Annotated in this window: 96 protein-coding genes (2 of these 96 cut by a window edge); 42 read left to right on the top strand and 54 right to left on the bottom strand. The window is 55.4% G+C overall.

The window, feature by feature from the left end:
• Positions 1–569 carry the 5' portion of a precorrin-8X methylmutase gene (locus H6G52_RS03175; protein WP_190526382.1) on the bottom strand. The gene continues 58 nt to the left of window position 1, outside the view, so the window shows 569 of its 627 coding nt (coding positions 1–569); its start codon is at positions 567–569; the stop codon falls past the left edge of the window.
• Positions 570–1,095: 526 nt separating this feature from the next.
• Between H6G52_RS03175 and amt the strand changes: the two genes are divergently transcribed.
• Positions 1,096–4,932, top strand: a complete 3,837-nt coding sequence (gene amt, locus H6G52_RS03170; RefSeq protein ID WP_190526380.1) for an ammonium transporter — start codon at positions 1,096–1,098, stop codon at positions 4,930–4,932.
• A 210-nt stretch (positions 4,933–5,142) separates the two neighbouring features.
• On the opposite strand, the gene H6G52_RS03165 is transcribed toward amt, so the two are convergent.
• From H6G52_RS03165 to H6G52_RS03150, 4 genes are all read right to left on the bottom strand, one after another.
• Entirely contained in the window at positions 5,143–5,868 is a 726-nt protein-coding gene (locus H6G52_RS03165) for a carbonic anhydrase (protein WP_099533861.1), read from the bottom strand.
• Between the two features lie 79 nt (positions 5,869–5,947).
• Positions 5,948–6,988: a GDSL-type esterase/lipase family protein gene (locus tag H6G52_RS03160; protein WP_190526377.1), complete on the bottom strand. Its 1,041-nt coding sequence runs from the start codon at positions 6,986–6,988 to the stop codon at positions 5,948–5,950.
• 429 nt (positions 6,989–7,417) lie between these two features.
• Positions 7,418–8,962 (bottom strand): ammonium transporter, encoded by a 1,545-nt coding sequence (locus H6G52_RS03155; protein WP_190526375.1) that lies wholly within the window; start codon positions 8,960–8,962, stop codon positions 7,418–7,420.
• Between the two features lie 375 nt (positions 8,963–9,337).
• A complete protein-coding gene (locus tag H6G52_RS03150; protein WP_190526374.1) occupies positions 9,338–9,499 on the bottom strand; it encodes a hypothetical protein in 162 nt (53 codons plus the stop codon).
• A gap of 273 nt (positions 9,500–9,772) precedes the next feature.
• On the opposite strand from H6G52_RS03150, the gene H6G52_RS03145 reads away from it, so the two are divergent.
• The gene (locus H6G52_RS03145; protein ID WP_099533857.1) at positions 9,773–10,675 is read left to right on the top strand and encodes a pentapeptide repeat-containing protein; all 903 of its coding nucleotides are present in this window, start codon (positions 9,773–9,775) and stop codon (positions 10,673–10,675) included.
• Positions 10,676–10,822: 147 nt separating this feature from the next.
• On the opposite strand, the gene H6G52_RS03140 is transcribed toward H6G52_RS03145, so the two are convergent.
• The 5 genes from H6G52_RS03140 to H6G52_RS03120 all read right to left on the bottom strand — a co-directional run bounded on the left by H6G52_RS03140 (position 10,823) and on the right by H6G52_RS03120 (position 17,269).
• The gene (locus tag H6G52_RS03140) at positions 10,823–11,710 is read right to left on the bottom strand and encodes an S-methyl-5'-thioadenosine phosphorylase (RefSeq protein WP_190526372.1); all 888 of its coding nucleotides are present in this window, start codon (positions 11,708–11,710) and stop codon (positions 10,823–10,825) included.
• 62 nt (positions 11,711–11,772) lie between these two features.
• Positions 11,773–12,903, bottom strand: a complete 1,131-nt coding sequence (locus tag H6G52_RS03135; protein WP_190526622.1) for a glycosyltransferase — start codon at positions 12,901–12,903, stop codon at positions 11,773–11,775.
• Positions 12,904–13,086: 183 nt separating this feature from the next.
• Positions 13,087–13,749, bottom strand: coding sequence for a TVP38/TMEM64 family protein (locus H6G52_RS03130; RefSeq protein ID WP_099533853.1), 663 nt, complete (start codon positions 13,747–13,749; stop codon positions 13,087–13,089).
• A gap of 29 nt (positions 13,750–13,778) precedes the next feature.
• The gene (locus H6G52_RS03125; protein ID WP_190526620.1) at positions 13,779–14,930 is read right to left on the bottom strand and encodes a glycosyltransferase; all 1,152 of its coding nucleotides are present in this window, start codon (positions 14,928–14,930) and stop codon (positions 13,779–13,781) included.
• Between the two features lie 242 nt (positions 14,931–15,172).
• Positions 15,173–17,269: a prolyl oligopeptidase family protein gene (locus tag H6G52_RS03120; RefSeq protein WP_190526371.1), complete on the bottom strand. Its 2,097-nt coding sequence runs from the start codon at positions 17,267–17,269 to the stop codon at positions 15,173–15,175.
• 150 nt (positions 17,270–17,419) lie between these two features.
• On the opposite strand from H6G52_RS03120, the gene xth reads away from it, so the two are divergent.
• From xth to H6G52_RS03095, 5 genes are all read left to right on the top strand, one after another.
• Positions 17,420–18,217 (top strand): exodeoxyribonuclease III, encoded by a 798-nt coding sequence (xth, locus tag H6G52_RS03115; protein ID WP_190526369.1) that lies wholly within the window; start codon positions 17,420–17,422, stop codon positions 18,215–18,217.
• Positions 18,218–18,391: 174 nt separating this feature from the next.
• Entirely contained in the window at positions 18,392–19,036 is a 645-nt protein-coding gene (locus H6G52_RS03110; RefSeq protein ID WP_199291366.1) for an ATP-dependent Clp protease proteolytic subunit, read from the top strand.
• Between the two features lie 80 nt (positions 19,037–19,116).
• Entirely contained in the window at positions 19,117–19,713 is a 597-nt protein-coding gene (locus tag H6G52_RS03105; RefSeq protein WP_190353568.1) for an ATP-dependent Clp protease proteolytic subunit, read from the top strand.
• A 229-nt stretch (positions 19,714–19,942) separates the two neighbouring features.
• Complete coding sequence (locus H6G52_RS03100) at positions 19,943–20,737, top strand: J domain-containing protein (RefSeq protein ID WP_199312147.1); 795 nt, start codon at positions 19,943–19,945, stop codon at positions 20,735–20,737.
• Positions 20,738–20,830: 93 nt separating this feature from the next.
• Positions 20,831–22,003 (top strand): alanine--glyoxylate aminotransferase family protein, encoded by a 1,173-nt coding sequence (locus H6G52_RS03095; protein WP_190526365.1) that lies wholly within the window; start codon positions 20,831–20,833, stop codon positions 22,001–22,003.
• 7 nt (positions 22,004–22,010) lie between these two features.
• On the opposite strand, the gene mgtE is transcribed toward H6G52_RS03095, so the two are convergent.
• The 4 genes from mgtE to H6G52_RS03075 all read right to left on the bottom strand — a co-directional run bounded on the left by mgtE (position 22,011) and on the right by H6G52_RS03075 (position 27,732).
• Entirely contained in the window at positions 22,011–23,420 is a 1,410-nt protein-coding gene (gene mgtE / locus H6G52_RS03090) for a magnesium transporter (protein ID WP_242026158.1), read from the bottom strand.
• Between the two features lie 281 nt (positions 23,421–23,701).
• On the bottom strand, positions 23,702–25,627 hold the full coding sequence (locus H6G52_RS03085) for a protein kinase (RefSeq protein WP_370567665.1): 1,926 nt from the start codon (positions 25,625–25,627) through the stop codon (positions 23,702–23,704).
• Between the two features lie 121 nt (positions 25,628–25,748).
• Entirely contained in the window at positions 25,749–27,086 is a 1,338-nt protein-coding gene (locus H6G52_RS03080; RefSeq protein ID WP_190526361.1) for a sensor histidine kinase, read from the bottom strand.
• Between the two features lie 253 nt (positions 27,087–27,339).
• Positions 27,340–27,732 (bottom strand): helix-turn-helix domain-containing protein, encoded by a 393-nt coding sequence (locus H6G52_RS03075; RefSeq protein WP_234406874.1) that lies wholly within the window; start codon positions 27,730–27,732, stop codon positions 27,340–27,342.
• Between the two features lie 136 nt (positions 27,733–27,868).
• Between H6G52_RS03075 and H6G52_RS18695 the strand changes: the two genes are divergently transcribed.
• Positions 27,869–27,997 carry a hypothetical protein gene (locus tag H6G52_RS18695; protein ID WP_255407540.1) on the top strand — a complete coding sequence of 43 codons (129 nt, stop codon included), beginning with the start codon at positions 27,869–27,871 and terminating at the stop codon, positions 27,995–27,997.
• Positions 27,998–29,159: 1,162 nt separating this feature from the next.
• Positions 29,160–31,622 carry a phosphoenolpyruvate synthase gene (gene ppsA, locus H6G52_RS03070; RefSeq protein WP_190526359.1) on the top strand — a complete coding sequence of 821 codons (2,463 nt, stop codon included), beginning with the start codon at positions 29,160–29,162 and terminating at the stop codon, positions 31,620–31,622.
• Between the two features lie 11 nt (positions 31,623–31,633).
• On the opposite strand, the gene H6G52_RS03065 is transcribed toward ppsA, so the two are convergent.
• From H6G52_RS03065 to H6G52_RS03055, 3 genes are all read right to left on the bottom strand, one after another.
• A complete protein-coding gene (locus tag H6G52_RS03065) occupies positions 31,634–32,347 on the bottom strand; it encodes an energy-coupling factor ABC transporter ATP-binding protein (protein ID WP_190353678.1) in 714 nt (237 codons plus the stop codon).
• 176 nt (positions 32,348–32,523) lie between these two features.
• The gene (locus H6G52_RS03060) at positions 32,524–32,805 is read right to left on the bottom strand and encodes a hypothetical protein (RefSeq protein ID WP_099533114.1); all 282 of its coding nucleotides are present in this window, start codon (positions 32,803–32,805) and stop codon (positions 32,524–32,526) included.
• 202 nt (positions 32,806–33,007) lie between these two features.
• Positions 33,008–34,102, bottom strand: a complete 1,095-nt coding sequence (locus H6G52_RS03055) for an aspartate-semialdehyde dehydrogenase (RefSeq protein ID WP_190526357.1) — start codon at positions 34,100–34,102, stop codon at positions 33,008–33,010.
• 186 nt (positions 34,103–34,288) lie between these two features.
• Between H6G52_RS03055 and tig the strand changes: the two genes are divergently transcribed.
• From tig to H6G52_RS03030, 5 genes are all read left to right on the top strand, one after another.
• Positions 34,289–35,785 (top strand): trigger factor, encoded by a 1,497-nt coding sequence (tig, locus tag H6G52_RS03050; RefSeq protein ID WP_190526355.1) that lies wholly within the window; start codon positions 34,289–34,291, stop codon positions 35,783–35,785.
• A 509-nt stretch (positions 35,786–36,294) separates the two neighbouring features.
• Complete coding sequence (gene trxA / locus H6G52_RS03045; RefSeq protein WP_099533117.1) at positions 36,295–36,621, top strand: thioredoxin; 327 nt, start codon at positions 36,295–36,297, stop codon at positions 36,619–36,621.
• Positions 36,622–37,154: 533 nt separating this feature from the next.
• Complete coding sequence (locus H6G52_RS03040; protein ID WP_190526616.1) at positions 37,155–38,174, top strand: LOG family protein; 1,020 nt, start codon at positions 37,155–37,157, stop codon at positions 38,172–38,174.
• Positions 38,175–38,275: 101 nt separating this feature from the next.
• Positions 38,276–39,397 (top strand): S-methyl-5-thioribose-1-phosphate isomerase, encoded by a 1,122-nt coding sequence (mtnA, locus tag H6G52_RS03035; protein WP_190526353.1) that lies wholly within the window; start codon positions 38,276–38,278, stop codon positions 39,395–39,397.
• Entirely contained in the window at positions 39,390–40,001 is a 612-nt protein-coding gene (locus H6G52_RS03030; RefSeq protein ID WP_190526351.1) for a class II aldolase/adducin family protein, read from the top strand. The genes mtnA and H6G52_RS03030 overlap by 8 nt, the downstream gene beginning before the upstream one ends.
• Positions 40,002–40,093: 92 nt before the next feature.
• Here the strand turns inward: H6G52_RS03030 and H6G52_RS03025 are convergent, their stop codons facing one another.
• The 6 genes from H6G52_RS03025 to H6G52_RS03000 form a co-directional block, all read right to left on the bottom strand.
• Entirely contained in the window at positions 40,094–41,449 is a 1,356-nt protein-coding gene (locus H6G52_RS03025; RefSeq protein WP_190526349.1) for a murein hydrolase activator EnvC, read from the bottom strand.
• Entirely contained in the window at positions 41,433–41,639 is a 207-nt protein-coding gene (locus tag H6G52_RS03020; protein ID WP_099533122.1) for a hypothetical protein, read from the bottom strand. The genes H6G52_RS03025 and H6G52_RS03020 overlap by 17 nt, the downstream gene beginning before the upstream one ends.
• A gap of 730 nt (positions 41,640–42,369) precedes the next feature.
• Positions 42,370–43,509: a non-hydrolyzing UDP-N-acetylglucosamine 2-epimerase gene (gene wecB / locus H6G52_RS03015; protein WP_190526614.1), complete on the bottom strand. Its 1,140-nt coding sequence runs from the start codon at positions 43,507–43,509 to the stop codon at positions 42,370–42,372.
• 85 nt (positions 43,510–43,594) lie between these two features.
• Entirely contained in the window at positions 43,595–44,272 is a 678-nt protein-coding gene (locus H6G52_RS03010; RefSeq protein WP_190526347.1) for a DUF3226 domain-containing protein, read from the bottom strand.
• Positions 44,273–44,274: 2 nt separating this feature from the next.
• The gene (locus H6G52_RS03005; protein WP_190526344.1) at positions 44,275–45,393 is read right to left on the bottom strand and encodes an ATP/GTP-binding protein; all 1,119 of its coding nucleotides are present in this window, start codon (positions 45,391–45,393) and stop codon (positions 44,275–44,277) included.
• A gap of 165 nt (positions 45,394–45,558) precedes the next feature.
• Entirely contained in the window at positions 45,559–46,041 is a 483-nt protein-coding gene (locus tag H6G52_RS03000; RefSeq protein WP_099533125.1) for a Dps family protein, read from the bottom strand.
• A 217-nt stretch (positions 46,042–46,258) separates the two neighbouring features.
• On the opposite strand from H6G52_RS03000, the gene H6G52_RS02995 reads away from it, so the two are divergent.
• The 8 genes from H6G52_RS02995 to H6G52_RS02960 all read left to right on the top strand — a co-directional run bounded on the left by H6G52_RS02995 (position 46,259) and on the right by H6G52_RS02960 (position 59,013).
• Positions 46,259–47,827, top strand: a complete 1,569-nt coding sequence (locus H6G52_RS02995; RefSeq protein ID WP_190526342.1) for a SpoIID/LytB domain-containing protein — start codon at positions 46,259–46,261, stop codon at positions 47,825–47,827.
• A 426-nt stretch (positions 47,828–48,253) separates the two neighbouring features.
• Positions 48,254–48,850 (top strand): CAP family protein, encoded by a 597-nt coding sequence (locus H6G52_RS02990; RefSeq protein WP_242026157.1) that lies wholly within the window; start codon positions 48,254–48,256, stop codon positions 48,848–48,850.
• Between the two features lie 190 nt (positions 48,851–49,040).
• Entirely contained in the window at positions 49,041–49,424 is a 384-nt protein-coding gene (locus H6G52_RS02985; RefSeq protein WP_190526340.1) for a nuclear transport factor 2 family protein, read from the top strand.
• Between the two features lie 176 nt (positions 49,425–49,600).
• The gene (locus H6G52_RS02980; RefSeq protein ID WP_190526338.1) at positions 49,601–52,969 is read left to right on the top strand and encodes a helicase-related protein; all 3,369 of its coding nucleotides are present in this window, start codon (positions 49,601–49,603) and stop codon (positions 52,967–52,969) included.
• Between the two features lie 64 nt (positions 52,970–53,033).
• The gene (locus H6G52_RS02975) at positions 53,034–53,513 is read left to right on the top strand and encodes a DUF29 domain-containing protein (protein WP_190526336.1); all 480 of its coding nucleotides are present in this window, start codon (positions 53,034–53,036) and stop codon (positions 53,511–53,513) included.
• A gap of 157 nt (positions 53,514–53,670) precedes the next feature.
• The gene (locus H6G52_RS18440; RefSeq protein WP_242026155.1) at positions 53,671–57,891 is read left to right on the top strand and encodes a DUF559 domain-containing protein; all 4,221 of its coding nucleotides are present in this window, start codon (positions 53,671–53,673) and stop codon (positions 57,889–57,891) included.
• A gap of 119 nt (positions 57,892–58,010) precedes the next feature.
• Complete coding sequence (locus tag H6G52_RS02965) at positions 58,011–58,355, top strand: four helix bundle protein (RefSeq protein WP_190526334.1); 345 nt, start codon at positions 58,011–58,013, stop codon at positions 58,353–58,355.
• A 136-nt stretch (positions 58,356–58,491) separates the two neighbouring features.
• Entirely contained in the window at positions 58,492–59,013 is a 522-nt protein-coding gene (locus tag H6G52_RS02960) for an ankyrin repeat domain-containing protein (protein ID WP_190526332.1), read from the top strand.
• Here the strand turns inward: H6G52_RS02960 and H6G52_RS02955 are convergent.
• The 5 genes from H6G52_RS02955 to ribBA form a co-directional block, all read right to left on the bottom strand.
• Positions 59,010–59,789, bottom strand: a complete 780-nt coding sequence (locus tag H6G52_RS02955) for a hypothetical protein (protein ID WP_190526330.1) — start codon at positions 59,787–59,789, stop codon at positions 59,010–59,012. The two genes, H6G52_RS02960 and H6G52_RS02955, sit on opposite strands and share 4 nt — an antisense overlap.
• Before the next feature lie 17 nt (positions 59,790–59,806).
• The gene (locus tag H6G52_RS02950) at positions 59,807–61,555 is read right to left on the bottom strand and encodes a glycosyltransferase family 39 protein (RefSeq protein WP_190526328.1); all 1,749 of its coding nucleotides are present in this window, start codon (positions 61,553–61,555) and stop codon (positions 59,807–59,809) included.
• A 99-nt stretch (positions 61,556–61,654) separates the two neighbouring features.
• Entirely contained in the window at positions 61,655–63,427 is a 1,773-nt protein-coding gene (locus tag H6G52_RS02945; protein WP_190526326.1) for a hypothetical protein, read from the bottom strand.
• A complete protein-coding gene (locus H6G52_RS02940; protein WP_190526324.1) occupies positions 63,400–65,217 on the bottom strand; it encodes a hypothetical protein in 1,818 nt (605 codons plus the stop codon). Before H6G52_RS02940 ends, H6G52_RS02945 begins: the two co-directional genes overlap by 28 nt.
• Positions 65,218–65,357: 140 nt before the next feature.
• Positions 65,358–67,043 (bottom strand): bifunctional 3,4-dihydroxy-2-butanone-4-phosphate synthase/GTP cyclohydrolase II, encoded by a 1,686-nt coding sequence (gene ribBA / locus H6G52_RS02935; protein WP_190353545.1) that lies wholly within the window; start codon positions 67,041–67,043, stop codon positions 65,358–65,360.
• A 332-nt stretch (positions 67,044–67,375) separates the two neighbouring features.
• On the opposite strand from ribBA, the gene argC reads away from it, so the two are divergent.
• Positions 67,376–68,434, top strand: coding sequence for an N-acetyl-gamma-glutamyl-phosphate reductase (argC, locus tag H6G52_RS02930; RefSeq protein WP_099535433.1), 1,059 nt, complete (start codon positions 67,376–67,378; stop codon positions 68,432–68,434).
• Positions 68,435–68,672: 238 nt separating this feature from the next.
• Positions 68,673–69,713, top strand: coding sequence for a DnaJ C-terminal domain-containing protein (locus H6G52_RS02925; RefSeq protein ID WP_099535435.1), 1,041 nt, complete (start codon positions 68,673–68,675; stop codon positions 69,711–69,713).
• Positions 69,714–69,758: 45 nt separating this feature from the next.
• On the opposite strand, the gene hisH is transcribed toward H6G52_RS02925, so the two are convergent.
• Entirely contained in the window at positions 69,759–70,415 is a 657-nt protein-coding gene (gene hisH / locus H6G52_RS02920) for an imidazole glycerol phosphate synthase subunit HisH (protein ID WP_099535437.1), read from the bottom strand.
• Positions 70,416–70,546: 131 nt separating this feature from the next.
• Here hisH and H6G52_RS02915 point away from each other — a divergent pair, with 131 nt between their 5' ends.
• On the top strand, positions 70,547–71,071 hold the full coding sequence (locus H6G52_RS02915; RefSeq protein WP_190526323.1) for a peptidase C15: 525 nt from the start codon (positions 70,547–70,549) through the stop codon (positions 71,069–71,071).
• Between the two features lie 12 nt (positions 71,072–71,083).
• Here the strand turns inward: H6G52_RS02915 and H6G52_RS02910 are convergent, their stop codons facing one another.
• From H6G52_RS02910 to H6G52_RS02895, 4 genes are all read right to left on the bottom strand, one after another.
• Positions 71,084–71,812 carry an ATP-binding cassette domain-containing protein gene (locus tag H6G52_RS02910; RefSeq protein ID WP_190526321.1) on the bottom strand — a complete coding sequence of 243 codons (729 nt, stop codon included), beginning with the start codon at positions 71,810–71,812 and terminating at the stop codon, positions 71,084–71,086.
• Positions 71,813–71,889: 77 nt separating this feature from the next.
• A complete protein-coding gene (gene devC / locus H6G52_RS02905; protein ID WP_190526319.1) occupies positions 71,890–73,047 on the bottom strand; it encodes an ABC transporter permease DevC in 1,158 nt (385 codons plus the stop codon).
• A 93-nt stretch (positions 73,048–73,140) separates the two neighbouring features.
• Complete coding sequence (locus H6G52_RS02900) at positions 73,141–74,439, bottom strand: HlyD family efflux transporter periplasmic adaptor subunit (protein ID WP_199312131.1); 1,299 nt, start codon at positions 74,437–74,439, stop codon at positions 73,141–73,143.
• The gene (locus H6G52_RS02895; RefSeq protein ID WP_190526317.1) at positions 74,393–75,010 is read right to left on the bottom strand and encodes a TetR/AcrR family transcriptional regulator; all 618 of its coding nucleotides are present in this window, start codon (positions 75,008–75,010) and stop codon (positions 74,393–74,395) included. The genes H6G52_RS02900 and H6G52_RS02895 overlap by 47 nt, the downstream gene beginning before the upstream one ends.
• Before the next feature lie 707 nt (positions 75,011–75,717).
• Between H6G52_RS02895 and H6G52_RS02890 the strand changes: the two genes are divergently transcribed.
• The 4 genes from H6G52_RS02890 (at position 75,718) to H6G52_RS02875 (ending at position 80,377) form a co-directional block, all read left to right on the top strand.
• Positions 75,718–75,927: a glycogen debranching protein gene (locus tag H6G52_RS02890; RefSeq protein ID WP_099535445.1), complete on the top strand. Its 210-nt coding sequence runs from the start codon at positions 75,718–75,720 to the stop codon at positions 75,925–75,927.
• 334 nt (positions 75,928–76,261) lie between these two features.
• Positions 76,262–76,855 (top strand): hypothetical protein, encoded by a 594-nt coding sequence (locus H6G52_RS02885; RefSeq protein ID WP_190526315.1) that lies wholly within the window; start codon positions 76,262–76,264, stop codon positions 76,853–76,855.
• Between the two features lie 173 nt (positions 76,856–77,028).
• On the top strand, positions 77,029–79,479 hold the full coding sequence (locus tag H6G52_RS02880; RefSeq protein WP_190526313.1) for an OmpA family protein: 2,451 nt from the start codon (positions 77,029–77,031) through the stop codon (positions 79,477–79,479).
• Positions 79,480–79,804: 325 nt separating this feature from the next.
• Positions 79,805–80,377, top strand: a complete 573-nt coding sequence (locus H6G52_RS02875; protein ID WP_190526311.1) for a Rab family GTPase — start codon at positions 79,805–79,807, stop codon at positions 80,375–80,377.
• A gap of 157 nt (positions 80,378–80,534) precedes the next feature.
• On the opposite strand, the gene H6G52_RS02870 is transcribed toward H6G52_RS02875, so the two are convergent.
• Positions 80,535–81,290, bottom strand: a complete 756-nt coding sequence (locus H6G52_RS02870) for a 2-phosphosulfolactate phosphatase family protein (protein WP_099535507.1) — start codon at positions 81,288–81,290, stop codon at positions 80,535–80,537.
• Between the two features lie 574 nt (positions 81,291–81,864).
• On the opposite strand from H6G52_RS02870, the gene H6G52_RS02865 reads away from it, so the two are divergent.
• Both H6G52_RS02865 and H6G52_RS02860 read left to right on the top strand, forming a co-directional pair.
• The gene (locus H6G52_RS02865; RefSeq protein ID WP_099535455.1) at positions 81,865–82,548 is read left to right on the top strand and encodes a Crp/Fnr family transcriptional regulator; all 684 of its coding nucleotides are present in this window, start codon (positions 81,865–81,867) and stop codon (positions 82,546–82,548) included.
• A gap of 107 nt (positions 82,549–82,655) precedes the next feature.
• Positions 82,656–84,434: a M61 family metallopeptidase gene (locus H6G52_RS02860; protein WP_190526309.1), complete on the top strand. Its 1,779-nt coding sequence runs from the start codon at positions 82,656–82,658 to the stop codon at positions 84,432–84,434.
• A 225-nt stretch (positions 84,435–84,659) separates the two neighbouring features.
• On the opposite strand, the gene H6G52_RS02855 is transcribed toward H6G52_RS02860, so the two are convergent.
• The 7 genes from H6G52_RS02855 to H6G52_RS02825 all read right to left on the bottom strand — a co-directional run bounded on the left by H6G52_RS02855 (position 84,660) and on the right by H6G52_RS02825 (position 91,274).
• Positions 84,660–84,914 (bottom strand): phycobilisome linker polypeptide, encoded by a 255-nt coding sequence (locus tag H6G52_RS02855; protein ID WP_099535459.1) that lies wholly within the window; start codon positions 84,912–84,914, stop codon positions 84,660–84,662.
• A 115-nt stretch (positions 84,915–85,029) separates the two neighbouring features.
• Complete coding sequence (locus tag H6G52_RS02850) at positions 85,030–85,242, bottom strand: hypothetical protein (protein ID WP_190404974.1); 213 nt, start codon at positions 85,240–85,242, stop codon at positions 85,030–85,032.
• A gap of 23 nt (positions 85,243–85,265) precedes the next feature.
• The gene (locus H6G52_RS02845; RefSeq protein WP_099535464.1) at positions 85,266–86,132 is read right to left on the bottom strand and encodes a phycobilisome linker polypeptide; all 867 of its coding nucleotides are present in this window, start codon (positions 86,130–86,132) and stop codon (positions 85,266–85,268) included.
• Between the two features lie 138 nt (positions 86,133–86,270).
• Entirely contained in the window at positions 86,271–86,759 is a 489-nt protein-coding gene (cpcA, locus tag H6G52_RS02840; RefSeq protein WP_099535466.1) for a phycocyanin subunit alpha, read from the bottom strand.
• A 291-nt stretch (positions 86,760–87,050) separates the two neighbouring features.
• A complete protein-coding gene (locus tag H6G52_RS02835) occupies positions 87,051–87,569 on the bottom strand; it encodes a phycocyanin subunit beta (RefSeq protein ID WP_099535468.1) in 519 nt (172 codons plus the stop codon).
• A 934-nt stretch (positions 87,570–88,503) separates the two neighbouring features.
• Positions 88,504–89,577, bottom strand: coding sequence for a lysylphosphatidylglycerol synthase transmembrane domain-containing protein (locus H6G52_RS02830; RefSeq protein WP_190353534.1), 1,074 nt, complete (start codon positions 89,575–89,577; stop codon positions 88,504–88,506).
• A gap of 44 nt (positions 89,578–89,621) precedes the next feature.
• On the bottom strand, positions 89,622–91,274 hold the full coding sequence (locus tag H6G52_RS02825; protein ID WP_190526610.1) for a hypothetical protein: 1,653 nt from the start codon (positions 91,272–91,274) through the stop codon (positions 89,622–89,624).
• A gap of 62 nt (positions 91,275–91,336) precedes the next feature.
• Between H6G52_RS02825 and H6G52_RS02820 the strand changes: the two genes are divergently transcribed.
• Together H6G52_RS02820 and H6G52_RS02815 are read left to right on the top strand one after the other, a co-directional pair.
• Positions 91,337–91,477: a hypothetical protein gene (locus H6G52_RS02820; RefSeq protein WP_190526308.1), complete on the top strand. Its 141-nt coding sequence runs from the start codon at positions 91,337–91,339 to the stop codon at positions 91,475–91,477.
• Positions 91,478–91,600: 123 nt separating this feature from the next.
• Positions 91,601–92,611, top strand: a complete 1,011-nt coding sequence (locus tag H6G52_RS02815) for an Npun_R2479 family HD domain-containing metalloprotein (protein ID WP_347278271.1) — start codon at positions 91,601–91,603, stop codon at positions 92,609–92,611.
• 132 nt (positions 92,612–92,743) lie between these two features.
• Here H6G52_RS02815 and H6G52_RS02810 read toward each other — a convergent pair whose 3' ends face one another.
• Positions 92,744–93,574: a photosystem II manganese-stabilizing polypeptide gene (locus H6G52_RS02810; RefSeq protein WP_099535472.1), complete on the bottom strand. Its 831-nt coding sequence runs from the start codon at positions 93,572–93,574 to the stop codon at positions 92,744–92,746.
• A 665-nt stretch (positions 93,575–94,239) separates the two neighbouring features.
• Positions 94,240–94,431, bottom strand: coding sequence for a hypothetical protein (locus H6G52_RS02805; protein ID WP_099535476.1), 192 nt, complete (start codon positions 94,429–94,431; stop codon positions 94,240–94,242).
• 588 nt (positions 94,432–95,019) lie between these two features.
• Between H6G52_RS02805 and H6G52_RS02800 the strand changes: the two genes are divergently transcribed.
• The 5 genes from H6G52_RS02800 (at position 95,020) to H6G52_RS02780 (ending at position 99,389) form a co-directional block, all read left to right on the top strand.
• Positions 95,020–96,300, top strand: coding sequence for a pyridoxal phosphate-dependent aminotransferase family protein (locus tag H6G52_RS02800; protein WP_099535478.1), 1,281 nt, complete (start codon positions 95,020–95,022; stop codon positions 96,298–96,300).
• 201 nt (positions 96,301–96,501) lie between these two features.
• On the top strand, positions 96,502–96,702 hold the full coding sequence (locus H6G52_RS02795; RefSeq protein WP_099535480.1) for a hypothetical protein: 201 nt from the start codon (positions 96,502–96,504) through the stop codon (positions 96,700–96,702).
• Positions 96,703–96,869: 167 nt separating this feature from the next.
• Complete coding sequence (locus tag H6G52_RS02790; RefSeq protein WP_190526306.1) at positions 96,870–97,958, top strand: DUF3326 domain-containing protein; 1,089 nt, start codon at positions 96,870–96,872, stop codon at positions 97,956–97,958.
• 100 nt (positions 97,959–98,058) lie between these two features.
• Positions 98,059–98,640, top strand: a complete 582-nt coding sequence (locus H6G52_RS18970; RefSeq protein WP_190526304.1) for a CPBP family intramembrane glutamic endopeptidase — start codon at positions 98,059–98,061, stop codon at positions 98,638–98,640.
• A 107-nt stretch (positions 98,641–98,747) separates the two neighbouring features.
• Positions 98,748–99,389, top strand: coding sequence for an LON peptidase substrate-binding domain-containing protein (locus tag H6G52_RS02780; RefSeq protein WP_099535483.1), 642 nt, complete (start codon positions 98,748–98,750; stop codon positions 99,387–99,389).
• A 147-nt stretch (positions 99,390–99,536) separates the two neighbouring features.
• On the opposite strand, the gene H6G52_RS02775 is transcribed toward H6G52_RS02780, so the two are convergent.
• The 3 genes from H6G52_RS02775 to H6G52_RS02765 form a co-directional block, all read right to left on the bottom strand.
• Entirely contained in the window at positions 99,537–100,130 is a 594-nt protein-coding gene (locus H6G52_RS02775) for a CatB-related O-acetyltransferase (RefSeq protein ID WP_242026172.1), read from the bottom strand.
• Positions 100,131–100,321: 191 nt separating this feature from the next.
• Positions 100,322–101,317: a Gfo/Idh/MocA family protein gene (locus H6G52_RS02770; RefSeq protein ID WP_190353528.1), complete on the bottom strand. Its 996-nt coding sequence runs from the start codon at positions 101,315–101,317 to the stop codon at positions 100,322–100,324.
• A 456-nt stretch (positions 101,318–101,773) separates the two neighbouring features.
• Entirely contained in the window at positions 101,774–101,914 is a 141-nt protein-coding gene (locus H6G52_RS02765) for a hypothetical protein (protein ID WP_190526301.1), read from the bottom strand.
• Between the two features lie 38 nt (positions 101,915–101,952).
• Here H6G52_RS02765 and H6G52_RS02760 point away from each other — a divergent pair, with 38 nt between their 5' ends.
• Complete coding sequence (locus H6G52_RS02760; protein WP_099535489.1) at positions 101,953–102,246, top strand: 2Fe-2S iron-sulfur cluster-binding protein; 294 nt, start codon at positions 101,953–101,955, stop codon at positions 102,244–102,246.
• A 206-nt stretch (positions 102,247–102,452) separates the two neighbouring features.
• On the opposite strand, the gene rseP is transcribed toward H6G52_RS02760, so the two are convergent.
• Positions 102,453–103,553 (bottom strand): RIP metalloprotease RseP, encoded by a 1,101-nt coding sequence (gene rseP / locus H6G52_RS02755; RefSeq protein WP_190526299.1) that lies wholly within the window; start codon positions 103,551–103,553, stop codon positions 102,453–102,455.
• A 457-nt stretch (positions 103,554–104,010) separates the two neighbouring features.
• On the opposite strand from rseP, the gene H6G52_RS02750 reads away from it, so the two are divergent.
• Together H6G52_RS02750 and H6G52_RS02745 are read left to right on the top strand one after the other, a co-directional pair.
• Positions 104,011–104,760, top strand: coding sequence for a metal ABC transporter ATP-binding protein (locus H6G52_RS02750; RefSeq protein WP_190526297.1), 750 nt, complete (start codon positions 104,011–104,013; stop codon positions 104,758–104,760).
• Positions 104,761–104,823: 63 nt separating this feature from the next.
• Positions 104,824–105,726 carry a metal ABC transporter permease gene (locus H6G52_RS02745; protein WP_190526608.1) on the top strand — a complete coding sequence of 301 codons (903 nt, stop codon included), beginning with the start codon at positions 104,824–104,826 and terminating at the stop codon, positions 105,724–105,726.
• 57 nt (positions 105,727–105,783) lie between these two features.
• Here H6G52_RS02745 and H6G52_RS02740 read toward each other — a convergent pair whose 3' ends face one another.
• The 5 genes from H6G52_RS02740 to H6G52_RS02720 form a co-directional block, all read right to left on the bottom strand.
• Positions 105,784–106,329, bottom strand: coding sequence for a hypothetical protein (locus tag H6G52_RS02740; protein WP_190526295.1), 546 nt, complete (start codon positions 106,327–106,329; stop codon positions 105,784–105,786).
• Between the two features lie 4 nt (positions 106,330–106,333).
• Positions 106,334–107,845: a cobyric acid synthase gene (locus tag H6G52_RS02735; protein ID WP_190526293.1), complete on the bottom strand. Its 1,512-nt coding sequence runs from the start codon at positions 107,843–107,845 to the stop codon at positions 106,334–106,336.
• Between the two features lie 78 nt (positions 107,846–107,923).
• Positions 107,924–108,826 (bottom strand): hypothetical protein, encoded by a 903-nt coding sequence (locus H6G52_RS02730; RefSeq protein WP_190526291.1) that lies wholly within the window; start codon positions 108,824–108,826, stop codon positions 107,924–107,926.
• 413 nt (positions 108,827–109,239) lie between these two features.
• Entirely contained in the window at positions 109,240–111,564 is a 2,325-nt protein-coding gene (locus tag H6G52_RS02725) for a Calx-beta domain-containing protein (protein ID WP_190526290.1), read from the bottom strand.
• 575 nt (positions 111,565–112,139) lie between these two features.
• A complete protein-coding gene (locus H6G52_RS02720) occupies positions 112,140–113,042 on the bottom strand; it encodes a Calx-beta domain-containing protein (protein WP_190526288.1) in 903 nt (300 codons plus the stop codon).
• A 16-nt stretch (positions 113,043–113,058) separates the two neighbouring features.
• Between H6G52_RS02720 and H6G52_RS02715 the strand changes: the two genes are divergently transcribed.
• Positions 113,059–113,499, top strand: coding sequence for a hypothetical protein (locus H6G52_RS02715; protein ID WP_190526286.1), 441 nt, complete (start codon positions 113,059–113,061; stop codon positions 113,497–113,499).
• 346 nt (positions 113,500–113,845) lie between these two features.
• Here the strand turns inward: H6G52_RS02715 and H6G52_RS02710 are convergent, their stop codons facing one another.
• Together H6G52_RS02710 and H6G52_RS02705 are read right to left on the bottom strand one after the other, a co-directional pair.
• Complete coding sequence (locus tag H6G52_RS02710) at positions 113,846–114,952, bottom strand: glycosyltransferase family A protein (RefSeq protein ID WP_190526284.1); 1,107 nt, start codon at positions 114,950–114,952, stop codon at positions 113,846–113,848.
• A 14-nt stretch (positions 114,953–114,966) separates the two neighbouring features.
• Positions 114,967–115,343 carry the 3' portion of an ABC transporter permease gene (locus tag H6G52_RS02705; RefSeq protein WP_190526282.1) on the bottom strand. The gene runs 841 nt beyond the window's last position, so 377 of the gene's 1,218 nt are visible here — the last part of the coding sequence; its start codon lies off the right edge, out of view; the stop codon is at positions 114,967–114,969.

Here is a 115,343-nt window from a genome sequence, read left to right as displayed (position 1 = left end):
CCCCGCCGCCCATGCAGCGTGATGAACGGCACACCGCGCGAATTGGCCGCCAATTCCGCCTTCGACTCCGCCGCTCCCACAAATCCCACCGGGAAGCCCAAAATCAGCGCCGGTTTTGGCCAACCCGCATCCAACAATTCCAGCAGGTGAAACAAAGCCGTGGGCGCATTCCCGATCGCTACCACGGCCCCTGCCAAGTGGGGCCGCCACAGTTCCACCGCCGCCGCCGATCGGGTGTTGCCAATTTGCTCGGCCAGCGGCCGCACTGCTGGATCGCCCAGGGTGCAGATCACCGGATTCGTGGCCGGCAATCGATCGCGGATGATGCCCTGCACCACCATTTGCGCGTCGCAAAGGATCGGCGCACCGGCTGCCAGGGCCGATCGGCCGATCGTCGCTGCACTGGCCGTGGCCTGTAAATCCGTCACCAAATCCGTCATCCCGCAAGCATGGATCAGCCGCACCGCCACCGGCTGCAAATCCGTGGGCAATTGTGCCAAATCCACCTCCGCCCGAATCGTGGCGAAGGACTGTTCATAAATGGCTTGACCATCGCGCAGGTATTGCAAAGCAGGGCGATCTCAACAGCGCAAAAACAGGTTAAGACTGACCCAAGGGGATGGTTTCCTGAGCCGATGGATGGGGTTGAATGGGCCCAAGACTCAGCCGGTCAGCTTGTTCAGAATATCAGGCGAATTCGATCGCGGATCCGGCAACTGCTGAATTCTGGGTCAGCAGTCCTTGGGCAACTCCATGGGCAATGGCCTACGGCCACCGATTCAAGACCAGTCCAAAAGAGGATGGATTCGGATGATTGAAGCGGTTCACGGCAATCCTTTTTACATGTATTAATTAATACCTAAAATAGGACATTGATTCCGTAATTCCCTTGGCAGTGAGAAGATCAGCAAAAGCAATAAAACCCAATGCGGACTGAGATTAATCCATGCCTTTGGGTTGATTGTGGGGTTCGATCGGGCAAGTCCAATCTGCCCCCCACTGGAGACTTCTGATTAGACTGAAGCAGTTGCTAAAAATTATTGAAGAAAAGATGCAACGAACGGTAAATGCTCCCCATGTTGGAGTAGGGATCCTGTGGCTGCTCATCTCAATTGGCTGAATATGCGCGATGTGGCTTGGTTGCTGGGGTGCTCGGGACTCGTGTTTCTGATGCAGCCTGGTTTTATGTGTTTGGAATCGGGCATGACCCGATCGAAAAACAGCATTAATGTGGCGGCCAAAAACCTATCAGATTTTGGCATTTCGGCACTGCTCTACTGGTTGTTTGGATTCGGGGTGATGTTTGGCCCCTCTTGGTGGGGTTGGATGGGCCATGACTACTTTGCCCTATCGGTGGAATCGCAGCCTCAACTGGCGGCTTTTTTAATTTTTCAATTAATGTTTTGTGGCACTTCCACCACCATTATTTCCGGTGCGGTGGCGGAACGAATGCGGTTTTCGTCTTATCTAATCGTTTGTTTCCTTTGTTCAGGATTGATCTATCCCCTGTTTGGCCATTGGGCTTGGAAGGGAATGGAAATTGTGGGCGCAAGTCCTGCCGGCCAGGGGGTGGGCTGGTTGCGATCGCTCGGGTTCTATGACTTTGCGGGTTCCACAGTGGTGCATAGCGTGGGGGGCTGGATTGCCCTGGCGACGCTGTTGGTGGTGGGGCCGCGCTGGGGGCGCTATGACGAAGCCACCCGGCAGCACAAAATCAGCGGGTCGAATCTGCCCTTTTCCATGCTTGGGGCCATGATGCTGTGGCTGGGCTGGTTGGGGTTCAATGGCGGCAGCACCCTGGCCCTCAATGAACATGTCCCGGCGGTGCTGGTGCATACGGTGATTGGGGGTGTGGCGGGAATGCTGGGCGGCGGGGCCCTGGGTTGGTACTATCGCCACCGGCCGGATGTGGAATGCCTGATCAACAGTTCCCTCGCGGGCATGGTGGCCGTGACGGCCTGCTGCAATGTGATTACGACCCCGATCGCCCTAGTGGTGGGGTTCACCGGGGCCGCCGTGGCGTTGGTGGTGGAATGGTGGCTCGATCGCCGCCAAATCGATGACGCGGTGGGAGCTGTGCCCATCCATGCGGGGGCCGGAGTCTGGGGCACGCTCTGTGTGGGGTTATTTGGGGATTTGAGCCAAATGCCGAGCGGTTTGGAGCGCCCCCAACAAATTGCCGTGCAACTGTTGGGCATTGGAGTTTGCGCCCTCTGGTCTTTTGGGTTGTCCTACGGGTTGCTGCGCTGGGTCGATCGCCTGCATCCCCTGCGGGTTTCCCTTGCGGAAGAACAAATGGGCCTGAACGTGGCGGAGCACCAGGTGAAAACGGAGGTCTATGACCTATTTGAGGTGATGGATCACCATGCTCGCCAGGGAGATTTGCACTTGCGAGTACCGGTGGATCCGTTCACGGAGGTGGGCTACATTGCCGAGCGTTACAACCAGGTGATGGATGCCTTGCAGGAAAAGTCCCAGGCGCTGGAGTCCCTGAATGCGAGCCTGGAAGCCCAGGTGCAGCAGCGGACGGCGGAGTTGGAAACCGCCAACCAGGAACTCCAGCGCCTGAACCGCCTGAAGGATGATTTGCTGGCAAACACGTCCCATGAACTGCGCACGCCCCTCAACGGCATCATTGGCTTGGCGGAGGCGATGCTGGATGACGATCGGGGAGGATTGAGCGATCGGGAACGGTCAAACCTGGACACGATCGCCGCCAGTGGCCATCGGTTGGCCAATTTGGTGAACGATCTGCTGGACTTTTCCAAACTGCAACACCAGACGATCGATCTGGCCCTGCGCCCCTGCACCTTGGCCGTGGTGGTGGAACAGGTGTTGCAACTGCACTACGACCAAGCGGAGCGTAAGGGCTTGGCGCTGGTGAATGCCATTGATTTGACCCTGCCGCCCGTGTTGGCGGACTTCAACCGGCTGCAACAGATTTTGCACAACCTGGTTGGCAATGCGCTCAAGTTCACCCAAAGCGGTGAGGTGATTGTTCATGCTCGCCGTTGGCAACCGGACGCGGAACTGTTGCATCAGTTGCATCAGCCGCCTTCTGTCGATCCTGCCAACTCCCTAGATCCTCAACTGGGGGATCAGCAATTGGGTCAACAATTGGATCAATTAACGGGGGTGGTGATGCCCTCAAGCGCGATCGGGCAGGGTGCTCTGTTCGATCGCCCCGGATTGGATCCGGCAGAATCTGAGCAGTTGGAGCGGGGGCATCCTTCCGAGTCATCCCCGGAAATGGCTGCCCAAAAGTGGCTGGCCATCTCCGTCAGCGACACGGGCATTGGTATTCCCACAGAGGCGATCGAGTGCATTTTTGAATCCTTTGAACAGGCCGATCGCTCCACGGCCCGGGAATATGGCGGCACGGGGTTGGGGTTGGCCATTGTGCGACAACTGGTGGAATTGCATGGGGGCAAAATTTGGGTGGAGTCCCGTCCCGAAGTGGGATCCATCTTCACGCTGACCTTGCCGGTGGCTCTGGAAGCGCCAGCCCTCACCTACGAAATGCCCAGCTTCCGGCGATCGCCCATGATGTTGCGCAAGTCTGCCCCCACCAATCCCAAACCGGCTCCCGAAGACCCGATCGCACCGGAACCGATTACCCTGGCTCCGGCCACCGTGGAGGGCGATCGTCTCCTAGAAGCCCTTAGCCAGCGGGACACGGAACAGCTCTTGGCCAAGGCCAGCGCCGCCCGCACCCAACCCAATCAACGGTTCAAAATCCTGATGGTGGATGATGAGCCGGTGAATCTTCAGGTGCTGGAAAATTTCCTGTCCCAGGAGGAGTATGAAATCGTGACCGCCGACAACGGCCCCGCTGCCCTGGCCGTGTTGGAGCAAGGGTTTCAGCCCGATGTGGTGTTGGTGGATGTGATGATGCCGAAAATGACCGGCTATGAGCTGACCCAGCAGTTGCGATCGCGCTATCCCGCCCACAAGCTGCCGATTTTGATGCTCACGGCCAAAAACCAGGTGGAAGACTTGGTGCAAGGTCTCGACTCCGGAGCCAATGACTACCTCACGAAACCCGTTTCCAAGAAGGAATTGCTGGCTCGTCTGAAAACCCATCTGCAACTGTCCCACATCAATATTGCCTATGGGCGGTTTGTGCCCCACGAGTTCCTGCGTCTGCTGAATAAACAGAGCATTTTGGAGGTGGAACTGGGCGACCAAGTGGAACGGCAAATGTCGGTTTTGTTTTCCGACATTCGATCGTTCACCACGATCACAGAAAACCTTTTACCGGCCGAGAGCTTCCGGTTCATTAACCGCTATTTGGCCCACATGGAACCGGCGATTCAGCAAAATGGCGGCTTCATTGACAAATTCATTGGCGATGCGGTGATGGCGCTGTTTCCGGAATCGGCCGATGACGCGGTGGCCTCCGCGATCGAAATGCGGCGAAATTTGGAAGTCTTTAACCGCGAACGACAACAGGCGGGCGAAGTGCCGATCGAAATTGGCATTGGCATCAACACTGGCCAAATGCGATTGGGAACAGTGGGCGGTAAAAATCGGATGGATGGGACTGCCATCAGTGACGCGGTTAACTTGGCGGCCCGGTTGGAAACCCTGACCAAGCGCTACCAAAGCAGCATCCTGATTTCCCACCACACGATCGCCCAGATGGAGGATCCAACGCGCTATCACCTGCGGTTTATCGATCGGTTACAGGTGACAGGCAAATCTCGGCCCGTGGCGGTGTTTGAGGCGATCGATGGCGATCCGTCCCCCATCCGCGACCAAAAACTTTCCACCATGGCCCATTTTGAGGAAGGCACTTGGCTCTATCACCGTCAAGAGTTCAAGTCGGCGGCCGTTTGTTTTGAGGAATGTTTGCGGCAATTTCCGGGCGATCGGGTGGCTCAAATCTATTTAGAGCGATCGGTTCATGCGGCCCTGCCCACTACGGATTAGGAAATCGCTCGATCGAGAATCATTCGCTCGATCGTTACCTCGCCCCGATCGTCGTGCCGGGGAGCTGAGCGGCCTGTCGGCAGCTCCTGGAATCAAGCGAAAACGGTTAATTGTTCACGCCCTGATCGTCGTAACAAGGGGCTGAAGCCCCTTGCCCCTCACGATTTTGTCACGGTGGAATCAGGGTTACGGGCGATTTGACAGCGGGCCCTAGCGTGCGCCGCGATAAATTCGCTCTGACTGCTCCGGCGGCAACCAGGCACAGGCTTGGGCTTGGCGCTGGGGCAAGGTCAGGGTCGGCGTGGGCCGATTCCAGGCACTTTCCGGCTCCACATATTCCTGGGTTTGGGGGTCGTAGGCATAAATTCGCCCCGTTTCAATTTCATAAACCCAAGCATGGAGTCGCAAGCTGCCCTGGTTCAGCTTGGCTCGCACACAGGGATAGGTGCGCAGGTTGTCAATTTGGGTGAGCACGTTTTCGGCCACCGCAATTTCCAGCAAATCTTCACCACTACAGGGGCTGTAGTTTTGCAAAACCACCTGGCGCGTTGCTTCCGCATGTTCCAGCCAGCGGCTGACCAAGGGCATTTTGTCTTCCAGCTCTTTGATCTTCAGCAGGCCTTTCATGGCTCCGCAGTGGGAATGGCCGCAAACCACAATTTCACTCACCCCCAAGGCTTCGATCGCATACTCGATCGTCGCTCCTTCACCGCCATTGGCCGCGCCATAGGGGGGAATGATGTTGCCGGCATTACGGATCACGAAAATTTCGCCAGGATCCGATTGGGTAATCAGTTCCGGGTCAACGCGGGAGTCAGAACAAGAGATGAAGAGAACGCGCGGTTTTTGCCCATGGGCCAGCTCTTCAAACAGCTTTTGATGGGAAGCGAAGTAATCTTGCTGAAACTGCCGCAAGCCTTTAATCAATTTGTGCATGGCGTTCTGTGCATGGCCTGGTTACCCGTGGCCTGGTCGTTGCCCGTCTGGCTGGTGAGTTGGTGAATATCTTACGGCCTTAGGGGCGCTGGTCGTCGGTGGTGGCGGGTGCTTCGCGCCGGTTGGTGCTGCGGGCCCGATCGGGCAACTCCGCCGGACGATTGGCGGGCGCAGCGCTACTGCTGGGCGGTTTGCGATCGGCCGGTGAGGCCTTGGGCGTGGGGGAAGGGCGATCGCTCGGAGTTGCCACGCTCCGGTTGTCGGAATCGGTCAATCGCTGGGCCCCGGCCCGGTTTTCTTCGGCGGGTCGCGGTGTGACGGTTAACCCCGCCGCTCCCGATCGCGACAGTTGCAAGAAAGAATCGAGGGCCGCACGCCAAACCAAATAGCCCCGATCGCTCAGGTGCAGGCCGTCAGTAGTGAGATCTGGGTGCAGATTGCCCTGCGGATCGGTGAACATCGGAAACAAATCCAAGAAGCCCACCCGTTCATCCCGGGCCACCTGGTTCAACCGGCGGTTAATGCGCTTGATTCGATCGAGTGTGGCCTGGCGCAAGCGGGCCCGACCTTCCCAAGTGGAGCTAGCCCCGCGATGGGGAAACAGGCTTTGCAACACAATCCGCGAATTGGGGTGGGCTCGGCGCAATTCTTGGGTGATGGCCCGGTGATTTTCCACGATCGTGTCATCACTGACCCCTTGCATCAGGTCATTAATCCCGATCGCCACAAAAATCACCTCCGGTTGCAGACGCGCCAACCCATCCAAGCGCTGCAACAACAACCGGGTCGTATCCCCAGAGATGCCCTGATTTAGCCAAGTGGTTCCCGCCGGCAACAGCCGAGATGGAAAGGCCAGAGTTAAGGAATCGCCCACCAACACCGCCAACCGGGCGGGCCGTCGCAGGGCCATCGCATTGGCCTCCTGCCGCCGCCGAGCCACCCATCCTTCATAACTGGTGGCCGCGACGGGCGATCGCTTCGGAGTGGTCACCGTGGCTGCCACGGCCCTGGTGGGCGATCGCTCCAAAGACTCTTGGGTTTGCTGAATCTGGTCAATCGCTTGGGCAATGGCCTTGGCCGCCGCACGGTCTAGGCCCGTGACGACCACCAAAAAGGCCACTGCTAACAATCCATTGCCCCATAGAGACCATTTGACCCACCAAGGAGCGCGGGGCTTAGACGGTGAGAAACCACTCGATCGGCGTGACCAGCCAATCGAGCGGCCAAAAATTCCTGTTCGTCGAGCACGCGATCGAGAAAACACGATTTGCCCTGAAACGTTGTGGTGACCCTGCCTCGGTGCAAGCCAACCGGCCCTAACTGGCTCCGTTGACCTTGCATCCATCGCCAAAAGACCAATTCACTAAGAACTCTAGCGAACTTTGGCCGCAAAAAAAACATCCCTAAACACAAAAGAGGGCGATCGCCCCCTCCTGTGTCATTGAACACCTGTGGTAATCAGTCGCATCCGAACTCGGCTAACAGCTAAGGTCGTCGAAACGATGAAAAGTATCGTTACCCGACCTCGCCCCAGTACCGAGGCTTTTCCCTAGGATGCGGTTTGATCCGAAACACCCATTGCCGCCGTACCCGTGGGGCCGATCGAGGTGTTGTCCTTCACAAAGCCACTGTAGGCTTCCATCCCGTGCTCGCCGATATCGAGGCCAATGGCTTCTTCCTCGGGCGAAACCCGAATGCCACCAAAGGCATTCAGGGCATACCAGAAGATGGTGGACAGCAACACCGTCACACCACCAGCAATAGCAACACCCAGGAATTGCACACCCAACTGGGTCAAACCACCACCATAGAACAGGCCCAAACCAGCCGCATCCGCACCCGTTGCATCCTTACCAATGCTGAACAGACCGACCGCCAGCGTGCCCCAAACACCGCAAACCAAGTGCACCGAAGTAGCACCCACCGGGTCATCGACCTTCAGCACCGAGTCAAAGAAGCCCACCGACAGCACCACCAGAATCCCGGCAATGCCACCAATCAACACAGAACCGGTGTAGTCAACCACGTTGCAACCCGCCGTGATGCCCACCAAGCCAGCCAGGATGCCGTTGATCACCATCGACAGATCCGGCTTGCCCGACAGCCACCAGGATGTGAACGTGGCGGTTACGCCACCCGCTGCGGCGGCTAAGTTGGTGGTCACAGCGATGTAAGGCACTGCCGCATTCACCGCCAGGGTCGAAGCCCCGTTAAACCCAAACCAGCAAACCCACAGAATCAAGCAGCCCAACGTGGCAATGCTCATGTTGTGGCCAGGGATGGCGCGGGGTTGGCCGTTGTCATACTTACCCATCCGGGGCCCCAGAATCGAAGCACCCATCAGCGCTGCCCAACCACCGACGGAGTGTACCGCCGTTGAACCAGCGAAGTCGCGGAAGCCCATGTTGAACAACCAACCGCCCGTGCCGCTCCAGATCCAACGGCCCGTGATGGCGTAGGACACCCCAACCAGCAGCAAGCTAAAGATCAAGAAGTCCACGAACTTCACCCGCTCAGCCACCGCACCGGACACGATCGTGGCGGCGGTGCCAGCAAAGGCAACTTGGAAGAGGAAGTGCAGCGAGACCGGCAGCCCCGTTGCTTCAATGCCGTAGGTTTCGGGCGTTCCTGACAGGAAGAAGCCCGTCGTGCCAATCACGTTATTGCCTTGGGCAAACATGAAGCCATAGCCCAAAGCCCAGAATGCCAAGGTGGCCAGGGCAAATACAATCAGGTTCTTGGTCAGAACGTTAACGGCGTTCTTCTGACGACAGAAGCCCGTTTCCAACATGCAGAAGCCCGCGTTCATGAAGATCACGAGGATGGCTCCCACGAGAACCCAGGTCATGTTCAGCAGGCCCTGAACGTCTTCGGGCTTGATGGGTTCAGCGGCATGGGCAGCCAGGTTCCAGGTGGCCACAATCACGGCGGCCAAAGGAATGCAGGCTAACCAACCGAGGGAGGTGCGGCGACCAAATACGTCGTGAAAGAACGATCGCCCGGCACGCAGGATCTGGTCAATGGATCGATCGGTGCCCTCGTTAAGGGAGCGCGAATGCCCCTTACGGCGACCCGAGAACTTGAGCCTAGCCATAGACTAACGGTTCCTATAGGGGTTGATGTTGATATGGATGGTTCAGAGACAGGGCGGTTGCTGACTGGTTAAAACTAAGACCATCACTCCTTCACTAACAATTGCTGCGATTCGCTCACGAATGCGGCAATCAGGAAGCTTCCTGCTCCATCGCGGCGAAGTTGGCTTCATTTGCTCCACAGGCTGACACGATCGGACTGGCCGCCTTTTGTAGATGCATCGCCTTTGGGAGTGGTTTGCCCCAGGGTTTGACAGGGACTCAATGAGAGCTAGACTGCAATCCAAGACAGTCTCTTGATGCAGCAATTGTCGATCGACGTGGACTTGCTTTAAACACAGGCAATTGCATCAATTTTGTCGAGTATCGTTCTGTATCTAGCGATACTGATCGTTCTGGGCTGTGGGTAGATTCACCGGGGCAAAAAGCTGAAGATGGGTGATGCGATCGGGCAGGACTGGCCATATCGTTGGCGGCCGTTGGGGGTGCAAGCCCCGTCCCGTCAGGAGCGACCCTAAGCCGAGGTGTAAAATCAGCATGGTTACGATCGCAGCCCAAACAAAATCCCGATCGCCTAGTCATTTCGCCATGTCGCTGGTTGGCCCTGTCCTTGATTGGCCAAGTTGCTGGGGTTGAAGTCCAAGGGTGTGAATGAGTTTTGAATGGCTCTGTGAAATTGCTAGAACTGCTGAATTGCTGAGCTGGTGTTGAAATCTCTGCCCCAGTCCTACGGGGGATTTTGAGGACGATTGAAATGTGGATTGTTCATATCCCCCAGACAGCAGCATTGAAGTCCGTGATGAGGCTCCCCCATGGAAGTTAGCGAATTGCTCGAACGCTACGCAGCCGGAGAGCGAGATTTTGACCGCGTTGATTTGTCATCGGCGGATCTCAGTGGGGCCCTATTGCCCGGTATTTCGCTCCAGGGGGCGGATTTATCAGGGGCCAAGTTGTCCGGCTCCAATTTGGAAGAAGGAAACCTGCGGGAAGCGCGTTTACTGAGCGTGGAGGCGAATCATGTGCAATGGCGTGGGATTAATCTCCGTGAGGTGAAGTTGCGGGATGCGTCATTGCGGGGAGCCAATTTGGTGAATGCGAACTGCATTGGGGCGGACTTGAGCGGCGTGGATTTGGGCGATCAGGCGAATTTGTCCGGTTGCTCGATGCGGGCCACCAAGTTGGTCGGGGCGAATTTGCGGGAAGCGGTGTTGATCGAGTCCAATCTCAGTGAAGCGGATTTGCATCAGGCCAACTTGGAAGGGGCCAACATGCGAGAGGCCACGTTGCACCACGCCAAGCTCACGGAAGCCAATTTGACCAAGGCGAACCTCACGCGGGCCAATTTGACCAAGGCCAATTTTTCAGATTCGGTGTTGGTGGGGGCGATGTTGCTGGAGGTTTATGCCAGTAGCACGGTGTTTTTGGCGGCGGACTTGTCCAGTTGCGACCTGCGGCGAGCCAAGGCGATCGGGGCGGATTTCACGGCGGCCAAACTGCTGAAGGGAAATTTGCGGGAAACCAATCTCAGTTGGTCAACGTTGCGCCAAGCGGATTTGAGCGATGCCAATTTGTTTCAGGCTCGCTTGCAATGGACGAATTTCAGCAGTGCTGTGCTGCGGGGGGCGGTGTTGATTGATGCGGATTTGTCCCAAGCCAACACTCGGGCGGTGGTTTGGACGGGGGCGATCGGCCCGGATGGCCAAGCCCATTACTAACAAGCCGTGGATTACCCCATTCAGCCGATCGATCAGGGGAATTGGCCCGCCAGTGCTGGGCTGCGCCGGTTGTTTAGCCTCCCGTCCCTGAACCCCAGCGCCTAAAGGCCCGGGGTCTTTTGCTCATTTGCTCAGTGGGTGCTGCGTTTAACGATAGGGAGCCAACAGGGGGGCGAGCCGATCGAGCGTGGCGGTGGGCACTTTGTCGAGGGGGGTGAGCAGCGCACCGGCCAGGGCCTGATGGGCGATCGACTCGGGCGGTTGGGCCCCCAAGCGGCGGACTGTTTCTCGGATGATCGATCGGGCGTTGTCGGCATTGCGATGCAAGTTTCCAATCACCATCTCGGTGGTCACACTGTCGTGACCGGGGTGCCAACAGTCATAGTCGGTGACCAGGGCGATCGTGCAGTAGGCGATTTCCGCTTCTCGGGCCAGCTTGGCTTCCGGTAAGTTGGTCATGCCAATGACGGTGGCTCCCCAACTTTGATAGAGCTGGGATTCGGCCCGCGTGGAGAAAGCCGGCCCTTCCATGCAGAGATAGGTTCCGCCGCGATGCAACGTCACCTCCGACAGGGCCAGGGAGTCGATCGCCTCAGCCACCAAGCCCGACAAGGCTGCACAAATGGGATCACCAAAGGCAATATGGGCCACTAAGCCATCGCCAAAAAAGGTGGAAACCCGGTTACGGGTGCGATCGATGAACTGATCCGGCAACACAATATCCAGAGGCTTAGCCGCCATTTGCAACGATCCCACCGCCGATATGGACAGGAGATAGCGCACGCCCAAGGTTTTGAGGGCCCAGACGTTGGCACGGTAGGGCACTTCCGTGGGCAGCAGGTGATGGTGGCGGCCATGGCGGGCCAGAAAGGCCACGGGCACACCGTCCAAGGTTCCGGTGATGATTGCGTCGGAGGTGGGGCCAAAGGGGGTTTCAATCCGCTGTTCTTGGGGATTTTGCAGCGCCTCCATCCGATAGAGACCGCTGCCGCCCAGAATGCCAATGGTGATTGTGTCGCCCGTTGAGTCCGTCATTGTTGAGAGGTGCTCCATAAACCAGTAGGGTCGATCGCCTGAATTGGGCTGGCCATTTCAGCCTAAGCCGCCTGTCGCTGACTCATGCTCAAGATTCCGTAGTAATAGTCCTTCAGTTGGCGGGTGGCGGCGGCCCAGCCCCAGCGCTCGGCCTCAGCTCGGGCAGCCGATCGCAGATCAGCCCGCTGGCTGGGGTCGGCGAACAGGCGTTGGGTCGCTGTGACAGCCCCTTGCTCATCGGTGGGGTCAAACAGGAAGCCGTTCACGCCGTCGGTGACGATATCGGGAATACCGCCCGCGTTGGCCGCCACCACGGGACAGCCGGCCGCCATCGCTTCCAGCAACACCAACCCGAGGGTTTCCGTGCGCGAGGGGAAGATGAACGCATCGGCGCTGGCATAGGCGGCGGCCAGCTCCAGACCGCGCAGGTAGCCGACGAAGTGGGTGTTGGTTCCCGCGAAAAATTCCTCTAGCTCGGCGCGGTAGGGGCCGTCACCCACAAGGGCGAGCCGCGCGCCGGGAATCGATTCGAGCACGGGCCGGATCCGATCGACCTCCTTTTCAGCGGACAGGCGACCGATGTAGATCAGCAGGGGTGCGTCCGGGTGGCCTTGGCTGAGGAAGTCGCGCATTTCGGCGGTGGCGCGATCGGGCGTGAAGCTGTCTGTATCTACGCCGCGCTGCCAAAGGGCGGTGCGCTCAATGCCGTGGTCGCTCAGTTGCTGCACCATGGCGGTGGAGGTACAAAGGTTAATTTCTGCGAGATTGTGGGCAGTTTTTAGCAATTCCCAGAGCAAGCCTTCTAGCATTCCCAAACCGTAATGTTGCAGGTATTGGGGCAGGTGCGTGTGATAGGAAGCAACGAGGGGTAATTGACGAGTTTTGGCGTAATAAATGCCGCCCAAACCAACGACAGCCGGGTTAACCACGTGAATTAAATCGGGGCGAAAATGATCCAGTTCGCGACCAATTGCCGGCCGTGGCAGGGCAATTTTTAGCTCAGGATATTGCGGCAGTGGAAACCCCGAAACCCCGAAAACTTTTGAGCCGTTGTAGTCCTTTAACCCCAAATCGGGCGTGACAATCAGCACCTCATCGCCCATTTTCTGCAGGTGATCGATCGTGTGGCGCAGACGGGTCACGATCCCATCGATTTTGGGCAAAAAGGTTTCGGTAAACAGCGCAATTCGCATAGGTTCCGTGCGGGGCAACAGGGACAAAAGGAGCAAGAGGCTAGCGGCGCAAGACGGGCGATCGCCCGATGTAGATTAAGGCTCGGTTAATGCCAAGCCTAGACTAGGCGATGGTTTCAGCCTATTCCCGCCGATATTTGCCTCAGGATACCGCTTGGGGGGGATCGATCGGCCCCAGCGGCATTATTCGCGCCCCGCCAAGCGCGCCAACCGATGGCTATACCAAGTGGCCCCAATGATCAGCAGCCCGATCGCCCCCAGGGTCAAACTCAGGGGCAAAAATTGACCCCGACTAATGGCATCGGTGCCGGAACTGCCCAATTGCACAAATAAAAATACGCCGGGGCCGGTGCCCGCCACGGTGGCAATTAAATAATCCCGAAAGCGCACGGAGGTTAAACCCGCCGTGTAGTTGGCTAAACCGTAGGGCAAAATTGGCAGCAGACGCACGGCAAACATATAGGCAAAGCCGTGGCGACGAATTTCTTGATCCATTTCTTGCCAGCGATCGGCAAGGCGGCGCTCAAAGGCGGGCCGGGCTAGCCAACGACTGAGATAAAAGGAGGCGATCGCAGCCAAAATAGCGGCTAAACTCGTCCAAATTGTGCCCCAAATTGAGCCGAATAATGCGCCACCCAAAAGGTTTAAAGCCGTTGAGGGTAGCATCAGCATGGTGACGGCAAGATAGACCACCATATAAACCAATGGTGCGAGCCAACCCGTACCCCCAATTTGCGTGCGCAGCCGCTCCACATCAATCATGCCCAAGCTGTAAAACATTGCCCCGATCGCCCCGAGGCAAAAGAACAGTAGCAGCACAATCCAACGTTTCTTAGGGGGCTTCATGGGGTGCTTTTTGGGATCGGCTAGGTGATTTAGGGATTGGGGAGTTCGGCACGATCGCGATCGGTCACCCGCCAACTGAGTTTGGTATTCAGCCAAAAGTTCCAGAAGGTGACTAAGCCGATCGCAATTAGGTTCGCTAAATAACGATATTGACCCGCAAAAATTACATTAAAAAAGAGATTTAAAATCAAGACATTCAGAATCAGCCCCATCAAGCAAATCAAGTTGAATTTCAGGAACCGTTCGAGGCGGCGACGAAAGCCGGTTTGCCGTTGGGATAAGTCTCGAAATGTCCAGCGATCGTTCCACCAGAAATTATTCAAAATCGCCACTTCCGCCGCGATAACTTTGCTGCGGGTGAGACCCCAAGCCAAGGTGCTGGGATCGCTGAGGGCGTAGAGCACCGCCATATCTACGATTACTCCACTGAAGCCGACAATGCCAAACCGGATGAAGCGCTGTACCGGGAAGCGATCGAGCCGCAGCCGCAACAGATGGGCGAAATAGTCGATCGCGTGATACCAAGTCACTTTGGTTTCGCCCGATTGCCGTTCTCGAAATTCGTAGGGGAGGGTTTTGACGCGCCCAAAGTCGCCTTTTGCTAACACTTCAATTAGGATTTTGTAGCCCAAGGGATTGAGGATTTTTTGGGCGATCGCGCTGCGTTTCAACACAAAATAGCCGCTCAGGGGATCGGACACACGCCCCACCACATCGGGCAATAGGGTCAACCCCAAAATCTGCGCGCCCCGAGAGGTGAGCCGCCGCCACAGGCTCCAATCGCTGATGCCGCCGCCGGGATCATTGCGACTGGCGGCCACCAAATCAGCTCCAGCCAAAATTTGCGCCACCATCTCCGGCAACAGTTGCTCATCATGCTGGCCGTCGCCATCAATTACGCCCAAAATCTCGCCCTTAGCCACCTGCCAACCGCGAATTACGGCGGTGGCTAATCCCCGTTCATAGTGACGACAAAGCACCCGCAATTGGGGAAATTCAGCGGTTAATTCCTGGGCAATTTTCCAGGTGCGATCGGTACTGTTGTCATCCACCACAATAATTTCGTAATCGTGGGGCAGCACAGGATCTAAAACCGCCACCAGCGATCGCACCAGGGCTTCAATATTTTCGGCTTCTTCGTAGGTGGGAATTACTAAGGAAAACCGTAGCGATCGCGCCATGACCGTCAGCTTGCCGCCCCGAGGCGATAAGTCAGAAAACTGGGCGATCGCCTGATCTAAATTGAGGGGTTGCTGAAGATGATCCGCATGGCGAATTTCGATTTGAAACTCCGCTGTGGTTGGTTCGCCCCAGGTGGATTGGTGTAACAGCAAATCCGGTAGCGGATCAATGCACAATTCACCCGTGGGAACTGCTTCCATGGATCGCAAAGTGGGTCGCACAGTCGGCGTAAACCCCATCATTAGGACTCAGCACCCTGGGCTACAAGCCGAGGCTGAAAATCGAGAGTTTTCACCAAGAATGCCAACTTATCGCTAGCTTCTTCCACGATCTTGGTAGTGGGTTTCCCGGCTCCGTGACCTGCTTTCGTTTCAATCCGAATCAAGGTCGGTGCATCGCCACCTTGGGCCGCTTGCAGGGCCGCCGTGAACTTGAAACTATGGGCTGGTACTACGCGATCGTCCCGATCGGCCGTAGTGACCAAAGTGGCGGGATAGGCTGCGCCCGATCGCAAATTATGCAGGGGTGAATAGGCATAAAGAGCCTGAAATTCCGCTTCGTTTTCCGGCGATCCATAGTCAGAACACCAGGCCCAACCGATCGTAAATTGCGGGAAGCGCAGCATGTCCATCACCCCCACCGCTGGCAGGGCTGCCCCAAACAAATCCGGTCGCTGAATCAAGCAAGCACCTACTAACAAACCGCCATTACTGCCACCGGAAATCGCCAGCCGTTGGGGCTTGGTGTATTGATTTGCAATCAACCATTCAGCGGCAGCAATAAAGTCATCAAAGACATTTTGCTTTTGCAGTTTTGTGCCCGCTTCATGCCAGGCTTCGCCATATTCTCCACCACCACGCAGATTGGCTACAGCGTAAATACCGCCCATTTCCATCCACACCAAATTGGAGACAGAAAACACGGGAGTTAGGGACACGTTAAACCCGCCATAGCCATACAGAATCGTGGGGTGATCGCCGGTCAGCTCTAAGCCTTTTTTGTGGCTAATAAACAGCGGAATTTTTGTGCCATCTTTGCTGCGATAAAAAACCTGGCGCGTTTCGTAATCGTCCGGGTTAAACGCTACCGTTGGCTCGCGGAAAAGCTGACTAGTTTGGCTGGCAAAGTCGTAGCGATAAATGCGTGTGGGAGTGGTGTAGCTGGTGAAGCTGTAGAAGGTTTCCCGATCGCCACGTTTGCCTTGGAATCCCCCGATCGAACCGAGACCCGGCAACTCGATTTCAAACTGGAATTGCCCTTGCAAATTAAAAAACTGCACCGCCGATCGCGCATCCTGCAAATATTCCACCACAAACCCATCATTCAGGGTGGACACCGCATCTAGCTTGTAGGTGGCTTCGGGAATCACTTCTTGGATCGTCGATTGCCAATCATTGCTGGTCGCGTCGAGGTCGATCGCCATCACCCGGCCCATGGGCGCTTGCCAGTTGGTTTCAAACCAGCCGATCGCTCCGTCATTATCAATAAACCCAAAGCCACCGACCCAATCGCCCACCAATTCCCGCACGGGCGAATCCGGCTGCCGCAGATCTTTCACAAACAACAAATTCTTAGATTCAGTTCCCTTCCAAACGGAAATCAATAGATAGGAACCGTCATCGCTGACCGTGCCGCCAAATCCCCATTCTGGCTGATCAGGTCGCTCATAGATTAGTCGATCGGCGGCTTGCTCAGTGCCCAGTTCGTGATAATAAAGCTTCTGGAAATAGTTGGTTTCTTGGAACTGGTTCTCGGCGTTGGGTTCATCGTAGCGACTGTAGAAAAAGCCGCGATTGTCCGGTGTCCAAGAGGCTCCCGAAAACTTCACCCAATCCAGGCGATCGGGCAAATCTTCCCCGGTTTCCACCGATCGCACGCGCCAGGTTTGCCAATCGGAACCCGCCGTGGACAAGCCATAGGCCATCAGCGAGCCATCTTGGGTGAAAGCAATCCCCGACAGGGCCACCGTGCCATCATCCGAAAGTCGATTTGGGTCGAGCAAAACGCGCGGTTCCCCATCGAGGCGATCGAGCGTATAGAGCACGCTTTGATTTTGCAGACCGTCGTTTTTGTAATAGAAATAGCGATCGCCCCGCTTCCAGGGCACGCTCAATTTTTCATAGTCCCAAAGTTGCAGCATCCGGTCATAAATGGGCGATCGCGCCGGAATTTGCGCCAAATAATCAAAGGTCAATTGATTTTGGGCGGCAATCCAATCGGCCGTTTCGGTCGTGTTGGCATCTTCTAACCAGCGGTAGGGATCCGGCACGGAAACGCCGTGGTAGATGTCCACTTGGTCAACGGTGCGGCTGGTGGGATAGGCAAAACGATCGGCCATGGGATGCTGCAAAAAATTCATGTCCGGGGTCTATTGTACGGGCGCGGGCCCGACTGTAGCGCTATTCTGAGGAAGCTTTGGGGCCTCCTTGCCAAACATCAACCCGTTGTTTGCCCCTCCTCTGACGCTGCATCCCTGTCGATCGCCCCTATGAAAATCGCCACTTGGAACGTTAATTCTGTTCGATCGCGCCTCGATCATGTCACCGGTTGGCTGCAGGAAAACCCCGTGGATTTTCTTTGTTTACAAGAAACCAAAGTGATTGATAGCGACTTTCCCCGATCGGCTTTTACGGATTTGGGCTATTACCTGGAAATTTCGGGACAAAAGAGCTACAACGGCGTGGCGATCGCCAGTCGGCAACCGGTGGATCACTGTGCGATCGGGTTTGGCGCGGTTTTGGATGCGAAATTGGTCGGTGATTTAGACGATCAAAAACGGGTGATCATGGTTCGATCGGGCGACCTGGTTTTGGTCGATCTCTACGTGCCCAATGGTTCCGAAATTGGCAGTGAAAAATATGTCTACAAACTGCGTTGGCTCGCGTTGCTAAAAACCTACCTAGCAGAATTGTTAAGCCAATATCCTCAGGTTTGTGTTTGCGGCGATTTTAATATTGCCTATGAAGACCGCGATATTCATAATCCCAAGAACCGCGAAACCCACATTATGTCTTCCGATGAGGAGCGGGCAGCCCTGAAAGCTAGCGTTTTGGACTTGGGATTTCAGGATGCCTTTCGGTTGTTTTGTGATGAGGGCGATCGCTTCAGTTGGTGGGACTATCGATCGGGTGGTTTCCAACGCAATCGCGGCTGGCGCATTGACCATCTTTATTTGTCGCCAGCCTTGATTCCCGCTGCCCGCAGTTGCGAGATTGATATTGAGCCGCGCAAACTCGAAAAGCCCAGCGACCATACCCCCGTGGTGTTGGATCTAGCGATCGATTAACCGATCCTTGGGCCGATCGTGCTGTGCGGTCATGCTAACCGATCGCCCAACCGTCCCCTATTGCCCAGAGAACCGCCAAGCCCGGACTCAACCGGCCGTCAGCGTTGCGCGTTAGTATTTTGGAAGTATGACTGCTGTTTGCGCAGCAGCGCCCTGAATTTTCTGAATCTGCCGATGACTCCCAAGATCGAGGCCGTTCAAGCGCCCTACTACGGCGATACCGCGTACCGGACTCCCCCGCCAGACCTTCCCTCCCTGTTGCTCAAGGAGCGGATCGTTTACTTGGGAATGCCCCTCGTACCTGCCGTCACCGAGCTGATTATTGCCGAGCTGTTGTATTTGCAATACGACGATCCCGAAAAGCCAATTCGGATCTATATCAACTCCTTCGGTAATCTCGGGTTCGAGACGGATGCCTTTGCCATCTGCGACACGATGCGCTACATCAAGCCGCCGGTTCATACGATTTGCCTGGGCTTGGCGGCGGGCACATCGGCCATGTTGTTGGCAGCAGGCACGAAGGGCTGTCGGGCCAGTTTGCCCAACTCCAAGATTGTGCTGCAACAACCCCAAGGCGGCGCACGCGGTCAGGCCACGGACATTCAAATCCAGGCGGAAGAGGTGCTGCGCAACAAGCGGGTGATGCTGGATATTTTGTCGGAATGCACCGGGCAAACCACTGACAAGCTCACCAAAGACATGAATCGCCGGTTCTATATGACTCCGGCCGAAGCGAAGGAATACGGGATCATTGACACGATCCTAGAATCATCGGAGGGGCTGCCTAAGCCGGTGGTGAATTCGGTGGGGTTGGGCTAGGTTGCCCGATCGCCCTGATGACGCTCCCAATCCATCCAACCACCCACTAGTCAGCCATTTGAAGAAGGAGTCTCGATCCTATGCCGATTGGCATTCCCCAAGTTCCCTATCGTCTGCCGGGTAGCCAATACACCCAGTGGATCAGCATCTATAACCGCCTGTACCAGGAGCGGATCATCTTCTTGGGCAAAGAGGTGGACGACGAAATCGCCAACGAAATTGTGGCGGTGATGCTCTACCTCGACTCGGAAGACAACAGCAAGGACATCGTGCTGTACATCAACTCGCCGGGCGGTTCGGTAACGGCGGGGATGGCGATTTATGACACGATGCAACACATCAAGTCCGACGTGGTGACGGTCTGTGTGGGCTTGGCGGCCTCAATGGGGGCCTTCCTGCTGGCGGCCGGGGCCAAGGGCAAGCGGTTGGCCCTGCCCCATGCCCGGATCATGATTCACCAGCCGAGTATGGGCGGGTTCCGCGGCCAAGCCACGGATATCGACATTGAGGCCAAGGAAATCCTGAAAACCCGCAGCCAGTTGGATGAAATCCTGGCGCTGCGGACGGGCCAAAGCCTGGAGAAGGTGAAGAAGGATACGGAGCGGGATTATTGGCTGTCGGCGGAGGAGTCGAAGGAGTACGGCCTGATCGATCGGGTGATTGAATCCCGCGATTAGGGGCCGGAGTGCCGGTCGCGCAGCCTTCCGGTAGCCAAGAATCCCAGCAGATAAGGGGCTGAAGCCCCTTGCCCCGTCACATTAGGGGTTACCACAGGGCGATCGATTCTGAAAGGGGTCGATCGCCCTTAATCTTTGGGGGGCCTGGCGTGACAAGCAAGGGCGATCGGTTATTTTGAAAAGGGTTTGGGGCAATCTTGAGGATTTTGGGTGAGGAACTGAGGTGGCTATGGCCTTGACGGTGCGGGACTGCTATCGACTGCTGGAACTGCCGCCGGGTGCTCCGGTGGCAGACATCAAGCGGGCTTATCGGCGGCTGGCCCGGCGCTACCATCCCGATTCGGGCCATCGATCGGCCTCGGCAGAAACCTTTGCGGCTTTGGCCCAGGCCTACCGGGCCCTGATGGAGCGATCGGGGCGGCCCAGTGCGACGGTTCCTTGGTCTGGGTCGTCGGCTGCGGTTGCTGCGCCGTCCCCGCCGCCGCCCGCTGCCCGATCGCCCCAGTCACCACCCCCACCAACCGCGGCCGCGCCGCCGCCTCAGGAACCCGCCCCAGCACCGAACTCAGCAACTCGTCCAGTAACGAATCAAGCGCCTGGCCCAGCGCCTAACCCAGCAACTAACCCTGGGACTAGCCCAGCATCGGCGCAGTCTAATCGCTACCAATCGACCGCGCGATCGACTGCGAAACCTCAGGTGCAGGTGAATCCGTCCCTGTCGCCCTTTGAGCAAGAGTTGAAGGAAAATGCGTTCCGTCGGCTCCAGGAGCTGTTCCAGGGGGGCCGATTCCCCAGCGCGATCGCCCTGGCGGAGGGGTTGGCCCAACGGCTCGATCGGGATGAAGAGGTGAAACAGTGGTTGGCGATCGCCTATCACCGTTGGGGCCGGGAATTAATTAATCGAGGCCAGGGCAGCCGCGCCGAAACCTATCTGAAAAAAGCCCTCAACACCGACCCCCGCAATCGTCAGTTGTGGCTATTGGTCGATCACGAGTTGCAGCGGCTGAGTTTGCGATCGGGCTGAGGGGCCAAAAAATCTTAATCAGGCTTCATCGTTGGGTGATCGGCCAGCTTTTATCATGGGTCAATCATAAAAGACCTGTTTTTTTAGAGCCTTATGATTGCCGCAGTCCCCAACCCCACCACCTCCGCGCCCACCGTTAGCGATCGCCACCGCCTGCAAACCAGCCAACTGAACGTGCCGCCGCGCCTGCTGTTGGGGCCCGGCCCCTCGAATGCTCACCCCCGGGTGCTCCAGGCGATCGGAATGCGGCAAGTGGGCCACCTCGACCCGTGCTTCATTGAGCTGATGAACGAGGTGCAAGAGCTGCTGCGTTACGCCTGGCAAACGGACAATGCCCTGACGATTCCGGTCAGTGGCACGGGCAGCGCCGCCATGGAAGCCACCCTGGCCAACTTGGTGGAGCCGGGTGACGTGGTGTTGGTGGGGGTAAATGGCTATTTTGGCCATCGGATGAGCGACATGGCCAGCCGCTACGGTGCGGAAGTGCGGCAAATCCACCGGCCCTGGGGTGAGGCGTTTTCGCTGCCGGAGTTGCGCACCGCCTTGGAAGCCCACCGGCCGGCAATCCTCGGGTTAGTCCATGCGGAAACCTCCACCGGGGCCCGGCAACCCCTCGAGGGCATAAGCGATCTCTGCCGGGAATTTGACTGCCTGCTGTTGGTGGATACGGTCACCAGCTTGGGCGGTGTGCCGCTGTTTTTGGATGCTTGGGGTGTGGATGCGGCCTACAGCGGCAGCCAAAAGTGTCTGAGCTGCCCGCCGGGGATTTCGCCTTTTACCCTGGGCGATCGGGCCTTGGCCAAGCTGCGGGCCCGCAAAACCCCTGTGGCCAACTGGTATTTGGATATGGCGCTGGTGGGCAAATATTGGGGGAGCGATCGCACCTACCACCACACCGCCCCGATCAACATGAACTATGCCATCCGGGAAGCCCTGCGCCTGGTGGCCGAAGAGGGCCTTGAAGCTCGCTGGCAACGCCATGCGGACAATGCGCGGCTGTTGTGGGATGGGCTGGCGGCCATGGGCCTGAAATGCCAGGTTGCCGAAGAGATTCGCTTGCCGTCGCTCACCACCGTTTGCGTACCCGAGGGGGTGGATGCCAAGGCCGTGGCCCGTCGCCTGCTAGAGGACTACAACATCGAAATTGGCGGCGGCCTGGGTGAGTTGGCCGGCAAGGTTTGGCGAGTGGGGCTGATGGGCTTTAACAGTCGGCCCGAAACGGTGCTGACCCTGCTGAAGGCCTTGGAGCAAGTGCTGAATCGCTAGTTCCGCCTCAGCCCCCGTGGAAGCGGGCTAACATGAACCGCGCCACGGTGAAATAGGTCAAGACCCCCAACATGTCTACTGCTGTGGTGATGAAGGGCGCTGACATCAAAGCTGGGTCAAAGCCCACGCTCTGGAACAAAAAGGGCAAGACCGATCCCGCCGTGGCCGCCAAGGTGGAAATGGCCATCAGGCTCACGCCCACGGAGATGGCGACGGCGGGCGGATATTGAAACAGCATGGCCCCCACGCAAACCATTGTTCCCAGCATCATCCCCAGCAGGGCCCCGGCTACGGCTTCCCGGCGAATGACCCGCAGGGGCCCCGATCGAATCTGGTCAATGTTCAGTCCCCGAATCACCACGGTGGAAGACTGGGCCCCCACGTTCCCGCCCGTCCCAATCAACAGCGGGATGAAGGAAGCCAAGGACACCACCTGTTTCAGGATGTCGTCCTGGCCGCGAATGATGGCCCCGGTGACCGCATTGGTGACCAACAACACCAACAACCAAACCACCCGCCGCTGGGCCACGGTCACCAGGTTGGTTTGGAAATAGTCATCATCACCGGCTTGCACCCCACCCAAGGCATAGATGTCTTTGGTGGCTTCTTCTTCCAAAATGTCGATCACGTCGTCCACGGTGACGATGCCCACCAAACGCTTTTCCCGATCGACCACGGGCACGGCCAAAAAGTCGTAGCGCTGGATAATGCGGGCCACTTCCTCTTGGTCTTCATCGGTGGTGACGCTGACCACATCCCGGGTCACCAGCTCGCTCACCAACTGTTGTGGATGGGAGGTGACGATATCCCGCAGGGAAACAATGCCCGTCAGGCAGCGGGTGTTATCGGTTACATAAAGGTAATAGATGGTTTCTGTGGTGTCCGCGAGGCGGCGAATCCGAGCCAGGGCATCATCAACGGTCATTTCCTCTTTCAGGGAAATGTATTTGGGGGTCATGATTCGGCCGGCGGTGCTGGCTTCATAACCTAACAGCAGGGCGGTGGCTTCCCGTTCCGCATGGCTCAGTTGGTCAACAATCCGCCGCACCAGTTTGGCTGGCAACTCATCAAAGAGCTTGGCCCGATCGTCCGGCGACATTTTATCGACAATATCCAAGACTTCTTGGCGCTTGAAGTCTTCAATCAACAGTTGTTGAACGTTGGATTCTAGGTGTTCATAAACTTCCGCCGCATCGTCCTTGGGCAAGAGCCGAAAGGCTAGGGCCTGCATGGTTTCGGGTAACCCCTCGATCGCCTCGGCAATGTCAGGGGCCTTGACGGGAACCAACAGCGCCTTGGCACCGGTCAGGTTGTTTTGATCCAAGAGGACTCGCAATTGTTCACGCACGAGGTCGCGGAGTTCCCGCCGAGAAATCCCCTGAGCCGAATTCATGTCTAGCTCTTGCTCAGTGGCCATGCTCGATCCTCCTCATCGGTCGTCTTGCTTGGAATTAAGTTGCGTTACGGCATGGTGGGGCGATAACGATGATCGACGGCCCGGGCTGGGCCTGCCAAACTAGCCATTAGTTTAAGGGGTTTGGCAACGGAAGTTGCTGAAAGTCCCGTTTTGCAGATGATCGGTGAATTGGGGAGTGGCCCTCCGGATCTCGGGCATTGGTCAAGATCACCGCCTGCTGAATGGGCTGGCGGTTGTTGGACTGAGTTTGGCCTTGAGCTGGCCTTAGGTGGGTTGCCAAATTAGGTGGGTTGCCAAATTTGGATGGTGTGATCGCCACTGCCGCTGGCCAAGGTCAACCCATCGGGGGCGATCGCCACCGCATTGACCCACCAATCATGGCCCTTCATCACCTGTAATAGTTCCTGGTCGGCCAGGTTCCAGCAATAGACCTTGCGATCTTCCCCGCCGGCAATCAGCAGGCCCGTATGGGGCGCAACGGCCAGGGCAAAGACTGCTTCGGTGCTGTCGCGGAAAATGTGCTGGGGCTTGTCGTTGCTGGGTTGACCGGCTTGCAGGGGCCAGAGCTTGATGGTTTTGTCTTCGCCAGCGCTGATTAGCCATTGGCCGTTGGGGGTGGCTTGCAGGGCGCAAATTCGACCCAGGTGTTGTTGCAGGCTGTGGAGCCGATCGCCCGATCGGGCATCCCAAAAGCCAATTAGCCCATCGCTGCATCCGCCAATGAGCACCTGGCCATCGTGGCTCCAGGCCAGGGCGGGAATCGGTCGGCTGTGGGCGCGCCAACTGTGGAGCAGTTCGCCGCTGCGCCAGTTCCACAACACCAAGCGCCCATCGTCGCCACTGCTGGCCAGGGTTTGACCATCGGGTGAGAGGGCGATCGCGCTGACCCAATCTTGGTGATGTTTGAGGCAATGGCGTGCGGGGCCGCCGGTGATCGGCCAAACCCGCACGGTGCGATCGCTGCTGGCAGAAATCAGGCTGTCCCCATCGGGGCTAAAGAGCAGGGCCGTGATCCGCCCATCATGGCCATCCCAGGCGGCTTGCAAGCTGGCCGTGGCCCACTGCCAAAGGCGAATTTGGCGATCGCCCCCGGCGCTGGCCAGCCATTGCCCATTGGGACTAAAGGCCAGGGCACAGATCCGATCGCTGTGGGCCGCGATCGTGACGGTGGGTCGCCACTTGTAGTGCCCGAGATCCCGGGTGACCGGGGGGCTGGGCGCGGCTGCGGCGGCTGCGTCGCCTTCCGTCAGGGCGGTGATCACGGCTTCGGCGCTGGGGTAACGCTCGCTGACGCGATCGCTCAGCAGTCGATCGAGCACTTGCCCCAGGCGCGGATCAACCGATCGCCCCTGTTCCTGCAAGCGATCGCTCCATACCCACCGACCCGCCAAAGGATCAAACAACTCCTCTGGTGCATGGCCCGTGAGCGCAAACAAACTCGTCGCCGCCAAGCTGTAAAGATCGCTGGCCGGGTAGGCATGGCCACTCCGCAATTGTTCCAAGGGCGCATAGCCTTCCGTGCCCACCCGGGTTCCCCCCCGGGTCACCGTTTCGCCCGTCAGTTGCTTGGCCACGCCAAAGTCAATCAAGACCGGCTTTTCGCCCGCCTCCGGCAGCACAATGTTGTCCGGCTTAATGTCCCGGTGAATCACATTGCGTCCATGGACAAACTGCAACACCGGCAGTAAGTCCAACAGGAGCGATCGCACCGCCGCCTCGCTCCAGGGGCCCACGCGGGCCACCCGCTGGGCCAACGTGTCCCCCGCAATGAACTGCTGCACCAAGTAGAGCCGGCCCCCTTCCGCAAAATAGGCGTAGAGGGCGGGAATTTGGGGATGTTCGCCCAATTCCGCTAACCGTTGGGCCTCTTCGGCAAAGAGCTGCTCGTATTTGTCGTAGCTGCTGTCTTGGGCGATCGTGCCGGTGAGGGAGTCCGTCGCCAACAAACCGCGACTGATGGAACCCCCGGCGATCGAGTGAATTGGGTTGCCGCCTTGGGGCGAAAACTGTTTGATGATGCAAGGTTGCTGGAGTCGATCGAGGTCAATGGCCAAATAACTGCGGCCAAATCCCCCTTGCCCCACCGGCCGCACCGGTTGATAGCGATTGCGCAACTGTGCCACCAAGGCTGCCCCGCAGGATTGGCAAAATTGGGCATCATCCCGATTCATCGGTTGATGACAGTGCGGATTTAAGCAGCAAACCATACCGCACAGGGCAGCAATCACCCTTTGATTGAGTTGCTTCCATGTTAAGCCAAGGATCCAAGCCTCAACAGCCTAAATGGGGACAATTGGCGCAGTTGCGGCCCACGGCCACCGCCACTCCCTAGGCCAAAGGCAACCGAATCACCACTTCCAGACCCCCACTGGGGCGATCGAGCAAATCCAACTGCCCCCCATGGCGCGAAGTGATGATGTGATGGGTCGCCGTGAGGCCCGTTTCCTTGACCCGGTGGCGATCGAGCTGGAAATTTTCCAAAATTTGCTGGCGCTGAATCGCCGTCAAACCGGGGCCATTATCCGCGATCGACACCACCGCCCAGGAATGAGCCGCCGCATCCTGTTCCACCCAAGTGTTGATTTCGATGTAGGGCTGTTCCGCCGCGCTCAGGGTCACCGCCTTGAGTTGGGCCCGCGTTCCCCGCTCCAACAGCACATCCACCGCATTCACCAACACCGCCATCAACGCCCGATCGATCTGACTGCCATAGCAACAAACCGGCGGCAACGAACCGTAATTGCGCACAAACTCAATCTGCACCGACAACCGGCTTTGCAGCAGCAGCACAATGCTATTCAGCCGTTGGTGCAAATCCGTTGGATGCGGATACACATCATCGAGATGGCAAAAATTTTGCAAACTGCTGACAATCGCCTTCAGCCGTTCCGCCCCATTGCGCAAACTACTAAGCAACAGCGGCAAATCATCCCGCAAAAAGTCAAAATCCACCGACTCTTCCAAGTTGGTAATCGTCCAGGGGATTGGTTGCTTAGACTGTTCTGCCCAATCTCGGTAGGCATCCACCAACTGCACCAACTGTTCCCCGTAAGATCCCAAATGGCTCAGGTTGCCCCAAATGAACCCCACCGGATCCAAAATTTGGTGTGCCACCCCATCCACCAACCGCCCCAGGCTGGCCAACTTGTCGTTTTGAATTGCCTGAAGCTGCATTCGCTCATAGCGAGCCTGGGTTTCAATGCCGCGAATTTGCCAATCCGCCACAATCAAAGCGCGCGTGTCCAGCAGCCGAGGGCCTTCGGCACATTGCACCACGATCGGATCCGTCAACAGCCCGATCGAGCGGCTCACGGCCCGTTTCATGGCCTGGACGATCGGTAACTCCACCGGCAAAGTTAGGCAATCTCGCTCCAAATAGCCCCACAGGGCCTGTAGCGGCTGCTCCAAAATGGCTGCCCCCGAAGGCCGAATGGCAAATTCCAATAATTGCTGGCGGGTAATCACCCCCTCCAGCCGGCCGCGATCGATCACAATCGCCCCAGGAACCCGGGGATAACGGGCCAGCCAGCTCGCCAGCGCGAATCCCGAAACCGCCACATCCACCAGGCAGTCATAGCTTGGTAAATCCGCCAGGGTTGCCTCCAGCCCCAAGGACGAACTGGCCGGCTCATGCAACACCGGGGGGCATAGGCTCTTGTCACTCATCAGCAAAAACGGGTCTCAAGCTCCGTCCTGTGGGGCCGGCTGTTGTGGGGCCTGCGTTAATGGTTGTTCGGGCTAAGCCAGGATTCCCGTTGATGGTTGATGAACCCCACTGGGGGCGTTTCAACCGGGAATACCAGGTTTCAGCTTATCCCGAACTTTAGTTTCCAAACAGTCCCAGGCCGGTACAGTCCTCGTCTGGTGCTGTCCCAGTCCCGTCCCGTCCCAGCCCGGCACAACTCCAGCCCGGCCGAGCCTAAACGACCGTCAACTTAGCATTGGGGTGGCAACCACAGGGATCGTCGCTATCGACCCATTTCAAACCCAACTGCGCCATCGCCTGCATCACCGGTTCCACCTCCTGACCCTTGGCCGTCAAAGCATATTCCACGTGGGGCGGTACCTCGGGATAAACCCGCCGCACAATTAAGCCGTGGCGTTCCAGACCCCGCAGCCGTTGAGTGAGCGTTTTGCTGCTAATGCCGGGTAACAGCATCATCAGCTCACTGGGCCGCCGTGGTTGATCGCGCAGCAGCCGCAAAATCAAGATCGACCATTTATGACCGATCGCCTCCAAAACGACCTGGATTGGGCAAGCACTATCGGTGCAGGTTTGCTCAGCCGTCATCAACCCCTGTTGTTTACCCATGGTTGTGCCTCCTAAAACACACTGGGAATGATTGATTTCCCCCTCCCAGTTCCACCCTTTGTGGATCCTCAAACCTGAGGAATTGAGAAATGAATGAGAGTTTTGAGATCGCCGGTCTAGACGTTGACTGGGTGCTGTGACTGCCCATTGGTGGGCAGTGCCAGATGCGCAGGGCGATCGCCCCTTGGGCCTGTTCCAAGCCAGCCCTATAACCGGTCATTCCCACCGGTTGCAGCGCGCGGGCCTGAGCCAGCGGGGCAACTAGTGAGTCAGCGGCGTACTAGCCGTAACACCGCCCGTGACCTGGCCGTAGACACATCATCGTTAACGCACGATCGTTCAAGGCACGATAGCCCATGCTTAATCCATCGTCGGCAGTGGTTGCTATTACCACCATGACGATTGGATAAGATAACCATCTACTCATCATACGCACTGAATTACGTCATCCCAAGCCAAAAATTGCGATAACACAGCTCCTGTGCATGGTTTTGGGAATTGGGGGCTGATGGTGTCCACAGTGAAGGCTGACCAGAAGCAGCAACCCAAGAACTGACTGACTGGATTGAAAGCACCGCCGAGTTAAGGGATTTCAGCGGTTAAAAATTGATAGAAATCCAATCGACAGTCATGGAAACTTAAAGTCTCTGAACTAAAAGTCAGGAAACTTCAAACTTTCTCAGGGAGTTCTCAAGGACTCAAAGACGTTTCGGATATTTTTATTTTCCTTTAGATTGCCCTCAATCGTCAAATCAGATTGAATTCTTTACTTTCGGATTCCAAGAATCAACTTGGAAATGACCTTGCCTAAATCATGTCCTTTGAGGAACGATTGAAGTATCTCCTCCTATAAAGGTCAAGTTCAGCAAATTCCAAAATAGTCGGCAAATGATCGGACTATTTTGTCAATGGGTTCACAAACTCTCTTAACACGATCATTCGATCGAGTCATCCGGTGGATCCCTGTGGCGGCTCCTCAGATTTTGATCGATTCCCTCATTTCATTCAAGATTACGAACTGTTAAGGTCTGAGATCCCCATTATTGTTGCATGGGCTTGACCAAAATTGGCTTCAAAAGATTGATTTCAACGGAGTGCCATCGTTTCGCATCATCTGACCATTTCTGACCATTAATGTTGGGTTTTGATCGTTAACTTGCCTTAAACCGTGAATTTCGATAAGCGGTGATGCGGATTTTTTGCTGCAATGCTGCTGAAGGATGAGTGTCATTGGGCTGGCTCTGCGAGCGGTCAGAGGGCAAATTAACCGAATTTTAGCGAGGGTTGGATGGCAACCATCGCCTCTGGTCGTTGTTGGCTAAAGAGGGAATCAATCAAGGGATTCCTGACAATAATTGCCGATTGCAGATGCCGTTCTTGAAGGTTGTTCAAGAAGGTTGTTCAAGGTTGTTCTGAGGTCTTTGGTTATGACACATGCCACGTCAGTGCCTCATGCCCGCCCTGCGGCCGATCGCGATCGGGCGTTAGTGCTTTGGTTCGATCAAGTGGGCATTGCCGATTTGCCCTTGGTTGGCGGTAAGAATGCCTCTTTGGGGGAAATGATTCGTCAGTTGACCGCGAAGGGCGTGCGCGTTCCGAACGGATTTGCCACCACGGCGTTTGCCTACCGGTCGTTTATTCAAGAATCGGGGTTAGAAGCCAAGCTGCGGGACATTTTTGCCACCTTAGATGTGGATAATGGCGAAAGTTTGCGGCGGTGTGGTCAAAAGGCTCGGAATTTGATTTTGCACGCGGAATTTCCGATGAATTTGCAAGAGGAAATCACCCGGGCTTACCAGGCGCTCTGTTCGCAATACGGGGCGGATGTGGATGTGGCGGTGCGATCGAGCGCCACGGCGGAAGATTTGCCCGATGCCAGCTTTGCGGGGCAACAGGAAACCTATCTGAACGTCCATGGCATGGCGGCGGTGTTGGAAGCCTGTAAGCGCTGTTTTGCGTCGATTTTCACCGATCGCGCCATTTCCTACCGCCAAATTAAGGGCTTTGACCACTTTGAAGTGGCCCTGTCCGTGGGGGTGCAAAAGATGGTGCGCTCCGACATGGACAGCTCGGGCGTGATTTTCACCCTGGACACGGAAACCGGCTTCCGGGATGTGGTGCTGGTGACGGCGGCCTATGGTTTGGGCGAAAACGTGGTGCAAGGGGCGGTGAACCCCGATGAATACGTGGTCTTTAAGCCCACCTTGGCCCAGGGCAAGCGGCCCATTCTGAGTAAGCGGCTGGGCACGAAAGAGATCAAGATGATCTATGCGCCGGGCAGCACCAAACCCACCAAGAATGTGCCGGTGGCCGTGGCCGATCGCAACCGCTATGCGATCGGGGACGATGACATTGTGCAACTGGCCCGCTGGGCGGTGATCATTGAGGATCACTATTCCGAAGTGCGCGGCGTGCCGACTCCGATGGACATCGAGTGGGCCAAAGATGGGCAAACGGGCGATTTGTTTATTGTGCAAGCCCGCCCGGAAACGGTGCAGTCCCAACGCAGCGGGAACGTGCTGCAAAACTACGTGATTACGCTGCCGCCGGAACAACGGCCACCGGTGGTGATTACCGGTCGCAGCGTCGGTGAAAAGGTGGGCCGCGGTCGAGCAAGGGTGATTTTGGACGTGCATCGCATTGACGAGTTCGAGGCGGGTGAAGTGCTGGTGACCAACCGCACGGATCCGGACTGGGAACCGATCATGAAGAAGGCCAGCGCGATCGTCACCAACCAAGGCGGGCGCACCTGTCACGCGGCAATCATCGCTCGGGAAATGGGCATCCCGGCGATCGTGGGGGCCGGCAACGCCACCAGTGCCGTGGAAACGGGCCAAATGCTCACGGTGTCCTGTTGTGAAGGGGACGAAGGCAAGGTCTATGCCGGAGAAGTGCCCTTTGAGATTAAGGAAACTCGCCTGGATAATTTGCCCCGACCCAAGACCCAGATCTTGATGAACGTGGGCAACCCGGAAGAGGCGTTCAGTTTGGCCTCGTTGCCCTGTGATGGGGTGGGTTTGGCTCGGTTGGAGTTCATTATTGCCAACCACATCCAAGTACACCCGATGGCGCTGATCCAGTACGACAAGCTGGAGGATAAGTCGGTGCGTAAGCAGGTGGGCGAGTTGACGCACCTGTATAAGACCAATCGTCCGCAATACTATGTGGAGAAGCTGGCCCAAGGGGTGGGCACGATCGCGGCGGCCTTCTATCCCAAGCCGGTGATTGTGCGGATGTCGGATTTCAAGACCAATGAATATGCCAACCTGCTGGGTGGGCGGCAGTTTGAACCAGTCGAAGAAAACCCGATGATTGGCTGGCGCGGCGCATCTCGCTACTACGATCCGAAATTCCGGGCCGCCTTCGCGTTGGAATGCCAGGCCCTGAAGCGCGTCCGGGACGACATGGGCTTAACCAATGTGATTCCGATGATTCCGTTCTGCCGCACACCGGAAGAAGGAATGCGGGTGTTGGAGGTGATGGCGGAAAACGGCCTGAAACGGGGCGAAAACGGCTTGCAGGTCTATGTGATGTGCGAGCTGCCGAGCAACGTGATCGCGGGCGATGCCTTCAGCGAGGTGTTTGATGGGTTCTCGATCGGCTCCAATGACTTGACGCAACTCACGTTGGGTCTCGATCGCGATTCCGCATTGGTGGCGCACCTGTTCGATGAACGCTGCACGGCGGTGAAACGGATGGTGAGCATGGCGATTAAGACCGCCAAGGCTAACGGCCGCAAAATTGGGATTTGTGGTCAAGCGCCCAGTGATTACCCCGAATTTGCCCAATTCCTGGTGCAGGAGGGGATTGACTCCATCAGCTTGAACCCGGATTCAGTCTTGAAGACGCTGCTGGCGATCGCGGACATTGAAACGGAAACCGTGCCATAGCCCCTGAGCGCTTACGGGGTCAGGAGTCGATCGCGCATGGCCGCTGGTTTGCCGGCGGCCACCACCTGCCCGTTTTCCAGCAAAAAGGCCCCATCGCAATAGTCCAGTTCTTCCAGGCGATGGGTCACCCACAGGGCCGTAATTCCCCGATCGTCCACTAACTGCCGCACGCAGCGCACCAAATCCAATTGACTGTCGGGGTCGAGCAGGGCGGTGGGTTCATCGAGCAACAAGACTTCGCAACGGGTGGCGATCGCTCCGGCAATGGCCACCCGTTGCTTTTGGCCGCCACTGAGGGCATAGATCGGGCGGCGCTCTAAGTCCAAAATATTGAGTTCAGCCAGGGCGCTGCGGATTCGATCGCGCGTTTCGATCGCCGACAAATTCTCTTCAGCTAACCCAAAGGCCACATCTGCCCCCACCGTGGGCATCACCAATTGGCGATCGGGATTTTGGAACACAAAGCCCACGGGCCGCCGCAACAACACCTGGCCGGCGCTCGGTTGGTTCAACCCCGCCAAGAGCTGCATCAGGGTTGATTTGCCGCTGCCATTGGTTCCCAGCAGCATCCAAAATTCCCCGGCGGGCACGCTCAGGGAACAGTTTTTCAGGACGGGTTTATCAGTTGCCCACTGGAACGAGACCTGCCGCACTGCGATCGCTGGTTCCGTCACCCGATCGTTTGGGAACAATCCCCGCTCATCCGGTTTGGGCTGGCCTTGCATGGGGGCGATCGTCCTTAACAGTGCGCGATAGAGATATTGAACCGTCCGCAAGACCGATCCAATCACAGGGCAACCTCAACCCAACGAACCAGCATGATGGTGCTCAAATCCGTTGAGGAGCAAGGGGCTTAAGTCCCTTGTCTGGTTGAGTGGCGATTGGATCGATCACGGCAGACTTAGTTGGTTGCGCCCGTGGCGGCGGCCAAGAAACCGGCCGTCCGGCCACCCGCTTGGGCTGCGCCAGACTTATCGCTGATTTGCACAGCCACCACTTCGCTGGTCAGGATAGAAATTTTCTTGCCCACCATTTTTTCACAGGTCAAATCAAGCCATTGGGCCTGACCCGATTGCACAAAACCCAAAATTTCCGCATAGAGTGCTTCCGCATCTTCCGCATTCTTGCGCTGCACCGAAAACGTGGCGGGCGAACTCTTGAGAGCAACTTCGATCGTGAACATAGCACTGGAAACCAGAAACAGCTTGGGAGTTGGCCGATTCAGCCTTCATCGAGTGGGGCGCAGCCGGGATCATCTTAGCGCGGCGGCCAAGGCGCGATCGCCCAGAAAACCGATCACACCCCCACTGCGATCGCACCGTGAGGGGGCAAGGGGCTGAAGCCCCTTGTCTGCACCTGACCGGCCCCTTGATTTACCGGTTGCCTTAACGGGCGGATTTGCGCTTCACCCAGCCTTTTTCCACCAGCAGTTCCGCGATTTGCACCGCATTCAGGGCCGCACCCTTGCGAATTTGGTCGCCACAGAGCCAGAGGTCGATCGCGTTGGGGTTGGAAATGTCTTGGCGAATCCGACCCACCAACACGTTGTCCTTGCCGCTGGCATCGATTGGCATCGGGAAGTAGTTGCGCTCCCAATCTTCCAGCAGGGTCACACCGGCCGCCGATTTCAGGATCTCACGAGCGCGATCGACTGGGAACGGCTCCGCAAATTCCAGGTTCAGCGCCTCCGAGTGGGCCCGCAACACCGGCACGCGCACACAGGTGGCCGTGACCCGCAGGGCTTCAGTGCCAAAGATCTTGCGGGTTTCGTTCACCATTTTCATTTCTTCTTCGCAGTAGCCATTGGCTCCCAGGGGCGAATTGTGTGGGAACAGGTTAAAGGCCAAGGGATAGGGCAAAATTTCCGCCACCGGCTCCCCCCCATCCAAAATCGCCCGCGACTGCACCTTCACTTCTTCCATGGCCCGAGCGCCCGCGCCGCTGGCCGATTGGTAGGTGGCGGCCACAATCCGCTGAATTGGTTGCACCAAGTGCAAGGGCCAAGTGGCCACGGCCATCAGAATCGTGGTGCAGTTGGGGTTGGCGATGATTCCCTCGTGGTGGGCTGCCGCGTCGGGGTTCACCTCGGGTACAACCAGGGGCACATCGGGCCGCATCCGAAAGGCGCTGGAATTATCGATCGTCACGGCTCCAGCGGCCACGATCGTGTCGATCCAAGCTTTGGAGGTGCTGCCGCCGGCCGAAGCCAGCACAATATCCACACCCTTGAACGCCTCGGCGGTGGTGGCTTCCACGGTCAAGGTTTCGCCGCCAAAGGTACAGGTCTGGCCGGCCGATCGCGCCGAAGCCAGCAACTTCAGTTCTGCGATCGGGAACTGCCGTTCTTCCAGCAATTGCAGCAGCTCCGTACCCACAGCGCCCGTAGCGCCCAAAATGGCGACGCGATATCCAGCCAAGGTCTTCTCTCCCCAGGAACGCCAAAAACTAGCCAACTCGATCGCCCATGCAGAGGGGCGCATTTCAGCTAGGATAGTCTATTGCGGTTCATCTGGCGTAGCTTGCCCGTCAACGTCGCACCTCGCTTCAGCACGATGCCGCAGCACTATGCCAGCGCCGCACGTCGCTCGGTTATAGGTCTGGCTATGGCCAGCTTGTGTTGCAAGTTTCGTTGAGTCCGTTTCGTTTTGTCAGTTGTTGGATCATCCATGAAAGTCACCCAGGAAAAACTGTCCGCCAGTCAGGTTAGCCTCACGATCGAAGTGCCCGCTGAACTGTCGGCCAAGGTCTACGAAGACACCCTCAGTAAGTACGCCAAAGCCGTCAAACTTCCTGGGTTCCGCAAGGGCAAAGTGCCCCGCGCCGTGTTGATTCAGCAAATTGGCCCCGCCGCCCTCAAGGCCGCCAGTCTGGATGAGTTGGTGGAAGCGGGCGTGAAAGCCGCCATCAAGCAAGAAAAAATCGAACCTGCCGGCCAGGCCCAAATCACCTCCTCCGAAGAGGAATTGTTCTCGAAGTTTGAGCCGGGCCAAACCCTGACCTTTGCGGTCAAGCTGGATGTGGTTCCCGACATTGACCTGCCCCCCTACAGCGGCTTGACCGTTCAGGCCGAGCGCGTTGATCCCGATCCCAGCCGGGTCGATCGGATCCTGGAACAGCAACGGGAATCCTCCGCCGACTTGATTCCCGTGGAAGGTCGCCCGGCCCAGTTGGGCGATGCTGTGGTGATTGACTACAAAGGGACCCTTACCCCCGAAGAAGGCAAAACCGATCCGGAGGATCTCTCCGGTCTGGAAGCGACGGATTTCCAAGTGGACTTGGATCAGAAAAAATTCATCCCCGGCTTTGTGGATGGGATCGTGGGCATGAATGCCGGCGAGAGCAAGTCAATCACCGTGCGCTTCCCGGCGGATTACGGCCGCGAAGACCTGCAAGATCGCGAAGTCACCTTTGAGATCACCCTGCATGACATCAAAGAGCGCGAACTGCCCGAGCTGACCGACGAATTCATCAAGTCGATCAGCAAATACGAAACCCTGGCGGATCTGCGGGCTGAGTTTGAGTCCCAGTACCAACAGGAAGCCGACGAGCAAACCGAACAAAACAAGGAAGCTGCCCTAATTGCCGCCTTGATTGACAATGTGGATGTGGATTTGCCCGAAAGCCTGGTGCAGCAAGAGGTGCGCGGGATTGTGAACCAGTCCATGTACCAACTGCAAAGCCAGGGCATTGATGTGCGCAAGTTCATGAACGATGAACTGATGGCCAACATGCAGCAAACGGCGCGCCCGGATGCCGTTCGGCAAGTGAAGACGGATTTGGTGCTGCGGGCTGTGGGTCGCAAAGAGTCGATCGAGGTCAGCGATGAGGAAGTGCAAACCCGCGCGAAGGAGCTGAAGGCGGCCCTTTCTGGCCAAAAGGTCGATCGCGCTCGGTTGGAATCCGTGGTTTACGAAGACCTTTACCGGGGCAAGGTGCTGACTTGGTTGAAGGAAAACAACAGCTTTGAGCTGCTGGAACCCGGTTCCCTGAGCCAGGCGGAAGAGTCAGAAGCAACTGAGGCAGAGGAAACCCCCGCCGCTGAAGCCACGGTCGATGTGACCGCTGAGAGCGCCGCCGACACTGACACCGACGACACCGACGACACCGAAACAGCCGGTAAAAAGGGCGCGGCCAAGAAGGGCAAGGGCAAGAAGTCCGACTAACTCAAGGCCGGCTAGCGGTTGGTCTCGCTGTGGTGTCTCATGCAGGTAGCTAATGCAGGTGGCTGATATGGGCCATAGGCAAAACTAGTGAGCCAACAACAAGGCCGATCGCCCGATCGGGATCGGAGCAATCCCTAGGTTCTCCGACCCGATCGCGCCCTAACTGAGCCACCGCCAGCGATCGCCCCAGCGCAACCCCGAAACAGCCCGGATCCCCGGTGGTTTCGCTGTGATTTCCCTTGATCTGCCGCGATCTCGTACCCGATCTCGTAAAGTTTCTGAGCGATCGGTCAAATCGTCAGAGCTGGAGTTTTGCTTGTGGTAATCTGGATTTGCCTCGTATCAAGCATGGCGTGCCAAATCCCTCAAGGACTTGTCTAGGCAGGGGAACGGCGGTTCAGGAACTAACCTTGGCTTTGGGAAATTTTCCATGTTTTGGCCGAGGAAAGATGTCAAGATTGGTCTGAGTCAAAAGACTGATTTAGTAACGGTTTAGAGGATAGGTCAGCATGGCGGCAGCAACGGCAGTTACCGACGCAAACTTCGAGGCAGAAGTGCTCCAAAGCACAGTCCCAGTATTGGTAGATTTCTGGGCACCCTGGTGCGGGCCTTGTCGGATGGTAGCGCCGGTGGTTGATGAAATCGCCCAAGAATTTGACAAAAAAGTGAAGGTTGTGAAGCTGAACACCGATGAAAATCCTGGCATTGCAAGCCAGTACGGTATCCGCAGCATTCCTACCCTCATGATTTTCAAGGGTGGCGATCGCGTGGATATGGTTGTGGGCGCAGTGCCGAAGACCACGTTGGCCGGCACACTTGCCAAGTACGTCGATTAGAGCAAAGCCAAGGGGCGAGTTCTGGATCAGGTCAGCTTGATGCCAATGAATTCAGGTAAATTCCAACAAATTCAGATGAATTTGAACGAATTCAGACCGACTCAAGATGCCTGATCAGCCATTGAACCAGCCCCATTCGATCGCTCCCATTGCGAGCGGTTGAGCGTTCACTCAGGGTGCTGCAAACGTTTTAAAAACCTTCAAAAGACGTTTTTAAAGTCCCTGAAACTGAACTGAAATTCATCAATTTGAAGAGCCTGGCCTTGCCAGGTTCTTTTGTTTTGGGCTGCTTTGTTCTGTTTTGCCTTGTTTTGCCCTGTTTTCGATTTCTTGGAGGCTGTTTGGGGCGATTGTGACTCCTGGGCGCGGAAGCAACGTTAACGGCAATTTAAGGGGGGATCGCTGGGGATCGTAAAGTGAGATATTGAAGAAAAGTACAGATTGCGCTGGCCCAAGCAAGCCAGGGAGGGACTGTGGCCTTTTCGTCATTATCCGTAGACCGTCGAAACAGTGGAGAACGGTTACGCCATCAGATGGTGGATTTGCTCGATCGCCTGGAAACCCTTCCCAACAGCGGCCTGGTGCAATTAGCCCTTGAAACTGTTTTGGAATTGGCCGACAGCCACGCCGATCGCCTGGATTGGAAAATCCTAAACGGTGCGCTGATCGACATGCAACGGGCGATCGAGGTGTTCTATCCCTATCGCCATGTGCGGAAGGTGGCCATCTTTGGCTCGGCCCGCACACCCGAACAAGAGCCGGAATATGAGGCGGCCTTGACCTTTGCCCGTTGCATCACGGCCCGGGGCTTCATGGCCATCACGGGAGCCGGCCCAGGCATTATGCAAGCGGCCAATGAGGGGGCCGGCCGGGAAAAATCCTTTGGCCTCAATATCCAATTGCCCTTTGAGCAAACCTCCAATCCCCACATTGACGGGGATCCTAAACTGGTGAACTTCAAGTATTTCTTTACGCGCAAACTGTTCTTCTTGCGCGAAAGCGATGCGGTGGCGCTGTTTCCCGGGGGCTTTGGCACACAGGATGAGGCGTTTGAGTGCCTCACGCTGTCGCAAACGGGCAAGTTTGGCCCGGCTCCCATTGTGCTGCTCGATCGCCCCGGTGGAGACTATTGGCAAACCTGGGAAGCCTACCACCGTGACCACCTGCTGCACCGTGGCCTGATCAGCCCCGAAGATTTGAATTTGTATTTCATGACCGATCGCCCGGCCGCCGCCTGTGACTATATCGCCGACTTCTATCGGATTTATCATTCCAGTCGCTATGTGGGCGATCGGCTGGTGTTGCGATTGCGAACGGAACTGTCGGATGAGTGGTTGGCAAAACTGAACGAAACCTTCAGTGACATTTTGGTCAGTGGGGCGATCGAAAAATCCGCCGCCCTGCCCGCAGAACGCAACAGCCCTACGGTGGGGTTGCCGCGCTTGGTGATGACGTTTAACCAACGGGATTTGGGTCGGTTGCACCAGTTAATTCACCAAATCAACCAATTTCAGCCTGCCACGACGCTGTTTCCGCATCCGGAGGTGAAATAGTTGCCGACGGGTTCTCCCGGCTGTGAATTCGCCCTTGGCTTGAGCAAGGCCGACCCTCAATGCCAAGATGACGATCGCCCTTTGGATTGTGGTGGTGGTTCATGAAAATTGCTGGTGTTGCGACCCGAACCATTCGGTTTGATCCCGATCGCCCGGAAGCGGTGGCGGTGATTGACCAACGGCAATTGCCCCATCAACTGGTTTGGCAACCGCTGCCGGATTTGGAAACGGCGGCTTGGGCCATTGAGGAGATGGTGGTGCGCGGTGCGCCGCTGATTGGAGCCACGGCGGCGGTGGGGATGGCCCTGGCGGGCATGGCGGCGCGATCGACTGCGGACTTTCAGGGGGCGATCGCGGAGGCGGCCCAACGGCTACTGAAAACGCGGCCCACGGCCGTCAATCTCCACTGGGCGATCGCTCAGCAGTTGGCAGCAGTGGCCGATTGTCAGTCCGGGGCGGCCGCGTTCGATCGACTGTGGCTGCGGGCCGCCGAAATCATCGAGGCTGATGTGCAGCAATGCGCCCAAATTGGTCACCACGGCCAACGCCTGATTGCAGACATCTATGCCCGCACCGGCCGCCCTGTAAATGTGTTGACGCACTGCAATGCGGGCTGGCTGGCCTGTGTGGACTGGGGAACCGCCACCGCTCCCATCTATCAAGCCTTTGATCAGGGAATTCCGCTCCATGTGTGGGTGGATGAAACTCGCCCACGCAACCAAGGCGCAAAGCTAACTGCTTGGGAGTTGGGCCAACATGGCGTGCCCCATACCCTGATTGCGGACAACACGGGCGGCCACCTGATGCAGCATGGTTTGGTGGATTTGGTGATTGTGGGGAGCGATCGCACCACACGCTGTGGCGATGTGGCCAACAAAATCGGCACTTACCTGAAGGCCTTGGCCGCCAAAGATAATGATCTGCCGTTTTATGTGGCGCTGCCGTCTTCCACGATCGACTGGACATTGCGGGACGGGGTGCGGGAAATTCCGATCGAACAGCGGAGCGATCGGGAAGTGAAATATATGGATGGCCGCACGGAATCGGGAGCGATCGCCTCTGTGCTGATTTGCCCAGAAGCCTCTCCGGCGGCGAACTATGGGTTTGATGTGACCCCGGCCCGGCTGGTCACGGGGTTGATTACCGAGCGCGGCCTTTGCGCGGCCTCCGAAGCGGGCTTGCTGGGTCTGTTTCCCGAACAGGGGGCCCAAAACCATGGATGAGGGCGTAATTAAATTTGCCTGCGATTGGCAGCAGGCTCCCCCGATCGCCCTTGATCCTGTGGCGTTGCAGGCGTTGATCACCTGGCGCGATCGACTGTTTCAGTGTGGGGCGATCGGGGTGTATCCCAACGGCATTGGCTACGGCAACCTCAGCATTCGTCTGGGGATCGATCGATTTTTGATCTCCGGTACGCAGACGGGCCACCTCACCCGCACCGGCCCCGAGCATTACACCCTGGTCGATCGCTGGGAGATCGATCGCAACTGGCTTCACTGCTGGGGGCCGATCTGCGCCTCTTCGGAATCCCTGACCCATGCGGCCATTTACCAACTGGATCCAAACATTCGGGCGATTATTCACGGTCACTGTCCCGCCCTCTGGAATCAAGAGCGTGATCGCCTGCCCACCACTCGGGCAACGGTTCCCTACGGCACACCGGCCATGGCGCGGGAAATGGCGCGGCTGTTTACCGAAAGCCCCTTACCGGAATGCCGCATTTTGGTGATGGCGGGTCATGAGGATGGAGTGTTGTCCTTTGGTCAGGATCTGGAAACGGCGGCCCAACCGTTGCTCGATCGCCTCGCGGCCCTGGGGGCGAGCTGAACAGAGCCGATCGGGCTGCGGCCCCAGCTCTCGATCCGGGTTAATCAACGGCGTTAATCAAGAGTGTTAATCAACAGCGTTAATCAATAGCTCTATCGCAGGTAGGGGACTGGATCCACCGGGTCGCCATTTTCTCGCACTTCAAAATGCAAGTGGGGCCCCGTGGACAGCCCCGTGGAACCAACGGCGGCGATCGCCTCGCCCTTCTGCACCGTTTGCCCCACCCGCACATACAGTTCGCTGTTGTGACCATAGAGGGTGGATAGGCCATCGCCCCGATCGATCACCACCGTGTTGCCATAGCCCCCAAACGAGCCGGCCACCACCACGGTTCCGCCATGGGCCGATCGCACCGTGGTTCCATGGGCTGCTCCAAAATCAATCCCATTGTGCTGTCGGCCGTAGCCCAAAATGGGATGCACCCGCCAGCCAAACCCACTGGTGATCAGCGCGTCCACGGGCGTGGCCAAAATGCCGCCCGGTAACTTCAAAATTTTGGGTTCACCGGCATTCAGGCTCCCAAACTGGCCCGGCACTCGAAAGGCGGCCATGCGATTTAAACGGGCGATCGCCTCGGCCTGTTGCTGTTCGGTAATGCGCTGCTGAATCAAGCGCGTGAGGTTGGCCGAGTCCCGATCGAGCTGGGCCTGTTCCGTTTGCAAACGGGCTTGGTCGGCCCGCAAGGCGGCCGCCCGAGCCTGCTCCGCTTGGGTGCGGCGGCGCAATTCCAACTCTTCTAGGCTCAGATCTTGGCTGAGGCTGGCTAATTCCCGGCGGCGTTCTTGCCACTGACTGCGCTGCAAACTGAGCTGATCCGCCGCCCGATCGAGTTCCTTCAGTTGTCGGCGATCGGCTCCATAGACCGCTTGCAGCCGGTGTTGATGATCAAAGAACTGTTCGATCGACTTGCTTTGCAACAGCGCCGCCAATCCCCACTGAGGCGATTGTTGTTGCAAAAACCGCAGCCGCGCCACGATCGCCAACCGCTTGCGCTGGTAGTTCTGTTCCGCAAGGGCTAAATCGCGCTCCAAAATCGCCAACTGATCCACCGCCCCGTCCAAACGGCTTTGGGTGCGATCCGACTCCGCCTCGGTGCGATCGAGCGACTGCTCCAGGGTTTTCATCTGTTCCTGGGTCGCCTGTTGCTGTTGCTGGACGGTTTGCCGCTGTTCCTTGACGGTTTGCCGTTGCTGCTCCAATTGCTGTTGCTGTTGGCGCAACTCCGGCAACGACTGCGATCGGGCTAGGTCAATTGACCCCAACAGCCAACCCAATCCCAACAGGCATCCCAACAACCAACTCAACCCGATCGCCACCCACCGAGGGCGCGATCGAGTGAACCATTGGATCATCCATCCCATTAACCGTTGGGTGGGCGATCGAAATGGATTGCCCAACAACGGCGCTGCATGAGTCGATCGGGGGGCGCGCTCAGGGGCGATCGCCATAACGGAGCCATCCTCGCCAAACCGAATGGAAAATTCGATTCAACGCCTGTTGCTCATGCTCCGTCAAGTCACTGTCCACCAGCGCCTCATGGAGCCGCTCGCATTGATCCTCTGTAATGACCCCTGAAGTCATCGCATCTGCGTAAATTTCCATCAGGGTTGCATCCGATAAATTCACAGCATTAGCCATGGTCTTTATGACTTTTTTTAAGAAAATTAACCATCCCAAATGCCCCACACACAGCGACGGCTCAACCCAAAACTCGACATCTGCACAACCCAAAACCCATGGATTTCATCATGAACAAACCCATGATCTGGACTAGGAGTCACAGTGCTGCATCTGAGGCTGATCCTCAAGGGGCGATCGGTGCGGGAGCGCGGGGATCAAATCATAACCATTCGCTCAAGGATCTGAGAAACGGCCTTTGAAACCAGGCTCCTGATGCAACCGAGGCAAACGGTCATCAACAGTACCACCCGCCCTGACCGCTGCAAAATTCTGCAAAATTCAGGACTGATCTCGGGGATCAAGGAACTGTGGGCTTTTGAGGATACTCTAAATATCGCGATTAAAATGACCGATCCCACAGCGCGATCGGGAAATCTTAATAACTATTGAAAAACCAGTTTTAGAGGTCAAAAAAATTACCCAGCTTCATCACCAGAAAATTAGTGCTTAACCAAGGTTTACTGAGTCTCTTTCACTGGTTAAAAAAAATACGCAACTGACAACGCTAGGCTCAGGAGAACGTAAACAACTGTGTTAATTCATACCTGGTCTTCCGTAAGCAAAATGGGAGCAAACCATCGTGGCAGTCATTTGGCTTGCTCCCATCTGCCGTGATTTTCAGTGGTGCGCTCGCTCTGGGGTCGCTAACCGCCCCAGAGCGATGGAACTGCTCAGCGTCGTCCGCTACCTAACTCGATCGTTGCGCCAACCAAGCGGCTACTGCTTGGACAATTCGTGCCGCCGCCTGACCATCCCCAAAGGGATTAGCCGCGTGGGCCATGGCCTCGTAGGCAGCCCGATCGCTCAGTAAAAGGCTCGCTTCCCGCACAATGTCCGCCGTGGCCGTGCCGATCAGTTTGGCCGTGCCCGCCGCGATCGCCTCGGGCCGTTCCGTCGTGTCGCGCAACACCAGCACCGGCTTGCCCAAACTCGGGGCTTCCTCTTGCAACCCGCCGGAGTCCGTGAGGATCAGGGTCGATCGCTGCATGGCCCCAATCAGCGCCGAATAGTCCAGCGGCTCCGTCAAAAACACGCGATCGTGGGGCCCCAGCTTGCCGATCAGCGGTTCGCGCACGGTCGGGTTGCGGTGCAGCGGCAACACCAGCGACAGATCCGGGAAGCGATCGAGCAGCCCCAGGAACCCATCGGCAATCTCAGTCAACGGATCACCCCAATTTTCCCGGCGATGCACCGTTGCCAAAATCACCGGCCCCGCCGACCAATCGAGCGATCGCCCGGCCGTTGCAGTTCCAGCCAACGGGGCGATCGGGCAAGGCGGATTTTTCGCCGCCACCGCCAACAGCGCATCAATCACCGTGTTGCCCGTTTGGTGAACCTCGCCCATCACCCCCGACTTCTGCAAATTCACCACCGCCAAATCCGTCGGCGCAAAGTGCAACTGCGTCACCTGGGAAATCAGCCGCCGATTCGCCTCCTCAGGAAACGGACTGTAGAGATTGTCTGTCCGCAAACCCGCCTCCACATGCCCCACGGGAATTTGTTGATAAAACGCCGCCAGGGCCGCCGCAAAGGCCGTCGTCGTGTCGCCCTGCACCAACACCAAGTGGGGCTGAATTTCCGCGAACAGCTCCCCCAAACCGGTCAAGCTGCGACAGGTAATATCCGTCAGGGTTTGGCCGGGCTGCATAATTGCCAAGTCCCGATCGCCCTGCAACTCAAATAGCCGCATCACCTGCTCGACCATTTCCTTATGTTGGCCCGTCAGCAGAATTTGGGTCTCGAAGCGATCGTCCTGCAAAAACGCCCGCGCCACCGGAGCCATCTTGATCGCTTCCGGTCGAGTCCCGATCGTCACACAAATCCGCATCCGGTCAGCCACAGCGCCAATCCATCCTGTGAATCAATTGGTTGAATCAATTTTGGGGTGCAAGCCCGCCCTACAGATTACCGGCTCATAAGTCATAGAGTGTCTTTAGCCAGTCCACAAAGGCATGAACCTGGGGATGATCAAAATTAAAAACATCTCGCTGTGCAGTGTCAGGCCATACACCAGGTTTATGATGCCAAGCTAGCCACGTATAAATGCGCGCTTTATCTAAATGGTGATTACGAAATGGCGCACCCAGGCGTTTTGCCTGAGCAACGGATTCCTGTAAATGTATCCATAAGTTTTCACGATCGCTGGGAATAAGCTGAGATAGCAAAGTTTCCAGCATTCCAGGCGATCGGTTGTCTGGCATCATCCAGATACCAAATTTTTGATCATCACTAACTGAGCAAATAAATCCATTTTCAGGAATTTGGTTAGGGAATGAAATAGAACGCAATTGCTCAACAGATTGGCAAGTTTGACAGATTTCTTGCCACTGATCTGAAGCACTACTATCAGCATCAATCACAATTCCCAAAGCAGGCACATTAGGATCAGCTAGCTGGTTAAATATTTTGTCTGGCGTTATATTTTTAATTCCTTGAAGATCTTGAATATCAATTTGTGGCTGTGATGATCCTGATCGTTTTCTAGTGATTTTCCAGTGCGGTAAGTAAATATTGAGAATTTCCTTGATAATTGTTTTATCGCTACTGCCTTCAACGAACAGAACTCGCGATCGATGACTCGTTGAACTCATCTTTATCGAACCTCAACCTTATCTTCAGCAGCGATGACAATTTTATCTGTGTCGTAGCTGGTGCTATGATCGCGCTTCGCATCAATTCGATGAATCATGATTTCATCATCGTAAATTTCTTCAGCTTCGATCAGTTCTCCCAGAGCTTCCCAGCAATCGCGGCTATGGGTTGTTGCAAAAACTTGGATATCTAGCTTTTTGGCACTTTTCCAGATAAATTTCCAGAGATCAACCATGACACTGTAGTGAAAGCCAGTGTCAATTTCATCAATTAATAGAACTTGCCCTTTTGCATTAACCATCGTTAACGCAATGCCAAGTAGTCGCCAAATTCCGTCTCCCATACTTCCCATAGGATTTCTGTTGTTTTCATCACGAAACTGAATTAGAAATCCTTGCCTAGAACTCAGATTAACTCTTTCAAATTTACCGTGATCAGGTGCGATTCTTCTGATTCTTGGCTCAATAATCTGAATTGCCTCTATAACCAGATCTTCTTCTGGTGTTAGAACAATTTCATCAAAAAGTTTTGCAACTTTTTCAGAATTCAAATCAGTTGATACTAAAAATTCAAGATCTTGATCATATGGAGAAGAATCTTGAGAATAGAGAGATCGATCAAAAGGAATTTTGAAGTCTGGAGATATATCAACTGAATATGACAGCGAACCGAAGTTTTGATCTTGTTTTTCTAGAAGAAGTTTTGGCCAAGTTTCTTTGCGAATGTCGGAAAGACTATGAAGTTTTAAGCCTCCCTTTTGACTGGTATCAATTTGAATAGAAATGCTTTCTTTCGTTCCTTCTTGGTGTAAACCTAAAATTCTTACAACTTCTCCATTGTTCACATTTCGATTATTAAATAGATGAGTGATCTCTGCAATGTATTCTCTAGAATTTACATATTCTCCAGAGTTACCAAGAGGAGAAACTTCGCCACGATTGATGTGTAAGTTAACGATGGACTGGGCGGGATGCTCCTGGGTCATGAGCAAGTAAATTGCTTCTAGGACTGAGGTTTTGCCGCTATTATTTTTGCCGGTGAGCAGGTTGATGCGGCCCAGTTTGGGGATGGTGAAGTGGGAAAACTGGCGGAAGTTTTCGATTTCGAGACTTTGGAGCATGGTGGGGATCTCCTGAGGGACAGAGAAGGGACGATCGCCCTGGTGGATCAAGATGAATTAGTTCAAAACTAACGCGAAAAACCCTGATCCAGTGCTGGGAGGATCGGGGTTCTCGCGTGATGGTCGATCGCCCTTAGCGCGATCGGGAGGGGCGAAAGGCTGAACCTATTGCAACAAACTCCGCAACATCCAAGCGTTCTTTTCGTGAATTTGCAAGCGCTGGGTCAACAGATCGGCCGTGGGTTCATCGTTCGCCGCATCGGCCAGGGGGAACACCGCCCGTGCCGTGCGCACGACGGCCTCTTGGCCTTCCACCAACTGGGCAATCATCACCTCGGCGCTAGGAACGCCCTCGGCCTCGGGAATGGAGGTTAGCTTGGCATATTCGCTGTAGCTGCCGGGAGCCGGGAAGCCAAGCGATCGAATCCGTTCCGCAATCAAATCCACCGCGAGGGCGAGTTCGGTGTACTGTCCCTCGAACATCAGGTGCAGCGTGTTGAACATCGGGCCCGTGACGTTCCAGTGGAAGTTGTGGGTTTTCAGATAAAGGGTGTAGGTGTCGGCCAGGACGCGGGAGAGGCCGGCGGCGATGTTGGCGCGATCGGCTTCGGGAATGCCGATATTAATGATGGGAGCAGAAACAGCCATGGTGAATTACCCAACTTGATGAAACGACTTTAAGACAGGGGCTGGGGAAACGGAGGGGCGCAATCGAGTTGTCTTTATCATAGTCATATTGATTTCGAGTTGCAATACGTCAAATTATCCTGACTGCGGGGGGTGGGTGCAGCCTGCTGATCCCTTGACCCGTGGCAAATGGAGATCAGTAAAATCACTTAGTATGGGTTCGTTTTTGAGGGGAACAATGCGGCAAGTTTTTTGGGTGGGAGCGCTGCTGTGGGTGATGGCTCCGGAAGCGATCGCGGCGACCAATCCGGTGCTGCAAATTGGGATTGTGCAGCGGTTTGGGGAACAGTCGGGAACCTTGGAACTGAAGGCGCAACCGGGCGATCGCCTAACAGTAAAGGTGGATTCGCTCGATCGCACCCAAACCTTGACGGGCGATCGCTTGGTGTTGCAACCCGTTACCCAACCCTTGCCGGAACCCGTTGTTGATGAGCGGGTGGTGCTGGGTACTTACCGCAGCTTTGAAACGGCGGAGGCGGCCGCGACCCAATGGCGATCGCGCGGGATTCAGGTGGAGTTGGCCCAACCGTCGGAGCGCTGGCAGGTGTGGGCTAAGCGGGAAATTTATCACCAGCCCCTGTTGCGGCGGTTGTTGCTGGATAGTGTTCGGGCCAACCCGCCCGCCACAACCGGTGGCCAGCCCAGTTTGTTTAGTCAGCGGCGCGATCGCAACCTGTTGGTGAGCGGGGCGATCGGGGGGCAATCCTTTGCCAGTGAGCGTTTAGAGATTTCGGCGGGCAAAGGGGCGATCGAGGTGGGGCGCGATCGATTTGCTGGTTCCCTGAAGCTCCAGCGCAACGCCTATGGCAGCTACACAATCGTCAATGCCGTACCCACGGAAACCTATCTGCGCGGCGTGGTTCCCTACGAAATTGGGGCCGGTGCACCGGAATCCGCCCTGCAAGCCCAGGCGATTTTGGCGCGCACCTATGCCCTGCGGAATTTGCGGCGGTTCGCGATCGATGGCTACCAACTCTGTGCCGATACCCATTGCCAGGTCTATCGCGGCCTGAAAGCGGCCACGGCCCGGGTCGATCGGGCGATCGCCGCCACCAATGGTCAGGTGCTCACCTATCAAAACGAGCTGATCGACGCGCTCTACTTTTCTACCTCCGGCGGCGTAACAGCCCACTTCACGGATGTGTGGGACGGGCCCGATCGCCCCTACCTGCGGCCCGTGGTCGATGCCCATCAACCGATTTGGGACTTGGCGGCGCGGCCCCTGTCCGATGAGCGCAACCTGCGGCAATTCCTAGCGATCGCCCAGGGCTGGAACGAGCTGGGCTGGCGCGACTTCCGCTGGCGACGCAGCAGCACCCTGCCGGAAATTGCCCAAGGCTTGCAGCGCTATTGTCGGGCCCAAAACAGTGATTGCGCCAACCTGAAAACCGTCCAAAGCCTGACCGTGACGGAGCGATCGCCCGGCGGCCGGGTGCGCAAGCTGACCGTCGCAACCGATCGCGGCCCCCTGGTGCTCGAAAAAGACGCGGTTCGCAGCGCCTTCATGGCTCCGCGCAGCACATTGTTTTACCTGGAGCCGATCGGGGGTGGCACGCAACCGTTGCGGGGCTATGCCTTTGTGGGTGGCGGCTGGGGTCACGGCGCGGGCCTGAGCCAAGCGGGATCGCAAAAGCTGGCTCAGCTCGGTTGGAATGCCAGCCGAATTTTGCAGTTCTATTACCCCGGCACGCAGTTACAACCGATGAGCGATCGGCTAATTCTCTGGCGCGATCCGCAACCGCAATAGCGATCGTTCCCATCCCAGCCAGGGGGTCTCAACCCCTTGTTAACCCTCGATTTTGGGTATGAAGGGATCGTTAAGCGATCACCCCAGACCAAATTTCTAGAGTTAAAAATAATGACAGCAGGCCGTTTGTAGGACGCACCTGCCGCTAACTGCGGTCACAAAATCGCCTCAATTAAGGTTAGTCAACCGAGTTGCTCAGAAGCAGATTGAAAAACTGAACTGAGCACCTCTGAGGTGATTCCTTTCCATCAGCCGATCAAGGCGATCGTTGAGCGTGATGTTCAGTATTTTGTGGCGAGGAATGATAGCTAAAATCGCTGTAAGAAACCAGAAAAAGCAGCGAAGAAGATAGGGGCTATTTGGCACGATTGGCTAGGGGCGATCGGCTCCATCATGCTCATGCTTGAAATCCTTAAGAGGTGATCTATGTTCAAGTCAGTGTTGGGTAAGTTTGGGGGGAGCCGATCGCCTTGGGTACTGGGTTCCGTTGTGCTGGCTGGGGCGATCGCGGCTAGTGGTCTGCCGGATCTCGCTGTTGCCAAGACTCGCGATATTGGCCGCGCGATTACTTCTGGCCAAGCCAAGCAAGCCAAGGCCTTGGAGCAAGAAATTCTGGCAGCCCACAACAAATATCGAAAGGAAGTTGGCGTGCCCGACCTCACTTGGTCGCCCACATTGGCGGCCCATGCCCAAGCCTGGGCTAACCAGTTAGCCAGCACTGGCCAATTCGATCACTCAACCGATCCCCACGGGGAAGGCGAGAACCTCGCCAAGGGCACGGTGGGAGCCGATAGCGCTGCGAAATTGGTTGATCTTTGGGGTAGCGAAAAGCAATATTTTCAGCCCGGAATTTTCCCGGATGTCAGTACCACGGGCAACTGGGCCGATGTGGGGCACTATACCCAAGTGGTTTGGCGGAACACGACGCAAGTGGGCTGTGGTGTCGCGATGGGAGGCGGTAGTGCAGTTTTGGTTTGTCGCTATAGTCCGCCGGGTAATTATGAGGAAGAACCCGTTTATTAGTGGGAGTGAGGCTTAGTTGATACGGGCTTGAAATCCTGTATTTGGGAGTGCTTAGGTTGCGATCGGTTGATGGCGTGTTAGGGCGATCGACAACCATAATAGTTACGATCAACACCTTGGAAAATCGGTGGCGGCTGGTGAATAGAATGATGAGTCATAATGAAGCATCATCAAAACGTCATCAGCCGCTATGAATTCAGTGATCGCAACCGAAATTCGCGCGTGTGAAGCGCGACTGCGTGCCGCAATGAGCACGTCTAATCTGTCTGAATTGGACGTGCTCATTGCTGATGATTTGCTCTTTTCTGGGTCAATTGGTGAGCTAGCAACTAAGGCGATGGATTTGGAGTTGCATCGAACGGGGGGCACTCAGTTTCATGAGTTGGTGTCTAAGGCGCTAGAAATCCGAGTTTTGAGCGAAGATGTTGCGCTTGCATCGGCGCATATTTTCTTGAGTGGATCGTATCTAGGAAATGCTTTTGCGGGAGATTTCCGCTATATGCGGGTGTGGCGCAGGGGCGAAACGGGCTGGCAAGTGGCTGGGGGCAGTGTGACTCCTTATAATTTCTCTTAGATAGGGTTTAAGGAACGCCATGTCAGTTATGGTAGCTAAAGCGTATACCGGGCTTCGAAATGATGTCTACTAATCGGTTCAGCCAACCAACAGCGGCCAGAATGAGCTTTGTAGTTTGATCATCTGTTGCGTAATTTCAATCCTAGCAATCTAATAGACTGCTTTGTATAAAATCGATGTCTAGTATTTATGACAATATCGAGCAACCGATCCTACCTGAGTTGCAGCATTATCTGAAGCAAGCCTACCGTGCTGATTTTTGTGTGGGTTATTTCAACTTGCGGGGATGGCGACAAATTGATTCTGATATTGAGCAATTTGAGGGAGGGGAAGGGAAAACTTGTCGATTGCTGGTGGGGATGTACCGTTTGCCGAAAGAAGAGCTACGGCGAGCATTAGCGATCGGAGTAGAGCCAGAGCGAATTGACCAAGGGCAGACAATTCGACTACAAACCTTTATGGCGCAAGAGTTTCGGCAGCAGTTGACCTACGGTGCGCCCAGTGCGGCTGATGAGGAGGGTTTACAGCGATTACGGCGACAGTTATTAACTGGAAAACTACAGGTCAAGCTATTTTTACGAAATGCTCTCCATGCCAAGCTGTATTTAATTTATCGCCACGATCGCGCCACGCCCATTATCAGCTACGTGGGCAGTAGCAACCTGACTTTATCGGGGCTGAGATCTCAGGGTGAGCTAAATGTGGAAGTGGTTGATCGCGATGATACGAGTAAGTTGGAGCGGTGGTTTGTTGATCGTTGGGATGATCGCTTTTGTGTCGATATTACGGAGCAGTTAGCGGAAATTATCGACGAAAGTTGGGCGGGACGATCGCTCAAACCCTATTTTGTCTATCTAAAAATGGCCTATCACCTGTCCCAAGAGGCGCGGGATGGGTTGAGTCAATACCGCGCTCCGGCCAGTTTTGGACTGCTGCCATTTCAAGAAGCGGCAGTCCAAATTGCGGCACACCATGTCAGCAAACGAAATGGGGTGATTATTGGCGATGTAGTAGGGCTGGGTAAAACCTTAGTAGGAACCGCGATCGCCCATCTTTGTGAAGAAGACTATGGCACGAGTACGCTGATTATCTGCCCGAAGAATCTAGAAAGAATGTGGCAGGGTTATATTGATCGTTATGGCTTAAGGGGCAAGGTAGTTCCAATTAGCCGTGCGATTCAAGAACTGCCCAATATTCCGGCACGGTTTCGGTTGGTTTTGATTGATGAAAGCCACAACCTGCGAAATAAGGATGGCAGGCGTTATCAAGCCATTAAAGACTATATCGAACAGAGTGGTAGTCGCTGTATTTTGCTGACAGCAACGCCCTATAACAAAACCTATCTAGACTTGTCAGCGCAGTTACAGTTATTCCTACGACCCGATGCGGATTTAGGAATTAAGCCGGAAGCCTATATTCGCAGTATTGGCGGTGAGATGCAGTTTCGCCGCAAACATAGCACCAGTCCAGTACGATCGCTGTTGGCCTTTGAGCAGAGTCCAGAACCCGAAGATTGGCAACAGTTGATGAGTCGCTATATGGTGCGGCGGACGCGCAGTTTCATCAAAAATACCTATGCCAAACAGGATGGCGAACGATTCTATCTGGAATTTGCCGATGGGCGGCGATCGTATTTACCAATCCGTCGTCCTCGGACAGTGCGATTTATGATCGACCAACCGCAGCGTGATCCCTACGCAAGGTTGTATAGCGATCGCGTGGTGGATGTGATTAATGACCTAAGTTTGCCTCGGTATGGGCTGGGTATTTATCAAGACCCTAAACCCAAAAAACGAGCCACGGATGAAGAACAAAAACTATTGGCGAATCTTTCCCATGCGGGTCAGCGATTAATGGGATTCTGTCGCACGAATTTGTTTAAGCGATTGGAGAGTAGTGGGGCTGCTTTTATTCAGTCGTTAGAGCGGCATATTTTGCGAAATTATGTGTATCTCCATGCAATTAATCACGATCTTCCCCTACCCATTGGTGCTCAGGATGCTGCACTACTGGATGAAGTGGGTGATGATGAAGATTTGCCCTTGAGTCAGGACTGGGAAACCGCTGAGGATCTGTCTGACACTTTGGATGAAGAAGATATTGATCCACAGCAGAACTTTACTCAACGAGCCGCAGAGATTTATCGTTTATATCGAGAGCAATATTCCCGTCGATTTAAGTGGATTCGTGCTGATCTGTTTCGTCCCCAGTTGCGGCAAAACCTGCAGCAAGATGCCACCGCTTTGATCGGAATTTTGCAACTGGCGGGGAATTGGAACCCAGCGTTGGATGGCAAGCTAAAGGCGCTGGTGGCGTTATTACAGCAACAACATCCGACTGAAAAAGTGCTGATTTTCACGCAGTTTGCGGATACGGCACGATATTTGGCAAGGGCGCTCGCAGATTTGGGCATTCAGCAAGTGGGCTTGGCAACGGGACAATCGGCTGACCCGACGGCTCTGGCTTGGCGATTTAGTCCGATTAGTAATCAAAAAGAGATTCCAGAAACTGAGCAATTGCGGGTATTGGTAGCAACAGATGTGTTGAGTGAGGGGCAGAACCTGCAAGATTGCGCCATCATTCTGAATTACGATTTGCCTTGGGCGATTATTCGGCTGATTCAGCGGGCGGGTCGGGTCGATCGGATTGGGCAACAGGCGGAAGAGATTCTTTGCTATTCGTTTTTGCCTGCGGAGGGCGTGGAGCGGCTGATTAACTTGCGGGGACGGCTGCGCGATCGCCTCAATCAAAACCAAGAAGTTGTGGGCACGGATGAGGCGTTTTTTGAGGATGAAAAAGCGCAGGAGATGCTGCTCAATCTCTACAATGAGCGATCGGGCGTGTTGGATGAAGTTGATGAAGGGGAGGTGGATTTAACCTCGGAGGCGTTGCAGATTTGGCAAAGTGCGATCGAGGCAAACCCGGCGCTCAAGGGCATGATTGAAAAACTGCCCGACGTGGCCTATGCCACCCGTGAGCATGAACCAACGGGAGCCGACCCAGAGGGCGTTTTGCTTTACCTCCGCACCGATAGCGGTACTGATGCGCTGGCGTGGGTGGACAAAGACGGCAACAGCGTCACGCAGTCGCAAATGCGAATTTTACGGATGGCTCGGTGCAGCATTGATACGCCGTCTTTGCCTCGTCATCCTCAGCACCATGATTTAGTAACACGCGGATCGGAGCTGATTGCTGAGCAGACCAAGACTGTGGCGGGAACGCTGGGCAATAAGCGCAGCGCGGCATCTCGGACTTACGATCGCCTGATGGCCTATACCCAGCATGTCCGCGAAACAGCACCCATCCTGGCAACGGGGACAGAATGGGAAAGTCTGGAACGAGCGATCGAGGAAATTAACCAATATCCCTTGAAGCAAAATGCGATCGCGCGTCTGAATCGAGAACTCAAGGCGGGAATTAGTGATGAGCAGTTGGCAAAACTGGTGATATTCCTGCGAGAGCATGACGCGCTCTGTGTCATCAATCTAGATGAACGTCGAGACGGGGCACGGATTATCTGCTCGATGGGATTATTTAGGGGTTAGCTTAGAGTAAGACCGGTAGGCTGAAGAGCATTAAATTGTTGGATATTCTCAAGGAGATTCACCAATGTTCCCAACTCAAAATCTCAACCTTCTCTACGACCAAGATATTTTGCTGTGGGCAGAAGATACGGTTGCCAAACTGAGGGCGAGGGACTTCGATCACCTCGATCTTGAACATTTGATTGAAGAGGTAGAAGCATTGGGAATTTCGCAAAAAAAGGAGCTGATTAGCCGCCTGATTGTTTTATTAGAACATCTGTTGAAGCGGTTATATGTCAACTTGCCCCATGACTATAACGGATGGGAGCGAACAATTCGAACGCAGCGAGGAGAGCTAGAAGTTTTGCTGGATGCTGTTCCTAGCCTCAGTGGTCGATGGGAACTCAGCTTTGATAAGGCTTGGCAAATTGCTCTGAAAAATACGCGGAAGGAATATCCAAAAACTTCTTTCCCGGCAGAATGGCCCTACGATCGCTCGATCGAGCCAATGTTAAATCATGATATGTGGCTAGAAGCACCCGAAGAATCTGTAGAATCCGAATAAAACAAAGATGCCCTCTAATCTTTTCTGGGCTAGACTTGGTGGTTAAGGAGACCCCTTTAGATTACGCAGATCTACCTGAAGATTGTCCCTACAGCTCCGAGCAACTGTTTGATCCTGACTTTCCGGTTGATTTAAACCCGACCTGAGTTACAAGGCTATGCCGCTCCATCGCCAACGCGCTCAAAAGTATCTCCAAACGTTTGATTTTGAGTCTCTGTTCATTGAAGAACTGGGCTGGGATACGGTCGATCGCGTCATGCTTCCCTTTGAGGTGGATGGCGAATATTTTGAGGTGGTTTCCCTTGCCCAAAAGCGCGGCTTTACGGTCTTTAAGTGCATTACGCCAGAAATTCCGGCGCGTCCAATTCGGGTCAAGCTCGATCGACAATTAACGGACTATAGTAAATCCCACCTGTTGGTGTTTGGGGATGAGAGCAAAACGCAGCAGGAATGGTTGTGGCTGAAGCCAGAAATTAAGCAAGGCAAAAGTAAAAAGGGAAAAGGTAAAAGTGCAGAGACGGTGACATCGACAAGGGCAGTGCGATCGCATTCTTATAAGGTGAGCCAAAACCCGGAAACCTTGCTGCAAAAGCTAGAGGCGCTGATTGTCGATTTCAAGGAAGAAGGCAATCTGACCCATGTGGATGTTGCCCAAAAGGTGAAGCAGGGGTTTGATGTTGAGCGGGTGACGAAGCAATTCTTTCAGGATTTTGAGGGGTTGCACCAGACGTTTTGTTTAGCGATCGAGGGAATCGATTCGGAGGGCGATCGCCGTTGGTATGCGTCGGTTTTGCTGAATCGGTTAATGTTCATCTATTTCTTGCAGCGGCGCTACTTCCTAGATAATCAAGATGCGCTGTATTTGCAACATAAACTGCAACTTTGCCAGCGGGAAGGGAGAAATTTTTATGAGTTTCTCAAGGAGTTGTTTTTTGTTGGGTTTGCGGAGCCAGAATATCTACGTGATCCAGAGATTCAGAAACGGTTAGGCAAGATTTGTTATCTGAATGGGGGCTTGTTTTTACGCCATACCATTGAGCAGAAATATGCTCAAATTCAGATTGATGATCGTGCCTTTTCGCAGGTTTTCGATCTGTTTTCTCGCTATTCTTGGCATTTGGACGATCGCCCCGAAAAAGACCCGCTGGAAATTAACCCCGATGTGTTGGGCTATATTTTCGAGAAATACATTAACCAAAAAGAATTTGGGGCGTACTACACCCGGCCGGAAATCACCGAGTATCTTTGCGATCGCACGATCAACAAATTGGTGCTCGATCGCCTTGCCCCATCAGAAAGCCCTCATCCCCTAGCCCCTTCTCCCAAAACGGGAGAAGGGGGACAAGAATCGATTGCCGTCGGCGCTCCGGCTCCCCTCTCCCACCCTGGGAGAGGGGTTGGGGGTGAGGGTCTTTCATCGCTCCTTGAAACATTAGATGCTACCCAATGCGATCGCCTACTAAATGAAATTTTGCCAACTCTGACGCTGCTCGATCCGGCCTGTGGATCGGGGGCCTTTTTGGTGGCGGCGATGAAAACGTTGATTGGGATTTATCAACGGGTCGTTACAAGGGCTAAGTTGTTATTAGAAGACCCTCATCCCCTGGCCCCTTCTCCCAAGGGGGGAGAAGGGGGACAAGAGGTTCGTGCCAAGGGCGCTCCGGCTCCCCTCTCCCGTCCTGGGAGAGGGGCTGGGGGTGAGGGTCTCATGGCGGAAACTAACCCTCATCCCCTAGCCCCTTCTCCCAAGGAGGGAGAAGGGGGACAAGAGGCGGAAATGTACTGGGAAATTTCCTCAGTATTGAGACAACGGATGAGGGAAGTTGCTCGCCAATTTCGTAAAGAACCTACAGCCAGTGAAGCCATCTTATGGCAGGCATTACGCGGACGTAAATTAGATGGACGTAAGTTTAAACGTCAGCAACCAATAGGCGCTTTTATTGTTGATTTTTTCTGTGCTCAAGAGCGCTTAGTGGTAGAAGTTGACGGTGGTGTGCATCAAAATCAGCAAGAAGCGGATCAACAGCGTCAACAGTTACTTGAGTCCTTGGGATTACGATTTGTTCGTGTTAGCAGCAACTCTGTAGAACAAGATTTATCCACAGTTCTATCACAGATTCGCGCTGAATTCTTACCCCCCTCTCCCTCCTTGGGAGAGGGGCTGGGGGTGAGGGCAAGCATTACTCAATGGTTGCAGGAAGCTGCCAAGCATCCATCCCTTGACTACTACATCAAAAAACGGATTATTACGGACAATCTCTATGGTGTGGACATCATGGAGGAGGCGACGGAAATTGCGAAGTTGCGGCTATTTTTGGCGTTGGTTTCTTCGGCAAAAACGGTTAATGATTTGGAACCGTTGCCGAATATTGATTTCAATATTATGGCGGGCAATTCGCTGATTGGTTTGATTCGAGTGGATGGGGAAGGGTTCGATCGCTTAAGTCAAAAGGAAAAAGGTAAAGGGCAAAGGGGCGGCGGGGTTGACCCGACGCAAATTAACTTGTTGGGGCCGACGGCGGTGCAGGGCAATTTGCTGCAAGGGTTGGCGGCTTCGGAGTATCAGCGAATTTTGGAGGACAAAAACCGCAGTATTGCGCTCTACAAAAAACATGCTTTCCAACAGGCGGATTCGGAATTACCGCAGGAAACTCGCCTGTTGCAATTGCGCGACCACATCGACAAGCTTAATCGGGAATCTCAAGCGAAGCTGAATCAATTGTTGTTGGATGAGTTTAGCCAGCGGTTGGGGATTAAGTATGAGCAGGCTCAGTTGGTGGGTAAACCCCAAAAGCGGCTGTTGACGATTGCGGATATCGATGCGCTGGAGCCGTTTCACTGGGGCTACCATTTTGATCGGGTGTTTGCGCGGGGTGGGTTTGATGCGATTATTGCGAATCCGCCGTGGGAAATTTTCAAACCGAATGCTAAGGAATTTTTCGCTAATCACAGTGACCTTGTAACCAAAAAGAAAATGGATATCAAGGCATTTGAAAAGGAGCAGAAGAGGCTTTTACAAGATCCAGAAGTTGCCCAAGCCTGGAATGAGTATCAGAGTCAATTTCCCCACGTCAACCTATACTTTCGTAATAGTGACGAATACAGAAATCAAACATCTTATATTGATGGAAAAAAATCCAAAACTACTGATATTAATCTCTATAAGCTTTTCGTTGAACGGTGCTATAACCTTCTGCGAAATGGTGGTGAATGTGGAATTGTCATCCCTAGTGGTATCTATACTGACTTAGGTACAAAACAACTGCGAGAGATGCTTTTTTCGCAAACAGAAGTAACGAGTCTATTTTGCTTTGAGAACCGCAAGGCCATTTTTGAAGGCGTGGATAGTCGATTTAAATTTGTAATTTTGAGCTTTGGGAAAGGTGGAGTAACTCAAGCCTTTCCTGTACGGTTTATGCGTCATGATGTGGCAGAGCTGGCAGAATTTCCTACTCCCAATGACATTATTTTAGACGTAGATTTAATTCGCAAACTCTCCCCCGATTCGTTGTCGGTGATGGAGTTTAAGCAGGCAATTGATATCGATATTGCCAAAAAAATGCTGCGATTTCCTCTCCTAGGCGAAAAGATTGAGAATAAGTGGAACTTAACTCTAAAACGCGAATTTCACATGACTGATGATAGTTATTTATTCAAGCCTGAACCAGGGCTGGGACGGCTTCCCCTCTATGAAGGTAAGATGATCCACCAGTTCACCCATCAGTTTGCTGAACCGCGCTACTGGGTGGATGAGCGAGAAGGACGCAAGGCGCTAGTGGGAAAAAATGGGGTTGATAACGGTCAAAATTTGGATTATCAAGGCTATCGTTTAGGGCTGAGAGCAATTGCTCGAAATACTGATATCCGAACCTTAATCGTTGGATTAATGCCACGTAATATTTTTTGTGGTAATTCTGTTCTATCGCTGTACCAATCTAATCTTTCAAAAAGCGATATGTTGTCAGTATTGAGTATTGCTAATTCGTTCGTTTTGGATGCTTATCTACGCTCAATGGTATCAGCCAATATTAATATGTTCTATATATACCAACTTCCGGTTCCTCGCCTGCAAGAAGGCGATCGTTGGTTCACCGAAATCGTAGAACGCGCCGCCAAACTCATCTGCACCACACCCGAATTTGACGACCTGCTGGAAGAAGTAAAAAGGCAAAAGGCGAAAGGTAAAAGTGAAGAGATAGTGGGGGTGACGGATGAGGTAGAACGCGCGAAATTGCGAGCCGAACTCGATGGCATCATTGCCCACCTGTATGACTTAACCGAAGCAGAATTTACCCACATTCTCAGCACCTTCCCGATCGTCCCCGAGCCAGTCAAAGAAGCCGCCCTTAATGCTTACCGGGAGTTAAGTAAAAAGTAAAAAGGCAAAAATAAAAAGTGAAGAGGAGAGAAACGAGAGGGAAACTATGCTTGATGATGTTTAGTTATTAAGACAAAGCATCTACTATTACTTTCACCTTTTACTTTTTACCTTTTGCTATGAAAGATATTCGGGAGAGGGCATTTGAGTTTGCGGTGCGGATTGTGAAAGTCTGTCAGTTTCTGGATGAAAAGCCAGGAGTAAGTAGGACACTGAGCAAGCAACTGCTTCGCTCTGGAACTTCTATTGGTGCTAATTTGGAAGAAGCGCAGGCAGGACAGAGTAAGGCGGATTTCATTAGCAAAAACTCGATCGCTCTCAAAGAAGCTCGCGAAACCCACTACTGGCTGAAATTACTCAGCGCCACAGACATTCTTCCTGAAAATCGCATCATGACTCTTCAATCTGAAGCAGCAGAAATTATGAAAATCATCGGAGCAATTATTACTTCAAGTAAAAAGTAAAAAGTAAAAGGGCAAAAGTAAGCGATGACACAAGAGCAAATTCATTTTGTGCTCTTTTCCCTTTCGCCTTTTCCCCTTTCGCCTTTTCCCCTTTTGCCTTTTGCCTTTTGCCCTTTTTAAAGCAGGTCGATCGCCCATGGGTCGTGGTCTTATTCGTCGAGCACATAGCTACATTCAACGCGGCAATCGGCGGCGGCTGCGATTGTTGTTGGGCAAACATCCCGAGCTTTACCAGTCCAACGAAGCCATGTTGCTGGACTACGCCATTTGGCACAACCGATCGATGGTGACTTGGCTGCTCGATCGGGGCGCGCCCGTGGATGGCCCGCCCGGTAACTTTGGCTGCACGCCCCTGCTCAATGTTGTTGTTGAAGGGGACTTGCCGATGATCGATTTGCTGTTGCGACGGGGAGCCGACCCCAACGCCGTCACGGATGATTCAGAAACGCCTCTTGGGTTTGCCGTGGCTTGGCGACAGGCCGGCGCGATCGGCCGCTTGTTGGCGGCCGGAGCCGACCCCAACCGAATCGGTGACTATGGCCCCGACTTCACCCATCTCGATCAGGCATGGTTGATGGATTGGCCCGAGGGGGCGGAACGTTTGCGGGCGGCTGGAGCAAAGCGGTTTTCGGAGTTGGCGGCCAGCGCGGAACCCTAGGGCGAAGCGACCCACACGGCTTTGATGGCTGCGGTGGGGTGATAGCGTTGTGTGCTGTAAAAACTGTTGCTTTGGCCTTGGGTGGTGGGATAGTTGCCATCGAAGTCATTGGGCTGACCTTGGGTGCGAAAAATCAGACCCACCGGCTGGCTGGCAAATGTGACATATTCCCGCGCTTCATCGTCCCAATTGAAACTGAGGGTGGCTTTGCCATAGACCGCTTCGGCTTGGGCGATCGAGCTGCCGGGGCCAATTCCTTCGGCGGTTTTGTAGGCGGCGTTCTCCGTCATCAGCATGGAAATCGGGTCGCGATCGCGTGGTGCTCCGCCTGCTGCTTCGTAAATGATATAAAACAGCGTTTGCGATCCCGACTTGGCCGCAATGCCGCCAAAGTCCACCAGCAGATTCGGCACATTTTCCCAGCGCACATTGGGCCCCATCAGCCGCTTGGCTTCGGCAAGGGTCATGCCGAGCCGCACCCGCCCCAGGCGACCATTGGCGATTTCGCGATTCGCATCCACCGCCGCCACCCGATCCACGGTGGGCGACTGGCCCGCTCCCGGAGCCGATGGGGTCTCGCTGTTTAAGGCCACAGGTTGGGTCGCTGGGGCTGCCGGAGCTTCGGTGGTGACTGCTGCGTCGCTGCGGTTCCCATTGTCACAGCCGATCAGCAAGCAGGCCAAGCACCCCCAGCCCACCACCCCAGAACGAGCCAGGAGGGACGCGAAGATCCGAGGGCGACGGGAAGCGCGGGGCAGGGCGAGGAAGGGCATCATGATTAAAAGTTGGCGGTTTATTCAGTCGATTTATTCGATCGATAAATTGTGATTTCAGGGTCGATTTTGTCGAAGTTGGAATAAATTTTCATGTCATCCAACAGTCGATAGGTCACCGTGGGGCGATCGAACCAATACCACTTGGGCTTGGTTTGGTATTGCAGCGCCAGTTCGTAGCCCAACTTTCCCGATTGTAACTGCTCAAAAAATTGGTGACCTGGAGAATTTTGCAAAAAGCGGCGTTGGTCATAGCCACTGCTGACAATAATCCATTGGGGTTTGAGGGCGCTCACCTGGCCCAAATCCGGTTCTTCAAGCAATTTGGCTTGGAATCCTGTGGTACGGGGCAAATATTTCTCAATGCCCACTTCCAGAATTAATTGATTTGCGGGAATTTGTGATCGCATCCATTCTTCAACAAAATAGCGCGAATCATGGGTCATTAAACTGTTGACTGTCCAGCTATAACCCAGGCTGTACATCAAGGCGAGGGTGGTGATGAAAGCACCGGGAAAAAACCAGGGTTTCAGGCGATCGCTCAACTGGGCCATGGCAGAACCTGCGAAGAAGGCAAAGAGGGGCATTAAGGGCATTAAATAGCGCACATCGTTATACAAAATAGGCGCGATATAAAACAGGTAATAGGAAATACCGGGAACCCAAAGATAGAGCGGCAACCATTGCCGATCGGTGGGATGAGGAGAGGTGCGGTTTGGTTGGGAATGGCCTCGGAGCGATCGAACCAATCGCCAGCCATAGAGCGCTATTCCGACCCAAGCCAGCCACCAAAGGGGCCAGCCAAAGGAAAATTGCAAATGCCCGAAACTTTGGCCCAACATTTCCCACTGCCCTTGCAAACTTTCTTCGTAGCGAGGGCGAATGCTGGCTCCTCCGTACAGAATTAAGTTGAATCGATCGATAAACCCTTGGAAATTAAAGAGGGCATTTTGCAGAATTAAAAATGCTCCAACCCCTGCACCAAGGCCATAGCCCACCCGTCGATCGCGCACCGCTTGCCAAAGGGTGAATTGAGGATTGCTCAGCCGTTGTTTTTGCCAATAGTGCCAAATCACAAAGAACGGCGTGAGGATGCAAAATCCATAGAACTGATCTTTGGTACAAACGGCGATCGCGGCTAAAACTGCGCCGATGATGTAGTCGCGAAAGCGATGATGGTTCAGAATTTCCACATAGACAATTAAAAAGGTGATCGACCAAAACAAAACGGGAATATCTAAGTTGGCAATTTTGGCATAGTAGACATAAAGGGGCGTGAGGGCCATGGATAAGGCCGCTAGCCAGCCCGTTTTGCGATCAAAAATCATTTCTCCCAACCGCACCATCAAGACCATGGTTCCCATGCCCATGACCACGCAAAGTAGCCGATTGAGATAGAACAAAAGGCTATAGGTTTTCAGGTCTTCAAAGGAAACCCAGCCCAGTTGTTTCAGAACCAACAGGGGCGAATAGAGCAGGGTCAGTAAGTAATAGTGAAAGGGTGGATATTTATAGTGCCAACCGTTAGCAAATTTTTGATCGATCGCCTCTAAAACCCGTTCTGGCGTTAGCTCATCGGCGGCCCAACCTTTCCAGTCTGGCAATCCCCAGTTAATGCCATAGAGGGCGATCGCGCCACTTAACAAAATCAAACCCAAGAGGGGTAAGGAGATTGTCCAGCGGGGAGCTTGGCGAGGACTTTGGAACCCGGTTTGAAATCCCTTTTGCAAACTTGTCAGAATTTTTTGGCTAATTGTTTGGTTAATCATCTTTGGGGAAGTTGATCTGCAATGGAATAAAGGGCGTGAATCAAATGAATGAATGAAATTCATCAGTAAGCCGTGATCAGACAGGCTGAATGCATGGGATTAAAGGGACGATCTTAAGCAATTGCCATTCAGAACAACCAACGATTGATCGGTGAATTGCTGACAACGATCGAGCAGCGTTTGCATCACGGGCACTTCGCCCCGCCGTAATTGTTCGATCGCTTGGCGATGGGCGATCGCTAGGGGTTCTTGGGGGCTGGCGCGGAACCAACGCACCCAGCCCATTTTTTGGAGCTGATTGGGGTCAAAATCTGCCCGATCGAGCAACCAAAAATCCACTGAATAGCGGTTCAAAATCTCCCGTAGGCGATCGGGGTTCGGGGTATATTGACCCACAATTAAATCCGTTGCCCGCTGCAATAGCTCTGTGGCATAACGACGATGGTAGCGCATGGTGAACCCGGGGCCGACCACAATGGAGCGTTGGGCAAAACTGGGCAAGTTATCCGTTTCACGGGTGGTGGAAGCAATTCGAATGGTAACCGGTTGGTTCTGAAAAAATTCATAGAGTTGGGGATGGTTGCCAATTTCGTATTGCGTGGCGGGAAAACCAGGAAAGGTGAAGGGATAAATCAGCAAAAAACCGGTGATTAGCAACACTAAGCCTTTGGCTTTTGAATTGCTCAATTTTGCATTGGGCGGGCGTGATTTTGCCCATTGCCAAGCCTTTTGCACTAGCCAGCTCAGGGCGATCGCACCCAAAATGGCTACAACAATGCGCAGGGAATGTTCTGAGTAGCGGTTGGGCAAATGCAGCCGAAAGAGCAAGAGATGGGCAACGGTAAACCAAGCACCAGAAACGATTAATAACTGCGGCACAAAGACCAAGCTCGATCGCGTGGCCTGGGCCAGTGGAAACCGATCGCGCTGCCACCACAAAATCGGAAAGAGTAAGGTCAAAATAATTTGCGGGAAGGCGAAGTCAATTTCCCACCAATCGATTGGAATCAGACCCGTGCGTCGATGCTTGAGCCAATAGGCCCAAGCCGGTTCCACCTGGAAAAATTGGGCCCAAAAGGTTTTGGCTTCAGCGGCAGTTAGCACCGGGCCGTATTGACTTGATTTTCCGAGGAAGGGCAATAGAACTAAGCCTGAAAATATCAACAAACTGAGTTCTAATTGACGCTGATTCCATAGGGTTTTCAGTAGCGATCGCACCTGGAACAGTGATCGCTGAGCAATTAGCCAAGTTTGCCAAATTAAATCTAGACCAATCAGAGAAGATCCTAATAAAACGCCATGGGGATAGAAGCCGGCTAAAAGCCCGATGGCGCTGAAGAGTTGCCAGGGTGATCGCCCTAACCAACCCTTTAGAAATAAAAAGAAAAGGGGATAAATAAAGGCAACGGGTACACCGGAAACGAGATCATCGGCAATCCATAAATTTTGATTTAAAAATACGCAGGCGCTGAAGGCTGCCAAGGGCACGGGCAACAGTTGCCAAACCACTTGAAAACACAAGAATGTGGTCAGGGTTCCTAGGCCGATCGGCAGCAATTTATTGAAAACCATCGGATCTAAGCCGAGGATGCTGCCCAACCGATAGAGGCCTTGATATCCCCAGGGAGCCACGGATTGGAAATAGTCCGCCATCAGGTCATTGGGGAAGCGATCGGGATGGAGCCACCGTTGCATCCAAAACACATGTTGGCGAGCATCGTCTTGCACCACGTAGGGGCCGCTGAAGGCCTGAAAGAGGGCGGGCAGGGCACAACCGATCGCCACGGCCAAACTGAGCGCCAAGGCCCAGCGGCCCGCGCGATCGCCCCTGGGGCTGGTTGGGTCTAGGGCGCGGAGCCAGCCATTAAGCATTTCGCCTCCAACAGTGCCAAATCGCCCGCTTGCCACTGGGCGCAACGGTCGATCGCGCTAGGTAAAACCGGTTGTTCGCCCCGATCAAGCTGGGCTAATGGGGCTGCACCAATGTTGAATTGGCGAAACCGACGACTATCCAAAAAGTCCCGCTGAAAGCTCGATCGCTCCACTAACCAAAAATCCACGCCCGTTTCCGCCAAAAACCGGCGAATGGGGGCCCAACTGGGGGCAAATTGGGCGCTCACGAGTCGATCGAGCCGCCGCACCAGTTCTTGATAAAACCCCAGATGATAGGGCAGCAGATAGCCTTGGCCACCCACGTAGATCGATCGCCCCGCAAAGGCGGGCAGATTATCCCCCTCACGGGCCAAGGAAGCGACCAAGGTATCACGCGGTTGTTGTTGCAAAAAAGCGTAAAGCCCCGGAGCATTGCCTGGCACGTAGTTGGTGACCGGAAAGGCGTAATTTTGAGCCGTCAGAGCCGCTGGATAGGCCACAAACCACAGTACCAACAGGCCCGCCCCCAGCCCGGCCCCGATCGCCCGGGAGCCACCCCGCCGCAGCCGTTGCACCGCCCGCTCCAGCACCGCCGCGATCGCCAAACCCGCCACCAGCGCCGCCACCAGCCGCACCGAATGCTCCCCATACCGATTGGGCAGGTGCAATTTAAAGAGCAACCCATGGGCCGCCCCGAACCCGATCGCGGAGGACAGCAACAGATCGCCCAACAGGGGCAAGGCTTCTTGGGCCGATCGCACCAGGGGGAAGCGATCGCGCTGCCACCACAGCAGGGGCCACAACAGGCCAAACCAAACGCCCAAAGGCAACACCAGCACCGAATGGAAGGCCATGATCCGACACCATTCGGTGGGCAAAAAGCCACTGCGTTGGCCACAGGCCCAATAGTTCCAAGGATCCCGCGTGAAAAAGGCAGACCAACCCTTATCGGCCAAGGTGGGCATCGCTCGCGCCACGTCCACGGACAGCACCGGCCCAAAGGGAGAATCGCGCAGCAGGTAGGGAACCATGGTCACCACCAGCGCCCCCAAGCCCGCCAAGGCCACCCGCACCTCCGGGCGTTCCCAGGCCGCCCGCCAGCGCCAAGCAACCGATCGCCCCGATCGCAGCAATTGCAGTCCTAACGCGCCGCCCAGCACCAGGGCCACTTGCGGATAAAACAAAGCCAGCAGCCCGATCGCCCCCACCGTCACCCCTAACCACCGACGGGCGATCGCCCACAACCCCCACAGCAACAGGGGCCCCGCAAAGGCCGCTGGTGTGCCGGAAACCAAATCATCCCGCAGCCACAGGGCCTGCACCGCCAGCAGCCCACTCAACCCCGCCGCCAATGGAATCGGCCAGAGGGTCACCGCCAAGCCATAGGCTCCCACCGCCGCCAGCAGACTTAACCCCAAGGGCACAAATTTGTTAAACAGCAAAGGATCTAGCCCCAGCTTGGCCACCAAGCCATAGAGCCATTGGTAACCCGCCGGGGCCACGGACTGGAAATAGTCGGCAATCAGATCTTGGGGAAAGGCTTCTGGATCCCAAAAGCGTCGCATCCAAAACACATGCTGTCGGGCATCATCTTGGATCACATAGGGGCCCGCCAGGGCCTGTTGCAGGGCCAACCCGCCATAGGCCAGGGCCACGGCTCCGCAAAGGCCGCCCCAAAACCAGAGCCGTCGATCGCGCCCATGGGCGATCGGCTGAAAAAGAACGCTCCAAACTTGTGCCCAAAATGCCTGAATGGCCTGAGGGGGGTGATGGCCCGGTTCCTGTTGCACGCGCTGTCCTGCCCTGAAAAATCGTTGCCAAACCGCCGGAGAACCGCTAGCTAGGGGACATTTCCCGATCGGCGGCCCGCAGTTTGCAACAAAGGCACTTTAGCGCAGGACGATCGCCCCGACGGCCCTAACGCAGGTCGCTAGCGCAGGAAGCTATAAATCTGCTGGCTTTCCACATCTTGGCAAATGGTGGATGGTCGATGCCCGCTCGACAGCTTGTAGGTCAGGCGATCGAGCTTCACCTGTAGCCCGGCCATGGGGTCGCCCCCTTCACTGACCAAAAATTCCAGCCGCTGCACCGCTTGCCAGTCTGCCAACTGATCCAGGAGTTGGGCGATCGCCTCCAGGTAAGGATGGCCCGGTTCGCGATACCAACCGGCCATGGCCAAATTGGATTGGTCAAAGCCCAAATGCACAATCAGCGCCGGATTGCCAAACAGGGCCACCGCCACCGGCCGCGCCTCTTCCCGCAATCGCAAATCCCGATCGCTCACCAACTGTCGCAACTGGGCTAACCGTTCGTAGGCTTCGCTAGTGGTGGGGTGATCAGTCCAATGGAGGGCGATCGTCACCAGATAGGTTTGCAGCAGCAGATGCCCCAGTTTGGCCGCCTTGGTGGTCAGATAGCGCGTGTTGAAGGAGTTGGCCTCAATCAACAAGGGCACGCGATCGACCACTTCCAACCCATAGCCACGAACACCGGCAATTTTGCGCGGGTTATTGGTAATCAGCCGCACTTGACTAATGCCCAAATCGTTCAAAATTTGTGCGCCCACGCCGTAATCACGCAAATCCGCTGGAAAACCGAGCTTTTCATTGGCTTCCACCGTGTCAAAGCCCAAATCCTGCAAGGAATAGGCCTTGAGCTTATTAATCAGGCCAATGCCGCGACCTTCCTGGCGCAGGTAAACCACCACCCCTTCATCGGCCTGCTCAATCATTTTCAGGGCCGCGATCAGTTGCGCTCGACAGTCACAGCGCAAGGATCCCAGCGCATCCCCCGTTAGACATTCCGAATGCACCCGCACCAACACCGGGCGATCGTGGAAGGTGGCCGGGTCGCCCTTGACGATCGCCACATGGTCGGAACCGTCAATTTCGTTGCGATAGCCATAGATCTCAAACAGGCCAAACTCCGTGGGCAGTTTGGTGACCGTTTCCCGGATCACAAACCGCTCATGTTGCAGCCGATAGCTAATTAAGTCCGCGATTGTGGCGATTTTCAGGTCGTAGTGCTGGGCATAGTCAATCAGTTGCGGCAACCGGGCCATGGAACCATCGGGATTTTGAATTTCGCAAATCACGCCCGCTGGATAAAGCCCCGCCAGGCGAGCCAAGTCCACGGCCGCCTCCGTGTGCCCTGCCCGCTTCAGCACCCCCCCTTCACGCGATCTCAGGGGGAAAATGTGCCCCGGTCGCCGCAGATCTTCCGGCCGGGTTCGGGGGTCGATCGCCACTTGGATTGTTTTGGCGCGGTCTTCCGCTGAAATGCCCGTGCTCACCCCCAAGGCCGGCGAGGCATCAATGCTGACGGTGAAGGCCGTTTGGTTGCTGTCCGTGTTGTTGGTCACCATCAAGGGCAACTCCAACGCATCGAGCCGATCGCCCGTCATGGCCAGACAAATTAGCCCCCGCGCCTCCGTGGCCATGAAGTTCACCGCGTCCGCCGTCACCTTTTCAGCGGCGTAGATGATGTCCCCTTCGTTTTCGCGGTTTTCGTCATCCACAATCACCACGGGCCGCCCGGCCTTCAGGTCTGCCAGGATGGCGGGAATCGTGTCAAACACAAACGCGGGAACAGACTGGGGGACAGTGTGGTGGGTCATTGCGGCAGCAACCAAAGGCGAACAGCGCGTCTGTCGGCTAGAGGCTAGGACGGACGCTAATAAACAGTTACAGTTCTTAACTTATGGTCTCCATTGTATCTCCTGTAGCAGTTTCACCCGGCGGTGAATTGCGGCTTTTCTGATCCTGTGCGATCGCCCTGTATCCCCTAGGGGTGAGACCCCCTGCAACCGAACGCAGGAACACCGGCAAACGGTACTAGAATGCATGGCAACAAGCCGCGCGCACCCGCCGGCTGGCCCGCACCCAGCAGCACCGCGCCCGTCCACAGACACAGGCACCCACACAAGCAAAGGGAATCAGAAGCCGGATTATGAGTAATACAGACAAGATTCCAGTTGGCATCGTTGGCGCATCGGGCTACGGCGGCGTGCAACTGGTCAGAATTCTGTTAGATCATCCCCATGTGGAACTGACCTATTTGGGCGGCGAAAGCAGTGCCGGCCAAAGCTATGGGCAAGTTTATCCTCACCTGGCCCACCGCATTTCCCTGAAGGTGGAGTCGATCGACCTGGATGAGATTGCCCGGCGCTGTCGGGTGGTGTTTTTGGGGCTGCCCAACGGGATTGCCTGTGACTTGGCCCCTCAACTGGTCGATCGGGGCTGCAAGGTGCTGGATCTGTCGGCGGATTACCGGTTCCGGGATCTGAACACCTATGAAGACTGGTATGGCAAGAGTCGCAGCGATCAGGAAGTGGCGGCCATGGCGGTCTATGGGCTGCCGGAACTGAATCGCGAGGCGATCGCGGAGGCGAACCTGATTGGTTGTCCCGGCTGCTATCCCACGGCCAGCCTGTTGGCCCTGCTGCCCCTGCTGAAACAGGGGATTATCATTCCGGAAACGGCGATCATTGATGCCAAGTCCGGCACGTCCGGCGGCGGTCGCCAGGCCAAAACCAACATGTTGTTGGCAGAAGCGGGCGGTTCCTTTTCTGCCTACGGGGTCGGTCGCCATCGCCACACGCCGGAAATTGAGCAAATTTGCACGGATTTGGCAGGCCATGAAGTGCGGATTCAATTCACGCCCCACCTGATACCGATGCCGCGCGGCATTTTGTCCACCGTCTATGCCACCCTCCGCGATCCGGGCCTGGTGCGCGAAGACCTGCTGACCATCTACAACGCCTTCTATCGCAACAGTCCTTGGGTGAAGGTGTTGCCCAGTGGGGTCTATCCCCAAACCAAGTGGGCCCTAGGAACCAACCTTTGCTATTTGGGTGTGGAGGTGGATCCACGCACCGATCGGGTGATTGTGTTGTCGGCGATCGATAACCTGATGAAGGGCCAATCGGGTCAGGCGGTGCAGTGCATGAACCTGATGTTGGGCTTGGATGAAACGATCGGGTTGCCCCAGTTGGCGTTCTATCCCTAGGCTTGCTCCCGAAGCTTGCTCCGGAAATGGTCGATCAATCTTGGTTTTCCCAACCCCTTTCCCATGGCCGGAAAGGGGGCGGAAACCGCTGAGGATCAGGATCCAAATCAGCGGTCAAAATCTGGTTAGGTTCGGGAATTGCACCAATCAGCGCGATCGCACCCGATCTCCAGCCAGCGCTAGACTTCGTTAGGCTAAATCCATCCCGATCGACCGCAGCAAAATAAGGTGATAGCGCATGGCCGCGACAGATTTTAAGGATTACTATGCGGTGCTGGGTCTGACCAAAACCGCCAGTGCCGAGGAAATCAAGAAAACCTATCGACGGTTGGCGCGCAAATACCACCCGGACTTGAACCCGGGCGACAAACAGGCGGAGGCGCGGTTCAAGGAAGTGAACGAGGCCTATGAAGTCCTGTCCGATGCGGACAAGCGCCAAAAGTACGATCGCTTTGGTCAATATTGGCAACAGGCCGATCGCGCCGGTCAAGCCTGGGGAGGAACCGGGGCCGGGGGAGCCGGGTTTGATGATTTTGAGTTTGGCCGCTACGGCAGCTTTGATGAATTTATTAATGAGCTGCTGGGACGGTTTGGCGGGCCAGGGGCCGCCGGGACGCGATCGAGCAGCTACAACTATCGCAGCGGCACAGGCAGCAACTACAGCGGCAATTACAACAGCAGCAATTTTGGGGGTGGCTTCTCCGGCTTTGGGGATGTGGGCGGCTTTGGCCCCCAATCGGCCGCGGGCGATCGGGAAGCCACTTTGGCCCTGTCCTTTGGCGAAGCGTTTAATGGCACGCAAAAGCGCCTGAGCCTGGGAGCCGAAACCATCACCGTGCGCATTCCTCCCGGGGCCAAACCGGGCAGCAAAATTCGCCTCAAGGGCAAGGGGCAATACGACCCCTACAGCCGTCAACGGGGAGATCTGTACCTGAAGGTCAGTCTCAATAGCCACAACTTTTTTCAATTTGAGGGCGATACCTTGGTTTGCGAAATCCCGATCGCCCCAGATGAGGCGGTGTTGGGAACCAAGGCCGATGTGCCCACCCCCGATGGGTTGGTGACCATGAATGTGCCAGCGGGCATCAAGTCAGGTCAAACCCTGCGGTTGCGGGGCAAGGGTTGGGTTGAACCCAGCGGCAAACGAGGGGATTTGTTGGTGCGGGTGGCGGTGACTTTGCCCAGTTCACCCACGGCGGCCGAGCGGGCCGCCTATGAACAGGTGCGGGCGGCGCGATCGACCGATCCCCGATCGCACCTGCGCTCTGTTCAGCTTTAAGCGTTTTTAGGCATTTTTAAGCGTTGCCAAACCGGTCGATTAACCCTAGCAGGGAACCATCGATCGAACCGTGGTGGCAAAGTTCGCCAAGATCCGCAGGCCCGCCGCCGCTGACTTTTCCGGGTGAAACTGCACCGCCATCACATTGGGCCGACCGGAACCGAGCGCTTCGCAGTGAATGGCGGCCGTCACCGTTTGGCTGCCGTGGGTGGTCGTGGCGGCGATCGCCCCTGGATCCGCCGGATCCACATAGTAGGAATGGACAAAATAGGCCCAGGGCAGCGGCTCCAACCCTTGCCAAAGCAGGGATGTGGGTTGGGTGAGGGTCAATTGATTCCAACCCATGTGGGGGATGGTGATTCCTGGTTCTGGCTGAAAAGCCCGCACGGAGCCGGGCACGATGCCCAGACCCGGTTCCCGGCCCTCGCTGCTGGTTTCAAACAGCATTTGCAAACCCAAACAAATGCCCAAGAAGGGTTTTCCTTGGGCGATCGCCTGGCGAATGGGCGCTTCCAATCCCCGATCGCGCAGTTGCTGCACCGCCGGATCGAAAGACCCGACTCCCGGCAGGACGATCGCATCGGCGCGATCGATCACCGTTGCCGAGTCAGTCACGATCGGCTCAACTCCCGCCTGGGTTAGCCCCTTGCAGGCGGAATGCAAGTTGCCCATATCGTAATCGACCACGGCAATCGTTGTCATAGGACACCAAACCCCTGCAATTGCTGCAATTGTATTGACTGAAACTGTGATTTTGATGACGGGCGATCGAAAGCGATTTCAATCATCCAAATCATTCAAAAGATCGAAACCACTGAAATTATAGGTTTGAAATGGCGCAATCTCCCTGGCTGATCACCTCCTTTCAAACTTGGTTACCCCATCAGAAATCCAACGCCTCCGATGATTTGCTGGCTTTGCTGATCGAACAATGGCAACTGCCCCCGCAGGCGATTTGCTTGCGGCAATTACCCGTTGATTTTGATCTGGCTCCTCAGCGGGTGATTGGGGCGATCGAGCAACATCGTCCTCGGAAAATCCTGTTGTGTGGCATGGCTGAGGGGCGATCGCACCTCTCCCTCGAAGCCCAAGCTAGCCAAGGGGGCAGTCGGTTAGCAACGGGTTTTCATTTGCCGCAACTGTTGGCGGGCACTGAGTGTTCTGAAATTAGCTTTGATGCAGGAAATTTTGTTTGCAATGCGCTCTATTACCGAGTCTTGCAATGGCTGTTGCTCCATCGTCAATTAGCCAAGGCTCTGTTTATCCATGTGCCGGTTTTGACCCTTGAAAACCAAGGAAAAATCGCAGCGGATTTTCGTCAAATTTTGCACAACCTAGAGCACGATCGCCAAGTTTGATCCCTTGCGAGTTTATTCAGTCTTATCCTTCACCAATCGCCCATCTTCCATATACAGCAGTCGATCGGCAATATCCAAAATTCGGTTATCGTGAGTAACCAACAAAATGGTGCAATCTCGCTCCTTGGCCAAGCGTTGCAAAATTTCCACCACATCCCGCCCCGACTTGCGATCGAGCGCGGCCGTTGGCTCATCGGCCAAAACAATTTTGGGAGAACTCACCAGGGCCCGGGCGATCGCCACCCGCTGTTTTTGTCCCCCTGAAAGCTGCTCGGGATAATAGTCCAATCGCTCTCCCAAGCCCACCGCCGTCAACATTTCATCCACCAGCCGATCGCACTCTGCATCGGTGTAATGGTCATGTAATTCCAAGGACAAGCGGACATTTTGGCGAGCTGTTAGAAAGCTCAAAAGATTATGGGCCTGAAAAATATAGCCAATGTTGCAGCGAGTTCTTAGAAGCTGTTCTTTGCTAGCTCCACACATTTCTTGACCCAAAATTTTCAAGCTCCCTTCATGGGCCGATCGCAACCCTCCCAACAGGGTCAATAGGGTGGTTTTCCCAGAGCCAGATGGCCCCGTCAGCAACACAATTTCACCCGCTTGAATGGTCAAATTAATGTCATAAAGCACCTGTTTTTTGAGATCGCCATTGCCAAAATAGTGATTCAAATCCTGAATCGTAATGGCATTAGCTTGGCTAGATGGTTGCCCAAGGACTTGATTCGTAACCTGATCCATGACCTGATCCATAACCTAACCCTCTGCTAGATTGATCTCTCCAAAAGTGGGCAAAAATCCTGAGTGGGCAAAAATCCTTAGAAAATATCCGCTGGATCCGCTTGATAAAGCTTTTGCATGGCAATCACGCTGGAGGCGCTGCACATGGCAACGGTCAACACAAAAACGGTGATGGCGCGATCGAGCTGCATGAAAATCGGCAAAAGGGTAGCGGAATAGGTAATTTGATATAAACCCATTGCCAAAACCATGCTGGGTAAAAAGCCAATTACTGCCAAAATTAAGGCTTCAGTAATCAGGACGCGCACCAGAAAAACGTTGCTGTAGCCCATGGCTTTCATGGTGGCAAATTCCGACAAGTGATCGGACACATCGGAATAGAGAATCTGATAAACGATCACGATGCCCACAATGAAGCCCATGATGACCCCGAGACCAAAAATGAAACCAATACCGGTTCCTTCGGCCCAATATTGCTTTTCAACGTTGGCAAATTCTTCAACGGTTAAAACTCGCACATCCTTGGGCAAAAAGGCGGACAGTTTGCGTTGCATCACCACCGGATCGCTACCCGGTTGCAGTTGAATTAACCCCACTTCAATGTTGCTGGCGGAGCGATCGGGAAACAAATGTAAAAAGGTGGAATCACTGACGATCGTGTTGCCATCCGCCGCAAACGATGCCCCCAAGGTGAAAGTACCGCTGACGTTCAAGAGCCGATCGCTCAACTCCACTTCTAAACCCTGGGGCGACCGGGCTAACCAATCGGCCACCATGCCATATTCCGGTCGTCCCGCTTGGTCAAACAAAACGGTCTTCAGCAGGGTGATTTCGGTAAGTTGCTGTTCCACTTCCGGCAGCTTGAAACTGGGCTTTCCAGGTTCGACTCCCCAAACCAAAATGGCGCGACTTTCACGGGTTTCTGGATTGCGCCATTGGCCGGTGTTGATATAAATAGAACTCACCTCTTTCACTTCGGGCAGTGCGCGAGCTTGATAGAGCCGTTCGCGTTGGAAGCTTTTAACAGAAAAAAGTGTCCGAAACTGGGGATTAATGAGGACTAAATCCGCATCCAGGTTGAGGTGAGGCTTGATGGCTGCGTCGTATAGGCCACTTTGGAACCCCAACTGCATGAACATCAAAATATCAGCAAAGGCAATGCCAGCAATGGCTACAACGAGGCGGCTTTTTTGGCGTACCAATAATAGCCAAGAAAGGGGAGTTTTTTTGGGCATGGGATCGGTTGCAACGCTAGCAAGCGCGCTGACAAAAGAATTGATTCAGTAACAATCAAATGACCATTAATCAAATGACCGCCAATTAGCGAGTTAGCGAGTGTCGCCCGTGCCGGTTTCGATGCTCACTTCCACTTGTAAATTGGTGAACGATCGCACGCGGGCCGTGCTGGCCGGATCGAGCAAAATGCGCACTTCCACTACCCGTCGATCGAGGTTTTCGCCCGGCTGATTGCTAAACACGTTTTGTCGCAACACTTGCAGTCCCACTTGGGCCACCGTGCCGCGCAAGCTGCCCTGAATCGCTTGGCCCACAACGGTTGCTGGTTGGCCAACGCGCACCAACCCCACATCGGTTTGGTAAACCTCCGCCACGGCCACCATTCGATCGGTCTGAGCCAGATCAAGCAGACCGTCATCACCAATCTTTTCGCCCGCCCGGGCATGGATCTTCAAAATTTGCCCATCGCTGGGGGCCCGCAGATAAGCCCGTTCCAAGGCCGCCGCCGCCCGATCGCGCGCGGCCCGGGCCGCCGCCACTTCCGCCAAGGCCGTGCGCACATCCACTGTCCGCACTTCCGCCACACTGCTGAGGGTGGACTTGGCCTCTTGCCATTGTTGTTGGCCCGCCCGCTCAACCCGACTCAGCACCGCCGTGGCCTCTTGCACTTCCTGGCGACCGGTGCGATCGAGCCGGTTCAGTTCCGCCCGGGCTTCCTGAAGCTGCCGAAACAAAGTTTCCACCGACAGCCGCTTGGCATCGTACCGGGAGGCAGATTCCGCCCCTTCCTGATAAAGCGCCTCGTAGCGCCGATATTCCGATTGGGCATTGGCTAACTCCGCTTCCAAACGGCGAACGGCGGCCGACTGTTGGGCCAACTGCCCTTGCCACTGGGCCCGCAACCGGCTGAGCTGGGCTCGTTGAGCGTCGGTGTTCCCTTGCCATTCTGCTTGCACTCGGTTCACGGTGGCCCGCTGGCTGTTGATGTCGCCGGTTTTGGCTCCGGCCTTCACTTGGGCCAAGCGAGCCTCAGCCACCTGCACTTGGCGGTTCGCTTCGTTATATTCGGCGGCCAACACGGTTTCCGAAGCCAACAAGGCCACCACTTGCCCCGCCCGCACCTGATCGCCCTCCCGCACACGCAACTCACTGACCCGATCGCCATCCAGCGCCAAGGGAGCTGCCAACCGCACCACCTCCGACTCCGGCTCCAGCCGCCCCAGGGCCGTCACGCCCGATCGCACCACCGGGCCCGGGGTTGAGCTTTGGGCCTGCTGCTCTGCCGTGGCCCGGTTCCACTGCGACAGCCCGATCGCCCCCAGGGCAATGCTTGCCGCCGCCGCGCTAGCCGCCAGAGCCAGCGTGTTGAAATTCCTGAACTTTACAATCACGATTGGTTTGCTCCCAATAGCCCGCTAGCATCTTGGACATCAAAACTGCCTGTTCCGCCAAGTCCAACTGCTCACCCAAAAGCATTCGGCGGTACAGCAAGCCACTCACCCAAGCCAAAAAACACTCCAAAACCGGACGATCGTGAATTCCCAAAAAGTCCGCCAGCGCCTGAACATAGCGATCGTGGGCCCCCTGAATCAAGGGATTTTTGCGCACCACTTCCCCCTGGTGGCGGCAAAACTCCGCAATTAACAGATCCTGCTGGCGAAAATATTCCTCGTTGTCAATCACGCAATTCATCACCACCACAATTCGTTCGGCCAGGGTCAGCGGATGGCTCAACTGACTGAGCACTTGCTCTCCCGTATCCTCCAAGCTCAGGTAGTCCATGAGTTGGATGAAAAGGTCTTCTTTGCTCTCGAAATAGTGGTAAAGGGTTCCGGTAGAAACACCGAGTCCCTTGGCAATTTCCCGAATCGTGAGTGCGTGGTAGCCCCGTTCGGCAAACAAAGCAAAGCAACGACTCAGGAGTTCTTGGCGATAGCTCTCGTGATCAACAATTTTGGGCATTGGCTCAATACGCAAGTGTTTTTAATCGGTTTTTGTGCGGCCACACTACCTCACCTGCGCAGAATTGGCACTGAAATTGGCATTGAAATCGACATTGTGTAATGCATGATCAGGGGTCGATCGATGCCTAATGAGTGTCGTATTCATGCCGAATCGATGCCTGAGCAATGCTGAATCAAGGAGTTCATCAGTGAAATCACTAGCAACTTATTGAGGAATACTCTCGATTAGTTCCCTAGAGCAATTCTCTTGGGGGTTGTTTTCAGAAACGGCGATCAAGAATGGTTGGTCATTGTTTTCAGGCTTGGATGACTGAATTTTGTAACCGAAATGGTGGCAACTTGGGACGAATCCTCAGCCGAAAGATTCAAGACCAAAAGATTTGCATTTAATTTGCATCTTCAGGACTCGAACCCTCGACATGGGGTCGCAGGCTGCCAGTTGATGAGTTGAGGGTTGGGGTTCTGAACTCGGATTTATTTTAAATCGAACGTTCGTTATTTTTCTAGTCCCCAACTCAAATTTTTGTCAAAATTTCCGGATAGTAGATTTTCGGCTGATTTTCTGGGGCAGCGCCCCGATCGCCCTAACCCTCGCATTGCCGACCCGACACATTTCCCAGGGCGCTGGGTGGGAATGGATAGACTGGAGACGGAGATTGCAATCTATCCATTGCCACTCCTTGCAGCCATTGAGAATCAGTCGTCATGACCATCTGGGTAAACGAACAAATGGATCCCGCAGGCATTTCCCATGCTTGCATTGCTTCTACCAGCGAAGAACAGGCCCAGGCCTGCTATGAGTCTTTCCAAGAAAATCTGACCGATGAACAGCGCCAGGAGGGTTGGGTGGTGACCATGCGCACCGTGGATTCTTGGGATGATGTGCCCGTGGCGGCCCTGAAGCTGAGTGTTTAAGCCGGTTCAGTCGATCGCCCCTTGATTCGCCTTAGTGCTGTCTGAAGTGCGGTCTGAGCCTATGCAGCAGCCCAGATCAAATCCAGATCAAATCCAGATCAAATCCAGATCAAATTTTGAACCGGTGGTTTTGAATCTGTGGTTCACGGATTCGAGGCCGACCCTAGGGGGCGATCGAGATACAATCAGGCCGTTCGGTGCTATTTCTGTGCCATTGCACCCTGTGCCATCACAGATCGGCTTTTGCAGCGCGCTCCTGCCGAACCACACCCACCCTCTTTTTCTGACAAGCTCTGTCGTTTGTTTTTAGGTATCAGCAACAGCGAGGCAAGCCATGGATCGCCAAGACATTCGGGAACGGTTAGGCAACATTGATCAAATCCGCGACATCTTGGTCGGCTCCCAGCTTCGCGACTATGAAAATCGCTTTGCGCAAATGGAGTCGGAACTCAATCTGTTGCATCAGGATTTGCAGGATCGGATTGAGGAGGTGAAGGTTTCCCTCTCAACCCAATTGCAAGCGTCCCTGGAGGCGCTGGATAAGCGGTTGAAGGGGTTCACCACCAAGATGCAAGAGGAAACCACGGACTTGCAGCAACAGAACGATCGCCTGGGTCGGCGGGTTCAGGCCATCTTTGAGGAGTTGGATCGAGCCTTTGAGGAAAAAACCACGGCGATTGATGGCCGTTTGAACGAAAGCCGCGACAAGCTGCAAGAGGACATTCGCACCCTGCGTACTCAAATTTTTGAGGAGCTGGATACGCGGTTCTCGTCCTTGCGCGATAACAAAGTGGAGCGCGAGACTTTGGCGGAGTTGATGTTTGAGCTGGGAATGCGCCTGAAGGGTCAGGATGTGGTTCCGGCGTTGCAAGCGGCGATCGATCCGCCAAGTGCCCTGTCGGTGGAGTTGGTGTCGCCGGAGGGTTAATCAGAGGGTTAGTCAACGGTTAACCGGACTGGGGCGCAACAATCATGCGGGCCGGTTCGCCAATCCTGGCCGATCGGGCATTGGGCCAACGGTGGGTTTTTCTCAGGAAGATTTCCTAGACTGGATGGAACCCGTTGTCACTGTTGGATTGAGTTGGTTGGAGTGCTGGCCCTATGCCCGATCGCAATCATTCCGAGTCGGAGCCGGTGGAGGATTGGCTAGATCTGCTGAGTCAGTTGGGCCGATCGTCTCAGTCGCCCACGGAGCGGCCACCCAGTTCGATCGCCCCGCAACCCCAAGGTTCGGTGGCGAGCCGTCTCGCAGTTCCTGATGAAACACTGCAAGGCCGAGCGGGATCCGACTTAACAGGATCTCGCTCGACCTTGGTAGAAGCCGATTTGGCCGCCGACTTAACAGCCGATTTGGCAGAAAACCTGGCAGGAAACCTGGCAGAAAACCCAGCAGATCGTGATGAGTTACCGATCAATCCATTTGGGGCCGATCCGGATTTGTTGACCCCGCCTTCGCCCGCAACGGGGCGATCGGGGCAAGATACAACCACCAAAGCAGGGAACGGGGCCAACGGCAACGGCGCACCCTCCGAAGGCAACGGCAGCTCAGGGGAAGATGCCTGGGAGCAATTACAATCGCTGCTGATTGGTGACAACTTTGTCCGCGTGGAAGATCGGGTGGAAGCCCTGCGCGGCAAAATGCAACGGGTTCAGCAGCAGGTGGATGCGATTGAGTCCCTGCTGCAAAATGCCGATCAACTGGTGGCGCACCTATCGCCCCTGATTGCGCGGTTGATTGAACGGCGGGTGCTGGATGCCCGCGAAGAAATTTGCCAAGCCCTGTTGCCCACGATCGATCGCCTGATTTATGAGCGATCGCTTCAGGATCGACAAGCCATGGCCGAGGCGATCGCCCCTGTGCTGGATGCGGCGATCGTCCAGCGAATGCAAGATGCTCCCGCTGATTTGGCCCTGGCGATCGCCCATGCCATTGCGCCCGAAACCGCCTCCGCCATGCGGGAGCAGTACCAGCTTGATGCGGACTCGATGATTCAAGCCCTTGGGCCCATGATGGGGGCTTCAATCAAAGAGCAAATTGCCCTAGAACGGGATGCCATGGTGGATGCGCTTTATCCCGTCATTGGCAACACGATCGCCAAGTACATGAAAGACGCGATCGACTCCATCAACGAAAAGGTGCATAACACCCTGAGCATGGAAGGGGTGGGCCGCAAGATGCGAGCCAAAATGCAAGGGGTCTCCGAAGCGGAGCTGATTTTGCGGGAAGCCATGCCCTATCGGGTACAGGCTGCTTTTTTGATCCACAAGGCCTCGGGTCTGGTGATGAGCGAATGTCAATCCACTGACCAAGATCCCCTCGAAGGGGACATGCTGGCGGGAATGCTCACGGCCATTCGTAGCTTCGTGAATGATTGCATGGTGCAAGATGGCAACGTGTCCGAATTGCACGAAATTCAGTACAACGATTCGCAAATTGCCATGGAGGTGGCCGGTTACTGCTATTTGGCGGTGATTGTGAAAGGTCAACCGTCCAAGGGCTTCTACCGTCAGTTGCGATCGACCCTGGAGCGGTTGGTGGAACGGTACGATCGCCCCCTGCAATCCTTTGATGGCGACTCCCGCACCCTGCCGGCCCCCGTTCACACGGCCGTGACCGGTTTGGTGCGCCCCATCCAACGGCGTTCGTACCTGAACCTAAATCGGCGGGGTGGGTTTCCTTGGGCCCTGACGGGGCTAATTTTGGTGCTGAGCGCGGCGATCGCGGCCCCCTGGATTTGGTGGAACTATCAAAACCAGCGCAACCGAGGCCTGTTGGCGGCCGTGCAAGGGGCCCTGAATACCTCTCCCCAATTGGCGGTGTATAACCTATCCGTTGATTTACAAGGCGATCAGTTGCGATTGCGGGGCAAGGTTCCCTATCCTTGGCTGCGATTCCAGGCGGAACGCACAGCCACCGACACCTATCGGGCGATCGACCCAAAACGGTTTCAGCAAGCCACACCCCCCAAAAATCAAATCATTGCCGTGCAGTTGCCCACGGATCCCATTCTGGCGGCTGCCGAGGTGCAGCGGATTGCCAAAACCTTGAACCGGGATGGCAACGTGGTCAACGCTAGCTACAGCATCGATGCGCAATCCGGCGGAACGGTCACCGTCACCGGCTCCGCCCGCAGCCGAGCCGAAGCCAGCGCGATCGCGGCGGCCTTTGAGCGGGTTCCCGGCACCAACCGTGTCGTCAATTCGTTGCAAATTGTGATTCCGAGTCTGACCGTTCGGTTGTACTTTGAGTTAGGAGCCGATCGATTCGTTGATGTCGATATTGCCGGCAAAATCGACCCCATTCGCCAATTCCTGCAAAGTTATCCGGATCTGAACCTGCGCGTGGTGGGCCACAGCGCCCCCACCGAACCGAATGCGTCGGCCCTGGCCTTGCAGCGAGCGCAATTGGTGCGATCGGCCCTCATTAGCCGAGGCATTTCGGCCCAGCGGCTAGTGCCCAGTGCCCAGGTTGGGCCCCCGCCGGATGTGACCCAAGGCGATGGGGAATGGATGAGTCGTTGCGTGCGCTTTGAAGCAATCCCAGCGCCTTAAATTCCTGATCCATTCCCCATCCATCGTGAAGCCAATCGATTCACGACTCGATTCACGATGTTCCTCCCTGGCTTGCCCATGAATGAGCCATCGCTTCGGTTTGCTGGATTTGCCTGCTATGTTCGACCAGCTTGATCTGCATCATTAACCCGCTGGAACAAGGCTCCTGAGCAATTCCCTTGCTTTGAATCATGTCCTGAGTTGCCCATCCGCGATCGCCAGGGGGCCCGAAAATCGGGAGTTTTGCCGTTGAATTTCGGCCAGTTTCCATCCTGTCTTCTACAATCGGCCCAGTCGCCGGTGCGTTTGCCAACCCCCTAAAGCCATGCAAACCCTTTCAAAAAAAATTTGTTTGGTCGGTGATTATGCAGTTGGCAAAACCAGCCTGATTCGTCGATTTGTGGATCGGCAATTTAGCGATCGCTACTTGTCCACCATTGGGGTAAAAATCTCGCGGAAGATTGTGCCCGTGCCGCTGCCAGATCTGTCCCTCGATCGGGCCTCTGAGCGGCCGGAGCCGATGGAATTGCAGTTGCTGATTTGGGATGTGGAGGGCCAAACCAAGTTTCAGCGGATTGCCCCCAGCTATCTTCAAGGATCCTCTGGGGCGATCGTCGTGGCCGATGCCACCCGCCCCGACACGGTTAGTCATCTGCGCGACCATGCCAATTTAGTGCGATCGGTCTCGCCCACCAGTGTCGTGATTCTGGCCATCAACAAAGTCGATTTGATGGACGAGTCCCATAAACACCATCTACAGCTTCAGGTGGAAACCCTCCTGGCCGGCGTGACCTACTCGCTCTATTGGACTTCCGCCAAAAGTGGCAGCAATGTGGATGAGATCTTTAGTGAATTAGCCCTGTCCATGGTGCAGCCAGCCATCAGCCGGGGCCGATAGCTGACTGGGCGTTGGTTTTGGCTTAGGTTTTGGCTCAGGTTTGGCTCACTCAGTGCGAATGATGCAAGTTGAGCAAAAACTTAGCAAGAACTCAGCACGAATTCAGCACGAATTCAACGCCAAATTAAATGCCAATTAAGTGCCAATTGAATGCAAGCTAAGCGCGGGTCAACACTGCCGGGGCCGTTTGGATGGGCACCACATCTAGGCGATCCTGACTGGCGCAATATTCCAAATCCTCCAGCAAACCCAGCCGCAGCAAGCGTTGGCCGTGGCTTGCCTGGTGAAACAGTTGCAGCAGTCGATCGCGCCATTGGTCATAGAGCGCCAACGCCGCCACGGCCTCATCGTTGCCGAACCAATCTGAGTCCTGACCTAGTTTTTCCAACAGGGCAGAAATAATCGCACCAGCGCAGACCGTATCTTCCAGGGAAAAGCTGCCTTCCCAGCCGGAAGCGGTCATCCAGAGGGTGGCGGGTTGTTGGGCCAACACAAAGTCCACGATCGCCCGTCGATTCACCAGGGCCGCCGCCAAAACAACCGGGGCGTTTTGGATGGTTTGCAGGGCCCGAGTGCCGTTGGTGGTGCTCATGAACAGGCGTTTGCCCGCCACCCGATCGGGGGTACAGTCTAGGGGAGAGTTGCCCAAATCACAGCCTTCCACGGTTTTGCCGCCCCGCTCGCCAATCCGAATGCGACGATCGGCCGGCCAAGCCTCGCTGGTGGTCATCAATTCTTCAAGGGTGCAAAAGGCCTGAACCGATTCCGCTCCGGCGGCCAGCGCTGTGGCGATCGTGGTCGTGGCTCGCAACACATCAATGGCGATCGCACAGTCCGGCGCTGGGGTCGTCGGCGACTCGCTCCCCGAAAATTGGGGGGTTAACTCCGGGGTATGAAATACAGAAATCTTCACAGAACAGATTTCTTTACAGAACGCAACGACACCCTTTAGTGCATCACGATGGGGGCGATCGCGCAAGCATGGTCAACCCCAAGATGTTCTGGGAATTGTGGATCGGCGCTGAGCCTAAAGGGCCGGAATTTCGTTTGGTTTTGGGAGGATTTTCCCCATCAGCCGACGAAGATCCTAAGGAGGGGATGATCAACGGGAATTAACCATAAGCAACTAGGGTTAATTCGGGCTGGCCGGAATGTTGCTTCAGAACGTCATCGAAGATGATTCAACCAGACCATTCAACCAGACCATTCAATCCGTGACCAGAAGATGGCCATGGGGCGCTAAATTCAGCTAAATTCAACCGATGGTTGACGGCGGCCCGTTGCGGCCAGCCATTGAGCGAAGTCATGGGGTCAGGCATTTAGAGTCACCATTAAGACCCATAACTGAGCGTAGGAGAATGGGGCGATCGCCCCGTCCCGAACCGCCGAAACCCAACCGCAATTCGTCAAGACTCTGGGTGTTTCATCTGCCATCTAGGACAGAATCTTGCTAGGCTCAAAGAACCATGCCAACTAACTCTCCGGCAATGCAAACTGAAACCTTTACAGAGCTTTTTCCATTGTTCAATGCGGCCAGTCAAGAAACGCTCGATTGGCTGTTGGCGGCCGCAGTCGAGCATGATTACCCCGCAGGACGCGCCGTTTTAATGGAAGACTCTTGGGGAAATGCGGTCTATTTCATTGCCTCCGGATGGGTGAAAGTCCGTCGGCTCTCGGGTGACAAAGACATGACCTTGGCCATTTTGGGTCAGGGTGACTTTTTTGGAGAAATGGCCATCTTGGACGAATCGCCTCGATCGACCGATGTGTTGGCCCTGAGCGAAGTGGAACTATTTAGCATCTCCGCTCAACGATTTGTCCAAACCCTGTTTAAAGATTCCCAGCTACACCACCGACTGCTGCAACTCATGGTGCGTCGGGTTCGGAATGCCAACACCCGCTTGCAGTTGCGCCGAAAACCGAGCGCCGTCAAATTAGCAAACACCTTGGCTTCTTTGGCCGATGACTACGGACAACCGGCCGATCGGGGACGCGACATTCTGAATATCCCGATCAAGGATTTGGCAGAAGTCAGTGACATTACCCTCGAAGAGACCGCCAAAATTATGGCGAAGCTACAAGAAAAAGGTTGGGTGAAGATCGATCCGCACGAAAAAATTATGCACTTGCCCTTTTTGCCACAGTTACGACAACTGGCAAGCCAAGGTTAGTGAGAGGCTATTGAGCGGCATGGTCAGATGGCATGGTCAGTTTGTTGCTGACCATTTCCTCTGTTGTGATTGCATTCTGTTGATGACGTTTTCTCTTTCTCCAACCCATGACCCAAGCAATTGCCACCCCGCCCGATCGTCGAGCAGCCCAGTTGCCACGGTTAACTTATCAAGTGGCCATGCCCGAGCCACAAACCCACCTTTTTGAAATTGAACTGGTGTTGGAGGGTTGGCAAAGCACCACCTTAGATCTCAAGTTTCCCGTTTGGACTCCCGGTTCCTATCTGATTCGGGAGTATGAACGGCATCTGCAAGACTTCAGTGCTTGGGGGGCAAACCAACAGCAACTGCTGTGGCGAAAGCTGGCTAAAAATCACTGGCAAGTGGCGATCGGGCAGTTAGAAACGGTCACCATTCGCTATCGGCTGTTTGCTAACGAATTGACCGTGCGCACGAACCATCTCGATCGCACCCATGCCTACTTCAACGGGGCAGCCACGTTCCTCTATCCCGTTGGGGGGTTGGAAATTCCGTTGCAAGTGACTATTGCCCTGCCCCGATCGGACTGGCAAGTGGCCACTGCTCTGCCCTTGGTCAACGATCAAGGAACCCACAAAACCTTTCAAGCGGCCGATTTCGATCAACTGGTTGATAGTCCCTTTGAAATTGGAACCCATCAACTGCATCGCTTTGAAGTGCTGGGTAAATCCCATGAATTAGCGATTTGGGGTAATGGCAACCTGGAACCCCAATCGATCCTTGAGGACTTTGAAAAAATCATCAAAGTTGAAGCTAACCTATTTGGCGGCCTGCCCTACGATCGCTACCTATTTATTTTGCATCTCACCGGTCAGGGCTATGGCGGACTAGAGCATAAAAACTCCTGCTCGCTGATTTATAACCGCTATGGATTCCAGCAAACGGAAAAACGCCATCAGTTCATGCAACTGGTGGCCCATGAGTTTTTCCATCTTTGGAACGTGAAGCGGATCCGGCCCAAAGAGCTAGAAACCTTTGATTATGATGCAGAAAACTACACGCCGTCTCTGTGGTTTTGCGAAGGAACCACCAGCTACTATGATTTGCAAATTCCCTGCCGTGCGGGTATTTATGGACGAGCAGATTTCCTAACACAATTGAGCAAGGAAATTACTCGCTATCTGAATACACCGGGACGGTTAGTTCAGCCTTTGGCCGAATCGAGCTTTGATGCTTGGATTAAGCTTTATCGGGCTGAAGCCCACAGTGGCAATAACCAAATCTCCTATTACCTGAAGGGAGAAATGGTTTCCTTGCTATTGGATTTAAAAATTCGGGCTAAGTTTGACAATGCTCGATCGCTCGATGATGTTTTGCAACGCCTGTGGCAAGCATTTGGCCAACCAGAAGTGGGCTTTACCGCTCAACAATTGGAGTCCATTATTGCTGAAGTGGCTGAAGAAAACCTGAGTGATTTCTTCCATCGCTATTTGCACACCACCGAAGAATTGCCACTCCAAACCTATCTGCAACCCTTTGGCTTAGAGCTAAGGGGAATTGTCGATCGCGCAGTTCCCCACTTGGGTTTGCGTTTGGCCACCGAGCAGGGCCGCGAAATGGTGAAATTCACCGAAGCTCAATCCCCCGCCCATCACGCGGGCATCGATCCTGGTGATGAAATCCTGGCTCTGGATGGCATTCGGTTAGCAGCGGGACAATTGCCCGATCGCCTCCGAGACTATCAACCGGGCGATCGACTCACTATCACCTATTTCCATCAGGATCAACTCCAATCCACCACCGTAGAACTGGCTGATCCCAAGCCCAGTCGCTATGAAGTTGCCCCTCTCAAAGACATCAGCCCGCTGCAAGAACAACTCCTCGCCGGTTGGTTAGGAGCTGCCTAGGGAATGCGGTTCGTTATGCAAAAAGCGGGAGCTACTTCAGATCTTGAAGCTGGACTCCCGCTGGCGAGACGGATCTTAGTGATGGATCTTAGCGATTGAAAGGAATGCCGAAGAGGCACGAAACTGGCAAGCAAGTCACGGAGCCTGATCCTTGGGCTAATTCCCACCGGAACTAACCCCTACAGATTCGAGAATCGATCCAAGAATCTGGGGATGGAACCGTAACTATTCAGCCGCGCCTTCGTCGCCCACAACCACAGGAGTGATGTTGACGATTTTGCCGCCCAACCGCAGAATCCGTTGCATTTCTTGGTTCATGCGGCTATAGGGAACGTTAATGAAGATACTGCCGCTATTGCGCACAGAATAGGACTGGCGATCGGTTTGGTCATTTTGAGCCAAACCCGTCACTTCATAACGGAACACACGGGCCCCAGCAGTGGTGTTGGCCGACGAACCCGCAAGCGCTTGACCGAGCATAAACTCTCCCTCAAACTGTTAAAAAACTTCGCAGTTAAATGTCGCAGTTTAACTGTGGAATACTGTCTTTTTCAAGACGATAGAAAACGAGGTACAACGCATGAATGAATCATGATCATTGCACCTCGTCAATCGCAACCACTACAAGCAAACAGGAGCAAGCAAACAAGTCCCAGCCATTCATGGTTTGGCCCTGTTGCGGCGTGTCACCGCTGTGCTGCATCAGCCCAGTCAGCAGCCGTTGCCATCCGACAATCCAAGCCGATCGAGCTGGGTACAGGGCAGGGTGACCAAGCAACACAACCTTCCAATGGGGCTGAGTCATCATTCCATTTATTTCAAGCCAAGACCCTAAACAGGGGTAACGCTGGCGATTTTGCCGCCTTGACGTTGGATCTTTTGCATTTGATCCGACAACCGCGAGTAGGGAACCGTGAAGGTGCGGCTGCTACGACGCACGGCCGGATAGCCAGCGCCCAACAGGCCCGTTGCTTCCACGCGATACAGGCGATCGCTTTGGCTTTGGCCAAAAGAGGTGGGGGTGAGGCTGCCTTGGCCCAGGTCTTGCGAATTACGGAAGGCCCAGCCAATGTTGCTGCCCGAGGGACCCACAACGGCCGAAGCAGAATTGCGTCCCAACTCCGTGGCTAGACGCGGGCTGATTCCTTCAATCTGTGCCCGATCGCTATTGGCATAGCCCCGGTACAGGTGGAACATACGCGTAAAGCCCACGGTCTTCTGACCCGTTTGGGTCGCGAAACCGCGGTAGTAGGGAACAATATTTTCGCCAAAAGCGTTTTGATATTCTGCGGAATCGATGTAGGAATCGATGTCAGCATCAAAGCCTTCATTTTGGTAGCGATCGAGGTGTTCAATCACTTCCGACTCATCGTAGGGTGCGCGACCCAACAGATGCTTCAGATTCAACTCGATCGTCCGAGTTTGGAAGTTGTTATACAAAAACTTCTCTTTGTATAGATCGGACTTCGCTACAGAGCGGACAAATTCCTGAACCGTGATCGAACGATTACGCAGCAGCGACTCAGAGCTAATCAAGCGCTGGGACTGCATCACATAATCGTTGCCCAGTACCTGACGGTAAACCGCCCGGATCACCAGTTCAACATCATCTGCCGAAGCATAGGCCCGCAGCTCAACGGGTGCAGCATCTGCATAGGCTGCCGTCCCCAGGCGCGAAGCAGCAACAGTAACGGCCATGAACAAATCTCCCAAAAATCACAGCAAGCACGGCTTACAAAAAAGCTCCCGGAAGAGGAGCCAACCAATTGAACCAGGTTACCGTTGCTGGGCAAACCAGCCACAACCGGCTCGGACACTCTTCCGGGATTGCATCAACTAGCTCAGGGCTTGGATAGCGTAGTCGATGTAGGTGTTTGCTTCGTTAGCAGCTTGACCGCTCAGACCGTGGTTAGCCTTGATGCTCTTGAGAGCTTCAACGTACCAGCTGGGGGACAGTTCGAAGGTGCTGTTGATTTCAGCCAAACCAGCGATGAGGTAGTCATCCATGGGGCCGGTGCCACCAGCAACCAAGCAGTAGGTGATCATGCGCAGGTAGTAGCCCACGTCACGAGCGCACTTGTCCTTGCCGGTTTGGGTCGAGGCGTAGTTAGCGCCGTTCATTTGGGTCGTGTAGGGGAACTTGCCGTACACAGCTTGCACAGCAGCGCTCACCAGGCTGTCAGCCTTGGTGGTCAGGGCGCGAGCAGCTTCCATGCTGGCTTGAGCGCGCTCGAAGCGACCGCGAGCCGATTGCAGTTCAGCGTTGCTCAGGAAACGACCTTGCGAATCAGCAGCTGCGATAGCTTCGGTGATCGGAGTCTTCATAGTCCCGTGTTAGGTGTCTCTAAAGTTAGCGTTGTTGACATCTTCCCTACCGCAAGCGGACAGGGATTCCCAAACTTCACAGTTTGGGTTTCTGCTTCACACCACCTGCCTCCACCTCGAAGGATGTTTGGTCTTACAGTTGTTCCGCAGACTGAAACCGCTAGCCTAGCGGCCATTCATCGACTAAAACGCCCTGAAGGGCGGGGCTTTAAACCCTGTTTTCCGATAAATCGAGACGAGATTGAAGTCAAAAGAAGATTGAAATCCTAAGTGACTTCACGGCAGCTTCGATTAGGCAACTGCACCAGCAGCGCGATCGAAGTAGCCAGCCACTTCAGCAATCAACGAAGAGCAATCGCCGGGGGTGATACCAGCAGGATCGTTAGCGATCGCGATCGCAGCATCCTTCATCTTGGCAACGCCAGCAGAAACCGAAGCGCCGGGCACGCCCAGAGCAACGTAGGTTTCGCGCAGACCGTTCAGGCAACGATCATCCAGAACGCTAGCATCGCCAGCCAAGGTTGCGTAGGTCACATAACGCAGGATGATTTCCATGTCGCGCAAGCAAGCAGCCATGCGACGGTTGGTGTAAGCGTTACCACCGGGAGCGATCAGTTGGGGTTGCTCAGCGAACAGAGCGCGAGCAGCGTTGGCGACGATAGTCGAAGCGTTGCTGGTCAAGCGGTTAACAACGTCGAGACGCTTGTTGCCGCTAGCAACGAGGGCGCTCAGAGCATCCAGTTGCTCGTTGCTCAGATAAGCACCACGAGCGTCGGCTTGAGAAACAACCTTCGCAAATGCGTCGAACATGGAATCGATCTCCTAAGGAATAGGTGTTTGTCGAGGTTGGTTGTGGTTTTGCGCTGTAGACAACTCAGTTCGCTGCCTTCACCTGCTAGCGCAGTGCGAGAAGGTTTTTCAGCTCCGGCTTAGTTCAGCAACGCTTTGCTTAAATTGGGGATCTCAATAGGTAGCCATGGCAAATCTGCCGGTTAAATTAACCGCAGTCATGGCTCAAAATCTGAGAGACTTTTCAAGTTTTATGAGAACCGAAAAAAATCCCTAGCAGTAGCGCGTTGACTAACGTTTGCTTGTTAAACACCTCTCGGCTATTTCTTTATACAACGCAGAAAGGGGTTTGGTCATTACAAGTTGTTAAGTTTCTTCAGGGATGTTCGGCATGAGCAACGAAGGATTAAAGAAACTCCCATGTTGCTAAAGGCTGAGGGTGATGGAGGTAGATTTCTGGGCTGTTGGGAACTCAAGGTTTTGTGGTGTGGGGATTTACTGAGTTTTGTGCTTTTTTGCAAAGGTTAGGTATAAAAACTTAGTCCGAAGAATCAGGAACTGAAATCGCCCCGATCAAAAACGGTAATTGTCTAGAATTTCGTCAGAAATCCTTAATGTTTCCTTTAGAAAAGGTCAAAACCTTTAACAAAAATCGATGTTGGCTGCTGGCTGTGAGATCCCTGAATAAAGGCTAGCAAATTGGTCAATGGGCGAGGTCAGTCCGCGAAAATGCCCGATGGATCTCGGTTTTGGCGGTTGGTATCCTCTAGTGATCGGATTCGCAAACTTTGCATGGCTCCTATGCGAGATTTGCTGGGTTGGTAACCCTTATTGGTAAATCCCTGTTGGTAACCCCCTGTTGGTAAACCCCCTACTGATCAACCTCCTTGTGGGCGAGATGGCAAGGATGGGATGGCAAATGGGTTTGCGGAATCCCTGGCGAACCGAGAAAAGTTTATTGGTCGGGGCCGGCTGTGGGCTGCTGCCAGCGCTTGAGCTGAAGTAGGTATTGCCCCAAAAACGGTAGCCCTCCGATCGCGGGGAGCAGGTAGCGGGAGGTACACAACAGCCCAAGGGCGGCCCCGATCGGGGCGGCAAAGTAGGGTTGGTAAAACAAAATGAGGGCTGCGTCCCGAGTGCCCACGCCCGCGAAGGTTAAGGGCAACAGGCCGGCCAGAATGGCCAGCGGCGAGAGGGCTAAGTTAGCCAGGAAGGGCGCAAAGGCACGCAGGGCCAAGATGAAAAACCAGATTTGCAAAAGATGCAGAAACCAAATCACGATCGAGGTGAGGGTGACAATCGCGAGTTGGCGGCGATCGCTCCAAAAGTAGTTGTGCATCAGTTGCCAGGAGTCGCTGAGTCGATCGAGCTTGCGGCGCATCTTGCCGGGGGCGATTCGCTGACTGGCGGCAAAGACCGATCGCGCAAAGGCGGGCCAACTCAACAGTGCCACCCCGGCCACCAGCCCCCCGATCGTGGCCAACGTCATGATCCAAAACAGGGGATCCTTGCTGGGATAGAGCAGCAGGCCAAACCCGCACCACACCAGCAACGACAACATATCGCAAGCCTTTTCAAACACCACCAACGAAAAGGCCAGGGAACCATCCAAATGTCCCCGATCGCGCATGAAATAGGACTTGGCCAGGTCGCCCATTTTGGACGGCAGCACCATATTCAGCACACTGGCCGCCAAAATCAGCCGATTGGCTTCTCCAAAGCTCAAGGTTGCAGCGGAAACCGCCGCCGACTCGATCGCCGGGGATGCTGCCCGGTCTGAATCCTCCGAGCTTGCTGGGTTGGGCAACGGAATCCCGCGCGGCATAGCCCCCTGGGGCCTGACCCGGGGCATTAACTGCTGCAACCGCCAGGCCGTCAGCAAGGTTAAGGGCACAACCATGCCCAAGCTGATGGCCATCCATACCGGATCGCATTGCTGAAACACTTGCACCAACCCGGCAAAGTCGATGCGGGTGTAAATCACAATCAAAATCAGCAAGCTAACGGCAATTGAAACCCAACGCTTCATAGAAAATCTCAGGCGGGAAGAATGATGGGGATAGGTTGGCGGCTTTAGGAAAACAGGCGATCGACCTTCAGGGGTTCACCGGGCTGGAGATGCTGAACCTGATTCGTCAAATCCCAGCTTTTTTGGAGCTGACCCGCTTGGTAAGTGCGGCTCATCACCACATAAATCGAAGTTTGATCAGTACCGATTTCCACTTCTTGCACGGGTTGCCAATCGGGAGCCAGCAACTCATCTTGCACCCGCCAGCCTTGCCCCACCCATTCCAAACGACGAATAAAACGATAGGGGGTCGATCGCTTGCCCACGATCAAAATCTGCTGCAAAATGCGCCGAATCAGGTTCGGAAAAAATCGCCCCACACTCAACATCACCAACCGCAAAATCATTAATTTGCTAGGGGTCATGAGGGTTTGTTTTGCCCAGCCCAGTTGCCCACAAATGCCAATGTGATCGGGTTCCACTTGCAGATCATATTGATCCACCAGATGACCCACAGCATTTTTCAGTTTTTTGCCCTGTTGCACTTGTAGTGAAAACTGCGTATCGGATGCCAATAGGTGCTGGTTTCGGAAAATTTTGAAAGTGCCGCCTTTGTTGAGGGCTAACAGTAAGGTCAACCAGTGACCTTCATGGTTTTGGCGACGATCGATCAAAATTCTGGCTTCTGGTAGCCAAACTCGTAGGGGCGTGGGATCTGGAATGGACGGGCGATCGGGCACAAAATCCCGCCAAGCTAATAAATAATTCCAAGTGTGATGACCCACAATGTGGTCATCCGCGTAACAGGCTCCTAATCCCCGTGCGAGTCCTTGCAAAACTTGGTCATTAATCGCCAGGGCCGAGGGCATCCACCGCCCCACCAATTCAAAGCCATGGGGAAAGAAATTATAGGTATTTCGGCTCGTATATTCCCCTCCAAAAGAGCCATCGGGATGCACAAACCACTGCACCAACTCCACCGCTTGGGCTAAGGCGGGCTGCAATCTTGGATCCGCCTTGTCGCCCTGCAAAGTTAGCAACCGCGCCAAACAGGAAATGGTGAGGGTGTGGTAGCCCGGATCGCACCCTTCATATTCTTGAAACCAGCCTTCGGTGCTCTGCCAAGACAAAACCTGATTGAGGCGATCGACCTTGGCCCGTTGCCATCGATCGGTCTGGAGTCGCTGCCCCAGCAACTCCAAACACAGCACAATCAAGGCCTGGTGATTGGTGAGCCGGCCGCTTTCTTGGTGATGGGCTAACCAATCGGCCCGCCGACTCAAAAATTGCCAAATTTGCGGATCATCCAGCCCAATTAGCTCACAGGCATCAATGCAGGCCAGCAAAGAAAAGGCCGCCGCCCCTCCGGCCCGCTCAAAGGGAAAATAATCATCACAGGAGCCGTCTGGATGAGAGCTTTGGGCCCCGTAGCGAATGCCTGCCTCAACCCAGCGCCGAAGGTTAGGCTGCTGATAAAAAGGATTGTTCGGCAAAGGCAAGGCCCAAACCAACGCCAGGGGCAGCACAAATTCCTGGCTCATGCCGCTGGGAAAGTCAACGATTTTGTATTGCCAGTAGTTGCGATCGAAGCAACCATAGGTGGGGCTATGGGGGTTGCGATCGCACAGGGTCAAAATTTTGGGAATTTGGGCGATCGCCGCCTGGGCAAACTGATCCCGATCGGGCTGTGATGGGAAAGATGAAGGCTGATGAGGCATGGAGCTAGAAAACTCATCGATCGCCATAGGGAAGTGCGGGTGTAGTTGAGCGGATGTGTGAATTGAGGCGTGGGGCACGGGTCACCAACGATCGCGAGTTCGATCGCAGCAACAACCAAGATACGATCGCCCCGGGCCCCCGCCGTCATCACCACCCATCCCAGCCCCTGTCACCGTATCCCGCCGGCCACTCGCTAGGATAGAAACATCATGCAGGTTAATTTTGCGCCAGTTAACTTCGCACCAGTCGATTTCTCAGCAACTGCCTTGAACCCCTTGAGTGCCTTGCCCTCTCAACTCAGCCGACTCATGCGGAGGTAGCGATCGTGCTCAACCCCACAAAGTCGATCGTGGACGAACTCACCCGAGAACTAGCAGACGGTTACCGCCAAACCTACGGCGGTATGAAACCGGACTATGCGGAAATTCTCGGGTGGGTTGCCAACATGGCCCTAGAAAACATCGCCAACAGTGACGCGCTCTACCACAACGTTGAGCACACCATGTACGTCACCCTGGTGGGCCAAGAAATTTTGAAAGGCAAGCATATTCGCCAAGGCGGCGTGACCTGTGAAGATTGGCTGCTCTTTCATGTCTCGCTGCTGTGTCACGACATTGGCTATGTACGCGGTGTTTGTCACCGCGATCGCCCCCAGCAGCGGATCTACGCCACCGGCATTGACGACGAAACCATCGCCCTCCCCACCGGAGCCACCGATGCCAGCATGGCTCCCTACCACGTCGATCGGGGCAAACGTTTCATCAAAGACCGCTTCAAAAAGCACCGCCTCATCGACACCCAGGCCGTGCAAGACAACATTGAACTCACCCGCTTCCCCGTTCCCCAAGACAACGACCACGCCGACACCGTAGGCTATCCCGGCCTGGTGCGAGCCGCCGACTTGATCGGCCAACTCTCCGACCCGCGCTATTTACAAAAAATTCCCGCCCTCTATTACGAATTCGAGGAAATTGGCACCAATCAACAATTGGGCTACCACAGCCCCGATGACTTGCGCGCCAAATATCCCAGCTTCTATTGGAATGTGGTTTACCGGTACATTGAGCCAGCCCTCGGCCTGTTGGAGCTAACCCAAACCGGCAAGCAAATCGCCGCCAACCTCTATGCCAACGTCTTCCGGGTCGAACACCAGCAATACACGCCCTTTTTTGCCCCCGAAGCCCACTCCTTAAGCTCAGCCACTTCCGCTAATTCCACTTCCGCTTCAGCATCCCCTTCAATAAGCTCAGGGACTTCAGCCAACTCAGGAACCTCAAGCAGTGGAGCCATCTCCACCAAAAACAACGTGCAAAAACAAGGAAGCCACGCCGATTAGGCATGGCTCCCAAGCAAAGGTTTTTAGGCAAAGAACCTAGGGGGCATGACGAGAGGGCCGCCTTGTCATGGGAATTCAGTTTCCCCTGCCCAGCGCTGGCCCTGCATGTCCCCCTTGTCCCTTGTTTATGGCCTAGGCATCGCTGTCCACACGGGCATAGAAGCGACCGACAATCTTCATGTCGCTCGGCTTCTTGGAACCCATGTCGGTATCCGAGGGTTGGTAGCTAACGAAAGTGCCGGCAATTTCGTTGGTGTCAGCGTCCACCTTCGACACTTGCAGCGAGATGTTGCCCGTGCCGATGTCGTATTTCTTGACGTTTTCTTTCACCAGTTCGTCGCTGTCAGCATCAGCGGGCAGCGCCACGGCATTGTCATAGCCGCTGGCCAAACCACGACCCTTCGGATCCAAGAAGGTGGAGCCACGGTAGGAGGGAACGCGGAATTGACCCTTCAGGTCGGTGGAAGAGGTGATGGCAGCTTGACCGGCTTGGCTGGTGGCCACCAGTTGCTTGATCGTGAACAGGAAGGGCACTTCTTCGCCACCGGGCAGCAGCACGGTTGAAGGTTGGAAGTCAAAGCCATCTTCTTCGGTGAAGGTCAGCGAGCCATCGCTGTTCACGGCCAGGGAGCCTTGAATTTGGTCGAGGGAGCTGGTTTTGCGGGTCAGCAAACGGCCTTCCACAAATTCTGCTTCTCTGCGCTTGTTAAGGCCTTCTTCTTTTACGTAGTAATTAAGGGGCTGTAAGCACAGGGCTTGAATGCTGTAATTTTTACCTGCTTCAAGGGCGATCGAACCGCGCGTGACGGTATCGACATCAGGGCAGTTATTCGCCAGACCGGTGTTCCGAATTTCTTCGTAGGTCAGGGGGCGATCGCTGGCCATTGAGGCATCGCCGCAGGCCGCCGTTAGCACACTCAGGCACAGGGCCAGAAGCGCGGCGATCAAAGCTTTGTATCGCATGGTGAACCTCAATCTCTAAAGTCTTGCTAAGGTCTCAAGGAATATTAGAAGAAGACTGGGACAAGTCTCGTGGCAGCGATCGGCGAGGGGTCACGACCGTAAGGGGCAAGCAGGCTACCCGATCGGGCAGTTACTAAACCCAAGCCCGCTGTCCAAGGTTTTCTAGATGGCCCGCGTGAAATCACCCGAAGAATCCGCTTGAGCAAGCGATCTACAGCGCAACACCACGCCACTAGGCATCCGAATTTTGGGGTTAATTGAGAAAACAATCAATCTCAATCAATCCCAACGATCGCTGGATATACCAAGCCAAGCGTCCCAATAGAGCATTCTACACGCCTCAGCGACCGCCCAATCGATTTCGCTGATTTGATCGATCGCTTTCGATCATCACCCAAGGACACCGTCCCCAAGCTGGTTTCTGAGCCAAGCCCCCAAGCGCAGCGGGGCCAGATTTAAACATCCGGCCCCGCTGCTGATTTTGGGTTTGGTTTTGTGTTTGACCCGGCAGTTCCCTCAGTGGCCCCTGTTGTGGAGCAGGGGGCCGGTGGGTTGGGTCTGGATCAGGACTGGGCAATTAACTGGGTGATCAACTGGGCAATCAGGCAATCAACTGAATCGATTGCTCGATTGCTTGATCGATCGCCTGGCCCCGTGATGCTTGCCTAGCTCATGGTGGCTGGGCTGCGATCATAGCTATCGCTAACCAACTTGCCTTGAATGTGGGTCAGGCGGTTGGCCGCATCGGCGGTCAGACCCATGGTGACGCTAGCGCGGCCTAGCAGGGATTGATGACGGTGCTTAACGGAATGGTGACGTTGGGTCATCAGGGCACGAGCGCGGTCGAGACTAGACATGGGAGCAACCTCCGAGGAAAAACTGATTGAGGGTTATAGCGACAACAACCGTTGATTAACTCCCGGACTGTTGGAGGGCGATGCAGGCATTGCGCCGAGTGGGCGGCAATCCCTGGCCCGATCGGGCCTTGGTTACTGGCTCTACTGGGCCAGAAATCAAGGTCGGTTTCAGGCCGTTGTCCTATTCCTGAGAGTAGCGCAAATAAAAAATTCCTGCCAATTTCTGTATCAAGAGTTACGGAATACAAATCTTTAGAATTGTTCCCCAGGGGGTTGCACGCGATCGCGCGGGGTCTGAATAGGGGCCCAGTTGCATGACCAATCCATTGCCCCTTGCAAGAGCAGGCGCGAACTGAGATACAGTTAAGAGCAATTTGCGAGCGCAACAAATCGCAATACACCGAAACCATCGCAATCCCACACCCTGCCCAGTGACTGGGAAGGAGACTCGGATCATTACCCCCCGACTCCTAACCCCTCCTAAGCTGTTTTGGCGGGAAATCTGCGGCAGTGACTGCAACGACGCGATCGCACCCTGGGTCGGATAAGGATCGATCGCAACCAGCAATTTGAGGCGAGGAGAAACCTGTGGAAGTCGTCAAAGAGTACGTCCAGCGCTGGTATGAGAGCGATCTCGATCCAGATGAATATATTTGCCACCAGAAGCAGGGCAACTGGGTCGAAATTGAGGAGGCGACAACGGGGGAACGCTTCGAGGTGCTGACCTTTTGTACGAATGACGTACTGGGGTTAACGATGAACCCGGCCGTGCGCCAGGCTGCCATCGACTCAATTTTGCAATACGGCACCTCGAATAGTTCCTGCTCGGTGTTAAGTGGTCGGATTGATCTGCACCGCCAACTGGAAGATGAAATTTCCAGCTTCAAGCATTTGCCTCACACGCAACTGTTCATGAATGCCTGGATGGCCATGCAGGCCGTGATTGATGGGTTCTGCCATTTGGCCATTCAGGTACCGGGCTTCACCCACGATCGCGAAACCCTGATCATGTCGGACGTGTTGAACCACGGCTGCATCATCTCGGCCCTGGCCCACGCTCGGACGCGATCGGGCAAAACCTTTAGCTATAGCCCCCATGTGCGGGTGAAGGCTTACCGCCACTGCGATGCGCAAGATTTGGCTCGCAAACTGGAACGCCATGCGCGGCCAGGCGATCGCATTTTTGTGGTGTCGGATGCGGTGTTTTCGATGGATGGGGATGTGGCTCCTCTGCCGGAAATGATCGAGGTGCTCAGTCGCTATCCCGGCTCCGTGCTGTTGATGGACGAAGCCCACGCCAGCGGTGCTCTGGGGCCCACGGGCCGCGGCATCTATGAGCATTTTGGGATTTTGCCCAGCGATGCGATCGCCAAAGGTGTTGTGCCCCTGATCATGACCACCTTCTCAAAGTTTGCGGCTTCGGCCGGTGCGGCCATCAGCACCCATGTGGCGGAATTCAAGCCACTGATGAATGTGTCGCCCACCTCGATCGGAACCATTTCCCTGCCGCCGCCAATGACCGCCGCCGCCCTGGAGAGTATTCGCCAAGTGCGCCAACATCCAGAACTGGTGAAGCGCCTGCAAGACAACACTCGCTACTTGCGATCGCGGTTGACGGCCGCCAACTTTGAAGTGATGGGCGAAACCAATGTGTTGCCTGTGTTGCTGCCACCGGACATGAACCCGAAATATTTTGCCCGCCAACTGATGGCTGAGCATGGCATTTGGGTTTCTCCGATTTGGTTCATTGCCAAGCCTCGGGTGCGGATCACGGCCAACGCGCTCCATACCCAAGACGAGATGGATCGGTTGGTGGATGCCATGGTGCAGGTGCGCGAGTCCATGTATGCCGCCAGCAAGTCAGCCTAGGTTGACCGAGGTTGATCTCAGTTGACCCAGGCGGGCCAAGAGCTGCCTAGGATAGATAGCAACTGTTGGGACTGCTGGCCAAGATTTTTGACCGAGATTGCTGGTCAAAATTCCTTGCGCCAATCAATCCAAGCCCCTCCTTCACATGCCCTAGGTGGCCGCCTTGGCCGCTGCTGATTCCTCATCAATTTGGATAATTCTATGACCACCCATTTCATTGAGTTTGAGATTGACTTGAACGAGTCGCCGATGGCGCTGCCCCAGGCGATCGAAACGGAATTGCACAAACGGGGTGAGCCGTTGCGGTGGGCTGTGACCCAGGTGGAGGATGATTTGGCCAATGTGGAGGCGATTGTGACCACGGGCCTGGTGACCAGCGAACCGATCGAGTCGAACGTTTAATGGCGCACCGCAGGCCTTAAACTCCAGACCTTAAACTTCAGACCGGAAGCGCTTGTTTGGCTCCCGGCTGTATTCCGCAAATATCCGGATCAAACCCGGCCGATGCGCAAGACCGGGGGCCAAGCCGTTGTTGTTCCATGTCCTACGTCTGATGCAAGCTGTGCCCGATGCAATCTGCGATCGTTGACCGAACTCGCCCATTTACGGCGGTCTTGCTGATTCCCACCGGCATTGGTGCAACGATCGGGGGTTACGCAGGCGATGGGCTACCGGTGGCGCGGGCCATGGCCTCGGCGGTGGATTGTTTAATCACCCATCCCAATGTGTTGAACGGGGCCATGCTCTATTGGCCATTGCCCAACACCCTTTATGTGGAAGGCTATGCGCTCGATCGCCTCGCGGCGGGTGACTGGGGGCTGCGGCCGGTGCGCCAAAACCGGATCGCTCTGATTTTGGATCGAGCCATTGAGCCGGAATTGCAGCGGCGACAACTGCAAGCGGCCGACGCGGCCCGGGCCACCTTGGGCATTGATGTGATGGCGGCAATTGTGACCGATCGCCCCCTGGGAGTGGCTCTCAAAATTTCCGCTTCCGGGGCCTCTTGGGGAACCATTGCCCAACCCGCCAGCCTGCTGAGGGCAGCGGAACGGGCGATCGAAGCCGGAGCCGAGGCGATCGCCGTGGTGGCCCGTTTTCCCGACGAAGACACCCCCCTAACCACCGCCTATCGTCAAGGCCGGGGCGTGGATCCGATCGCCGGAGCCGAAGCGGTGATCAGCCATTTGGTGGTGCGAGAATTTGCCGTGCCCTGTGCCCATGCGCCGGCCTTGGTCAGCGGCCCCCCAGCGGCAGACTTAGCCCCGCGATCGGCCGCTGAAGAATTGGGCCATACTTTCCTGCCCTGCGTGCTGGCTGGCCTGTGGCGATCGCCCCAATTCCTGCGCGATTGGGCCCAATGGCAGCCCCTAGACATCACCCGCAACTCGATCGATGTGGTGATTACGCCCACGAGTGCCTGTGGCGGCGCGGCCGTTTTGCATTGGGCCGCCGCCGGGGCCGATATCCTCGCGGTGGACGACAACGCCACGGCGATGCAAGTCCCCCCCGAAGCGCTGAATTTGCGAGCCACACGGGTGCGATCATACTTAGAGGCGATCGGTTGGCTCACGGCCCGCCGGGCTGGCCTCTGGCCCGATGCCTTGCGATCGAATCCAATCATGCCGTTATTGCCAATGGTTGATTCGCCTGGGGATTAAGCACCACCCATCGCCACCCATCACTGTTGATTCGCCCTTCAGAGCCATTTTTCATGCACCCCTGCCCTCGCTCCATCCCTGCTCCGCCCCGTCAAGCCCTGTGAATGATTTTGAGGATTTGGATCTAGAACCCCTAGAGCGATCGCAGCTTTTGATGACGATCGCTATCACGGCCCTGGCCTTTTGGGGAGGGGCGCAACTGTGGCTCTGGTTGGGCCAAGTGCAGCGCTGGCCTGTGATTTGGTCTTGGACTGGGGTGGCGATCGGGCTGGGGCTGGGCCTCGCCATCACCGGCCTCAGCGGTGCGATCGCCCTAGTTTGGCCCGGATATCGTCGCAGCGCCCAGGCCTATCTCAACTGGTTGATGCCTTCCCTCTTGCCTTGGGATGCACTTTGGGTGGGCCTGTTGCCCGGAGCCAGCGAAGAACTGTTCTTTCGGGGGGTGATGTTTCCCGGCTTGGGCGCTGACTGGCTGGCCCTGTTGGGATCTAGCCTTTGCTTTGGTTGGCTGCATTTGGCAGGACGCAAACACTGGCCCTACGCCGCTTGGGCCGGCATCACCGGGGGCATTCTCTGCGGCAGTGCTTGGTGGACGAGCAATTTGCTGGTTCCCACCATTGCCCACATCACCACCAATGCATTGGCTGTGTTGATCTGGCACTATCAACGAGCCAAGGCCTAGGGGCGAAACCGTCCAGTACCCGCCCAGTGCGATAGACTAGGGGCTGCCAGCATCCGCCCGCCATTGCGGTTTGCGGCGGCTTTGTTCACTCTCCCAGCTTTTTGCCGATGGGTTCTCCGTCCTCGATCGCCGTCCGTGAACTGCCGTTGTTCCCCCTTAACGACCTTGTGTTGTTTCCAGGACAACCTCTGCCGCTGCACATTTTTGAATATCGCTATCGGATCATGATGAACACCATCCTGGAAACCGATCGACGGTTTGGGGTGTTGATGTCCGATGAGCAAAGCGGCGAAATTGCCACCATTGGTTGTTGTGCGGAAGTCCTGCGCTATCAACGGTTACCCGATGGCCGGCTGAAGATGTTGACCCTCGGCCAACAGCGCTTTCGGCTGTTGGAATATGTGCGCGAAAAGCCCTACCGCGTTGGTTTGGTGGAATGGATTCAAGATGATCCACCCAGCGATGATCTGTATGGGTTAGCCGGGGAAGTGGAAACCCTGCTGAAGGACGTGGTGCGGTTGTCGGCCAAATTGTCCGATCGGGAAATTGAGCTACCGGACGAAATCCCCACCCTGCCCACGGAACTGTCCTACTGGGTTGCGGCCAAGCTCTATGGCGTGGCGGCGGAACAACAGGCCCTGTTGGAAATGCAAGATACGGCGGTGCGCCTGCAACGGGAAGCCGAAATTCTGAGTTCAACGCGCAACCACCTGGCGGCTCGCACGGCCCTGAAAGACGCACTCCCTTGAGGTTTTTTAGGGGTTTCTGGTTTTCAGCTTCTGGTTTTCAGTGTGGGCGATCGCCCCATGATAACCATGGCCATGAGCCGATCGAGGGTGGTTATTGGGCTGGTGCTATTGGGCTAGTGCTATTGGGCTAGTGCTATTGGGCTAGTGCTATTGGGCCGATCGCAGCGCTGCCAAATCGCCACCACAGATGGCGGGCAAATTGCGGGTGATTTTGGCAATCTCCCAATCCCACCAGCGAATTTCTAGCAACGCGGCGATCGTCTCCTCATCAAACCGCTTCCGAATGGGTTGGGCCGGATTGCCACCCACGATCGTGTAAGGATCAACTGATCGGGTCACCACTGCCCCCGTCGCCACGATCGCCCCATCCCCAATTTGCACCCCCGGCATAATCGTCACCCCATAGCCCAACCACACGTCATTGCCGATCACCGTGTCGCCCTTGTGGGGCCAGTCGTCGGGCATGGCGGTTTCCCAACCGTTGCCAAACACGGGAAAGGGATAGTTCGTGAACCAATCGGTGCGGTGGTTGCCACCGTTCATGATGAATTTGCACTCGGCGGCGATCGAACAAAATTTGCCGATCCGCAGTTTGTCGCCAATGAAGTCAAAGTGGTAGAGCACATTGGCTTCAAAGCGTTCCGGCCCAGCGGGGTCATCGTAGTAGGTGTAGTCGCCCACGATGATCTGAGGATTTTTAATTAAAGGCTTCAAATAAACCAAGCGCCCTTGACCTGGCATGGGATAGGGCTGGTCTGGATCGGGGCCACAGGAGCCAGGATTAGAGGATTCAGGGCTAAAAGGCTCAGAACTCACAGATTCAGGACTAACAAATGCAGGACGAGAAGATTCAGGACGAGAAGATTCAGGACAAGAGGACATAGACCATTGCTGATAGTCGCCGGTTTCGTCGAACTCGCTTCAAGCAAGTTCTAGAGCAGGTCGATCGGGCGGCCCGTATTGGCCGATCGTGCCGCCGCATCCGCCACCCGCAGGGTGTATAAACTCTCTTCCGGGCGCACATACAGCGGCGTGCCATTCAGCAGGTAGGCCAAGACCGCGTGGGTGTCGCGGGCAAACAACCCCCGCCGACCGCCCACCTCCAGCGGTGTCACCTGATCGCCTTGGATTAGTTGCCCCTGATCGCCCTCATAAATCAACGTGCCCTGACTGCCGCGCACTTCCAACAGCCGCTGGGAACCGTGAAATCGATCGCCCTTGCCATAGGTGACCGTGGCGATCGGGCCGCTGCTAAAAATCAGCCTCGCTTCGCACCAACAGGCGTGATAATCCTCCACCTCCGCTGGCCAGTAGCGAGCCACAGCTCCCACCTGGCGGACGTTTTCAAACACATCCACCAGACGATGGAGCCGAGATAGGGCCCCCACCAGCGGAAATCCAAACAGCGATCGGTTATAAGTCCATTTGCCTGGGGTGGGAATTTGCGGCGCGATGGTGCTGTAGCGAGCGGAGATCACCTCGCCCACTTTGGGCAGCCAAGTCCGCAGGGATTGATGCACGCCGCCCAACAGCTCAATGTGCTCCACATGCAACAGCCGATCGCGCGATCGGGCCAATTCCACCAATTCCGCCGCCTCGTTGGGATCCAGCGCCAGGGGATATTCCGTCACCACATGGCGATCGGCCTCTAGGGCTGCCCGCACGATCGCCCCCCGCTCGGCGTTGGTGTTGCAAACCATCACCAAGTCCACATCCGAGTGGCTGACCAGCTCCCGCCAAGAGTCCAGGGCGATCGCCCCGTAAGTTGCCGCAAAATCCGCCACCTTCTCCGGTGTGCGACCCGCCACCGCCACCAGCTTGGCCGCCAACCAATCTCCCTGTGCATCCGGCAACAGGGCCTCTGCCCGCAACTTTGCCACAAAGCCCGTGCCCACCAGGCCGACGCGCACCGGATTACCCAATAGCATGACTACAGATCACCAACATAGCCCCCCGATCTTAGCCTTTTGCCCCGGTCTCCTAGCGCTGATTTCGGGTGGCGGAAGGGCCGGAAAACCGACAATTCGGGGTGTTTTTATAAAAATTTCTTATTTTAAAACAAAGCTTTAGCTAGGGTTATAAATCGAAGCAGTCTCAGAACAATAAGCCTGGAAAGCCTTGAAAATATTGGTTTCAAGACTTTAGACTAAGCCAAGAACCCACAAAAACTCTGCCGATTCTCGCAAAAATATCCAATAAGTATAAGTAATTAGAATCGAATCTGGAAAAACGATTAAGAATAACGTTCTCGGATCTCTGTGCTCATCCGTAGTAGCAATAAAAATTTCTCGTAACATCAGAAGGCGAGGTTGGCTACGCCGGAAGTGAACCATGTCTTAACCCCATGGCTTCAGTTGTCGGTGGCCTCAAACGTAACTAAGGGTTCAGTGGGCATCCCGCCGATCGCGTTGACTGAGACTCCCGATCGCGACTGTTGTGTCAGCAGTCAAAATCCCATGGTCGCAAGTTGGCAACCCCGTGCAAGCTGTGCCATTGACCCGGTTAATCCGTTGCGTTAGCCCCATACCGCCCCTGTTTTTACGCGAGAGAGAGAGTCACAACCATGGCGACCTTCAAGGTAACGCTCATTACTCCCGACGGCGAAAAGGTCATCAACTGCGCCGACGATCAGTTCATTCTCGATGCGGCTGAAGAGGCAAACCTCGATCTGCCCTACTCCTGCCGTGCGGGCGCTTGTTCGACCTGTGCTGGTAAGGTAACTGCCGGTTCGGTGGATCAATCGGATCAGTCTTTCTTGGATGACGATCAAATCGAAGCGGGCTATGTGCTGACCTGTGCTGCTTACCCCACTTCAGACTGCACGATCGAAACCCATAAGGAAGAAGAGCTGTACTAAGCCTTTCTTCGGGTAGCAATGCCCAACTCATACGAAACGGGGCCGACGATGGTTGGCCCCGTTTTGTTTTCACTTCTGAGCTTTCGCTTCTGAGTTGTTAGCCTTTGGCTTTTGGGGCCCGACTGGACCCCATCCTTGGGCTGGGTTGGCTGATTTGGCCCAGGCGAGCTGATTGGATTGGCAAGCTGATGGGCGAGCCTATTAGCCTATTGTTGTTGCAGCAGCCGTTGCACCCATTCCAGTTGGGTGGTGTCGCGCACAATTAACAAAATGCCCAAGCCCAACAGCAGCACCAAACCCGTTTGCATGACGTTTTCTTGAAATTCCTGGGGCAAGGGCCGACCGCCGCGCAGGGCCTCGATCGCCAGGAAAAAGAGTTGCCCACCATCCAAGGCCGGCAGGGGCAGGATGTTGATGACGGCGAGGTTAATGCTGATCAGCGCCATGAAGGGAAAGAGGTTCCCGGCATCGGATTGGGCGATGTTGGCTCCCCACTCAATGATTTTGACGGGGCCAGACACTTGGGGTGCGGTTTCCCGGAAGTTGGCCGCCAGGGTCAAGAAGCCGCCAGCGGTTTGGGTCACCATGTTTTGGAACCGATCGGCCGCCAGGGTCAACACTTCGATCGGGTTGTGGGCGGGGCGATAAACCGGTCGGCCGTTGGGGGCCAGTTGCACGCCGATGCGCCCTTGGCCCGCTTCGTCCAGCTCGGGGGTGACCCGGAGGGTGAGGCGATCGGCTCCCCGTTGCACTTCCAAGATCAAGGGGCGATCGGGACTCGCCTTGATCTGCTCCATCAACACCTTCACGCTTTCTTGTTCGGCGCTGAGGGTTTGCCCATCGATCGCCTGCACAATGTCTCCCGCCTTCAGCCCGGCTCGCCCGGCCGGATTGTCAGGAGCCAGCACTTGGGGCACAATCACCCCTGCTTCATAGCGAAAGCCATCGGGCACGCCCATGAAGCCATATTGAGCCGCCAAAACCCCATAGGCGAAAATCAAATTAGCCACCACGCCGGCCGCAATCACAATGGCTCGATCAGCGATCGGGCGATTGCGCATCAAGTTGGGGTCATCGGCAGGAATGGAGCTGTCTTCGTCGTCATCCGGGAAGCCCACAAAGCCCCCGAGGGGAATGGCACGAATGGCGTATTCCGTTTGCGGCCCCTGATATTTCCAGAGGACGGGCCCAAACCCCAAGGAAAACTTGTTGGCGTAAATGCCCTGTAACCGAGCCGCTGCGAAGTGTCCTAATTCGTGAACGAACACCAGCAACGCCAATACACCGATCGCCACCAATACCGACATAGGCTTGCTGCTCAATAGAAATGCAAAAAATGCAAATGCGTGAAAGCTAACGCAATGGATGAGGGCTAATACCTGCGAAGAATGCGCAGTGATGCCATACAGAACCCAGCGCAGAAAATCCAGTAAAGATTCAGTTTAGGCGATTTGGCGGTCTTCCGATTGCCCAACTCAGGTAACCAACCCAGGGACGGCAGAAGGCGCGATCGGGGCCAATCAGCGGTAATTCAGCAGCAATTCGACGACAATTCAGCAGGGTCAAGCGATCGCCCAGGGATCGATCGAGCTTGGCAATTCCGGGGGCGACGGGGACTCAGGGGGGTGTTAGAATTTTTTTTGAGAACCATTCTCAAACTAATCTTTAACATCTTCGTGAGCCACCACCATTGTGCGGCGCTGTTGAGGCGCGGTGGTGGCTGGCGGTTTTGTTGGCCTTCCTAGGTTGGAACCCATCGCCTCCATGCTGCAAGTTCGATCGCTGTGTGTTCGCTATCGCGGACTCTCGGTTCTGGACGATGTTTCGCTTGACCTCGCGCCCGGTGAATTGGTGGGGCTGATTGGCCCCAACGGCGCGGGCAAAAGCACCCTGATCAAGGCCCTGTTGGGCCTCGTGCCGATCGAATCGGGCGTGATTACCTTTCGGGGTGTGCCCTTGCGGCGACTGCGCCATCGCGTGGCCTACGTGCCCCAACGGTCACAAATCGACTGGGACTATCCGATTACGGTGCAACGGGTGGTGATGATGGCCTTTGCCAAGGTGGCAGGATGGTGGCGATCGCCCGGCCCAGCAGCCCGGGCCGCGGCTCGATCGGCCATGGAGCAGGTGAATATTTGGGATTTGCGTGATCGCCCGATCGGCTCCCTTTCTGGCGGGCAACAGCAACGGGTTTTTTTGGCTCGGGCCCTGGCCCAAAAGGCAGAATTTTTTCTATTCGATGAACCTTTTACCGGTGTGGACAAGCAAACGGAACTAGTGCTGTTGAATCTGTTTGCTGAACTCCGCGGCCAAGGCCATTTGGTGTTAGTTTGCTCTCACGAGTGGGGCAGCTCCCTGGAACGATACGATCGGCTGCTATTGCTGAATCGATCGCTCCTGGCGAATGATCGGCCCCAGGCCGTGATGACCCTGGATAATATCCGGCGAGCCTATGGCGAAAATATGCAAACTGCCGATCGCCACAGTCCCTTTGAATCGGTTTTAGCCTGTTAGCAAGTCCCGTGAGACTATCCTGATTGGAGGTCTAAATTTGATTCAACCAAATGCTGAGGGCTAATTTTGGACTGGTTGCTTGATCCTTTGCAGTATGAATTTGTGCGCCATGCGATCGCGATCGGGATGATCGTGGGCGTAATTTGTCCCGTGGTGGGCAGTTATCTCATTGTGCTGCGGATGTCTCTGCTGGGTGACGTAATTGCCCATGCGGTAATGCCTGGTTTGGCGATCGCCAATGCGTTGCGCATTGATTTATCGATCGGGGCGTTCATTTCCGGCATGTGCAGCACCTTCGTCATTGCCTGGATTCGACAGCAATCGCGGGTGCGGGTTGATGCGGCCATGACCCTAACCTTCTCCACCTTTTTTGGCTTAGGAATTGCCCTGATTTCACTGCTAAAAACGCAGCTTGATTTGGAAGGATTTCTCTTTGGCGATATTTTGAACGTCACCCAAGGAGACTTGCTCCATGGAGTGATTGTAGCGGTGATTTTATTAGTTTTAATTAAGCTTCACTATAAAGAATTACTGTTTTATACCTTTGACCCCTTGGGGGCCGAAGCGGCCGGATTACCCACCACTTGGATTCACTACAGCCTGATGGCCGGAGTGACTTTAGCGATCGTGACGAGCTTGAAGGTGGTGGGGGTGATTATGGCGATCGCAATGTTGGTGGGCCCGGCCATCACGGCCTATTTGTTGGTCAAAGAGTTGCACATGATGATGTTGGTGGGTGCTGGCTTAGGGGTGTTGGCCGCGATCGGGGGCATGTACAGCAGTTTCTATTGGGATTTGCCCTCGGGCGCGGCGATCGCCCTGGTGATTTTTGGGTTGTTTTTGATGGCCCTGTTGTTTAGCCCAAGCCAGGGAATTTTGACCCGTCCCCGCCCCAAGGCGACCCGTCCGCGATCGGGCAAGGTTGCGGAATCGGCAGCTCCCAAACCGACCGCAGACCTGGACTAACAGCCAATCTGAGCCAGCGAATCTCAGTGAGTTTCAGTGAATCTCAGTGAATCTCAACTAGCGAATGGTTTGCGCGGGTGGCCCTTGGTTGGGAGAGGTAGGGAATTGGGGCGTTGCGGAAGGGGTGGGAGTGTTGCGTCTGGGGGCCCAAGCACCACATTCAGTTAGGAGGGCGCTGGGTTGGTCGCTGTAGGCGCTCATGCAGTCGATCGTGATCCTTGATCGATTGGCGGAGTTGTAGCGACTGGCCGGAACACCGGTGCTGGTGGCGGAGGAGCCACTGCCACGATTGGGGTTGCTGCTGGGGCCGCTGGCGGAATTGGGTTGGCTGGGCGGCGGCCCGCCGGAGTTGCCGCTGCCGGGCGAGGGCGTAATCGGTTCTTCGAGGTTGGGAGCCTGGGCGTTGGGGTTGCGGCAGCGGGCCAGAGCATAGGGATCATTCCCCGCGCGGCGCAGACAGTCCAACAGTCCGGGACTTTGGGCCTGGGCGGTGGGCGTGCCCAAGGTCACAAGGGCCAACAGCCCGATCGCCCCTAAACCCCTGGTGATCACGTTGGTGATCGCGAGTTGCCACTGAGAAACCATCGGTCGATCGAACACCATCGGCTCAAACCTCCAGGTAGTCGCACAGCCGATCCAGGGTTAAGGATGTTTCCAAAAGGTCGGCCATTCGATCGTACAACTGTTGCCGATGTTGTTGCCAGGATTGGGGGTTGGGGCGATGGGTGGTGATGCCGGCCAAGCGGGTCAGGGTTTGGCGCACCGCTGCCGACTCAAACAGACCATGGACATAGGTTCCCCAAACGCAGCCTTGGGCCGATCGGGCCCCTTCTGGTTCTGGCGGCTGTCCGATCGGCTCCAGAGTCAACAGTGGATCGCAAGGGGCGATCGGGCGGGTTTGACCCATGTGAATTTCATAGGCTTGCCAGCGATCGAGCTGCGGAATGTCATGCTGTGAGGTTGCACCGGCCTGGCTGGGCCAATGGGCCGTCACTTGGCGCACGGTTTTTTGTGGAAAATAATCCGTCTCCACCGGCAACAGTCCCAACCCCGCCATCTCGCCCGCGGCCCCCGCAATGCCCGTGCGATCGACCAGCGATCGGCCCAACATTTGATAGCCCCCACAAATGCCCACCACCGGCACACCCTGGGCGGCGGCCCGTTGAATGGCCGCTGCCAGGCCCGTTTCTTGGAGCCAAGCCAAATCCCGCAGGGTGTTTTTGCTGCCCGGCAACACGATCACCCGGGCGGTGGCCAACTCGGCCGGCCGCGTCACCCAGCGCACCGCCACTCCTTGATCGATCGACCAAGGTTGGCTGTCTTGGGAATTGGACAAAAAAGGAAACCGAACCCAGGCAATCACAGGGTGATCGCATTCCATGGGGGTCTCTTCGGCCGATCGACAGAGGCTATCTTCGCTTTCCGGTTGCAACTCCGCCGCGTAGGGCAAGGTTCCCAAATAGGGCAGGTGGGGCAAATGCTGCTGAAAATAGAGATCGGCATCGGCAAATAGCCGCAAATCGCCCCGAAACTTATTCACCACTAAGCCCAATCCCAGGGCCTGAGCCGATCGGGGCATCAGTTGGTAGGTTCCCACCGCTTGGGCGAAAATGCCGCCTCGTTCAATGTCGCCCACCAACAGCCAGCGCCCTTGGAGATGCTCGATCGGGCGCAAATTCACCAAATCCCGGTGCATCAAGTTCAATTCCACCGGGCTGCCCGCCCCCTCCAGCACCAACACATCACAGCGATCGCGCCAGTCCGCCAGGGTTTGCGCCACCACCTCCCACAGACGATCGATATGTTGGTAATAGTCCGCCGCCGCGATATGTTCCCCGGCCTGGCCCAACAGCACCAACTGCGATCGGCTATTGCCCGAAGGCTTCAGCAAAATGGGATTCATCTCCGCCACGGGCCGCAACCCGCAAGCCTCCGCCTGGGCCGCCTGGGCCCGCCCAATTTCGCCCCCTTCCAGGGTCACGAAGGAATTATTGGACATGTTTTGGGCCTTGAACGGCGCAACCCGCAGACCTCGCCGCCGCAACCAAGCGCAAAGGGCCGTGGTTACCCAGCTTTTGCCCGCGTTGGAGGAGGTTCCTAAAACTGCGATCGACTTCATGGGCTCTGATTCGGGTCGAAATGCTGAGGGAAAAGGTCAAACCCCTGGCCCCTCAGCACTCTAGCGTTGGATTGGCGATTAAACAAAATCCTTCGCCTTGGTTGAAAGGGCAGATCCCAAATTGCCCGCCAACACCACCTCGTAGTTGTAGCTGCTGTTGGCCGACAATGCGCCACCGCCCACCCGTTGGGTCATGGAGGTTTTGTCGGGCCGGCGAGGGGCATAGGTGGAATCGGCCTGAACAATCACATTCCCACCCGAGAACCGCAGTCCCTTGACGGTTAAGGAATTGGTGCGATCGTCCGCAACACTGACCGTGCGCCGATCGTTGCGAGCCGTCAGGTAGGTGGCGTTTTGGATGTTGCCCGTGGCCAGGTCAACCTTGGCCAGAATGCTGACCCGGCTGCCACCGCCACCGCCGGGGCTGCCATCCGTGTAGCCGCGCAGCCAACCACTGCCCGTGAATCGGCTGTAGCCATTGCCCGGCTGAGTGCCCGTGGAAGTAAAGACGGCGTAGAGGTTGGAACCATCCCAAGCCAAGCCCGTGCCCGTTCCGTCATCGTTGGTGGTTTCGTAGTTCGTGCGTACCCATCGTCTGACTCCATTGTTAAAGCTCACCAAAATCGGATCCTTGTTGGCGGAGGTCACTTGGCGATAGCCGATGTAGACGGTGGTGGTGCCGATCGTGACTTTGGGGCCGTTTTTCGCGGCAATCGCAGCTTCCGAGTCGTTGATTCCGAAGGTAACGGCGTTTTTCACCGAAGATTGCACACCGTTACGAGGCACATTGACCGATCGGGGCAGGTCTGGGGCGATCGCGGCGGCCTCCTCCTGAGGTGCTCCGGTCAGGGGATCCAATGGGCGATCGGGGGCATCGGTTCCCGATCGGCGACCGAGACGACCAAAATGATCCCAATCCTGATTGAAATCGCCACCCGTTCCACCGCGCCTCAGGTTGCGATTTTGTCCCCAGGAATTCAACCAAAAATCATCACTGATCTGACCCAAATTAACCTGATCATTCACTCCAGCATCAACCGAAGAATGTTCAGGCCAATCAACTCCAGAAAGAAGCTGCTTTGTACTGAGAAATTCGGAAACGTGATCAATGTTTTTGATCTCAGAGTTTTTGATCTCAGAGTTTTTGGTCTCAGAGTTTTTGATCTCAGAATCTTGGGTCTCGATCGCGTGATGGGTGCTGAAGCCGCCTCCGGAATTGTGAGCATGGGTGGGCGGAAAGTAGGATGCAACCCAACTGGAACCCATCGTCCAACGTGGCTCAATGCCTTGGCCCAGAACAGCCGTTGCCGAATTGGCCAAGCTTCCTCCCTCAAAATCAGTAGATGCCATCAAGAACTCCAGACGATCGTGAGCGGGCCCTGGCATCCTAGGCCTCAAATGAAATCTTTGGCCCGCGTGGACAGGGCAGATCCCAAATTGGCTGAGAGTACCACTTCGTAGTTGTAGCCCGTGCTGGCGGGCAGCGCACCATTGCCAACACTTTGGGTCATGGCTGTTTTGTCGGGACGGCGCGGCGCATAGGCCGAATCCGCTTGCACCAGCACATTGCCGCCCGTGAAACTGAGGCCCCGCACAAACAGGGAGTTAGTGGTGTCGTCACCGAGGGCGGCGGTTCCCTTGTCATTGCGGGCCGTCAGGTAAGTGGCGTTTTGGATGTTGCCTGTGGTGGGGTCAACCTTGGCCAAAATTCCCACTTTGCCACCGCCGCCGCCGCTGGGGCTGCCGTCTGTGTAGCCCGTGAGCCAGCCACTGCCCGTGAAGCGACTGAGGTTATTCCCCGGTTGGTTGCCGGTGGAGGTGAAGACGGCATAGAGATTGGAGCCATCCCAAGCCAAGCCCGTGCCTGTTCCATCATCGACCGTGGTTTCGTAATCGGTGCGTACCCAATTGCGCACGCCGTTGGTGAAGCTGACCAAGATCGGATCTTGATTGAGGGCCGACACCTGTTGATAGCCGATGTAGATGTTGGTGTTGCCGAGGGTGATTTTGGGGCCATTTTTAGCGGCGATCGCGGCTTCCGAATCACTGGGGCTGAAGGCAACGGCGCTGGCCACGGAGGATTGCACCGGGCCACTGGTGGGTGTTGTGGTCGCGCTGGAGCCGCTGGCGGCGCTGTCGATGATGCTGATGGTGGCGGCGTTGATGCTGCCCAGTTGTCCGCCCGTGGGATTGCTGAGGTTGAGTTGGAAAGTTTCCGTTGGCTCGGCCAGGCTGTCGTTCAGGATCGGGATCGTGAGGCTGGCGACGCTCTGGCCGGCGGCGAAGGTGAGCTGGCCATTGATGGCGCTGTAGTCGAGGCCGGCCAGGGCGGTTCCGTTGCTGGTGGCGTAGGTCACCGACAGGGGTTGGGACAGGTCGCCAGTCCGTCGCACGGGGATGGCGAGGGATCCGCCGGTTTCGTTGATGCTGTAGCTGTTGCCATCCAGGGAAACGGTGGGGCCGGTGGGGGTCGTGCTGCTGCCGCCGCCGCTGCCGTCGCGGATGATGAGGGTGGCGGTGGCTCGATCGAGCTGGGCCCCCACGGGATTCGACAACAGCAGGGCCACGGTTTCATCGGTTTCCGTGAGGCGATCGTCTGTTAGGGGAATTGAGATGGTTTTGCGGGTTTCGCCGGGAGCAAAGGCGATCGCGCTGTTCACGGGGGTGAAGTCTTGGTTGGGGGTGGCCGTGCCGCTGCCGGTGCTGAAGGTGACCTGGGCGGCGGTTTGCAGGTTGCCGGAACGCTCAATGGTAATCACGGCGTTGCGATCTGGCTCGTTGCCCACAAAGCCGCTGCCCAGGAAGCGCAGGATCGCGGTGTTGGCGTTCAGACTTTCTTGGGAAATCACGTTGCTGGCGCTGAAGCTATTGGGGTTGATGCCCTTGAGAACGGCCAGATAGCGGCCCGTCGCCCGATCGCGGACGATCGTGTCGCCGCTGTTAACGCCGATGCCGGCCGTGAAGTCCAAATCTTCAAACCGTTGACCGCTGGGCACGACCAGCCGATCGGCTCCTTCCTGCAAAAAATCCAAAATCACATCGGCCGAGGCGATCGAGCTGCCACCCGCCACCGCACTGATCAAAAACAGATCGGCCCCAGCGCCACCGGCCAGGGTGTCGGCTCCCAAATCCCCCGACAGCAGATCATCACCCAGGTCGCCCAGCAGTTGATCATCGCCCGCACCGCCCCAGAGGGTATCGGCTTCCTTGCCGCCGCGCAGTCGATCGTTGCCCTCATTGCCAAAGATCAAATCGCGGCCACGGTTGCCAGCCAATTGGTCATCGCCCGCTAGCCCCTGGATTTGATCATCACCATTCCAACCCAACAGCAAATCGCGACCAGCGCCCCCCGTGAGCGAATCGGCCGACTCGCTGCCAAAGTTGAAGCGGTTGAACCCGCCGCCCGGTTCGCGCCGTTCTCGAAATCCCGATCGCGCAAAATGTTCCAGACCCGAAGTGAGTTGACCCCGCCCGATCGCCCCTTGCACATCGGGATTTTGGGCTAAATAGTTTGCTTCGTTGTAAAGCGGCAACACCGCTTGCAAAATTTCATAATCACCGCTGGGGCTGCGGCCTTCGCTGAAACCATGCTGTGAAAAATGTGCAAAGCCCGATCGCAGTAAATTACCGCTCACCGCAAGGTTCACATCGGGATTTCGGGCTAAATAATCCGCTTCACGATAGGCAAAACTCGCCACCTCAAAACCGGTGAAATCCATAGATCGGCTCCGTCTAGCAAAACTGATTCGCAGGGAAGGGTAGGAGCTGTCATCGCATTCACTGAATCCCTGATGCCGGTGCGATCGACCGTGGGCCCTGACCGCTGAAACCGGTTTTTCACGAAGGCTCCAGTTTTTGGCCTCCTGCCCTCGGATCAGGACAGGATCAGGATTGCGAGGATTTGATGACAGACCCTAACGTTTCTTTTCGAAAGTTTTCCTGAGAAACCGGAATTGCGCTCCGAAGCTAAACTAGGTGAGCCTTTTGGAAATCAAAAGAACTGCAAAAATGGTTCCAAAGGGAATTTATCAAGAATGTCTAGAAAACTAAGATGACTACTTGCAAATTTCATCATCAATTTCATCGATCAATAACGAAAATGGGTTGAGATTCTATCGCTTTTTCGAGATGTTTTTGAGGCATCGTTGACCCATTTCTGATCAATCAATTTTCTGATCAATCAATTTTTGACCAACCTTAATGGAGCAGGGGCACGCCGATCGACATGCCCGATCGCTCTGGATTCAAATGCGAAATGGACGATGGGCAACTACTCGGCCCACTTCAACGCTGCTCAAAGACCATGATCACTGATGGTGAGGGTAGCGGTTGCCAAATCCAGCTCAGCTCCAACGGGATTGGACAGCAGCAGCATCACGGTTTCGTTGGGTTCCGTGCGCCGATCGTCTGTTAATGGGATGGTGATTGTTTTGCGGGTTTCGTCGGCCCCAAAGGCGATCGAGCCGGTGATGGGAGTGAAGTCTTGGTTGGGGGTGGCCGTGCCGCCGCTGGTGCTGAAGCTCACGCTCACGTCCGTTGCCGTGTTCACCGATCGCTCTAGGGTAATGGTCGCCTTGCCGTCCAGCTCAACGCCCAGAAAATTACCCTTGCTGAACCGAATCACGGCCGGAGTTGGAGCCAAGCTATCTTGGGACACCACATTGCTAGCGTTGAAGCTGCTGGGGCTGATTCCCTTCAGGATCACCCAGTTTCGGCCCGTCGCCCGATCTCGCACGATCGTATCGCCACTGTTGTTTCCCGTTCCGGCGATGAAGTCCAAATCTTCAAACCGTTGACCGCTGGGCAGCACCAACTGATCTGCCTCGCTGGTTCGGAAATCCAAAATCAAATCCGCTTGGTCGATCGCGCCCCCATCCATCGCCATCCCAATCAAAAAGCGATCGGCCCCCAAGCCGCCAGTCATCGTATCAAGACCCAATTCGCCCGCTAGCCAATCGTCTCCCAAATCCCCCAGTAACTGATCGTTGCCGCTGCCGCCCCACAGGCTATCTGCCCCTTGTCCCCCTTGGATCCAATCATGGCCATCATCGCCCCATAGCTGATCGCGGCCTTGGTTGCCCAGCAGGCGATCGTCCCCATCCAAGCCGTGTAATTCGTCATCACCACCCCAGCCTTGAATCCAGTCCCGTCCAATGCCCCCAAGAACCAAATCGGCGTTTTCGGTGGTTAGCTCCACACGATAAAAACCATCATTGGCGCTGCGGCGTTCCCGGGTTCCTGGGGCGATCGGGGGGATTAATTCACCGTTGGATGGGGAGACAGGCGTGGTGGCCAGAATTGCAGAATTGGCGACTAAATTGCTCGCTGCCGCATTGAGCAGGAAATCTGCTGTTGAAGCCGCTACTGAAACCGTTTCGGAAACAGGGTTTTCACTTCTAGAAACCTGGTTGACTGGGAAATTGTTGGATGCCAAGTGCCAGAAGCTGAATTTTGGGAAACTTGGGTTCGAGGAGCGGCTGATTTCAAACGTTTGCGCCCCAGAATTTGATTCTCGACAAGCAAAATTTGCCACACCAAACTCGTTAAAGTTCATGGGAAAACTCCGTCAGTCGTGGCTGATTTTTAGGGAATATAATTTTTTCTTCAAAAATTTAGAATTGAAACCGGATCTAAAAGATAGTTTTATTTTGTAAAGGCAAAGTGCCAAAGCGCACTCATGAAAACGCTTTTCAATTAAAAAAGCTTATGTTCTGATGAGAATGGATTATGAAAAATAAAATGCATAATCAGAAAAAGTTCCGTGAATTCAATTCAATTCGATCAGTGGCCTAGGTAGGTTTTGAGATCTTGGAATCAGATTAGATTGTTGGCTTCAATTGGAAAAAATTGAAGCAATGGGCACTTTGGCGAAATACTCCCACCTAGCATTAACCTCGGGCAAAGTCAGGAGTCAAATTTTTTACCCACGGTGCGTCAAATCGGTTGCTTTGACTTACGGAAGGGGTATTGATAGCCGGATAGACAAACGCCAAGGCGCGATCAGCCTTTGGGGTGATCGAACCGATCGAGCTGGCAATGAATTGGCTCCTGAAAGCGGGGCACGAGGGTCAGGGCCAAGATTCGATCCTGGATGCGCTGTAGCCCTAGTTGCTCGATCGCCCTTTGCCCGATCGTCCCCGGTAGCCCCATCAGCCCCATCTTGAGCAAGATTTGCGCCACCAAGGGCCATTGCTTCAAGACCCCACGATGGCACTGCAACACTTGCCAGGCAAAGCGGGCGGCGGTTTTGGCGCGGCGCGGTTGGGCAGGGCCGTCCAACGCCTTAAAGAGCAAATATTTGTAGCGGTTACCCCAAATGATCGCCCGATGGGGGGTGAGCTGGTTGGGCGATCGGGCGATCGCCGTTTGCAAAATTTGCCGGCTGACGCGCTCCTGTCGCCACACGTTTTCCGATGAGGAGGTGGGCCGTTGGCGATAGAACACATGGCATTCGGGCACTTGGGCCGCTGGAAACTGCCAAGCCAATCGCAGCCACAAATCCCAATCTTCTGAGGGAACCAAGTCTGGCTGAAAACCGCCCACTTGGTTCAAGGCCGATCGACTCACCAGCACATTAGACCCGCTGGAAACAAAATCCGTGACCAACAGGGGCCCGTAGATCCAACCGCTGAAGGGGCTGGTAACCGGCTGCCCGATCGCCCGGCCCGAATCATCGGTGAGTTGAGTCCAACTGTAAACCCAACCGGCGGCGGGGTTGGCCGCCAGGGCCGCCAGTTGGGCCCGCAACTTGTCGGGATGCCAGCGATCGTCCGCATCAATGAACCCAATCCAGTTCCCCCGCGCCCGATCGATCCCACGATTCCGAGCGATCGCCTGTCCCCCGTTGGCAAAGGCATAAACCCGAATTCGGCCATCGGCGGCCGCCATCGACTCAGCCAAGGCCCGGGAGCGATCGTGGCTGCCGTCGTCAATAATCAACAGTTCCCAATCGGGTTCCGTTTGGGCAAAAATCGAGGCCACCGTATCCGCCAGGGTGTCTGCCCCATTGAACACCGGCAGCACGATCGACACTTGCGGCCGGTGGCTGTCCTCGGTGCTGCTGGTTTCGGTGCTGCTGGTTTCGGGTTTGGTGGCTTCCGTGGCCATGATCTAGGTGCTACCTAAGCGCTGCGAAGGGCCACGATCGGATCCAGCTTGGCCGCCTGTTGGGCTGGAATTACGCCAAAAAAGAGACCAATTCCGCCCGAGACACCCACAGCCACCCCGATCGCGGTGCTGGAGGGAGCTGCTTCCAAGTCCGTGACCATGCTCACCAAGGCCAAGCCGCCCACGCCAACGGCCGTGCCGATCGCCCCGCCCAAACTGGCCAAAATCGTCGCTTCAATCACAAACTGCATCAAAATATCCCGTTGGGAAGCCCCGATCGCCTTGCGCAGCCCAATTTCTTGGGTGCGTTCCGCCACCGACACCAGCATGATGTTTGTGATGCCAATGCCGCCCACCAGCAGGGAAATACTGGCGATCGCCACCAACATCA

The sequence above is a fragment of the Limnothrix sp. FACHB-881 genome (assembly GCF_014698135.1).
Lineage (GTDB): Bacteria > Cyanobacteriota > Cyanobacteriia > CACIAM-69d > CACIAM-69d > CACIAM-69d.
Note: the sequence above shows the minus strand (reverse complement) of the source record. Positions and strands in the feature narration are given on the sequence as shown.

What these genes read in the sequence shown, in the direction of transcription:
- H6G52_RS03165 (WP_099533861.1), bottom strand. Translation starts at nt 5,868, where the DNA reads ATGCACAAATTGATTAAAGGCTTGCGGCAGTTTCAGCAAGATTACTTC.
- H6G52_RS03155 (WP_190526375.1), bottom strand. Translation starts at nt 8,962, where the DNA reads ATGGCTAGGCTCAAGTTCTCGGGTCGCCGTAAGGGGCATTCGCGCTCC.
- H6G52_RS03150 (WP_190526374.1), bottom strand. Translation starts at nt 9,499, where the DNA reads ATGCTGATTTTACACCTCGGCTTAGGGTCGCTCCTGACGGGACGGGGC.
- H6G52_RS03145 (WP_099533857.1), top strand. Translation starts at nt 9,773, where the DNA reads ATGGAAGTTAGCGAATTGCTCGAACGCTACGCAGCCGGAGAGCGAGAT.
- H6G52_RS03140 (WP_190526372.1), bottom strand. Translation starts at nt 11,710, where the DNA reads ATGACGGACTCAACGGGCGACACAATCACCATTGGCATTCTGGGCGGC.
- H6G52_RS03135 (WP_190526622.1), bottom strand. Translation starts at nt 12,903, where the DNA reads ATGCGAATTGCGCTGTTTACCGAAACCTTTTTGCCCAAAATCGATGGG.
- H6G52_RS03130 (WP_099533853.1), bottom strand. Translation starts at nt 13,749, where the DNA reads ATGAAGCCCCCTAAGAAACGTTGGATTGTGCTGCTACTGTTCTTTTGC.
- H6G52_RS03125 (WP_190526620.1), bottom strand. Translation starts at nt 14,930, where the DNA reads ATGGCGCGATCGCTACGGTTTTCCTTAGTAATTCCCACCTACGAAGAA.
- H6G52_RS03120 (WP_190526371.1), bottom strand. Translation starts at nt 17,269, where the DNA reads ATGGCCGATCGTTTTGCCTATCCCACCAGCCGCACCGTTGACCAAGTG.
- xth (WP_190526369.1), top strand. Translation starts at nt 17,420, where the DNA reads ATGAAAATCGCCACTTGGAACGTTAATTCTGTTCGATCGCGCCTCGAT.
- H6G52_RS03110 (WP_199291366.1), top strand. Translation starts at nt 18,392, where the DNA reads ATGACTCCCAAGATCGAGGCCGTTCAAGCGCCCTACTACGGCGATACC.
- H6G52_RS03105 (WP_190353568.1), top strand. Translation starts at nt 19,117, where the DNA reads ATGCCGATTGGCATTCCCCAAGTTCCCTATCGTCTGCCGGGTAGCCAA.
- H6G52_RS03100 (WP_199312147.1), top strand. Translation starts at nt 19,943, where the DNA reads ATGGCCTTGACGGTGCGGGACTGCTATCGACTGCTGGAACTGCCGCCG.
- H6G52_RS03095 (WP_190526365.1), top strand. Translation starts at nt 20,831, where the DNA reads ATGATTGCCGCAGTCCCCAACCCCACCACCTCCGCGCCCACCGTTAGC.
- mgtE (WP_242026158.1), bottom strand. Translation starts at nt 23,420, where the DNA reads ATGGCCACTGAGCAAGAGCTAGACATGAATTCGGCTCAGGGGATTTCT.
- H6G52_RS03085 (WP_370567665.1), bottom strand. Translation starts at nt 25,627, where the DNA reads ATGGTTTGCTGCTTAAATCCGCACTGTCATCAACCGATGAATCGGGAT.
- H6G52_RS03080 (WP_190526361.1), bottom strand. Translation starts at nt 27,086, where the DNA reads ATGAGTGACAAGAGCCTATGCCCCCCGGTGTTGCATGAGCCGGCCAGT.
- H6G52_RS03075 (WP_234406874.1), bottom strand. Translation starts at nt 27,732, where the DNA reads ATGGGTAAACAACAGGGGTTGATGACGGCTGAGCAAACCTGCACCGAT.
- ppsA (WP_190526359.1), top strand. Translation starts at nt 29,160, where the DNA reads ATGACACATGCCACGTCAGTGCCTCATGCCCGCCCTGCGGCCGATCGC.
- H6G52_RS03065 (WP_190353678.1), bottom strand. Translation starts at nt 32,347, where the DNA reads ATGCAAGGCCAGCCCAAACCGGATGAGCGGGGATTGTTCCCAAACGAT.
- H6G52_RS03060 (WP_099533114.1), bottom strand. Translation starts at nt 32,805, where the DNA reads ATGTTCACGATCGAAGTTGCTCTCAAGAGTTCGCCCGCCACGTTTTCG.
- H6G52_RS03055 (WP_190526357.1), bottom strand. Translation starts at nt 34,102, where the DNA reads ATGCGCCCCTCTGCATGGGCGATCGAGTTGGCTAGTTTTTGGCGTTCC.
- tig (WP_190526355.1), top strand. Translation starts at nt 34,289, where the DNA reads ATGAAAGTCACCCAGGAAAAACTGTCCGCCAGTCAGGTTAGCCTCACG.
- trxA (WP_099533117.1), top strand. Translation starts at nt 36,295, where the DNA reads ATGGCGGCAGCAACGGCAGTTACCGACGCAAACTTCGAGGCAGAAGTG.
- H6G52_RS03040 (WP_190526616.1), top strand. Translation starts at nt 37,155, where the DNA reads ATGGTGGATTTGCTCGATCGCCTGGAAACCCTTCCCAACAGCGGCCTG.
- mtnA (WP_190526353.1), top strand. Translation starts at nt 38,276, where the DNA reads ATGAAAATTGCTGGTGTTGCGACCCGAACCATTCGGTTTGATCCCGAT.
- H6G52_RS03030 (WP_190526351.1), top strand. Translation starts at nt 39,390, where the DNA reads ATGGATGAGGGCGTAATTAAATTTGCCTGCGATTGGCAGCAGGCTCCC.
- H6G52_RS03025 (WP_190526349.1), bottom strand. Translation starts at nt 41,449, where the DNA reads ATGGCGATCGCCCCTGAGCGCGCCCCCCGATCGACTCATGCAGCGCCG.
- H6G52_RS03020 (WP_099533122.1), bottom strand. Translation starts at nt 41,639, where the DNA reads ATGGCTAATGCTGTGAATTTATCGGATGCAACCCTGATGGAAATTTAC.
- wecB (WP_190526614.1), bottom strand. Translation starts at nt 43,509, where the DNA reads ATGCGGATTTGTGTGACGATCGGGACTCGACCGGAAGCGATCAAGATG.
- H6G52_RS03010 (WP_190526347.1), bottom strand. Translation starts at nt 44,272, where the DNA reads ATGAGTTCAACGAGTCATCGATCGCGAGTTCTGTTCGTTGAAGGCAGT.
- H6G52_RS03005 (WP_190526344.1), bottom strand. Translation starts at nt 45,393, where the DNA reads ATGCTCCAAAGTCTCGAAATCGAAAACTTCCGCCAGTTTTCCCACTTC.
- H6G52_RS03000 (WP_099533125.1), bottom strand. Translation starts at nt 46,041, where the DNA reads ATGGCTGTTTCTGCTCCCATCATTAATATCGGCATTCCCGAAGCCGAT.
- H6G52_RS02995 (WP_190526342.1), top strand. Translation starts at nt 46,259, where the DNA reads ATGCGGCAAGTTTTTTGGGTGGGAGCGCTGCTGTGGGTGATGGCTCCG.
- H6G52_RS02990 (WP_242026157.1), top strand. Translation starts at nt 48,254, where the DNA reads ATGTTCAAGTCAGTGTTGGGTAAGTTTGGGGGGAGCCGATCGCCTTGG.
- H6G52_RS02985 (WP_190526340.1), top strand. Translation starts at nt 49,041, where the DNA reads ATGAATTCAGTGATCGCAACCGAAATTCGCGCGTGTGAAGCGCGACTG.
- H6G52_RS02980 (WP_190526338.1), top strand. Translation starts at nt 49,601, where the DNA reads ATGTCTAGTATTTATGACAATATCGAGCAACCGATCCTACCTGAGTTG.
- H6G52_RS02975 (WP_190526336.1), top strand. Translation starts at nt 53,034, where the DNA reads ATGTTCCCAACTCAAAATCTCAACCTTCTCTACGACCAAGATATTTTG.
- H6G52_RS18440 (WP_242026155.1), top strand. Translation starts at nt 53,671, where the DNA reads ATGCCGCTCCATCGCCAACGCGCTCAAAAGTATCTCCAAACGTTTGAT.
- H6G52_RS02965 (WP_190526334.1), top strand. Translation starts at nt 58,011, where the DNA reads ATGAAAGATATTCGGGAGAGGGCATTTGAGTTTGCGGTGCGGATTGTG.
- H6G52_RS02960 (WP_190526332.1), top strand. Translation starts at nt 58,492, where the DNA reads ATGGGTCGTGGTCTTATTCGTCGAGCACATAGCTACATTCAACGCGGC.
- H6G52_RS02955 (WP_190526330.1), bottom strand. Translation starts at nt 59,789, where the DNA reads ATGATGCCCTTCCTCGCCCTGCCCCGCGCTTCCCGTCGCCCTCGGATC.
- H6G52_RS02950 (WP_190526328.1), bottom strand. Translation starts at nt 61,555, where the DNA reads ATGATTAACCAAACAATTAGCCAAAAAATTCTGACAAGTTTGCAAAAG.
- H6G52_RS02945 (WP_190526326.1), bottom strand. Translation starts at nt 63,427, where the DNA reads ATGCTTAATGGCTGGCTCCGCGCCCTAGACCCAACCAGCCCCAGGGGC.
- ribBA (WP_190353545.1), bottom strand. Translation starts at nt 67,043, where the DNA reads ATGACCCACCACACTGTCCCCCAGTCTGTTCCCGCGTTTGTGTTTGAC.
- argC (WP_099535433.1), top strand. Translation starts at nt 67,376, where the DNA reads ATGAGTAATACAGACAAGATTCCAGTTGGCATCGTTGGCGCATCGGGC.
- H6G52_RS02925 (WP_099535435.1), top strand. Translation starts at nt 68,673, where the DNA reads ATGGCCGCGACAGATTTTAAGGATTACTATGCGGTGCTGGGTCTGACC.
- hisH (WP_099535437.1), bottom strand. Translation starts at nt 70,415, where the DNA reads ATGACAACGATTGCCGTGGTCGATTACGATATGGGCAACTTGCATTCC.
- H6G52_RS02915 (WP_190526323.1), top strand. Translation starts at nt 70,547, where the DNA reads ATGGCGCAATCTCCCTGGCTGATCACCTCCTTTCAAACTTGGTTACCC.
- H6G52_RS02910 (WP_190526321.1), bottom strand. Translation starts at nt 71,812, where the DNA reads ATGGATCAGGTTACGAATCAAGTCCTTGGGCAACCATCTAGCCAAGCT.
- devC (WP_190526319.1), bottom strand. Translation starts at nt 73,047, where the DNA reads ATGCCCAAAAAAACTCCCCTTTCTTGGCTATTATTGGTACGCCAAAAA.
- H6G52_RS02895 (WP_190526317.1), bottom strand. Translation starts at nt 75,010, where the DNA reads ATGCCCAAAATTGTTGATCACGAGAGCTATCGCCAAGAACTCCTGAGT.
- H6G52_RS02890 (WP_099535445.1), top strand. Translation starts at nt 75,718, where the DNA reads ATGACCATCTGGGTAAACGAACAAATGGATCCCGCAGGCATTTCCCAT.
- H6G52_RS02885 (WP_190526315.1), top strand. Translation starts at nt 76,262, where the DNA reads ATGGATCGCCAAGACATTCGGGAACGGTTAGGCAACATTGATCAAATC.
- H6G52_RS02880 (WP_190526313.1), top strand. Translation starts at nt 77,029, where the DNA reads ATGCCCGATCGCAATCATTCCGAGTCGGAGCCGGTGGAGGATTGGCTA.
- H6G52_RS02875 (WP_190526311.1), top strand. Translation starts at nt 79,805, where the DNA reads ATGCAAACCCTTTCAAAAAAAATTTGTTTGGTCGGTGATTATGCAGTT.
- H6G52_RS02865 (WP_099535455.1), top strand. Translation starts at nt 81,865, where the DNA reads ATGCAAACTGAAACCTTTACAGAGCTTTTTCCATTGTTCAATGCGGCC.
- H6G52_RS02860 (WP_190526309.1), top strand. Translation starts at nt 82,656, where the DNA reads ATGACCCAAGCAATTGCCACCCCGCCCGATCGTCGAGCAGCCCAGTTG.
- H6G52_RS02855 (WP_099535459.1), bottom strand. Translation starts at nt 84,914, where the DNA reads ATGCTCGGTCAAGCGCTTGCGGGTTCGTCGGCCAACACCACTGCTGGG.
- H6G52_RS02850 (WP_190404974.1), bottom strand. Translation starts at nt 85,242, where the DNA reads ATGATGACTCAGCCCCATTGGAAGGTTGTGTTGCTTGGTCACCCTGCC.
- H6G52_RS02845 (WP_099535464.1), bottom strand. Translation starts at nt 86,132, where the DNA reads ATGGCCGTTACTGTTGCTGCTTCGCGCCTGGGGACGGCAGCCTATGCA.
- cpcA (WP_099535466.1), bottom strand. Translation starts at nt 86,759, where the DNA reads ATGAAGACTCCGATCACCGAAGCTATCGCAGCTGCTGATTCGCAAGGT.
- H6G52_RS02835 (WP_099535468.1), bottom strand. Translation starts at nt 87,569, where the DNA reads ATGTTCGACGCATTTGCGAAGGTTGTTTCTCAAGCCGACGCTCGTGGT.
- H6G52_RS02830 (WP_190353534.1), bottom strand. Translation starts at nt 89,577, where the DNA reads ATGAAGCGTTGGGTTTCAATTGCCGTTAGCTTGCTGATTTTGATTGTG.
- H6G52_RS02825 (WP_190526610.1), bottom strand. Translation starts at nt 91,274, where the DNA reads ATGCCTCATCAGCCTTCATCTTTCCCATCACAGCCCGATCGGGATCAG.
- H6G52_RS02810 (WP_099535472.1), bottom strand. Translation starts at nt 93,574, where the DNA reads ATGCGATACAAAGCTTTGATCGCCGCGCTTCTGGCCCTGTGCCTGAGT.
- H6G52_RS02805 (WP_099535476.1), bottom strand. Translation starts at nt 94,431, where the DNA reads ATGTCTAGTCTCGACCGCGCTCGTGCCCTGATGACCCAACGTCACCAT.
- H6G52_RS02795 (WP_099535480.1), top strand. Translation starts at nt 96,502, where the DNA reads ATGACCACCCATTTCATTGAGTTTGAGATTGACTTGAACGAGTCGCCG.
- H6G52_RS02790 (WP_190526306.1), top strand. Translation starts at nt 96,870, where the DNA reads ATGCAATCTGCGATCGTTGACCGAACTCGCCCATTTACGGCGGTCTTG.
- H6G52_RS02780 (WP_099535483.1), top strand. Translation starts at nt 98,748, where the DNA reads ATGGGTTCTCCGTCCTCGATCGCCGTCCGTGAACTGCCGTTGTTCCCC.
- H6G52_RS02775 (WP_242026172.1), bottom strand. Translation starts at nt 100,130, where the DNA reads ATGCCAGGTCAAGGGCGCTTGGTTTATTTGAAGCCTTTAATTAAAAAT.
- H6G52_RS02770 (WP_190353528.1), bottom strand. Translation starts at nt 101,317, where the DNA reads ATGCTATTGGGTAATCCGGTGCGCGTCGGCCTGGTGGGCACGGGCTTT.
- H6G52_RS02765 (WP_190526301.1), bottom strand. Translation starts at nt 101,914, where the DNA reads ATGGGGCTAACGCAACGGATTAACCGGGTCAATGGCACAGCTTGCACG.
- H6G52_RS02760 (WP_099535489.1), top strand. Translation starts at nt 101,953, where the DNA reads ATGGCGACCTTCAAGGTAACGCTCATTACTCCCGACGGCGAAAAGGTC.
- rseP (WP_190526299.1), bottom strand. Translation starts at nt 103,553, where the DNA reads ATGTCGGTATTGGTGGCGATCGGTGTATTGGCGTTGCTGGTGTTCGTT.
- H6G52_RS02750 (WP_190526297.1), top strand. Translation starts at nt 104,011, where the DNA reads ATGCTGCAAGTTCGATCGCTGTGTGTTCGCTATCGCGGACTCTCGGTT.
- H6G52_RS02740 (WP_190526295.1), bottom strand. Translation starts at nt 106,329, where the DNA reads ATGGTGTTCGATCGACCGATGGTTTCTCAGTGGCAACTCGCGATCACC.
- H6G52_RS02735 (WP_190526293.1), bottom strand. Translation starts at nt 107,845, where the DNA reads ATGAAGTCGATCGCAGTTTTAGGAACCTCCTCCAACGCGGGCAAAAGC.
- H6G52_RS02725 (WP_190526290.1), bottom strand. Translation starts at nt 111,564, where the DNA reads ATGGATTTCACCGGTTTTGAGGTGGCGAGTTTTGCCTATCGTGAAGCG.
- H6G52_RS02710 (WP_190526284.1), bottom strand. Translation starts at nt 114,952, where the DNA reads ATGGCCACGGAAGCCACCAAACCCGAAACCAGCAGCACCGAAACCAGC.